At 73.4% G+C, this 108,096-nt stretch carries 121 protein-coding genes and 1 tRNA gene (2 of these 122 cut by a window edge); 41 read left to right on the top strand and 81 right to left on the bottom strand.

Translation table 11 applies throughout. From position 1 onward, the window contains the following. The 3 genes in view from ACFQ8E_RS10080 to ACFQ8E_RS10090 are tightly spaced (at most 43 nt apart) and all read left to right on the top strand, a layout consistent with a single transcriptional unit that may run on beyond the window. A protein-coding gene (locus ACFQ8E_RS10080; protein WP_430550436.1) for a DUF4031 domain-containing protein crosses the window boundary here: on the top strand, positions 1-896 show its 3' portion. 55 nt of this gene lie to the left of the window's left edge; 896 of the gene's 951 nt are visible here — the last part of the coding sequence; the start codon falls outside the window, past its left edge; its stop codon occupies positions 894-896. 14 nt (positions 897-910) lie between these two features. Beyond that, a complete protein-coding gene (locus ACFQ8E_RS10085; protein WP_430550437.1) occupies positions 911-1,570 on the top strand; it encodes a vancomycin high temperature exclusion protein in 660 nt (219 codons plus the stop codon). 43 nt (positions 1,571-1,613) lie between these two features. Beyond that, entirely contained in the window at positions 1,614-2,360 is a 747-nt protein-coding gene (locus tag ACFQ8E_RS10090; RefSeq protein WP_430550438.1) for an enoyl-CoA hydratase, read from the top strand. 5 nt (positions 2,361-2,365) lie between these two features. Here the strand turns inward: ACFQ8E_RS10090 and ACFQ8E_RS10095 are convergent, their stop codons facing one another. The 3 genes from ACFQ8E_RS10095 to ACFQ8E_RS10105 form a co-directional block, all read right to left on the bottom strand. Next, complete coding sequence (locus ACFQ8E_RS10095; protein ID WP_430550439.1) at positions 2,366-3,988, bottom strand: succinic semialdehyde dehydrogenase; 1,623 nt, start codon at positions 3,986-3,988, stop codon at positions 2,366-2,368. 70 nt (positions 3,989-4,058) lie between these two features. Then, positions 4,059-4,514 carry a GNAT family acetyltransferase gene (locus ACFQ8E_RS10100; protein WP_430550440.1) on the bottom strand — a complete coding sequence of 152 codons (456 nt, stop codon included), beginning with the start codon at positions 4,512-4,514 and terminating at the stop codon, positions 4,059-4,061. Between the two features lie 7 nt (positions 4,515-4,521). After that, positions 4,522-5,646, bottom strand: a complete 1,125-nt coding sequence (locus ACFQ8E_RS10105) for a GuaB3 family IMP dehydrogenase-related protein (protein WP_430550441.1) — start codon at positions 5,644-5,646, stop codon at positions 4,522-4,524. Between the two features lie 53 nt (positions 5,647-5,699). On the opposite strand from ACFQ8E_RS10105, the gene ACFQ8E_RS10110 reads away from it, so the two are divergent. Continuing rightward, positions 5,700-6,482, top strand: coding sequence for an exonuclease domain-containing protein (locus ACFQ8E_RS10110; protein ID WP_430550442.1), 783 nt, complete (start codon positions 5,700-5,702; stop codon positions 6,480-6,482). Here the strand turns inward: ACFQ8E_RS10110 and ACFQ8E_RS10115 are convergent. Then, positions 6,455-7,321 carry an AAC(3) family N-acetyltransferase gene (locus ACFQ8E_RS10115; protein ID WP_430550443.1) on the bottom strand — a complete coding sequence of 289 codons (867 nt, stop codon included), beginning with the start codon at positions 7,319-7,321 and terminating at the stop codon, positions 6,455-6,457. The genes ACFQ8E_RS10110 and ACFQ8E_RS10115 overlap by 28 nt on opposite strands. Before the next feature lie 55 nt (positions 7,322-7,376). Continuing rightward, on the bottom strand, positions 7,377-8,015 hold the full coding sequence (locus tag ACFQ8E_RS10120) for a Rid family hydrolase (RefSeq protein ID WP_430550444.1): 639 nt from the start codon (positions 8,013-8,015) through the stop codon (positions 7,377-7,379). Positions 8,016-8,257: 242 nt separating this feature from the next. Here ACFQ8E_RS10120 and ACFQ8E_RS10125 point away from each other — a divergent pair, with 242 nt between their 5' ends. Further along, entirely contained in the window at positions 8,258-9,895 is a 1,638-nt protein-coding gene (locus tag ACFQ8E_RS10125; RefSeq protein WP_430550445.1) for a flavin monoamine oxidase family protein, read from the top strand. Between the two features lie 69 nt (positions 9,896-9,964). On the opposite strand, the gene guaB is transcribed toward ACFQ8E_RS10125, so the two are convergent. Then, positions 9,965-11,482: an IMP dehydrogenase gene (guaB, locus tag ACFQ8E_RS10130; RefSeq protein WP_430550446.1), complete on the bottom strand. Its 1,518-nt coding sequence runs from the start codon at positions 11,480-11,482 to the stop codon at positions 9,965-9,967. Positions 11,483-11,579: 97 nt separating this feature from the next. Further along, positions 11,580-12,701 (bottom strand): MerR family transcriptional regulator, encoded by a 1,122-nt coding sequence (locus tag ACFQ8E_RS10135; protein WP_430550447.1) that lies wholly within the window; start codon positions 12,699-12,701, stop codon positions 11,580-11,582. Positions 12,702-12,904: 203 nt separating this feature from the next. On the opposite strand from ACFQ8E_RS10135, the gene ACFQ8E_RS10140 reads away from it, so the two are divergent. Next, positions 12,905-13,195: a WhiB family transcriptional regulator gene (locus ACFQ8E_RS10140; protein WP_166845770.1), complete on the top strand. Its 291-nt coding sequence runs from the start codon at positions 12,905-12,907 to the stop codon at positions 13,193-13,195. A gap of 56 nt (positions 13,196-13,251) precedes the next feature. Here ACFQ8E_RS10140 and groES read toward each other — a convergent pair whose 3' ends face one another. Beyond that, positions 13,252-13,548 carry a co-chaperone GroES gene (groES, locus tag ACFQ8E_RS10145; protein ID WP_079572552.1) on the bottom strand — a complete coding sequence of 99 codons (297 nt, stop codon included), beginning with the start codon at positions 13,546-13,548 and terminating at the stop codon, positions 13,252-13,254. 208 nt (positions 13,549-13,756) lie between these two features. Here groES and ACFQ8E_RS10150 point away from each other — a divergent pair, with 208 nt between their 5' ends. Together ACFQ8E_RS10150 and ACFQ8E_RS10155 are read left to right on the top strand one after the other, a co-directional pair. Beyond that, complete coding sequence (locus ACFQ8E_RS10150) at positions 13,757-14,992, top strand: SAM-dependent methyltransferase (RefSeq protein ID WP_430550448.1); 1,236 nt, start codon at positions 13,757-13,759, stop codon at positions 14,990-14,992. Between the two features lie 87 nt (positions 14,993-15,079). After that, entirely contained in the window at positions 15,080-16,231 is a 1,152-nt protein-coding gene (locus ACFQ8E_RS10155; RefSeq protein WP_430550449.1) for a glutamate--cysteine ligase, read from the top strand. Here ACFQ8E_RS10155 and ACFQ8E_RS10160 read toward each other — a convergent pair whose 3' ends face one another. Both ACFQ8E_RS10160 and tsaD read right to left on the bottom strand, forming a co-directional pair. Then, a complete protein-coding gene (locus tag ACFQ8E_RS10160; protein ID WP_430550450.1) occupies positions 16,232-17,188 on the bottom strand; it encodes a class I SAM-dependent methyltransferase in 957 nt (318 codons plus the stop codon). Between the two features lie 67 nt (positions 17,189-17,255). Beyond that, positions 17,256-18,317, bottom strand: coding sequence for a tRNA (adenosine(37)-N6)-threonylcarbamoyltransferase complex transferase subunit TsaD (gene tsaD / locus ACFQ8E_RS10165; protein ID WP_430550451.1), 1,062 nt, complete (start codon positions 18,315-18,317; stop codon positions 17,256-17,258). Positions 18,318-18,521: 204 nt separating this feature from the next. Here tsaD and urtA point away from each other — a divergent pair, with 204 nt between their 5' ends. From urtA to ACFQ8E_RS10225, 12 genes are read left to right on the top strand one after another with little or no spacing between them, the layout of a single operon-like run. Continuing rightward, positions 18,522-19,817 carry an urea ABC transporter substrate-binding protein gene (urtA, locus tag ACFQ8E_RS10170; protein ID WP_430550452.1) on the top strand — a complete coding sequence of 432 codons (1,296 nt, stop codon included), beginning with the start codon at positions 18,522-18,524 and terminating at the stop codon, positions 19,815-19,817. Between the two features lie 21 nt (positions 19,818-19,838). Then, a complete protein-coding gene (urtB, locus tag ACFQ8E_RS10175; RefSeq protein WP_430550453.1) occupies positions 19,839-20,723 on the top strand; it encodes an urea ABC transporter permease subunit UrtB in 885 nt (294 codons plus the stop codon). Further along, on the top strand, positions 20,720-21,877 hold the full coding sequence (gene urtC, locus ACFQ8E_RS10180) for an urea ABC transporter permease subunit UrtC (protein WP_430550454.1): 1,158 nt from the start codon (positions 20,720-20,722) through the stop codon (positions 21,875-21,877). The genes urtB and urtC overlap by 4 nt, the downstream gene beginning before the upstream one ends. Then, positions 21,874-22,725 (top strand): urea ABC transporter ATP-binding protein UrtD, encoded by an 852-nt coding sequence (gene urtD / locus ACFQ8E_RS10185; RefSeq protein WP_430550455.1) that lies wholly within the window; start codon positions 21,874-21,876, stop codon positions 22,723-22,725. The genes urtC and urtD overlap by 4 nt, the downstream gene beginning before the upstream one ends. After that, on the top strand, positions 22,722-23,423 hold the full coding sequence (locus tag ACFQ8E_RS10190; protein WP_430550456.1) for an ATP-binding cassette domain-containing protein: 702 nt from the start codon (positions 22,722-22,724) through the stop codon (positions 23,421-23,423). The genes urtD and ACFQ8E_RS10190 overlap by 4 nt, the downstream gene beginning before the upstream one ends. A gap of 43 nt (positions 23,424-23,466) precedes the next feature. Next, entirely contained in the window at positions 23,467-23,769 is a 303-nt protein-coding gene (locus ACFQ8E_RS10195) for an urease subunit gamma (protein ID WP_430550457.1), read from the top strand. Positions 23,770-23,791: 22 nt separating this feature from the next. Further along, positions 23,792-24,178 carry an urease subunit beta gene (gene ureB / locus ACFQ8E_RS10200; RefSeq protein ID WP_430550458.1) on the top strand — a complete coding sequence of 129 codons (387 nt, stop codon included), beginning with the start codon at positions 23,792-23,794 and terminating at the stop codon, positions 24,176-24,178. Continuing rightward, positions 24,178-25,881 (top strand): urease subunit alpha, encoded by a 1,704-nt coding sequence (locus ACFQ8E_RS10205; RefSeq protein ID WP_430550459.1) that lies wholly within the window; start codon positions 24,178-24,180, stop codon positions 25,879-25,881. The genes ureB and ACFQ8E_RS10205 overlap by 1 nt, the downstream gene beginning before the upstream one ends. A gap of 8 nt (positions 25,882-25,889) precedes the next feature. After that, positions 25,890-26,669, top strand: a complete 780-nt coding sequence (locus tag ACFQ8E_RS10210; protein WP_430550460.1) for an urease accessory protein UreF — start codon at positions 25,890-25,892, stop codon at positions 26,667-26,669. Then, on the top strand, positions 26,662-27,444 hold the full coding sequence (gene ureG / locus ACFQ8E_RS10215) for an urease accessory protein UreG (RefSeq protein WP_430550461.1): 783 nt from the start codon (positions 26,662-26,664) through the stop codon (positions 27,442-27,444). The genes ACFQ8E_RS10210 and ureG overlap by 8 nt, the downstream gene beginning before the upstream one ends. Continuing rightward, entirely contained in the window at positions 27,422-28,246 is an 825-nt protein-coding gene (locus ACFQ8E_RS10220) for an urease accessory protein UreD (protein ID WP_430550462.1), read from the top strand. The genes ureG and ACFQ8E_RS10220 overlap by 23 nt, the downstream gene beginning before the upstream one ends. Next, entirely contained in the window at positions 28,243-29,211 is a 969-nt protein-coding gene (locus ACFQ8E_RS10225; RefSeq protein WP_430550463.1) for a HoxN/HupN/NixA family nickel/cobalt transporter, read from the top strand. The genes ACFQ8E_RS10220 and ACFQ8E_RS10225 overlap by 4 nt, the downstream gene beginning before the upstream one ends. Here ACFQ8E_RS10225 and ACFQ8E_RS10230 read toward each other — a convergent pair. Then, a complete protein-coding gene (locus ACFQ8E_RS10230; RefSeq protein ID WP_430550464.1) occupies positions 29,152-29,571 on the bottom strand; it encodes a MarR family transcriptional regulator in 420 nt (139 codons plus the stop codon). The genes ACFQ8E_RS10225 and ACFQ8E_RS10230 overlap by 60 nt on opposite strands. A gap of 86 nt (positions 29,572-29,657) precedes the next feature. On the opposite strand from ACFQ8E_RS10230, the gene ACFQ8E_RS10235 reads away from it, so the two are divergent. Together ACFQ8E_RS10235 and ACFQ8E_RS10240 are read left to right on the top strand one after the other, a co-directional pair. Further along, entirely contained in the window at positions 29,658-30,713 is a 1,056-nt protein-coding gene (locus ACFQ8E_RS10235; protein WP_430550465.1) for a substrate-binding domain-containing protein, read from the top strand. Positions 30,714-30,778: 65 nt separating this feature from the next. Beyond that, positions 30,779-31,402: a malonic semialdehyde reductase gene (locus ACFQ8E_RS10240; protein WP_430550466.1), complete on the top strand. Its 624-nt coding sequence runs from the start codon at positions 30,779-30,781 to the stop codon at positions 31,400-31,402. A gap of 68 nt (positions 31,403-31,470) precedes the next feature. On the opposite strand, the gene ACFQ8E_RS10245 is transcribed toward ACFQ8E_RS10240, so the two are convergent. The 7 genes from ACFQ8E_RS10245 to ACFQ8E_RS10275 form a co-directional block, all read right to left on the bottom strand. Beyond that, positions 31,471-32,520 carry a zinc-binding dehydrogenase gene (locus ACFQ8E_RS10245; protein ID WP_430550467.1) on the bottom strand — a complete coding sequence of 350 codons (1,050 nt, stop codon included), beginning with the start codon at positions 32,518-32,520 and terminating at the stop codon, positions 31,471-31,473. An 81-nt stretch (positions 32,521-32,601) separates the two neighbouring features. Continuing rightward, positions 32,602-33,504 (bottom strand): sulfurtransferase, encoded by a 903-nt coding sequence (locus tag ACFQ8E_RS10250; protein WP_430550468.1) that lies wholly within the window; start codon positions 33,502-33,504, stop codon positions 32,602-32,604. Beyond that, complete coding sequence (rimI, locus tag ACFQ8E_RS10255) at positions 33,501-34,109, bottom strand: ribosomal protein S18-alanine N-acetyltransferase (RefSeq protein ID WP_430550469.1); 609 nt, start codon at positions 34,107-34,109, stop codon at positions 33,501-33,503. Before rimI ends, ACFQ8E_RS10250 begins: the two co-directional genes overlap by 4 nt. Then, positions 34,106-34,840 (bottom strand): tRNA (adenosine(37)-N6)-threonylcarbamoyltransferase complex dimerization subunit type 1 TsaB, encoded by a 735-nt coding sequence (tsaB, locus tag ACFQ8E_RS10260; RefSeq protein WP_430550470.1) that lies wholly within the window; start codon positions 34,838-34,840, stop codon positions 34,106-34,108. Before tsaB ends, rimI begins: the two co-directional genes overlap by 4 nt. Positions 34,841-34,909: 69 nt before the next feature. Continuing rightward, positions 34,910-35,479: a tRNA (adenosine(37)-N6)-threonylcarbamoyltransferase complex ATPase subunit type 1 TsaE gene (gene tsaE / locus ACFQ8E_RS10265; protein ID WP_430550471.1), complete on the bottom strand. Its 570-nt coding sequence runs from the start codon at positions 35,477-35,479 to the stop codon at positions 34,910-34,912. After that, entirely contained in the window at positions 35,476-36,810 is a 1,335-nt protein-coding gene (alr, locus tag ACFQ8E_RS10270) for an alanine racemase (protein ID WP_430550472.1), read from the bottom strand. The genes tsaE and alr overlap by 4 nt, the downstream gene beginning before the upstream one ends. A gap of 8 nt (positions 36,811-36,818) precedes the next feature. Next, complete coding sequence (locus ACFQ8E_RS10275) at positions 36,819-37,853, bottom strand: pseudouridine synthase (protein ID WP_430550473.1); 1,035 nt, start codon at positions 37,851-37,853, stop codon at positions 36,819-36,821. Between the two features lie 33 nt (positions 37,854-37,886). Here ACFQ8E_RS10275 and ACFQ8E_RS10280 point away from each other — a divergent pair, with 33 nt between their 5' ends. Continuing rightward, the gene (locus tag ACFQ8E_RS10280; protein WP_430550474.1) at positions 37,887-38,369 is read left to right on the top strand and encodes a glutathione peroxidase; all 483 of its coding nucleotides are present in this window, start codon (positions 37,887-37,889) and stop codon (positions 38,367-38,369) included. Between the two features lie 20 nt (positions 38,370-38,389). Here ACFQ8E_RS10280 and ACFQ8E_RS10285 read toward each other — a convergent pair whose 3' ends face one another. Next, entirely contained in the window at positions 38,390-39,943 is a 1,554-nt protein-coding gene (locus ACFQ8E_RS10285; RefSeq protein ID WP_430550475.1) for an NAD(P)H-hydrate epimerase, read from the bottom strand. A 69-nt stretch (positions 39,944-40,012) separates the two neighbouring features. Between ACFQ8E_RS10285 and ACFQ8E_RS10290 the strand changes: the two genes are divergently transcribed. Further along, entirely contained in the window at positions 40,013-41,068 is a 1,056-nt protein-coding gene (locus ACFQ8E_RS10290; protein WP_430550476.1) for an LLM class F420-dependent oxidoreductase, read from the top strand. Between the two features lie 3 nt (positions 41,069-41,071). Further along, positions 41,072-41,905: an alpha/beta fold hydrolase gene (locus ACFQ8E_RS10295; RefSeq protein WP_430550477.1), complete on the top strand. Its 834-nt coding sequence runs from the start codon at positions 41,072-41,074 to the stop codon at positions 41,903-41,905. A 7-nt stretch (positions 41,906-41,912) separates the two neighbouring features. Here ACFQ8E_RS10295 and ACFQ8E_RS10300 read toward each other — a convergent pair whose 3' ends face one another. Continuing rightward, positions 41,913-42,263, bottom strand: a complete 351-nt coding sequence (locus ACFQ8E_RS10300) for a holo-ACP synthase (RefSeq protein ID WP_430550478.1) — start codon at positions 42,261-42,263, stop codon at positions 41,913-41,915. A gap of 81 nt (positions 42,264-42,344) precedes the next feature. Between ACFQ8E_RS10300 and ACFQ8E_RS10305 the strand changes: the two genes are divergently transcribed. Then, on the top strand, positions 42,345-43,166 hold the full coding sequence (locus ACFQ8E_RS10305) for an alpha/beta fold hydrolase (protein WP_430550479.1): 822 nt from the start codon (positions 42,345-42,347) through the stop codon (positions 43,164-43,166). A 19-nt stretch (positions 43,167-43,185) separates the two neighbouring features. Here the strand turns inward: ACFQ8E_RS10305 and ACFQ8E_RS10310 are convergent, their stop codons facing one another. Together ACFQ8E_RS10310 and ACFQ8E_RS10315 are read right to left on the bottom strand one after the other, a co-directional pair. Continuing rightward, positions 43,186-43,533, bottom strand: coding sequence for a pyrophosphatase (locus ACFQ8E_RS10310; protein ID WP_430550480.1), 348 nt, complete (start codon positions 43,531-43,533; stop codon positions 43,186-43,188). Positions 43,534-43,566: 33 nt separating this feature from the next. Then, the gene (locus ACFQ8E_RS10315; protein ID WP_430550481.1) at positions 43,567-44,124 is read right to left on the bottom strand and encodes a 2'-5' RNA ligase family protein; all 558 of its coding nucleotides are present in this window, start codon (positions 44,122-44,124) and stop codon (positions 43,567-43,569) included. 199 nt (positions 44,125-44,323) lie between these two features. Here ACFQ8E_RS10315 and coaA point away from each other — a divergent pair, with 199 nt between their 5' ends. Beyond that, positions 44,324-45,283: a type I pantothenate kinase gene (coaA, locus tag ACFQ8E_RS10320; protein WP_430547513.1), complete on the top strand. Its 960-nt coding sequence runs from the start codon at positions 44,324-44,326 to the stop codon at positions 45,281-45,283. A gap of 13 nt (positions 45,284-45,296) precedes the next feature. Here coaA and ACFQ8E_RS10325 read toward each other — a convergent pair whose 3' ends face one another. From ACFQ8E_RS10325 to ACFQ8E_RS10350, 6 genes are all read right to left on the bottom strand, one after another. Continuing rightward, the gene (locus ACFQ8E_RS10325; RefSeq protein WP_430550482.1) at positions 45,297-45,983 is read right to left on the bottom strand and encodes a DedA family protein; all 687 of its coding nucleotides are present in this window, start codon (positions 45,981-45,983) and stop codon (positions 45,297-45,299) included. A gap of 144 nt (positions 45,984-46,127) precedes the next feature. After that, the gene (locus ACFQ8E_RS10330) at positions 46,128-46,808 is read right to left on the bottom strand and encodes a peptide deformylase (protein ID WP_430550483.1); all 681 of its coding nucleotides are present in this window, start codon (positions 46,806-46,808) and stop codon (positions 46,128-46,130) included. After that, positions 46,805-48,169 (bottom strand): phosphoglucosamine mutase, encoded by a 1,365-nt coding sequence (glmM, locus tag ACFQ8E_RS10335; RefSeq protein WP_430550764.1) that lies wholly within the window; start codon positions 48,167-48,169, stop codon positions 46,805-46,807. Before glmM ends, ACFQ8E_RS10330 begins: the two co-directional genes overlap by 4 nt. A 169-nt stretch (positions 48,170-48,338) precedes the next feature. Continuing rightward, positions 48,339-48,827: a 30S ribosomal protein S9 gene (gene rpsI / locus ACFQ8E_RS10340; RefSeq protein WP_380243297.1), complete on the bottom strand. Its 489-nt coding sequence runs from the start codon at positions 48,825-48,827 to the stop codon at positions 48,339-48,341. A gap of 32 nt (positions 48,828-48,859) precedes the next feature. Then, positions 48,860-49,309, bottom strand: coding sequence for a 50S ribosomal protein L13 (rplM, locus tag ACFQ8E_RS10345; protein WP_429764738.1), 450 nt, complete (start codon positions 49,307-49,309; stop codon positions 48,860-48,862). A 244-nt stretch (positions 49,310-49,553) separates the two neighbouring features. Beyond that, on the bottom strand, positions 49,554-50,153 hold the full coding sequence (locus ACFQ8E_RS10350) for a DUF937 domain-containing protein (RefSeq protein WP_430550484.1): 600 nt from the start codon (positions 50,151-50,153) through the stop codon (positions 49,554-49,556). A 136-nt stretch (positions 50,154-50,289) separates the two neighbouring features. On the opposite strand from ACFQ8E_RS10350, the gene ACFQ8E_RS10355 reads away from it, so the two are divergent. Beyond that, positions 50,290-50,703 carry a DUF5709 domain-containing protein gene (locus tag ACFQ8E_RS10355; protein ID WP_430550485.1) on the top strand — a complete coding sequence of 138 codons (414 nt, stop codon included), beginning with the start codon at positions 50,290-50,292 and terminating at the stop codon, positions 50,701-50,703. Between the two features lie 32 nt (positions 50,704-50,735). On the opposite strand, the gene truA is transcribed toward ACFQ8E_RS10355, so the two are convergent. Then, positions 50,736-51,638 (bottom strand): tRNA pseudouridine(38-40) synthase TruA, encoded by a 903-nt coding sequence (gene truA / locus ACFQ8E_RS10360; RefSeq protein WP_430550486.1) that lies wholly within the window; start codon positions 51,636-51,638, stop codon positions 50,736-50,738. Between the two features lie 30 nt (positions 51,639-51,668). Between truA and ACFQ8E_RS10365 the strand changes: the two genes are divergently transcribed. Then, positions 51,669-52,499, top strand: a complete 831-nt coding sequence (locus ACFQ8E_RS10365) for an ROK family protein (protein ID WP_430550487.1) — start codon at positions 51,669-51,671, stop codon at positions 52,497-52,499. A gap of 19 nt (positions 52,500-52,518) precedes the next feature. On the opposite strand, the gene ACFQ8E_RS10370 is transcribed toward ACFQ8E_RS10365, so the two are convergent. The 43 genes from ACFQ8E_RS10370 to ACFQ8E_RS10580 all read right to left on the bottom strand — a co-directional run bounded on the left by ACFQ8E_RS10370 (position 52,519) and on the right by ACFQ8E_RS10580 (position 89,951). Continuing rightward, positions 52,519-53,307: an alpha/beta fold hydrolase gene (locus tag ACFQ8E_RS10370; protein WP_430550488.1), complete on the bottom strand. Its 789-nt coding sequence runs from the start codon at positions 53,305-53,307 to the stop codon at positions 52,519-52,521. Positions 53,308-53,390: 83 nt separating this feature from the next. Further along, positions 53,391-53,948: a 50S ribosomal protein L17 gene (gene rplQ, locus ACFQ8E_RS10375; RefSeq protein WP_430550489.1), complete on the bottom strand. Its 558-nt coding sequence runs from the start codon at positions 53,946-53,948 to the stop codon at positions 53,391-53,393. Positions 53,949-54,024: 76 nt separating this feature from the next. Then, positions 54,025-55,041 (bottom strand): DNA-directed RNA polymerase subunit alpha, encoded by a 1,017-nt coding sequence (locus ACFQ8E_RS10380; protein WP_429727860.1) that lies wholly within the window; start codon positions 55,039-55,041, stop codon positions 54,025-54,027. Positions 55,042-55,202: 161 nt separating this feature from the next. After that, positions 55,203-55,607, bottom strand: coding sequence for a 30S ribosomal protein S11 (gene rpsK, locus ACFQ8E_RS10385; RefSeq protein WP_380321664.1), 405 nt, complete (start codon positions 55,605-55,607; stop codon positions 55,203-55,205). A gap of 74 nt (positions 55,608-55,681) precedes the next feature. Continuing rightward, positions 55,682-56,056 carry a 30S ribosomal protein S13 gene (rpsM, locus tag ACFQ8E_RS10390; RefSeq protein WP_430550490.1) on the bottom strand — a complete coding sequence of 125 codons (375 nt, stop codon included), beginning with the start codon at positions 56,054-56,056 and terminating at the stop codon, positions 55,682-55,684. A 194-nt stretch (positions 56,057-56,250) separates the two neighbouring features. Further along, on the bottom strand, positions 56,251-56,364 hold the full coding sequence (rpmJ, locus tag ACFQ8E_RS10395; protein ID WP_009740505.1) for a 50S ribosomal protein L36: 114 nt from the start codon (positions 56,362-56,364) through the stop codon (positions 56,251-56,253). 70 nt (positions 56,365-56,434) lie between these two features. Beyond that, a complete protein-coding gene (infA, locus tag ACFQ8E_RS10400; RefSeq protein ID WP_012867920.1) occupies positions 56,435-56,656 on the bottom strand; it encodes a translation initiation factor IF-1 in 222 nt (73 codons plus the stop codon). A 240-nt stretch (positions 56,657-56,896) separates the two neighbouring features. Continuing rightward, on the bottom strand, positions 56,897-57,781 hold the full coding sequence (gene map / locus ACFQ8E_RS10405) for a type I methionyl aminopeptidase (RefSeq protein WP_430550491.1): 885 nt from the start codon (positions 57,779-57,781) through the stop codon (positions 56,897-56,899). Between the two features lie 13 nt (positions 57,782-57,794). Further along, the gene (locus tag ACFQ8E_RS10410; RefSeq protein WP_430550765.1) at positions 57,795-58,352 is read right to left on the bottom strand and encodes an adenylate kinase; all 558 of its coding nucleotides are present in this window, start codon (positions 58,350-58,352) and stop codon (positions 57,795-57,797) included. Between the two features lie 101 nt (positions 58,353-58,453). Beyond that, entirely contained in the window at positions 58,454-59,752 is a 1,299-nt protein-coding gene (gene secY / locus ACFQ8E_RS10415) for a preprotein translocase subunit SecY (RefSeq protein ID WP_430550492.1), read from the bottom strand. A gap of 304 nt (positions 59,753-60,056) precedes the next feature. Beyond that, positions 60,057-60,521 carry a 50S ribosomal protein L15 gene (gene rplO / locus ACFQ8E_RS10420; protein WP_430550493.1) on the bottom strand — a complete coding sequence of 155 codons (465 nt, stop codon included), beginning with the start codon at positions 60,519-60,521 and terminating at the stop codon, positions 60,057-60,059. 2 nt (positions 60,522-60,523) lie between these two features. Next, on the bottom strand, positions 60,524-60,706 hold the full coding sequence (gene rpmD / locus ACFQ8E_RS10425) for a 50S ribosomal protein L30 (protein ID WP_079573239.1): 183 nt from the start codon (positions 60,704-60,706) through the stop codon (positions 60,524-60,526). Further along, positions 60,706-61,383, bottom strand: a complete 678-nt coding sequence (gene rpsE, locus ACFQ8E_RS10430) for a 30S ribosomal protein S5 (RefSeq protein WP_079572450.1) — start codon at positions 61,381-61,383, stop codon at positions 60,706-60,708. The genes rpmD and rpsE overlap by 1 nt, the downstream gene beginning before the upstream one ends. A gap of 43 nt (positions 61,384-61,426) precedes the next feature. Then, positions 61,427-61,798, bottom strand: a complete 372-nt coding sequence (rplR, locus tag ACFQ8E_RS10435; protein WP_429727854.1) for a 50S ribosomal protein L18 — start codon at positions 61,796-61,798, stop codon at positions 61,427-61,429. After that, positions 61,798-62,334, bottom strand: coding sequence for a 50S ribosomal protein L6 (rplF, locus tag ACFQ8E_RS10440; RefSeq protein WP_430550494.1), 537 nt, complete (start codon positions 62,332-62,334; stop codon positions 61,798-61,800). Before rplF ends, rplR begins: the two co-directional genes overlap by 1 nt. Before the next feature lie 20 nt (positions 62,335-62,354). After that, entirely contained in the window at positions 62,355-62,753 is a 399-nt protein-coding gene (rpsH, locus tag ACFQ8E_RS10445; protein ID WP_430550495.1) for a 30S ribosomal protein S8, read from the bottom strand. A gap of 73 nt (positions 62,754-62,826) precedes the next feature. Further along, the gene (locus ACFQ8E_RS10450) at positions 62,827-63,012 is read right to left on the bottom strand and encodes a type Z 30S ribosomal protein S14 (RefSeq protein ID WP_430550496.1); all 186 of its coding nucleotides are present in this window, start codon (positions 63,010-63,012) and stop codon (positions 62,827-62,829) included. Between the two features lies 1 nt (position 63,013). Continuing rightward, positions 63,014-63,589, bottom strand: coding sequence for a 50S ribosomal protein L5 (gene rplE / locus ACFQ8E_RS10455; protein WP_430550497.1), 576 nt, complete (start codon positions 63,587-63,589; stop codon positions 63,014-63,016). Next, positions 63,589-63,930, bottom strand: coding sequence for a 50S ribosomal protein L24 (rplX, locus tag ACFQ8E_RS10460; RefSeq protein ID WP_430550498.1), 342 nt, complete (start codon positions 63,928-63,930; stop codon positions 63,589-63,591). Before rplX ends, rplE begins: the two co-directional genes overlap by 1 nt. 2 nt (positions 63,931-63,932) lie before the next feature. After that, complete coding sequence (rplN, locus tag ACFQ8E_RS10465; protein WP_079572436.1) at positions 63,933-64,301, bottom strand: 50S ribosomal protein L14; 369 nt, start codon at positions 64,299-64,301, stop codon at positions 63,933-63,935. 145 nt (positions 64,302-64,446) lie between these two features. Continuing rightward, positions 64,447-64,737 carry a 30S ribosomal protein S17 gene (gene rpsQ / locus ACFQ8E_RS10470; RefSeq protein WP_429764762.1) on the bottom strand — a complete coding sequence of 97 codons (291 nt, stop codon included), beginning with the start codon at positions 64,735-64,737 and terminating at the stop codon, positions 64,447-64,449. 7 nt (positions 64,738-64,744) lie between these two features. After that, entirely contained in the window at positions 64,745-64,984 is a 240-nt protein-coding gene (gene rpmC, locus ACFQ8E_RS10475) for a 50S ribosomal protein L29 (RefSeq protein ID WP_430550499.1), read from the bottom strand. Then, on the bottom strand, positions 64,984-65,403 hold the full coding sequence (gene rplP, locus ACFQ8E_RS10480; protein WP_380244191.1) for a 50S ribosomal protein L16: 420 nt from the start codon (positions 65,401-65,403) through the stop codon (positions 64,984-64,986). The genes rpmC and rplP overlap by 1 nt, the downstream gene beginning before the upstream one ends. Positions 65,404-65,406: 3 nt before the next feature. Further along, positions 65,407-66,243 carry a 30S ribosomal protein S3 gene (rpsC, locus tag ACFQ8E_RS10485; RefSeq protein WP_430550500.1) on the bottom strand — a complete coding sequence of 279 codons (837 nt, stop codon included), beginning with the start codon at positions 66,241-66,243 and terminating at the stop codon, positions 65,407-65,409. Beyond that, a complete protein-coding gene (gene rplV, locus ACFQ8E_RS10490) occupies positions 66,243-66,611 on the bottom strand; it encodes a 50S ribosomal protein L22 (protein ID WP_079572426.1) in 369 nt (122 codons plus the stop codon). The genes rpsC and rplV overlap by 1 nt, the downstream gene beginning before the upstream one ends. A gap of 58 nt (positions 66,612-66,669) precedes the next feature. Next, the gene (gene rpsS, locus ACFQ8E_RS10495; protein ID WP_075829208.1) at positions 66,670-66,951 is read right to left on the bottom strand and encodes a 30S ribosomal protein S19; all 282 of its coding nucleotides are present in this window, start codon (positions 66,949-66,951) and stop codon (positions 66,670-66,672) included. A 15-nt stretch (positions 66,952-66,966) separates the two neighbouring features. After that, on the bottom strand, positions 66,967-67,803 hold the full coding sequence (rplB, locus tag ACFQ8E_RS10500) for a 50S ribosomal protein L2 (RefSeq protein WP_430550501.1): 837 nt from the start codon (positions 67,801-67,803) through the stop codon (positions 66,967-66,969). A 29-nt stretch (positions 67,804-67,832) separates the two neighbouring features. Then, positions 67,833-68,135, bottom strand: a complete 303-nt coding sequence (gene rplW / locus ACFQ8E_RS10505) for a 50S ribosomal protein L23 (protein WP_079572420.1) — start codon at positions 68,133-68,135, stop codon at positions 67,833-67,835. Continuing rightward, the gene (rplD, locus tag ACFQ8E_RS10510) at positions 68,132-68,830 is read right to left on the bottom strand and encodes a 50S ribosomal protein L4 (protein ID WP_430550502.1); all 699 of its coding nucleotides are present in this window, start codon (positions 68,828-68,830) and stop codon (positions 68,132-68,134) included. The genes rplW and rplD overlap by 4 nt, the downstream gene beginning before the upstream one ends. Positions 68,831-68,834: 4 nt before the next feature. After that, entirely contained in the window at positions 68,835-69,488 is a 654-nt protein-coding gene (gene rplC / locus ACFQ8E_RS10515; RefSeq protein WP_430550503.1) for a 50S ribosomal protein L3, read from the bottom strand. Positions 69,489-69,501: 13 nt separating this feature from the next. Then, positions 69,502-69,810 (bottom strand): 30S ribosomal protein S10, encoded by a 309-nt coding sequence (gene rpsJ, locus ACFQ8E_RS10520; protein ID WP_013837837.1) that lies wholly within the window; start codon positions 69,808-69,810, stop codon positions 69,502-69,504. A gap of 470 nt (positions 69,811-70,280) precedes the next feature. Next, a complete protein-coding gene (gene tuf, locus ACFQ8E_RS10525; RefSeq protein ID WP_430550504.1) occupies positions 70,281-71,477 on the bottom strand; it encodes an elongation factor Tu in 1,197 nt (398 codons plus the stop codon). Positions 71,478-71,607: 130 nt separating this feature from the next. After that, complete coding sequence (gene fusA / locus ACFQ8E_RS10530; RefSeq protein ID WP_430550505.1) at positions 71,608-73,710, bottom strand: elongation factor G; 2,103 nt, start codon at positions 73,708-73,710, stop codon at positions 71,608-71,610. Between the two features lie 112 nt (positions 73,711-73,822). After that, positions 73,823-74,293 carry a 30S ribosomal protein S7 gene (gene rpsG / locus ACFQ8E_RS10535; protein WP_429764774.1) on the bottom strand — a complete coding sequence of 157 codons (471 nt, stop codon included), beginning with the start codon at positions 74,291-74,293 and terminating at the stop codon, positions 73,823-73,825. Next, the gene (rpsL, locus tag ACFQ8E_RS10540; RefSeq protein ID WP_225564431.1) at positions 74,293-74,667 is read right to left on the bottom strand and encodes a 30S ribosomal protein S12; all 375 of its coding nucleotides are present in this window, start codon (positions 74,665-74,667) and stop codon (positions 74,293-74,295) included. The genes rpsG and rpsL overlap by 1 nt, the downstream gene beginning before the upstream one ends. Positions 74,668-75,054: 387 nt before the next feature. Beyond that, positions 75,055-78,936: a DNA-directed RNA polymerase subunit beta' gene (locus tag ACFQ8E_RS10545; RefSeq protein ID WP_430550506.1), complete on the bottom strand. Its 3,882-nt coding sequence runs from the start codon at positions 78,934-78,936 to the stop codon at positions 75,055-75,057. Positions 78,937-78,992: 56 nt separating this feature from the next. Further along, the gene (gene rpoB / locus ACFQ8E_RS10550; protein ID WP_430550507.1) at positions 78,993-82,505 is read right to left on the bottom strand and encodes a DNA-directed RNA polymerase subunit beta; all 3,513 of its coding nucleotides are present in this window, start codon (positions 82,503-82,505) and stop codon (positions 78,993-78,995) included. 482 nt (positions 82,506-82,987) lie between these two features. Beyond that, on the bottom strand, positions 82,988-83,380 hold the full coding sequence (gene rplL / locus ACFQ8E_RS10555) for a 50S ribosomal protein L7/L12 (protein WP_430550508.1): 393 nt from the start codon (positions 83,378-83,380) through the stop codon (positions 82,988-82,990). An 83-nt stretch (positions 83,381-83,463) separates the two neighbouring features. Further along, positions 83,464-83,994 carry a 50S ribosomal protein L10 gene (rplJ, locus tag ACFQ8E_RS10560; protein ID WP_429764782.1) on the bottom strand — a complete coding sequence of 177 codons (531 nt, stop codon included), beginning with the start codon at positions 83,992-83,994 and terminating at the stop codon, positions 83,464-83,466. Positions 83,995-84,298: 304 nt separating this feature from the next. Beyond that, positions 84,299-86,860 carry a CHAT domain-containing protein gene (locus ACFQ8E_RS10565; RefSeq protein WP_430550509.1) on the bottom strand — a complete coding sequence of 854 codons (2,562 nt, stop codon included), beginning with the start codon at positions 86,858-86,860 and terminating at the stop codon, positions 84,299-84,301. Between the two features lie 17 nt (positions 86,861-86,877). After that, positions 86,878-88,728, bottom strand: coding sequence for a S8 family serine peptidase (locus ACFQ8E_RS10570; protein ID WP_430550510.1), 1,851 nt, complete (start codon positions 88,726-88,728; stop codon positions 86,878-86,880). Between the two features lie 69 nt (positions 88,729-88,797). After that, complete coding sequence (locus tag ACFQ8E_RS10575; protein ID WP_430550511.1) at positions 88,798-89,319, bottom strand: carboxypeptidase-like regulatory domain-containing protein; 522 nt, start codon at positions 89,317-89,319, stop codon at positions 88,798-88,800. Continuing rightward, positions 89,316-89,951 carry an RNA polymerase sigma factor gene (locus tag ACFQ8E_RS10580; RefSeq protein WP_430550512.1) on the bottom strand — a complete coding sequence of 212 codons (636 nt, stop codon included), beginning with the start codon at positions 89,949-89,951 and terminating at the stop codon, positions 89,316-89,318. Before ACFQ8E_RS10580 ends, ACFQ8E_RS10575 begins: the two co-directional genes overlap by 4 nt. A gap of 281 nt (positions 89,952-90,232) precedes the next feature. On the opposite strand from ACFQ8E_RS10580, the gene ACFQ8E_RS10585 reads away from it, so the two are divergent. Continuing rightward, positions 90,233-90,640, top strand: coding sequence for a DUF4383 domain-containing protein (locus ACFQ8E_RS10585; RefSeq protein ID WP_430550513.1), 408 nt, complete (start codon positions 90,233-90,235; stop codon positions 90,638-90,640). Further along, positions 90,637-91,203 carry a hypothetical protein gene (locus ACFQ8E_RS10590; protein WP_430550514.1) on the top strand — a complete coding sequence of 189 codons (567 nt, stop codon included), beginning with the start codon at positions 90,637-90,639 and terminating at the stop codon, positions 91,201-91,203. Before ACFQ8E_RS10585 ends, ACFQ8E_RS10590 begins: the two co-directional genes overlap by 4 nt. 81 nt (positions 91,204-91,284) lie before the next feature. Here ACFQ8E_RS10590 and rplA read toward each other — a convergent pair whose 3' ends face one another. The 5 genes from rplA to ACFQ8E_RS10615 form a co-directional block, all read right to left on the bottom strand. Continuing rightward, positions 91,285-91,995 carry a 50S ribosomal protein L1 gene (gene rplA, locus ACFQ8E_RS10595; protein WP_430550515.1) on the bottom strand — a complete coding sequence of 237 codons (711 nt, stop codon included), beginning with the start codon at positions 91,993-91,995 and terminating at the stop codon, positions 91,285-91,287. A 140-nt stretch (positions 91,996-92,135) separates the two neighbouring features. Then, positions 92,136-92,567, bottom strand: coding sequence for a 50S ribosomal protein L11 (gene rplK, locus ACFQ8E_RS10600; RefSeq protein WP_380323551.1), 432 nt, complete (start codon positions 92,565-92,567; stop codon positions 92,136-92,138). 70 nt (positions 92,568-92,637) lie between these two features. Further along, entirely contained in the window at positions 92,638-93,483 is an 846-nt protein-coding gene (gene nusG / locus ACFQ8E_RS10605; protein ID WP_430550516.1) for a transcription termination/antitermination protein NusG, read from the bottom strand. A gap of 62 nt (positions 93,484-93,545) precedes the next feature. Further along, complete coding sequence (gene secE / locus ACFQ8E_RS10610; protein WP_430550517.1) at positions 93,546-93,806, bottom strand: preprotein translocase subunit SecE; 261 nt, start codon at positions 93,804-93,806, stop codon at positions 93,546-93,548. Between the two features lie 130 nt (positions 93,807-93,936). After that, a tRNA-Trp gene (locus ACFQ8E_RS10615) sits at positions 93,937-94,012 on the bottom strand. 288 nt (positions 94,013-94,300) lie between these two features. Between ACFQ8E_RS10615 and ACFQ8E_RS10620 the strand changes: the two genes are divergently transcribed. Genes ACFQ8E_RS10620 through ACFQ8E_RS10655 form a run of 8 tightly spaced genes read left to right on the top strand, consistent with a single transcriptional unit; the run spans position 94,301 to position 101,833 of the window. Continuing rightward, positions 94,301-95,248, top strand: coding sequence for an ABC transporter ATP-binding protein (locus tag ACFQ8E_RS10620; RefSeq protein ID WP_430550518.1), 948 nt, complete (start codon positions 94,301-94,303; stop codon positions 95,246-95,248). Further along, positions 95,245-96,141, top strand: coding sequence for an ABC transporter permease (locus ACFQ8E_RS10625; protein WP_430550519.1), 897 nt, complete (start codon positions 95,245-95,247; stop codon positions 96,139-96,141). The genes ACFQ8E_RS10620 and ACFQ8E_RS10625 overlap by 4 nt, the downstream gene beginning before the upstream one ends. Beyond that, positions 96,128-97,441, top strand: coding sequence for a sensor histidine kinase (locus ACFQ8E_RS10630; protein WP_430550520.1), 1,314 nt, complete (start codon positions 96,128-96,130; stop codon positions 97,439-97,441). Before ACFQ8E_RS10625 ends, ACFQ8E_RS10630 begins: the two co-directional genes overlap by 14 nt. Further along, the gene (locus ACFQ8E_RS10635; protein WP_430550521.1) at positions 97,438-98,085 is read left to right on the top strand and encodes a response regulator; all 648 of its coding nucleotides are present in this window, start codon (positions 97,438-97,440) and stop codon (positions 98,083-98,085) included. The genes ACFQ8E_RS10630 and ACFQ8E_RS10635 overlap by 4 nt, the downstream gene beginning before the upstream one ends. Positions 98,086-98,123: 38 nt before the next feature. Continuing rightward, entirely contained in the window at positions 98,124-99,203 is a 1,080-nt protein-coding gene (locus tag ACFQ8E_RS10640; RefSeq protein ID WP_430550522.1) for an adenosine deaminase, read from the top strand. Between the two features lie 7 nt (positions 99,204-99,210). After that, positions 99,211-99,588, top strand: a complete 378-nt coding sequence (locus ACFQ8E_RS10645) for a hypothetical protein (RefSeq protein WP_430550523.1) — start codon at positions 99,211-99,213, stop codon at positions 99,586-99,588. Next, positions 99,588-101,180 (top strand): sensor histidine kinase, encoded by a 1,593-nt coding sequence (locus ACFQ8E_RS10650; protein WP_430550524.1) that lies wholly within the window; start codon positions 99,588-99,590, stop codon positions 101,178-101,180. Before ACFQ8E_RS10645 ends, ACFQ8E_RS10650 begins: the two co-directional genes overlap by 1 nt. After that, positions 101,177-101,833, top strand: coding sequence for a response regulator transcription factor (locus ACFQ8E_RS10655; RefSeq protein WP_430550525.1), 657 nt, complete (start codon positions 101,177-101,179; stop codon positions 101,831-101,833). Before ACFQ8E_RS10650 ends, ACFQ8E_RS10655 begins: the two co-directional genes overlap by 4 nt. Positions 101,834-101,922: 89 nt before the next feature. On the opposite strand, the gene ACFQ8E_RS10660 is transcribed toward ACFQ8E_RS10655, so the two are convergent. The 4 genes from ACFQ8E_RS10660 to ACFQ8E_RS10675 form a co-directional block, all read right to left on the bottom strand. Further along, positions 101,923-102,324, bottom strand: coding sequence for a hypothetical protein (locus ACFQ8E_RS10660; protein WP_430550526.1), 402 nt, complete (start codon positions 102,322-102,324; stop codon positions 101,923-101,925). A gap of 106 nt (positions 102,325-102,430) precedes the next feature. Then, the gene (locus ACFQ8E_RS10665; protein WP_430550527.1) at positions 102,431-103,774 is read right to left on the bottom strand and encodes a hypothetical protein; all 1,344 of its coding nucleotides are present in this window, start codon (positions 103,772-103,774) and stop codon (positions 102,431-102,433) included. Between the two features lie 85 nt (positions 103,775-103,859). After that, positions 103,860-104,969: a DNA glycosylase AlkZ-like family protein gene (locus tag ACFQ8E_RS10670; RefSeq protein ID WP_430550528.1), complete on the bottom strand. Its 1,110-nt coding sequence runs from the start codon at positions 104,967-104,969 to the stop codon at positions 103,860-103,862. A 37-nt stretch (positions 104,970-105,006) separates the two neighbouring features. Then, on the bottom strand, positions 105,007-105,951 hold the full coding sequence (locus ACFQ8E_RS10675) for a LysR family transcriptional regulator (protein ID WP_430550529.1): 945 nt from the start codon (positions 105,949-105,951) through the stop codon (positions 105,007-105,009). Between the two features lie 70 nt (positions 105,952-106,021). Here ACFQ8E_RS10675 and ACFQ8E_RS10680 point away from each other — a divergent pair, with 70 nt between their 5' ends. After that, on the top strand, positions 106,022-107,050 hold the full coding sequence (locus tag ACFQ8E_RS10680; protein WP_430550530.1) for an EamA family transporter: 1,029 nt from the start codon (positions 106,022-106,024) through the stop codon (positions 107,048-107,050). A gap of 10 nt (positions 107,051-107,060) precedes the next feature. Beyond that, on the top strand, positions 107,061-108,096 hold the 5' portion of the coding sequence (locus ACFQ8E_RS10685; protein ID WP_430550531.1) for a sensor histidine kinase. 206 nt of this gene lie beyond the right edge of the window; 1,036 of the gene's 1,242 nt are visible here — the first part of the coding sequence; the start codon lies at positions 107,061-107,063; the stop codon falls past the right edge of the window.

Raw genomic sequence — 108,096 nt, forward strand, 5'->3', positions numbered from 1 at the left:
ACCTGGTCTCGGACACGTCGCTGCACGAGCTCCGCTCGTTCGCGCGCGCCCAGGGCGTGGGCGACCGGGCCTTCGACCTCGACCACTACGACGTCCCCGCCGAGCGCCACGACGCCCTGGTGGCCGCCGGGGCCGTGCCCGTGACCGGCGGCGAGCTGTCCCGCCGCCTCGCCGCCTCCGTCCTGCGGGTGCCCGGCCGCGAGCGGCGGCGCGCGTCCCACGACGAGCTGCTCGCCCGGTGGGCGACGCTGTGGGAGCCGGGCGACGGCGCGCGGGCCGCGCCCGCCGCGGCGCACGACGTCGGGACCGACCTCGTGGGCCGCTGGCGCGAGCCGCACCGGGTGTACCACTCGCGCCTGCACCTGGCCGACTCCCTCGACGCCCTGGACCTCCTCGTCGCCGACGGCGCGCCCGGCTCGCGCTGGCACGCGGCGGCCGCGCTGTGGTTCCACGACGCGGTGCACGACGGCGAGGCGGGCCGGGACGAGGAACGGTCGGCGGCGCTGGTCGGCGCGGCGCTCGGCCCGCTGACGGGCGCCGTCCGGCCGGCGGGCACGGGTCGCGCGCTCGGGGAGAGCGACGTCGCCGAGGTCGCCCGGCTCGTGCTGGTGACCACGGCCCACGACCCCGTGACGGCGGACGCCACGGGCGCCCTGGTCAGCGACGCGGACCTCGCCGTCCTCGGCGCCGAGCCCGGCCGGTACGCGCGCTACGCGGCCCAGGTCCGCGCCGAGTACGGCCACGTGCCCGACGACGCGTTCCGCGCCGGGCGGGCCGCCATCCTGGACCAGCTCGCCGGGCTGCCGAGGCTGTACCGCTCGCCCGCAGCCGTGTCCCGGTGGGCCGACGCCGCGGGACGCAACCTGCGCGCCGAGCGCGCCGCCCTCCGCCCCTGACGTAGGTTGCGGGCGTGACCTCGACCCCGCCCGCCACGGACCCGATCCCGGCCTCGCTCCCCGTCCGTGCCCGGCGCCGTCGTGCGCTGCGGGTCTCCGCCGCGACCGCCGGGGCGCTCGCCCTGGCCGTCGTCGTGCCGGTCGCCTGGGTGCAGCTGACCGGCCAGGCGCGGGTCCGGCCGTCCGTCGAAGCCGTCGAGCCGGTGGACGCGATCCTCGTGCTCGGGGCGGGCATCCGGCCCGACGGCACCCCCTCGCCGTACCTGCAGCGCCGCCTGGACGCGGCGGCGGAGCTGTACCACGCCGGCGTCGCCGACCGGGTGGTGCTCAGCGGCGACGGGCAGCCACGCCGGGACGGCACCCCCTACGACGAGCCCGCCTCCATGCGCGAGTGGATCCTCGGGCGGGGCGTGCCGGACGAGGCGCTGACGCTGGACCGCGAGGGCCTCGACACGACGGCGTCCTGCCGCCTTACCGCCGAGCTGGGTGCGCGCACCGCCGTCGTCGTCACGCAGGACTACCACCTGCGCCGCGCCCTGTTCAGCTGCAACCGCGCGGGTCTGGACGCGCAGGGCGTGGGCGTCTCGGCGGCGAGCGCGAGGCCCCGGCAGTGGGTGTGGTGGCACGTGCGAGAGATCCCGGCGTCGTGGCGCGCGGCGGTCCGCGAGCTCTGACGAAGACCCGGACGGGAGCCACGGCGGCCGCTATCGTCGCGGCATGACCGACGACGTCCTCACCAGCGCCGCCGAGGGCGTCGCCACGGTGACCCTGAACCGGCCCGCGAAGAAGAACGCGCTCACCACCGCGATGTACGCCGCGCTGGCCGACGCCCTCGACGCGGCGGAGGCCGACGCGGACGTCCGGGCCGTGGTGCTGCAGGGCGACGAGACCGTGTTCTGCGCGGGCAACGACATCGGCGACTTCCTGGACCGCCCGCAGGCCGGCACGGACGACCCGGCGTTCCGCTTCCTGCGCACGATCGCGCGGTTCCCCAAGCCGCTCGTCGCCGGGGTCTGCGGCCCGGCCGTCGGGGTCGGCGCGACGATGCTGCTGCACTGCGACCTCGTGTACGCGGGCGAGGGCGCGACGCTCCTCTTCCCGTTCGTGGACCTCGGGCTGGTCCCCGAGGCGGGGTCCAGCCTGCTGCTGCCGCAGGTCGTCGGGCACCAGCGCGCCGCGGCGGCCCTGCTGCTCGGGGAGCCGTTCACCGCCGCCGCGGCTCTCGACGCCGGCCTGGTCAACCGGGTGCTGCCGGACGCCGAGGTGCTCGGCCTCGCCCGCGCGCAGGCCGCCCGGCTGGCCGCGAAGCCCGTCGCGGCGCTCGTCGGGACCAAGCGCCTCCTCAGGTCCGGCACGCAGGCCGCCGTGCTCGAGCGGATCGACACCGAGGGCGCGGTGTTCACCCGCCTGCTCGGCGAGCCCGCGGCGCAGGCCGCGCTGGGCTCCTTCCTCGCCCGGCCCTGAGCGGGCTACGGCAGGCGCAGCCGCCGCATCGCGCCGAGCGCGACGGACAGCACGCGGCTCGGCGTCTCCCCGCCGAGCGCGTACAGCGTGTCGAGGGACAGCCCGAGCCGGGCGCCGCGCTGGACGGCGACGGTCTGCACCTCGGTGACGGCCTCGATGCCCTCGCGCCCGTGCCGGCGGCCCTGCCCGGAGGACTTGAAGCCGCCCATCGGCGCGGCCGCGGAGCCCCAGGCCGAGGCGTACCCGTCGTTGATCACGACGGTGCCGGACTGCACGCGCGCCGCCAGGCGCCGGGCCCGGGCGACGTCGGTGGACCAGATGCTCGCGTTCAGCCCGAACTCGGTGTCGTTCATGACGCGCACCGCCTCGTCGTCCGACGCCACGCGGGTCACCGCCACGACCGGGCCGAACGTCTCCTCGCGGGCGCACAGGGCGTCCGCGGGGACGTCGTCCAGCACGGTCGGTGCGTAGAAGTACGGGCCGACGTCGGAGCGGTGCACCCCGCCGACGACCGCGCGGGCGCCCTTCGCGAGCGCGTCGTCCACGTGCCGGGTGACGCGCTCGAGCTGCGCGGCGGAGACCAGCGAGCCCACGTCGGCGGTGTAGTCGAGCCCGGTGCCCAGGACGAGGTCGCGCACCGCGACGGCGAACCGCTCGAGGAACGCGTCCGCGATCCGCTCGTGCAGCACCAGGCGCTCGATCGACATGCACAGCTGGCCGGCGTTCGAGAAGCAGGCCCGCACCACGCCGGGCACGGCCGAGTCCAGGTCCGCGTCGGCCGCGACGTACAGCGGGTTCTTGCCGCCCAGCTCCAGCGTCGTGCCGATGAGCCGCTCCCCGGCGCGCGCCGCGACCTTGCGACCCGTCTCCGTCGAGCCGGTGAAGGCGATGTGGTCCACGTGCTCCACGAGCGCCGCGCCGACGTCCCCGCCGCCGGCGACGACGAGGAACAGGTCGTCGGGCAGCCCCGCCTCCTGCAGCAGCTCGGCGGTCCACAGGGCCGACAGGGTGGTCTGCGGGTCCGGCTTGAGCACCACCGCGTTCCCCGCCAGCAGGGCCGGGATCGCCTCGGACAGGACCAGGGACAGCGGGTAGTTCCACGGCGCGATCGCGCCGACCACGCCGACGGGACGGCGGTGCACGCGCACGCCCGTGAGCACCGGCAGCATGCCCGGCACGCGCCGCTCGCCGAGGTACCCCGGGCCGCGCACGGCGTAGTGCCGGCACGCGATCGCGACGTCCGCGACCTCCTCGAACGCGCTGCGCCGCGCCTTGCCCGACTCCATCTGGATCAGGTCGAGGATCTCCGACTGCCGCTCCAGCACCAGGGCGCCCAGTCGTTCCAGCACGGCCGTGCGCTCGCGCAGCGTCGCGCGCGCCCACCCGGGCTGCGCGGCCCGGGCGCGGGCCGCGGCCGACGCGACGTCGTCGGGCGACGACAGGGGGAACGTCGCCAACGGGGCACCCGTGAAGGGGAGGATCGAGCGGTGCGTCCCGACGGTGTGGGACGTGACGATGCGCCGCGTCAGCGGCTCCACGACGTCGGGCTCCAGGACATAGGTGGCGGCGGGCAGCTCGGGGTCAAGAAGTTCCCCGAGAGCGCCTTCGCCCTCGTGCGCGGTGGACATGGCCGACACCCTACGCGGGTCGCCCGACACCGCGGCAACCGTCGTCCCCGTTCGTCCGGGTCGTTCGCTCTCAGCGCGACCCGTCGAACCACTTCCCGAGCACGACCGTCTCCTGGTCGCCGTACCCGAGGCGGTCGTAGAAGCCCACCACCTGTGCGTTCGTGGCGCGGACCATGAGCTGCACCTTGCGCGCCCCGGCCGCGCGGAGCCAGTCCTCGGCGGCGGCCACCGTGGCGCGGCCGAGACCGCTCCCCTGCTCCTGCGGGTCGACCGCGACGTAGTACAGCCAGCCGCGGTGCCCGTCGTACCCGGCGAGCGCGGAGGACACGACCCGGTCGCCCGCCACACCGACCAGGACGGTCGACGTCGGGGTGCGGCGCGCGTCGGCGACGTCGCGCCGCGGGTCGTTCCACGGCCGGGTCAGGCCGCAGGCCTCCCACAGCGCGACGACCTGCTCGACGTCGCCGTCCCCGACCTCCCGGAACGCGACGGCGAGCGCGTCCCGGGTCGTGGCGTCGGCCGTCATCAGGGGATCACCGCGGCTGGTACGGGGAGACGACGACCTCGACCCGCTGGAACTCCTTGAGGTCGGAGTAGCCGGTCGTGGCCATGGCCCGGCGCAGGGCGCCGACGAGGTTCAGGGTGCCGTCGGCGGAGCCGCTCGGCCCGAACAGGACCTGCTCGAGCGTGCCGGCCGTGCCGACCTCGACGCGCTCGCCGCGCGGCAGCGCCGGGTGGTGGGCCTCGGGCCCCCAGTGCCAGCCCTGGCCCGGCGCCTCCTCGGCGCGGGCGAGCGCGGCGCCCAGCATGACGGCGTCGGCGCCGCAGGCCACGGCCTTGACGATGTCGCCGGAGCGGCCCACGCCGCCGTCGGCGATGACGTGCACGTACCGGCCGCCGGACTCGTCGAGGTAGTCGCGGCGGGCCGCGGCGACGTCGGAGACGGCCGTCGCCATCGGCGCGTGGATGCCGAGGCCCACGCGCGTGGTGTGGGCGGCGCCGCCGCCGAAGCCGACCAGGACGCCGGCCGCACCCGTGCGCATGAGGTGGAGCGCCGCGGTGTAGGTGGACGCGCCGCCGACGACGACGGGCACGTCGAGCTCGTAGATGAACCGCTTGAGGTTGAGCGGCTCGGCGTTGCCGGACACGTGCTCGGCCGAGACCGTGGTGCCGCGGATGACGAACAGGTCCACGCCGGCGTCGACCACCGTCTGGTAGTGCTCCTGCGTGCGCTGCGGGGACAGCGCGCCGGCCACGGTCACGCCCGCGGCGCGGACCTCCTTGAGGCGCTGCGTGATGAGCTCGGCCTTGATCGGCTCGGCGTAGATCTCCTGCATGCGCTGCGTCGCGCGGTCGGCGGGCAGGTCGCGGATCTCGGCGAGCAGCGTCTCGGGCGACTCGTACCGCGTCCACAGGCCCTCGAGGTCGAGGACGCCCAGGCCGCCGTGGTTCCCCAGCGCCACCGCGGTGGCGGGGCTCATCACGGAGTCCATCGGCGCCGACATGATCGGCAGGTCGAAGTGGTAGGCGTCGATCTGCCACTCCACGGACACGTCCTTCGGGTCGCGCGTGCGCCGCGAGGGCACGATCGCGATGTCGTCGAAGGAGTATGCGCGGCGGCCGCGCTTTCCGCGCCCGATCTCGATCTCGTTGCTCACCCGGACAGCCTACCGGCGCGTGCTGTCGGTGGCCGGTGGCACAGTCCGGGGGCATGACGACGTACGCGGAGCCCGACGCACCGCAGGCCGCTCCCGACCCGGGCTGGTCGCGCGGGCCCCTGCTCGGCTTCGACACGGAGACCACCGGGCTCGACGTCGAGGCCGACCGCATCGTGACCGCCGCGCTCGTGCTGCGCGGCCCGGACGGCAGCCGGTCCGTGCGCACCTGGCTGCTCGACCCCGGCGTCGAGATCCCTGCCGAGGCCACGGCCATCCACGGCATCTCCACCGCCGAGGCCCGCGCGCACGGCCAGGACGCCGTCGGGGCGCTCGAGGAGATCGCCGCGATCCTCGTCCACCACGTGCGCGGCGGCGTCCCCCTCGTCGCCTACAACGCGTCGTTCGACCTGTCCCTGCTGGACAGGGAGCTGGCCCGCCACGGGCTGCCGACGGTGCCCGAGCGGCTCGGCCGGCCCGTCGCGCCGGTGCTCGACCCGCTCGTCCTCGACCGGTGGCTGGACCGCGCCCGGGAGGGCAAGCGGCGCCTCGGCGACCTGTGCGCCCTGTACGGGATCGAGGGCGACGGCGAGCTCCACCAGGCGGACGTCGACGTCCTCGCGACGCTCGACGTCCTCGACGCCCAGCTCGTGGCCCACCCGCGGCTCCGGAGCGCCGCGCTCGACGCGCTGCACGCCGCCCAGGCCGGCGCCCACCGCGCGTGGGCGGAGCGAGTGAACGCGGAGCGCGCCGCGACGCCCGGTGGTCGACCGCCCACGTCGCCCGCCTGGCCGGCGTCCACCGGCCCGGCTCACCTGGGCGCCGTCGCCGGCTCCTGACCGCGCCAGGCGGCGGCGCAGCGACAGCCCGGGTCGTCGCACAGGAGCGCCCGCGGGTCGGCCAGGAGGGCGGCACGGGCCGCGGCGAGCACGTCGGCCACGCCCGTCCGGCGCAGGCGGGAACGCCCGACGCGGACCTCGCGCGTGCGTGACCGCAGCGTGGGCTCGAGCTCGTCGAAGCGGTGACTCTCCCCCGGCAGGTTCGGCAGCTCGGCCCAGGCGCCGGGCCCGACCTTCGCGTAGCGGTGGAACAGCCCGCGGCCCCGGCGCTGCTCGGCGAGGTGGATCGCCGTGCTCGCCGTGTGCCCGACCCCCAGGAGGAGCACGTCCCCGCCGGCGTCCGCCACGGCGTCGACCGGCGCCAGCGGGTGGTCGAGGGTCTGCGCCCCGACGACGTCGGCGGCCCGCTCCCCCGTCGCGACGAAGCCCTTGAGCGGGTGCTCCGTGCGCCGGTGCGGGTGGCCGAGGCGGACGGCCTCCGGGACGGCGCCCATCTCCCGGTCGACCGGCAGGTCGGGGACGAACGCGTCGGCACGGGCGACGGCCTCGTCGTGCTCGGCCCACGTCGCGGCGTTCCCGTAGGCGTTCCACGGCCGCTCGAGGCCGGGCGGGGCCGGGACGCCGGTCCGGTCCCACGTGTCCGCCGGGACGACGACCGTGCCGCACACGTCGACCAGCGCCCGTGCGACGGCCGCCGCGCCGCCGTCGACGTGCCCGAACGCGCGCAGCGAGCTGTGCACCAGCACCGTGGACGACCGGCCCAGCCCCAGCTCGCGCAGCCCCGCGGCGACCTGGTCGGTCGTGACGGCGGGCTCTCCCGCCCGAGCACCGTGGTCCATGGTGCCCAGCCGACCACGACGCCGTCCTGACGTCACGCCCTTTCGCGCGGCGGACCTACCGGTCGTACACCGCGTCGACCTCCACCTCGACCAGCCAGCCGTCCACGGGCAGGTTCTCGATCTCCAGCGCGAACCGGGAGGGCCGCGCCTCGTTGACGACCATGGGCTCACCGGCCGCCGACCCGAGCTGGACGTCGAGCGTCTCCCCGGTGGCGAGGTTCGTGTTGGCGAAGAACTGCCGGTACGCGCGGTTCCAGCCGGCGAAGTCCATGGCCTCCTCGCCGTCGGGGTTCTGCAGGAAGACGCGCATGGAGACGACGTCGTCGTAGGACAGGCCCGCGCGCTCGAGGTTCTCCCCGATCCGCATCAGCGCGTTGATCCCCTGGGCCTCGGTGAGCGTCACCCCGTCGGGCAGCTCGCCGCCGGGGAAGACGTCGGTCGGCACGTAGCGCTCCTCGGCGGTCGCGCCGGGCGCGCGGTTCAGGGCGGACGGCCCCAGACCCGACGACTTGTACCAGGCCACGTTCTTCCCGAGTGCCACACCGTCGGCGATGGACGGGGTGTCCCCGGTGACGAAGGAGTGCGCCTCGGTCGGCCTCGGCTCGAAGAGGCGGCCGCCCGCGACGGCGGTGGCAGGGACGGCGACGGCGGTCGTGACGGCGACGGCGAGGACGACCTTGGTGGTGTTCTTCATGCGGGGAACGTAGGGGCGCACCGTTTCGGCCGGATGACGGGGGCGGGTCGCGCACGAGTCGCTGACCTGGGGCGACGCCGTCGAAACGCGCCCGTTACCCGGGGCGACGACACGGTAACCCCGCCGACCCCGGGCCGTGACGCGGACCTCCTACCGTCGGGCCCGGTGCTGACGGCGGCGCCCGGCATCCAGGGCCGCCCGCGACCGTCCGTCAGACCTTTCGACACGAGAGGTAGTGCCACATGGTCTCTGACACGGTCACCGACGGGGTCACCGAAGGCCGCCCGTCCGGCGTCTCCCGCCGCGGCTTCCTCCAGGCCGTCGGCGTCGGCTCCAGCGCCGGCGTCATGTTCGCCACGATGGGGGCGATGGGGCTCGCCCCGACGGCCGCCGCCCAGCCCACGGCCGCGGCCTGGACACCGCCCCGGGGCAGCGACTTCACGCTCACCGGCCGCGCGGCGAAGAAGGTCGTGGTCGTCGGCGCGGGTCCGGCGGGCCTCGCGTCCGCGTACGAGCTGCAGAAGGCCGGCTACCGCGTCACGGTGCTCGAGGCACGGCACCGGCCGGGCGGCCGCACCCTGACGATCCGCGGCGGCGACTCCGAGACGGACGTGGACGGCGTCACCCAGACGGCGCGCTTCGACGACGGCGTCTACATGAACGCCGGCGCCGGCCGCATCGCGCAGTGGATGGTCACGATGGACTACCTGCGCGAGCTGGGCGTGCCCTACGAGGTCTTCACCAACGCGAACGCCGACGCGTACCTCTACAACGAGAAGACCGGGGCGACCCCGGGCCGCCCCGTGCGCTACCGCACCGCCAAGGCCGACGTCTTCGGCTACACCTCCGAGCTGCTGAGCCACGCCACCGACCAGGGCGCCCTGGATCAGCGGCTCACCGCCGAGGACAAGGAGAACCTGCGGTCCTTCCTGCGCAGCTGGGGCTCGCTCAAGGCCGACGGCACGTACGCGGGCGGGGACAACCGCGGGTTCGCGACCTACCCCTCCGCCTGGAACGAGCACGGCACGCCGCTGCCCGGCCCCGGCACGGTCTCGGAGGTGCTCGCCTCGAAGGTGGGGCAGTACTTCCCGTTCGAGATCAACTGGGAGCAGTCGATGCTCATGTTCCAGCCCAAGGGCGGCATGGACACGACCTACCAGTACTTCGTGCGGGCCATCGGCAAGCAGAACGTGCACTTCGGCTCCCCCGTCACCGCCGTGGAGAACACGAGCCACGGCGTGCGGGTCACCTACACGCCCGGCCACGGCCGCCCCCGGCAGATCGAGGCCGACTTCGCGATCGTGGCGGCCCCGGCGGGCGTGATGCGCCGCTGGGACACGAACTGGGGCGCGGGCGTGGACGCCGCGCTCGGCGAGTTCTCGACCGGCTCCCCCGCGGGCAAGATCGGCCTGCAGTACCGGTCGCGCTGGTGGGAGGACGACCACCGCATCTACGGCGGCATCACCGAGACCGACATGGACCTGGCGCACGTCTGGTACCCCTCGTACGGGTACGGGGAGCGCAAGGGCCTCGTGGTCGGCTACTACAACACCGGCACGAACGCCCGGACCTACGCCGACCTCACGCCCCGGGAGCGCGAGCGGCGCGCCGTCGCGCAGGGCGTGAAGATCCACGGGGAGAAGTACCGCACGGAGCTGGAGTCGTCGTTCTCCATCGCCTGGCACAAGGTCCCCTACATCGAGGGCGCGTGGGCCTACCCGAACACGGAGTCCTCCGGGTTCAAGCAGCTCCAGCAGGGTGCCGGTCGCGTCTACTTCGCGGGCGACTGGATGTCCGAGGTCTCCGCCTGGCAGCACGGTGCGTTCTGGTCCGCCCGGTACGCGGTCGAGGCCCTGCACGCGCGCGTCATGGCGAGCTGACGGCGGGACGACGGAGGCCCGGCACCCCTGGGGTGCCGGGCCTCCGTCGTGACCGTCGTGCGGGTCGGCTCAGAACCCGGCGTAGTTCGGCGCCTCGACCGTCATCTGCACGTCGTGGGGGTGGCTCTCCTTGAGCGACGCGGAGGTGATGCGCACGAACCGGCCCTTGGCCTGGAGCTCGGGGATGGTGCTGGCGCCGACGTAGAACATCGACTGGTGCAGCCCGCCGACGAGCTGGTGCGCGACGGTGTTCAGCGTGCCCTTGTACGGCACCTGCCCCTCGATGCCCTCCGGCACGATCATGTCGTCGCTGGTGACCTCGGCCTGGAAGTAGCGGTCCTTCGAGTAGGACTTCTTGCCGCGCGACGACATCGCGCCCATCGAGCCCATGCCGCGGTACGCCTTGTACTGCTTGCCGTTGACGAGGATCGTCTCGCCCGGCGCCTCCTCGGTGCCGGCCAGCATCGAGCCGAGCATCACGGTCTCCGCGCCCGCGACGAGCGCCTTGCCGATCTCGCCCGAGTGCCGCATGCCGCCGTCGGCGATGACCGGGACACCGGCGGCGCGCGCGGCCAGGGACGCCTCGTACACGGCGGTGATCTGCGGGACGCCGACGCCGGTCACGATGCGCGTGGTGCAGATGGAGCCCGGGCCGACACCCACCTTGATCGCGTCCGCGCCCGCGTCCACGAAGGTCTGCGCGCCCTCCTTCGTCCCGACGTTGCCGCCGATCACCTGCACGTGGCGGGTGGCGGGGTCGGTCTTGAGCTTGCGGACCATGTCGACGAGCATCCGCACGTTGCCGTGCGCGGTGTCCGCGACGAGCACGTCGACGCCGGCGTCGACCAGCGTCGTCGCGCGCTCCCACGCGTCGCCGAAGTAGCCGATCGCCGCGCCGACGAGCAGGCGGCCCTGGCCGTCCTTCGACGCGTTCGGGAACTGCTCGGACTTCACGAAGTCCTTGACGGTGATGAGGCCGGCGAGACGGCCCTCCGCGTCGACCAGCGGCAGCCGCTCCAGCTTGTGCTTGCGCAGCAGCAGCGTGGCGTCCTCGCGCGAGATGCCGGCCTGCCCGGTGATGAGCGGAGCGGGCGTCATGACCTCGGAGACCTTGGTCGTGGCCCACTCGGCGACCGGGGTGAAGCGCAGGTCGCGGTTGGTGACGATGCCGGTGAGGTGGCCGCCCGCGTCGACCACGGGGAAGCCGGAGATGCGGTACTCCCCCGCCCGCTTGTCGAGCTCCTCGAGGGTCGCGTCCGGCCCGATCGTCACCGGGTTGGAGATGATGCCGGTCTGCGTCCGCTTGACCAGGTCCACCTGGTACGCCTGGTCCTCGATCGACAGGTTGCGGTGCAGCACGCCGATGCCGCCCTGACGGGCCATCGCGATCGCCATCCGCGACTCGGTGACGGTGTCCATCGCCGCGGAGACCAGCGGGACCCGCAGCGAGATCTCGCGCGTGAGGCGCGACGTGGTGTCGATGTCCGACGGGGCGAGGTCGGAGTACCCCGGCAGCAGCAGGACGTCGTCGTAGGTGAGGCCGAGGAATCCGAACGGGTCGTGCGCGGGCGAGGTCGAGTCCGTCATGACAGGAGTCTACGTTCTGGGCGGCCCCGTTATTCCGGCCCGTCCGGCCTTCGGGGCCCTGCCGTGGCGGACCTCACGTCACGGCTCGCCTCACGGATCACGTCACGACGGCGAGCGCCTCGTGCAGCATCGCGGTGAACGACCGCACCCGCTGCACGGTGGCTGCCAGCGGCAGCTCGCTCGCGGCGTCGTCCCGCCGCAGGCTCACGATGACCGGGAGCTCGGCGAAGCCCTCGTGCACCGCGTGGATGAGGTCCAGGTCGGGACGCCGCTGCGCCGTCGCGAGGACGAGCGCCGCCGGCCGCACCATCGTCACCAGCTCGAGCGAGCGGTGCGTGCTCGCGGGGCCGGTCACGATGCGCGCCGTCGCCCCCTTCGCCGTCAGGGCGGCGGCGAGGGCGTGCGCGGACAGCGGCACCACCTCGTCGGGGGCGGCGAAGATGAGCACGATCTTGCGCATCCGGCTCGGGTGGTTGGCCGGCGGGGCCCCACCCGCGACCATGGCGCGCTCGAACGCCTCGGTGAAGTCGCGCAGCGCGCGCAGGGCCGCCGTGGCGAGCACCACCTCGGGCACCGCGCCCGGGCCGGCGAGCACCGTCCGCTGGGCGACGCGCTGCCAGGCCGGTTCCGCGATCTCGGTCCACCAGGCGGCGGGGTCGCCCTGCGCCGGGATGGCGAGCAGGTCGTCGCACCCGGCCTGGTCGTAGGCGAGGGCGGCGTCCACCACGGCCGACACCCGGCCGGAAGCGCTCCCACCGGGCACGTGACCGGGAGCCGCGGAGGCTCCTTCGCCGCCCCCGGGCAGGGCGCGGAGGTGGCCTCGCCCGCGCGGGGCGTCGCCGTCGGCGGCGTGCGCCGGTCGCTCCGGGTCGGGCTCCGCGTCGTCGCCGTCGTCCGCGTCGGCACCGGCGCTCGCGGCCTCCTCGGTCGCCTCCTCGAGCTCCTCGACGCCCGCCTCGAGGGCGGCCTTCGCGGCGTCGACCGGCGCGACGCCCTCGAGCGTGAGCCGGCGCATGACGAGCAGGCGCGCCACGTCCTCGGGCGTGTAGCGGCGGTGCGATCCCGCGGTGCGGGCGGACGGGCCGAGCCCGTAGCGACGGTCCCACGTGCGCAGGGTCGCCGGAGCGACCCCCAGGCGCCTGGCGACCGCCGCGACGGCGAGGCCCGCGCTCGACGCGCGAGACCCGCCCCCGTGAGGAGCGGGTCGGGATGAGGTCATGGCGTCGATTCTGCCGAGAGGACCGGAGGGTCGCCACTGCTCCCCCGGGCGCGCCGCCGTAATGGTCGACGGCGCAGGTCAAAGCCGTTCAGATGCCAGGCGAACCCATTCAGCCACGGCCGTGAAGTTGAACACTGAATCATCGAATCCGGTCACGAAATCGGACCTTGAACAACTTCTGCACAACTTGTAGGTTGTTCGCCATGACGGAGATCTCGAGGCTTCCCGGTCCGGTGATGGAGCTGTGGGAGTGGCAGTACCAGGGCTCCTGCCGCGACGCGGACGACACGTTGTTCTTCCACCCCGAGGGTGAGCGCGGTTCGACGCGTCGACGCCGGGCCGAGGCGGCCAAGGCGATCTGCCGCTCGTGCCCCGTGATGATGCAGTGCCGGGAGCAGTCGCTCCGGGTCCGGGAGCCCTACGGGGTGTGGGGCGGCCTCAGCGAGGACGAGCGCTCCGCGATCCTCGCCGGAAGCGCCCGCAAGACCGGCTGACAGCACGAAGGCCCCGCACCGACGACGGTGCGAGGCCTTCTGCGTGCTGGGCGTCGTCAGGCGACGACGACCGCGAGGATGTCGCGGGCGGAGAGGACGAGGTAGTCCTCCCCGGCGTACTTGACCTCGGTGCCGCCGTACTTGCTGTAGATGACCTTGTCACCGACCTTGACGTCGACGGGGACGCGGTTGCCCTTGTCGTCGAAGCGACCCTCGCCCACGGCCAGGACCTCGCCCTCCTGGGGCTTCTCCTTGGCGGTGTCCGGGATGACCAGGCCGGAAGCGGTCGTGGTCTCGGCCTCGATGGCCTTGACGACGATCCGGTCCTCGAGCGGCTTGATGGGGACCGACACGTCGGACCTCCTTGATTCGCGATGCGTGGATGGACTAGCTGATTGACCAGGTCGCGTCCGAGGGCTGGCCGTCGTCGCGGGTGCCGGTACAGCCTTGCGGTCGCTGACGACAAATCTAGGCAGGCGTTAGCACTCTGACAAGTCGAGTGCCAGAGGTCGGCGGGTCGTTCGCCCAGGGCGTCACCCGCGCGCCTGAGACGATGGCCCGATGGACCCCTCCTCCGTGAGCAAGCTGCTGAGCCCGGACGGGTGGGCGCTGGTCAACTCGCTGCCGCCCTACGACGAGAAGCAGGCCATGTCCCTGGCCACCCGGCTGCGGGCCGACGGCGTCGACCCCGACCTCGCGGCGGCCGCGCTCACCCAGTCGCGGTTGCGGGCCAAGGCCCGCGCCAAGCTCGGCGACTTCGCGGACGGGATGCTCTTCACGCCCGACGGCGTCGAGCAGGCCACCCGGCTCGTGGTCGCGGCCCTGCACGCCCGCCGCTACCTCGCCGCCGGCGTCACCAAGGTCGCGGACCTCACCAGCGGGATCGGCGCCGACGCGCTCGCGTTCGCGGGCGTCGGCCTGCACGTGCTCGCGACCGACGTCGACGAGGTCACCGCCGCGCTCGCCACCGTGAACCTGCGGTACTTCCCCGAGGCCGAGGTACGGCACGCCGACGGCCTCGCGCTCGACCTCGCCGCCGAGGGCGTGGACGGCGTCTACGCCGACCCGGCCCGCCGCACGCGCGGGGGCCGGCGGGTGTTCGACCCGGCCGCCTACGCTCCCCCGCTCGACGCCGTGTGGGACCTGCGTGCGCAGGTCCCCGCCCTCGGGATCAAGGTGGGGCCCGGCATCCCGCACCAGGGGCTGCCCGAGGACGCGGAGACGCAGTGGGTCTCGGTGGACGGCGACGTCGTCGAGGCGGGGCTCTGGTTCGGGCCGCTCGCCCCCGCGGGGCCGGGACGGTCCGCGCTCGTGCTCGCGACGTCCGGCGGGACGACGACGTCGCGCACCCTGCGCGCCGACCGGCGCGCGGACGGCGACGGCGCCGAGCTCGTGCCCGACGTCGGCCCTGTCGGCGCCTACCTGTACGAACCGGACGGCGCCGTCATCCGCGCCGGGCTCGTGGCGCACGCCGCCGCCGAGCTCGGCGGGCGGCTGCTGGACCGGACCATCGCCTACGTCACGACCGACCAGCCCGCCCCGCCGCCCGCGGACGGCACGGCGCCGCTGGCCACCGGCTACCGCGTGCTCGACGTCATGCCGTTCAACCTCAAGCGGCTCAAGGCCTACCTGCGCGAGCGCGGCGTGGGCCGCCTCACGATCAAGAAGCGCGGCACCGCCGTGACGCCCGAGCAGCTGCGCGCCCAGCTCTCGCCGAAGGGCGACGCGGAGGCGACCCTCGTGCTCACGCGCGTCGCCGGCGCGCAGCACGTGCTCGTCGTCGAGCCGCTGCGCTGACGCGCGCCGGGCCCGCGGCGGCCCGTCCGACGAGACGCGGCCGGACCGACGCGCGGCCCGGCGTCCCCGCGTGGAAGCATGGCCCGCATGGTGCTGGAATTCGCCGCCTCCGAGCGGTCGAGCGTCGGGCTCGAGTGGGAGCTCGCGCTGGTCGACGCCGACTCGGGCAACCTGCGGCAGGTGGCGCCGGCCGTCATCGAGGCGGTGGCCGACGACGTCCGGCACCGCTACGTCAAGCCCGAGTTCCTGCGGAACACGGTCGAGGTGATCAGCGACGTGCGCCGTACGGTCCCCGAGGCGATCGCCGACCTCGAGCGCGGCATCGCCGCCATCCACGACGCCACCGGTCCCATGCGCGTCGACCTCATGGGCGCCGGCACGCACCCGTTCGCGCACTGGTCGCAGCAGAAGGTGACCGACAAGAAGCGGTACGCCACCGTCGTCGACCGGGCGCAGGTCGTGGGGCGCCAGCAGATCGTCTACGGCGTGCACGCGCACGTGGGCATCGAGGACCGCGCCAAGGTGCTGCCCATCGTCAACTCGCTGCTGGTGTACCTGCCGTACCTGCAGGTGCTGTCCGCGTCGTCGCCGTTCTTCGGCGGCGACGACACCGGCTACGCCTCGATGCGCACCATGATCTTCCAGCAGCTGCCCACCGCAGGGCTGCCGTACCAGTTCGGGGCCTGGTCCGAGCTGGAGCGGTACACCGCCGACATGCTGCACACCGGCGTCATCGACGACTTCACGGAGGTGCGCTGGGACGTGCGGCCCGCGCCGCACTTCGGCACGGTCGAGATGCGGATCTGCGACGGCACGTCGAACACGTTCGAGCTCGCCGCCCTCGGCGCCCTCGTGCACTGCCTGGTCGAGCACCTGTCGACCCTGCTCGACGAGGGACGCCCGCTGCCCACGATGCCGCCGTGGTTCGTGCACGAGAACAAGTGGCGCGCGGCCCGCTACGGCACCGACGCGATCATCATCCTCGACGACGCGGGCGAGGAGGAGCTCGTCACCGACGCCCTCCCCCGCCTGCTCACGACCCTCGAGCCCGTGGCGGACCGGCTCGGCTGCGCCGCCGCGCTCGACGGCGTGCGGGAGATCGTGCGCCGCGGTGCGTCGTACCAGCGCCAGCGCGAAGTGGCGCGCGCGCACGGCGGGGGCCCCGCGGCGCTGGAGGCCGTGGTCGCGTCGCTCGTCGCCGAGCTGCACGCCGGGCGACCGCTGCCCGCGGCGGGCTGACTACTCCTTCTCGAAGTCCCACACGATGAGGGTGGGCGTCCGGGCGTACGCCGCGTGGGCGGCCGCCTCGACCCACGGCATCATCTGCCAGATGTCGGGCGGCCTGGTCGGGTCCTCGAGCTCCAGGTCCGCGCCGGGGTCGAACGCGCCGTTCCCGGCGTGCGCGGCCGCGGTGTACTCCCGGCCGCCGTCGTCCTCGTCCGCGCCGCCGCCCGCGTACTCGCGGCAGAACCGCGGCGCCAGGCCCACGGGCAGTGCCGCCTGCAGGTACTCGCTGGTGGCGTGCTGCCAGTTCGGGATGTACCCGAACTCGCCGTCCGCCCCCTCGACCAGCGGGTAGAGGGGGGAGCCGACGAAGTAGCCGCGCGTGTCGGAGACGACGAGGCGCCCGCCCGGCCGCAGCACGCGCGACAGCTCGGCGAACACGGGACCCAGGTCCCGCACGTGGCACAGCGCGAGGGTGACCAGGACCAGGTCGGCGGAGGCGTCGGGGACCGGCAGGTCGTGCAGGTCCCCCTCGGCGAACCGCGCCCCCGGCACCTTGGTGCGGGCGACCGCGAGCATGTCGGGCGACGAGTCGACGCCGAGCACGTCGTGCCCCTGCTCGACCAGCCACTCCGTGTGCCGGCCCGTGCCGCACGCGGCGTCGATCGCCACGCCGCGGGGCAGACCCTCCATGAGCGGCCGGACGAGCGGCTCCTCCATGCCCCAGAACCCGTTCGGGCCGTCGTAGCGGGGCGCCCAGTGCCGGTACCCGTCGCGGGTGGTGATCGGCGGGACGTCGCGGCCGTCACCGAACCTGTCGGCCGCGTCGAGCAGCGCGCGGACGTCGGCCAGCCGCGCCTCGACGAACGCCCGGTCGTGCTCCCCGGCGAACGCGCGCATCAGCGCCACGCCCTCCAGCCCGACGAGGTACGCGAGCGGGTGCTGATAGATGGCGGGGCGGTCGGTGTCCACGCCCGGGACGCTACCGAGGCCCGGGCGGCGTGCCGAGGCCTTTTCCGACAGGCCCGACGCGGCGGGGTCAGACGGTGATCGTGGTCATCGGCATCGACGAGTCGACCGGGAAGCCGAAGCTCGACGGTGCCGCCCCGGCACGCACGACGGCGGAGCCCAGCGCGGCGATCATCGCGCCGTTGTCGGTGCAGTAGCGGATGGGCGGGATGCGCAGGTCGATGCCCGCCTCCGCGCACCGCTTCGCCGCCATGTCGCGCAGCTGGCTGTTCGCGGAGAAGCCGCCGCCCACGACCAGGGTCTCGACGTCGTGCCGCCGGCACGCGGCGATCGTCTTGGCCGTGAGCACGTCGGCGACGGCGGCGGCGAACGACGCGGCGACGTCGGCCTCGGGCACCTCGCGCCCGGCGTCGACGCAGGCCTCGATCCAGCGCGCGACGGCCGTCTTGAGGCCGGAGAAGGAGAAGTCGTAGGCGTGCTCGGCCTGGTCCTTCGCGGCGGTCAGGCCGCGCGGGAAGCGGATGGCCTCCGGGTCGCCCTCGCGGGCGAGCCGGTCCACGTGCGGGCCGCCGGGGTACGGCAGGCCGAGCAGGCGGCCGACCTTGTCGAAGGCCTCCCCCGCCGCGTCGTCGAGCGTGGATCCGAGCTCGGTGACGTCGGTCGCGACGTCGTCCACGAGCATCAGCGTGCTGTGGCCGCCCGAGACCACCAGCGCCATCGTGCGGCCGTCGAACGGGCCGTCGACGAGCTGGTTCACCGCGGCGTGCCCGATGACGTGGTTGACGCCGTACAGCGGCTTGTTCAGGCCGATCGCGAGCGCCTTCGCCGCGGACGCGCCGATCGTCAGCGGACCCACGAGCCCGGGGCCGGCGGTGACGGCGATCGCGTCCACCTCGGACAGGTCGACGTCGGCCTCGCCGAGCGCACGCCGGATCGTCGGGACCATCGCCTCCAGGTGGGCGCGGCTCGCGACCTCCGGGATGATCCCGCCGTAGCGCGCGTGCTCGTCCATGGAGCTGGCGACGGCGTCGACCAGGAGCTCGTCGCCGCGGACGAGCGCGACGCCCGTCTCGTCGCAGGAGGTCTCGATGCCGAGGACGAGGGGGTCGCCGACCCCGTGCGCGGATGCCATGGCCCCATGATCGCACCGGCACCACGGCGACCGCTCCGGCCACCTCTCCGGCACCGCCCGGACCAGCCGTAACACGATGGTGACACCGAACTCACCGCGGGGACACGTGGGCGTACTTGGGTTCATCTGAACCTAACCGGGCCTGGCCCACCGGGTTCGTCCGCACCTCATCGGGCCCACGGGCCACGGCCACGAAGGAGCACCATGCGTCCTCGAAGCAGCACGGGCACCACGCGTACCGGCACGCGTACCGGCACCACCCGACCTGTCGTCGCCTCGCTCGCCGTCGTCGCCGTCGCGGCCCTCTCGGCCTGCGGGGCACGGGTGGACGCGGCGAGCGGCGACGCCTCGGCCTCCGCGGCCGCGGGCTGCGTCGACACCTCGGGCGACACGGCCCAGATCGGCTTCCTCAACTCGCTGTCGGGCACGATGGCGATCTCCGAGCAGACCGTGCACGACGCGCTCCAGCTGGCCGCTGCCGAGATCAACGCGGACGGCGGGGTGCTCGGCAAGCAGCTCGAGGTCGTCTCCGAGGACGGCCAGTCGGAGCCCACGGTCTTCGCGGAGAAGGCGACCAAGCTCATCACCAGCGACTGCGTCGCGGCCGTGTTCGGCGGCTGGACGTCGGCGTCGCGCAAGGCCATGCTGCCGGTCTTCGAGGCGAACGACTCGCTGCTGTTCTACCCCGTCCAGTACGAGGGCCTCGAGGCCTCCGAGAACATCTTCTACACGGGCGCCACGACCAACCAGCAGATCGTGCCGGCCCTGGACTACCTCGCCGAACAGGGCACGAAGTCCCTGTTCCTCGTGGGCTCCGACTACGTGTTCCCGCGCACCGCGAACAAGATCATCAACGCGTACGCCGAGGCGCACGGCATCGAGATCGTCGGCGAGGAGTACGCGCCGCTGGGCCACACGGACTTCTCCACCATCGTCAACAAGGTGAAGGCCGCCGGGGCCGACGCGGTGTTCAACACCCTCAACGGCGACTCCAACGTCGCGTTCTTCAAGGAGTACAACAACGCCGGCCTGTCCGCCGAGGACATGCCCGTCGTCTCCGTCTCGATCGCGGAGGAGGAGGTGGGTGGCATCGGCGTGGACAACATCGAGGGCCAGCTCACCGCCTGGAACTACTACCAGACGGTCGACAGCCCCGAGAACGACGCGTTCGTCGAGGCGTTCCAGGCCGAGTACGGCGACGACCGCGTGACGTCCGACCCGATGGAGGCGGCCTACACCTCGCTGTACCTGTGGAAGGCGATGGTCGAGAAGGCGGAGTCCTTCGACGTCGCGGACGTGCAGGCGGCAGCGGACGGCGTCGCCTTCGACGCCCCCGAGGGCACCGTCGTCGTGGACGGCGACAACCACCACGTCGCCAAGACGGCGCTCGTCGGGCGCATCGGCGCGGACGGGCTCATCCACACCGAGTGGAGCTCCGAGGAGCCCATCGAGCCGGACCCGTTCCTCGAGGGCTACGACTGGGCCGACGGGCTCTCCTGAGCCGGGGGCGGCGGACACGACATGGACACCCTCCTCTCCCAGCTCTTCGCGGGCCTGAGCCTCGGCTCGGTGCTGCTGCTCGCGGCCCTGGGCCTCGCCCTGACGTTCGGTCAGATGGGCGTGATCAACATGGCCCACGGCGAGTTCATGATGGCGGGCGCCTACACGGCGTTCGTGATCCAGGGGCTCCTCGGCGACCCGGGCGCGAGCCTGCTCGTGTCGTTGCCGCTCGGCTTCCTCGTCGGCGGGGCGCTCGGGCTGCTGCTCGAGGCCACGCTCATCCACCGCATGTACCGGCGGCCGCTCGACACGCTGCTCGTCACCTGGGGCGTCGCCCTGCTGCTGCAGCAGGTGGCGCGGGACGTGTTCGGCGCCCCCAACGTGGACGTGGCCGCGCCCGGCTGGCTGTCGGGTGCGGTCACCGTCGGCGGCCTCGCGCTGCCGAAGACGCGCCTCTTCATCCTCGCGCTGGCGGTGACGTGCGTCGTCGTGCTGGCCCTCGTGCTGCGGGGCACGCCGCTCGGGCGCCGGATCCGGGCCGTGGTGCAGCACCGTGACCTGGCGGAGGCCTCCGGCATCTCGTCGCGGGCCACCGACCGGCTCACCTTCTTCGTCGGCTCCGGCCTCGCCGGGATCGCCGGCGTCGCGCTGACCCTGCTCGGCTCGGTCGGACCGACGCTCGGCACCGGCTACATCGTCGACGCGTTCCTCGTCGTCGTGGCCGGCGGCATCGGGCAGATCAAGGGCACGGTGATCGCCGCGACGGCGCTCGGCCTGATGCAGGCGTTCTTCGAGTACTCCACCACGGCGTCCGTCGCGAAGGTCCTCGTGTTCGTCGTCATCGTCGCGTTCCTGCAGGTACGACCCCAGGGCCTGGTCTCGGTCCGGACGAGGAGCCTCGCATGACGGGCACGAGCACCCGCACCGCACGGTTGTCCGCTCTCCTCCGCCCGGGCCGGGCACGCGCCCTGGCCGGGTTCGGCCTCGCCGCCGTCCTGCTCCTCGCCGTCGCGCCGGTGCTGCTCAGCCCGTTCCGGCTCGGCCTGCTCGGCAAGTTCCTGTGCCTGGCCATGGTGGCCGTCGGCATCGGCCTCGCCTGGGGCCGCGGCGGTCTGCTCACCCTCGGCCAGGGGGTGTACTTCGGCCTGGGCGCCTACGTCATGGCGATGCACCTCAAGCTGGCCGACGCCGGCCCCGGCGGCGTCCCCGACTTCATGCTGCTGTACGGCACCGGCGAGGTGCCCGGCTGGTGGGAGCCCCTGCGCTCGCCGGTCGTCGCCCTCGCCCTGGTGGTGCTCGTGCCCGCCGCGCTCGCCGCGGCCCTCGGCTGGGCCGTCTTCACGCGGCGCGTGCGGGGCGCGTACTTCGCGATCCTGTCGCAGGCCCTCGCCGCCGCGTTCGCCATCCTCCTGATCGGCCAGCAGCAGACGACGGGCGGCACCAACGGCCTGAACGGGTTCCGGTCGTTCTTCGGCTACGACCTCGCCGACCCGGTCAACCAGCGGATGCTCTACCTGATCGCCGCCGGGGTGCTGCTCGTCATGGTCGTCGTCGCCCGCCAGCTCATGGTGTCGCGGTTCGGCGAGGTCCTCGTCGCCGTCCGCGACCAGGAGGACCGGGTCCGGTTCCTCGGCTACGACCCGGCCGCCGTGAAGACCGTCGTCTACGTGGTCGCGGCCGTGATGGCGGCCGTCGGCGGGGCGCTCTTCGTGCCGATCGTGGGGATCGTCTCCCCCGCCGACGTCGGCGTCGTGCCGTCCATCGCCTTCCTCGTCGGCGTCGCCATCGGCGGCCGGGCGACCCTGCTCGGCCCGGTCCTCGGGTCCGTCGCCGTGAGCTGGGCGCAGACGTCGCTGTCCGAGCAGTTCCCCTCCGGCTGGATCTACCTCCAGGGGGCGCTGTTCGTCCTGGTCGTCGCGTTCCTGCCCGGCGGCCTGGCGTCCGTCGTGCCGATGTTGCGCCGCCGGCGTCGCGCCGCCCGCGGGGCGGAGCCGGCCGCTCCGGCCGCGCCGGACGACGCCCCGGCCTCCGACCTCCTGCCCGAAGGGAGCCGCGCATGAGCGAGCAGACCGAGCAGATCGACCTCGCCGCCGCCGACGCGCTGCTGGGGGACGACACCGCCCGGTTCCGCCACGACTACCTCGAGGTGCGCGGCCTGCGGGTCGAGTTCGGCGGGTTCGTCGCCGTGCGCGACGTCGACCTCACCGTCACCCAGGGCGACCTGCGGTTCCTCATCGGGCCCAACGGCGCGGGCAAGACGACGCTCATCGACGCCGTCACCGGCCTCGTGCGGGCCGCCGCCGGATCGGCCCGGTTCGGCGGGACGGAGCTGCTGGGGAGGGCCACGCACCGCGTCGCCCGCGCGGGCGTGGGCCGCACGTTCCAGACCGCGAGCGTGTTCGAGCAGCTCACCGTGCTGCAGAACCTCGACATCGCCGCGGGCGCCCGTCGCCGGCCGACGACCATGCTGCGCCGTCGCCGGGGCGTCCCGGAGGCGGTCGAGCAGGCGATGGAGACGGTCGGCCTCGCGGCGCTGCGCGACGTCCCGGCCGGCGTCCTCGCGCACGGCCAGAAGCAGTGGCTCGAGATCGGGATGCTGCTGGTGCAGGACGCGCACCTGCTGCTGCTCGACGAGCCCGTCGCGGGCATGACCCAGGCGGAGCGCGAGGAGACCGGCGAGCTGCTGCGCCGGGTGGGCTCGCAGCGCGTCGTGGTGGTCGTGGAGCACGACATGGAGTTCCTGCGCTCGTACGCCGACTCCGTGACCGTCATGCACCAGGGCCGCGTCCTCGCCGAGGGGACGGTGGCCGAGGTGCAGCAGGACCCGGCCGTCGTCGAGGTGTACCTCGGTTCCCCGGCCGGAGACCGAGGCACGGCCGACGCCACGACCACGGAGGGACGCGCATGATGCTCGAGCTGAGCGGCGTGAGCACGGGGTACGGCCGCACGGCCGTCGTGCACGACGTCGACCTCGCCGTCGCGGACGGCACGCTGACCGCCGTCCTCGGCCACAACGGAGCGGGCAAGACCACGCTCCTCAAGGCCGTGCTCGGCCTGCTGCCCGCACGGGCCGGGACCGTGCGCCTGGCCGGCGACGACGTCACGCGGTGGCCGACCCACCGGCGGGTGCGCGCGGGGATCGCGTACGTGCCGCAGGGCCAACAGTCCTTCGGCCAGCTCACCGCCCGGGAGAACCTGCAGGTGGTCGCGGACGCCCACGGGACCGCCGGCCGTCGCCGCACCGACGACGCGCTCGACCTGTTCCCCGCGCTGCGCGAGCTGCTCGGCCGTCAGGCGGGGCTGCTGTCCGGCGGCCAGCGCCAGCAGCTCGCCATCGCCCGCGCGCTCGTCACCGGCCCTCGGCTGCTGGTGCTCGACGAGCCCGCCGAGGGCATCCAGCCGAACGTCGTGAGCGAGATCTACGCGGCGATCACCACGCTGACGTCGGAGGGCGGGCTGTCCGCGCTGCTCGTCGAGCAGCACCTCGGCTACGCCGTCGAGCACGCGGCCGAGTACGCCGTGCTGGCGTCCGGGCGCGTGACCCACCGGGGGGCGGGCGGCGGCGTCGACGCCCTCGCCGGCGCCCGCGAGGCGATGGCGCTGTGAGCCGACCCGCCGTGCGAGCCGCCGTCCGAGCCGAGGAGGACCCGTGCACCTGACCCCCGCCGACACCGAGAAGCTGCTGCTCGCCGTGGCGGGGATGGTCGCGCGCGACCGCCTCGCCCGCGGCGTCCGGCTCAACCACCCCGAGACGGTCGCCCTGCTGTCGTGCTGGGTGATCGAGCGGGCCCGCGACGGCGCCGACGTCCCGACGCTCATGCAGGACGGGCGCGAGGTGCTGGGCCGCGAGCAGGTGATGGACGGCGTGCCCGAGATGCTCGTCGACGTGCAGGTCGAGGCCACCTTCCCCGACGGCCGCAAGCTCGTCACGCTGCACCACCCGATCCCCTGACCCCGACCCGACTGGAGGACCCGTGTCCGCACACGCCACCGCCGGCCCCGGCGCCACCCGCGTCGCCCCCGGCCGCCTCGAGCTCAACGTGCGCCCCCCGCACGAGCGGCTGCGCCTCGTCGTGGAGAACACCGGCGACCGGCCGGTGCAGGTGGGCTCGCACGTGCACCTGCCCGACGCGAACGACGCGCTCCGCTTCGACCGCACCGCCGCGCACGGGTTCCGGCTCGACGTACCGTCCGGCACCTCGCAGCGGTTCGAGCCCGGCGTGAGCCGGGAGGTCGACCTGGTCACGATCCGCGGGGCGCGGCGCGTGCCGGGCATCCAGCGGGGCAAGCACGACGACGGCGCACTCGGCGCCGTGCCGACCCCGCAGGCCGCGGAGTCGCACGAGGAGCAGGAGGACTGATGGTCTGGATCGACCGCGAGCGCTACGCGGCCCTGTACGGGCCCACCGTCGGCGACCAGCTGCGCCTCGGCGACACCGACCTGTGGATCGAGGTCACCGAGGACCGCACGGTCGGCGGCGAGGAGGCGGTGTTCGGCGGCGGCAAGTCCATCCGGGAGTCGATGGCACAGTCCACCCGCACCCACGCCGAGGGCGCCCCCGACACCGTGATCACCGGCGTCGTCGTGCTCGACTGGTGGGGCGTGGTGCGGGCCGACGTCGGGCTGCGCGGCGGGCGGATCGTCGCGCTCGGCCGCGCGGGCAACCCGGACGTCGCGGACGGCGTGCACCCCGACCTGGTGATCGGGCCGTCCACGGACGTGATCTCGGGAGAGGGCCGCATCCTCACCGCCGGCGGCTTCGACCCGCACGTGCACCTGCTGTCGCCGTCGGCGCTGCACGAGGCGCTGGCCACCGGCATCACGACCGTCGCCGGGGGCGGCACCGGCCCCTCGGAGGGGTCGAAGGCCACCACCGTGACGCCCGGCGCCTGGCACCTGCGGTCGATGCTGCGGGCGCTGGACCACCTGCCGCTCAACGTGCTGCTGCTGGGCAAGGGCAACACCGTCAGCGCCGCGTCCCTGGCCGAGCAGGCCCTGGCCGGGGCGGCGAGCTACAAGGTGCACGAGGACTGGGGCTCCACCCCCGCGGCCCTCGACGCCGCGCTGCGGGCCGCGGACGAGTGGGGCCTGCAGGTGGCGCTGCACTCCGACTCGCTCAACGAGGCCGGGTTCGTGCAGTCCACGATCGACGCGATCGACGGCCGGGGCATCCACGCGTACCACGTGGAGGGCGCGGGCGGCGGGCACGCCCCCGACATCCTCACGATCGCGAGCCTGCCGCACGTGCTGCCGGGGTCGACCAACCCGACCCTCCCCCACACCGTGAACACCGTGGCGGAGCACCTGGACATGCTCATGGTCTGCCACCACCTCAACCCCGCCGTCCCCGAGGACCTGGCGTTCGCCGAGTCGCGCATCCGGGCCTCCACGATCGCGGCCGAGGACGTGCTGCACGACCTGGGCGCCATCTCCATCACCTCCTCCGACGCCCAGGCGATGGGCCGCATCGGCGAGGTGATCACCCGCACCTGGCAGGTGGCGCACGTGATGAAGCACCGCCGCGGGCCGCTGTCGGGCGCCGAGCCGGCGGACAACGAGCGCGCCCGCCGGTACGTCGCGAAGTACACGATCAACCCGGCCGTCGCGCACGGCGTCGACGCCCACATCGGCTCGGTGGAGCCGGGCAAGCTGGCCGACCTCGTGCTGTGGGACCCCCGGTTCTTCGGGTTCCGGCCCGAGCTCGTGATCAAGGGCGGCGTCATCGCGTGGGCGGCGCTCGGCGACCCGAACGCGTCCATCCCCACCCCGCAGCCGGTGCTGCAGCGGCCGGCCTTCGGCGACGCGATCGGCGCGGACACCTCGCTCGCGTTCGTGGCGCCGGCGGCGATCGAGGACGGCCTGGCCGGGCGGCTCGGCCTGCGCCGCGACCTGGCCCCCGTCGCCCCCACCCGCGACGTCACCAAGGCCGACATGCGCAACAACGACGCGCTGCCGGAGATCGACATCCGCCCCGACACGTTCGAGATCCGCGTGGACGGCGACCTGGTGGAGCCCGCGCCCGCGGTCCGGCTGCCGCTGGCCCAGCTCTACTCGATGTTCTAGGGCCGCCCATGTCGTTCCTGTCCCCGCACCCCACCACGGTCGCGCTGCTGCTCGCGGACGCCCGCCTGCCCGGCGGCGGGCACGCGCACTCCGCGAGCCTGGAGCCGGCGCTGCGCGGCGGGATGCCGCCGGCCGACGTCCCCGCGTGGATGGTCGGGCGGGCGACGACGGTGAGCCTCGTGGAGGCCGGCACGGCGGTGGTCACCGCGCGGCTGCTTGCCGACGCCGAGCCCCGCGCGACCGCGGTCGACGACGACGGGGCCGTCGACGCGACGGACGTCCGGGTCGACGGGGTGGTGCGCGCCTGGGCGGCGCGGACGCCCTCCCCCGCCCTGCGGGACGCGTCGCGCCTGCTGGGCCGCGGGTACCTGCGGGTCGCGCGCACGCTGTGGCCGGACAGCGCGGCGGTGCGCCTCGTCGTCCGCCACGACGCCGCGAGCCGTCGCCGGGAGAGCGCGGGGCACGTCGTCCCGCACGGCACCGCGCTGCCGCGCGCCGTCGTGCTCGGCGCGATCTGCGCGGCCGCCGGTCTCCCGCCTGCGGACGTCGTCCGCCTGACCGTCTACGACGACGCCCAGACGGCGGCGTCGGCCCTGCTCAAGCTCGAGCCGTTGGACCCGCTCGCCCCGGCGAGGTGGGTCCTGGACGCGTGCGCCGCCGCGGAGGAGCACGTGCTCCGCGTCGCGGCGTGCGCCACCCCGGAGGACATCCCGGCCTCCGGCGCCCCGTTGACCGAGGGCTGGGCCGAGGCCCACGCCCTCACGACCCAGAGGTTGTTCCGTGCCTGAGACCACTCCCCCCGCGACCCCTGCGACCCCCGCCCGTGCCCTGCGCCTGGGCGTCGCCGGCCCGGTCGGCGTCGGCAAGTCCTCCCTGATCGCGACCGTGTGCCGCGCGCTGGCCGACGAGCTGCGGATCGGCGTCATCACCAACGACATCTACACCGACGAGGACGCGCGGTTCCTGCGCTCCGCGGGCGTCCTGGACCCCGAGCGCATCCGCGCGGTCGAGACCGGCGCCTGCCCGCACACCGCCATCCGCGACGACGTCACGGCGAACCTCCTCGCGGCGGAGGACCTCGAGCGCGACTTCGCGCCCCTCGACCTCGTGGTCATCGAGTCGGGCGGCGACAACCTCACCGCCACGTTCAGCCCGGCGCTGGTGGACGCGCAGATCTTCGTGCTCGACGTCGCGGGCGGCGGCGACGTCGCGCGCAAGGGCGGGCCCGGCATCGGCCGCGCCGACCTGCTCGTGGTCAACAAGACCGACCTCGCGCCGTACGTGGGCGTGGACGTCGAGCGGATGGTCGCCGACGCGTCCGCCGCCCGCGAGGGCCGCGCCGTCGTCGCGCTGTCGCGCACCGACGACGCCTCCGTCGCCGCGCTGCGCGCGTGGCTCCTGGGCGTCCTGGAGCGGTTCCGCGGCGGCGAGCACGTGGCGCAGGACCCCGGCCCGATGGCGCCGCACTTCCACGCCGACCCCGACGGCGGGGGCGTCCTGCACAGCCATGACGACGGCGACCGGTCGCACGGGCACGAGCATGCGCACACCCACGCGCACTGAGGCGCGCCGCACGCTCGTCGAGGTCCTCCCGGGCGCCGTGCCGGGCGCCCCCGTGCGCGTGCGCACCCGGGACGGCCTGCTCGCCGCGCGGACCGTCGCGCGCGCCGCGGCCCGCGCGGAGGTGGCGCTGGTCGCGACCGGGGCGGTGCTGCTCGGCGGCGACCACGTGACGGTGCAGGTGCGCGTGGCCGACGGGTGCGCGCTGACCCTCACCGACGTCGGCGGCACGGTCGCGTACGACGGCGAGGGCGTCCCGTGCCGCTGGGACGTCGAGGTCCACCTCGGGGCCGGCGCGCGGCTCGACTGGGAGGGCCTGCCGTTCGTCGTGTCCACGGGCGCGGACGTGACCCGGTCGACGGACGCCGTCCTCGGCGCCGGCGCGCGGCTGCGGCTGCGCGAGACCGTCGTGCTGGGACGCGGCGGCGAGCGCGGCGGCCGCGTGGTGCTGCGCTCCTGCGTGCGCGACGACGAGGGGCCCCTGCTCGTCGAGGAGGTCGTGGCCGCGGGTGACCGTCCCGTGCCGGGGGTGCTGGGCGGGACGCGCGTGGTCGACACGGTCACCGACCTGTGCGGCACGGGCGACGACGACCCCGTCGGTGGTATCGACGCCGACGCCGGCACGGCTGCCGGCGGGCCCGGGGCCGACGGCGCCGTGACGCTGCGCCTGGAGCGCGGCGGCACCCTGACCCGCTGGCTCGGGCCCGCCGCTCATCTCAGCCCGTTGCACCGGTCTCATCCCGTACCGGCCCGTGACGTCCCGGAGCCGCCCGTACCGCCCGTCGCACGTCTGGAGCACGTATGACCCGGACCGCCCTCGTCGTCGCCGCCCTGCACGTCGTGGGGATCGGCGGCCTCGCCGCCACCCTCGCGCTGGACGGCGGGTCCGGCGCGATCACCCTCGTCATGGCCCTCACGGCGTACGGGCTCGGCCTGCGGCACGCGTTCGACGCCGACCACATCGCCACGATCGACAACACGACGCGGCGGCTCGTGCGCGAGGGGCGCGACGCGCGCGGGGTAGGCCTGTGGTTCTCCCTCGGCCACTCGACGGTGGTCGTGGGCGCCGCGCTGCTGCTCGCCGTCGGCGTGCAGGCGCTGGCCCCGGCCCTCGAGGACGAGTCGTCGCCCTGGCGCCGGTTCACCGGCGTGTGGGGGCCCGTGGTGTCGGGCACCTTCCTGCTGACGATCGCCGTGGTGAACGTGCTGCTGCTGCGTCGCGCGCTCCGCGGCGCCGGCCACCACCACCACGACCTCGACGCCGTGGGCGGCCCGGTCTCGTGGGCGTTGCGCCGGTTCGCCTGGGCCACCGACCGGCCCGGCCGCATGTACGGCGTGGGGCTCGTGTTCGGGCTCGGCTTCGACACGGCCACGGAGATCGGCCTGCTCGCCATGACGACGTCGACGGCCCTCGGTCAGGTGCCCTGGTACGCGCCGCTGCCGCTGGCGGTGCTGTTCGCCGCGGGGATGTCGCTGCTCGACTCCGTGCAGGGCTCCGCCGCCCGGCGCGCGTACGCCCAGGCAGGCGTCGGCGCGGGGCGGGGCCGCCTGCGCTACGACGTGCTGGTCACCGGCGTCTCCGCGGCGGCCGCGGTGGGCATCGGAGGCGTGACCCTGCTGCAGGTGGCCGCGGAGCACGTGCCCGCGCTCGCCGGGGTGCCGGGCGCGTCGGTCGGCCTCGAGCCGTACGGCCTGGTGCTCGCCGGGGTGCTACTGCTCGCGTGGCTGGTCGCCCTGCTCCGCCTCCGCCAGCCGCGCGTCGAGGCCTGACAGCACGTCCCGCCCCCGGGACGACAGGTGGACGCGGACGACGCGACGGTCGAAGGCGTCCACCTCGCGGTACACCAGCGCGCGGGTGACGAGCGCGTCCACGCGGCGCCCGAGGGTCGCCTTGTCCATGACCGTGGCGGCGCGCAGCTCGGACATCGTCGCGCCCGGACGGCGCCGCAGCGCGTCCAGCACGAGCCACTCGTCGAGGGTGCAGCCCGCCGGTGCGAGGGCGTCGGACGCGCGACGCGCGGCGCGTCGCCCGGCCACCACGGAGCCCCGCAGCTCGGCCGCGGGACCCGCCCCGGACGCGTGCGCACCGAGGCTCGCCGTGGGGCTCTCCGACCGCGTCGACGTCCGCATGCTGACCCGCCTTCCCTCGCCCTCGTACACTACCGGCCATCACAGGCCGGGGCCCGGACCAGGGTCCCTCGCGCGGACGGGACGTCATGTCGGACTTCGTCGTCGGCGTCCTGCTGCACTTCCAGGGGCCGGGCGGGATCTACGGCCCCTCGTGCCAGGCCGTCACGGAGCTCGCGATCGCCGAGCTCAACGCCGCGGGCGGCATCCTCGGTCGCCCGGTGCGCGCCGAGCTGCTCGACGCCGGCCAGCCGGTCGACCGGCTCCGCCGGCGCCTCGGGGCGGCGCTCGACGGCGGGCGCCTGCACGCGCTCACGGGCTGGCACACGTCGGCGGTGCGGCGCGCCGTCGTCCCCCTCGTGCAGCGCCGCGTCCCCTACGTCTACCCGGCGGCGTACGAGGGCGCGGAGACGCGCCCCGGGCTCTACGTCACCGGGGAGGTGCCGTCGGCGCAGCTCTTCCCCGCGATCGAGCGCCTGCGGGCCGAGGCGGGCACGCGCCGGTGGTTCGTCGTCGGGGACGACTACGCCTGGCCCCGGGGCACGTACGCGGCGCTGGCGCCCCGGCTGGCCGGGCTCGGCGCGGGGTTCGCGGGCGCGCGCTTCCTGCCGGAGCAGGGGGCGAGCCATGCGCAGCTGGCGGCCACGCTCGAGGAGGTGGAGCGCTCGGGCGCCGAGGGCGTGCTGCTGCTGATGGTGGGGCAGAACGGGGTGCGGTTCAACCGCCTGTTCGCCCGACGCGGCCTGCACGAGCGGGTGGTGCGGCTCAGCACCCTCATGGAGGAGAACATGCTCATGGGCAGCGGCGCGGGCGCGACGGCGAACCTGTACTCGGCCGGCGGCTGGTTCCGCAGCCTCGCGACCGGCGAGGCCCTCGACCTCGTGGGCCGCTACACCGCGCACCACGGGCTGCACGCGCCCGCGATCGGCGCCGCCGCGGAGGCCTGCTACGAGGGGATCCTCGCGCTGCGGTCGATCGTCGAGCGGGCGGGAAGCGCCGCCGTCGCCGCGACCGACCGCTCCGTCGACGGGCTCGCGTACGAGGGGCCGCGCGGCCTCGTCCGGTTCCACGGCAACCACGCCGAGCAGCGGCTCTACCTCGCACGCGCCGACGGGTTCGACTTCGAGCCGCTCACGGCGTTGTGACCCCTGTGGGGCACGTCACGGCCGGAGCCGGAATCATGCGTCTGCATCTATGTGTTCCGGCAATCATGACCGAGACCCTCACGCACCCCTCCACGTCCCTCGCCGTCGGCGACGACGTGGCGGACCTCCTGTTCCGCGCCGCCCGCACCACCTCGCTCTTCACCGACGAGCCCGTCACCGACGAGCAGCTCACCTCCGCCTGGGACCTGGCGAAGTTCGGGCCGACGGCGATGAACACGCTGCCGCTGCGCGTGCTGGTGCTGCGCTCGGGCGACGCCCGCGAGCGCCTCGTGGCCCACATGGGCGACGGCAACAAGGACCGCGTCGCCGGCGCGCCGGTCTCCCTGGTGCTGGCCGCGGACCCGGCCTTCCACCAGCACCTCGACACCCTCTTCCCCGCCTACCCGGGCATGAAGGAGCAGCTGGAGCCCGCCGCGGAGGTCCGCGAGCAGATGGCCCGCAACAACGCCCTCATCCAGGCCGGGTACCTCATCGTGGGCCTGCGGGCCGCCGGTCTCGCCGCCGGCCCGATGAACGGCATGGACTTCGACGGCGTCGACACCGAGTTCTTCGCCGAGTCCGGCTGGAAGTCGTTCCTCGTCATCAACGTCGGGCACGCCGAGGGCGAGGGCTCGCCCTACCCGCGCGGCCCGCGCCTCTCCTTCGACGAGGTCGCGCAGGTCCTCTGACCGCGACCCATGACGCACGAACGGCCCGGCCCCTCAGGGGACCGGGCCGTTCGTCGTCCGGCTCGCGCCTACGGGTGCAGCACGATCTTCCCGACGTGCGCCCGGCGGGCCAGCTCCTCCTGCGCCCGCGCGGCCTGCTCCAGCGGGAACGTCGCTGCGACCACGGGCTCGATCGCGCCGTCGCGCGCCAGGCCCATGAGCAGGTCGAAGTGCGCGCGCGTGTGCATCGACGAACCGACGACCTGGGCGTTGTGGAGGTACAGCCGGCGGACGTCGAACGCCACCTCGTGCCCGCCGAGCGCCCCGGCGACGACCCACCGGCCGCCCTCGCGCAGCAGCGGCAGACCGTCGCCCAGCAGGTCGCCCGCGACCACGTCGAGGGCGACGTCGACGCCGTCCGGGGCCGCGGCGCGGACCTGCTCGACGACGTCCTGCGCCCGGTCCACGACGACGTGCGCGCCCGCCTCCCGCACCGAGTCGATCTTCGTGCCGCTGCTGACGGCGAGCACGCGCGCCCCGCGGGCGCGGGCGAGCTGGACGAGCGCGAGCCCGACGCCGCCGGAGGCCCCCGTGACCAGCGCGGTCTCGCCCTCCCGCAGCCCGCCGCGCTCGATCATGCCGAGCGCGGTGCCGTAGGCGGTGGGCAGGGTCGCGAGCTGGTCGTCCGTGAGGGGCGATCCCGTCATGTCGTGCACCTGGTCGGCGGGCGCCGTCACGTACCGGGCGTACCCGCCGTCCCGTTCGCTGCCCATGAGGCCCACCGGGTGGGCGTCCCGGCCGGCAGCGTCGTAGCTCGCCGGGTCGACCACGACCCGACGCCCGACGAGGCCCGGGTCCGACCCGGCGCCGACGGCCACCACCTGCCCCGCCACGTCTGCTCCCTGCGTCCGCGGGAAGTCGACGGGGCCGCGCCAGCCCGACAGGGCCGTCGGGTCGCCCGGCCTGCCGTAGGCGCCCTCCCGGGTCCACAGGTCGGTGTTGTTCAGCGCCACCGCGGTCACACGGACCAGGGCTTCTCCCGGTCCGGGCGCCGGGACGGCGACCTCTTCCACCTGAAGGACCTCCGGGCCCCCGTGCCGGTGGATCCTGACCGCGTGCATCGTCTCGGGCGTGCTCATCGCTCGACCTCCCGTATATACAGATCGGTATACATGCGACGCTAACACGGCTCCCGGGGAGCACCGGGAAGGACGACGACGCTAGGGCCGCCCGCCCGTGGCCACCGGGCGCGACGGGTCGTTCGACCACTGCGACCAGGAGCCCGGGTACAGGGCGGCAGGGATGCCCGCGCACGCCAGCGCGGCGATCTCGTGCGACGCCGTCACGCCCGACCCGCAGTAGACGCCGACGGCGAGCACGGCGTCGTCGCCCTCGTCGGTCGCGCTCAGGCCCAGGTCGGCGAACCGGCCCTGGAGCGCCTCCTCGTCGAGGAACGTGCCGTCCTCGCGCAGGTTCTCCGCGGTCGGCGCGCTCACGGCGCCGGGCACGTGGCCCGCCCGCGGGTCCACCGGCTCGGTCTCGCCCCGGTACCGCTCGGCGGCCCGCGCGTCCAGCAGGGTCCCGGTCTCGGCCAGCTCCGCCGCGTCGTCGGCGTCGAGCACCGGCAGGTGCCCCGGACGCACGACGAGGTCGCCGGGCGCGTGGACGACGTCGCCGCTCTCCAGCGCCAGACCCGCACGCACCCAGGCGGGCAGCCCGCCGTCGAGGATGCGCACGTCGTCCACGCCGAAGAAGCGCAGCAACCACCACGCCCGCGCCGCGGACGTGCCACCCACGGTGTCGTACACGACGACGCGCGACGTGGTCCGCAGCCCCCACGCCCGCGCGCTGCGCTGGAACGAGGACGCCGAGGGCAGCGGGTGGCGCCCCTCCTCCGGCGACGCCTCCGCGGCGAGCTCGGACTCCAGGTCCACGTAGACGGCGTCGGGCAGGTGGCCCTCGAGGTAGCGCTCACGGCCGTCCGTCATGCCCAGCGCCCAGCGCACGTCGAGCAGCACCGGCGCGCCGTCCGCGGGGTCGGGCCCGGCGCTGAGCCGCAGGTCCGCCGCGAGCTCCGCGACCGAGACCAGCACCCGCGAGCGCGGCGTGTCCTCGCGGGTCACGACGCCGCCCCTCGTCGCGCGTGCGGGTCGCGCAGGTCGAGGCGCATCGTGTACGCGTCCTTGTCCTCCGGCTGGTAGTACCTCTTGCGCAGCCCGATCCGCTCGAAGCCGTGCCGCTCGTAGAGCGCGAGCGCCGGCTCGTTGTCGACGCGCACCTCGAGCAGGACGGCCTCCGCGCGGAGCTTGCGCGCGCGCTCGACGAGCGCCTCCATCAGGGCGCGCCCCACGCCGTGCCGCTGGTAGTGCGGGTCCACACCGATCGTCATGACCTGCGCGACGTCGCCGTCGAACCACAGCCCGGCGTACCCGACCACCGGCTTCGGCCCGACCCCGTACACCGCGACCGCGTCCGGCCCCGCCGGCTCGGCGACGACGTACCAGCGGCCGAGGGCGGCCAGCTCGTCGGCGAGCATCCCGTACGTCCACGCCCCCGCGCCGAACAGCACCCGCTCGAGCTGGAGCACCCGGTCGAAGTCCGCGCTGGCCAGCGGGCGCAGCCGGCACGACGGCGCGTACACCTGCTGCACGGTGCGGGGCAGCCCCTCCTGCGCGGGCCGCTCGGGCCCGTCGGCGACCGGCTCGGTGGTCGGCTGCTCGGTGGTCATGCCGGGCTCCCGGTGGCGGGCACGAGACGTGCCGGCGCGGGCTCCTGCACGTCGGGACGGCGCAGGTACAGCGGCTCGGTGGGCAGCTCCTCGCCGGCGGCGCGGCGGGCGAGCGCGAGCCGTGCCAGCACCGCGGCGTCCGGGACGAGCGGGGCGTCCTCGTCGGCGGGCAGGTGCTCCGGGTACAGGGTGGCGCCCTCCCCCACGACGACCAGGCGGCCGCCGTCGGCGGGCGCGTCCGCGAGCCGCGCGGCGACGTCGGCGGCCTTGTCCACCCCCGGGCCGGCCAGGGTCTCGACGACGGGGACCCCGTGCGGGCCCTCGTGCGCGACGACGCGGTAGTGCGCCCAGTAGACCTCCTTGCGGCGGGCGTCGGTCGCGACGAGCACCTCGTCGCCCGGCGTCAGCCCCAGGTCGGCGACCGCCTGTACCGCGACCGCGTCGACGCTCGGCACGCCGAGCACGTCGATCCCCAGGGCCAGGGCCAGCGTGCGCGCCGTGACCAGTCCCACGCGCAGGCCGGTGAAGGGCGCGGGCCCGGTGCCCACGGCGACGGCCGTGAGGTCCGTGCGGTCCAGGCCGGCGTCGGCGAGCACCGCGTCGACGAGCGGGGCCAGCGACTCGGCGTGCCGGCGGCGCTCGTCGGCCGAGCGCGCGGCGAGCCGGGCGCCGCCGGGGTCGACGAGCGCGACGGAGACGGCTGCGGAGGTGTCCAATGCGAGAACTGCCACGGCCTCAGCCTACGTTTCCCGCGGCCCGGCCGGGGGAGTCGCCGTCCGTGCTGGATCCCTCCGGCGGGGTCAGCGCGCGGTGAGGGCGGCCAGGTCGACGTCGGCCCAGCGGGGGCCGACGCCGCGCAGCGTCGCGTGGCGCGTCCCGGCGCCGGGGTCGTCCTCCTCGTCGTCGTCGGCGGCGTCACCGTCGTCGCCGTCGGCGGAGGCCGCGGTGCCGCGTGGGCGCTCCAGGTCGATCTCGAGCCGGTCGTCGGTGAGCGCCTCGGCCAGCCCGCGTCCCCACTCGACGACGGTGACGGACTCGTCGAGCGACGAGTCCAGGTCGAGCGCGTCGAGCTCGCCCAGGCCGCCGAGCCGGTAGGCGTCCACGTGCACCAGCGCCGGGCCACGGGAGCCGTCCTCGCGCGGCAGCGGCGGATGCTCGCGCGCCACGATGAACGTGGGCGACGCCACCTGGCCCCGGATGCCCAGCGCGGCCCCCAGGCCCTGGGTGAGCGTCGTCTTCCCCGCCCCCAGGTCCCCCGTGAGGATCACCAGGTCGCCCGCCCTGAGCACCCCGGCCAGGGCGGCCCCCAGCGCGCGGGTCGCCTCCGCGTCCGGCAGGTCCGTCTCGGTCCGCACGACGACGTCGCTCACCGCTGCACTTCCTTCCAGGTCTCCGTGTCGGTCGCGTCCAGGCCCGTGTACACGCGCACCGCGCGCGCCCCGATGCCCGTGACGATCTCGTAGCTGATGGTGCCCGCCGCGCGGGCCCAGTCCTCGGCGTTCGGCAGCGTGACGCCACGTGCGGCGCCGCGCTCCACGCCGTCGGACGCGCCGAACAGCGTGACGACGTCGCCGGCGTGCTCGGTCGCGTCGGGTCCGAGGTCGAGCACGAACTGGTCCATGCACACCCGCCCGGCCACGCGCAGCACCCGGGCGGACTCCCCGCTCCCGACGCCCACCGGCCCGCCGACACCGAGGCTGCCGCCCGACGCGTGCCGCTGGATGCCGTCCGCGTAGCCCAGCGGCACGACCCCCAGCCGGGTGTCGCGCGGCGTCGTGTAGTGGTGCCCGTACGACACCCCGTGCCCGGCCGGCACGTCCTTGACCGTGGCGAGCCTGGCCTGGAGCGTCATCGCGCCGCGCAGCCCGTGGTCGCCGGGCGCGGCGAGCTGCGGCACGGGCGAGTGCCCGTAGACCGCGATGCCGGGGCGGACGAGGTCGTAGTGCAGCCGGGGGTCCGTGAGTACGGCGGCCGAGTTCGCGAGGTGCCGCACCTCGAGCGCCGCGCCGGAGGCCTCGACGACGGCCACCGCGGCGTCGAACGCCGCCGCCTGGAGCGCGATCGACGGGTGCCCCGGCTCGTCCGCGCACGCCAGGTGCGACATCACGCCCACGACCCGCAGCACGCCCTCGGCCTTGAGCGCGGCCGCCCGGCGCACGACGTCCGGCAGGTCGGCGGGCATGATCCCGCTGCGGCCGAGGCCGGTGTCGACCTTGAGGTGCACCCGCGCCGGTTCGCCCGCGGCTCGCGCCCCCGCGGCCACCTCGTCGAGCGCCCACGGGGCCGCGACCCCGACGTCCACGCCCGCGGCCACCAGCCGGTCGAACGGCGCCCCCGGCGTCGCGAGCCAGGTGAGCACGCGCGCGTCCGCGGCCGTCACGCCGCCGGCGCGCAGCGCGAGCGCCTCGGCGGGCACCGCCGTCCCGAGCCACGTCGCACCGCCCGCGAGCGCCGCCCGGGCCACGGGCAGCATCCCGTGCCCGTACCCGTCGGCCTTCACCACCGCCATCACCGCCGCGCCCGGCGCGTGCCCGGCCAGGGCTCGCACGTTGTCGCGCACGGCGGACAGGTCGACGACGGCGCGCGCCAGCGCATGGTCGGGGAAGTCGTCGGGGACGTTGTCGGCATGCGGCAGGTCGGCCGGCGCGGCGGGGACGGTGTCGGTCGGGACCTCGGACGGGACCTCGGTGCTCACGGTCATCGATTCTCTCACCGCGGGCCGTCTCCCCCGCCGTCGCCCCTGCCATCGCCCGGCCACGCCGCGAGACGACGCCGGGAGCGGAACTCCCGGGGCTCGCCGCTGAGGGGGTCGACGAACGCCAGCGAGCGGGCGAGCAGCTGCAGCGGCCGGTCCGGGTCGTCGGGCGCGTCCTCGCGCAGCACCGGCCAGAACGGGTCGTGCAGCAGCGGCAGCCCGAGCGAAGCCATGTGCAGGCGGAGCTGGTGCGTCTTGCCGGTGCGCGGCTCGAGCCGGTAGAGCCCGAGGCCGCGGGCGTCGTCGCGCGCGACGAGCGTCACCCGTGACTCGGCGTTCGGCTCCCCCGGCTCCTCCTGGGCGCGCACCACGCCCCGGTGCTTGACGATGCGCGAGCGGACCGTCGTCGTGCCCTCCCGGTCCAGCTCCGACTCCAGCACCGACCCGGGCGCCGGCAGGGGCGCGACCGCCTCGTAGACCTTCCGCACCGCGCGGTCCTGGAACGCCGTCTGGTACGCGCCGCGCACCTCGGGCCGCACGGTGAGCACCAGCACGCCGGCGGTGGGCCGGTCGAGCCGGTGCGCGGGCACCAGCCCGGGCAGGTCGAGCGTCGCGCGCAGGTGCACGAGGACCGTGCGGGTCACCCACCGCCCGCGCGGCATCGTCGCGACGAGGTGCGGCTTGTCGACCACCAGGAGGTCGTCGTCGCGGTGCAGCACCTCGATCTCTCCGAGGGCCGGCACCTCGGGCTCGTCGGCGGGCGGGTCGCGGTACAGGTAGAGGAAGCCGCGCGGCTCGTACGGGGTGGTGTGGTCGACGACGGCGCCCGCGCCCGTCACCACCTCGCCCGCGGCGAGCTTCTCCCGCAGCCGGGCGGCGTCGGCGACGTCGTGGCCGAAGCGCTCCAGCAGGTACTGCGCCGCCGTCGCGTAGCGGGCGACGGCGGCCGCGTCGTGGGGCAGCACCAGGCGCGTGGGGTTGAGGCCGTCCCGCACGGGCAGGGGCGGGACGTGCTTGCGCGGGCGGTGTTCGCGCGATCCGGGTGGCACCGGACCATTGTCGCGCGCGGCATGATGGCCCGTATGAGCCTCTACGACATCCCGTTCGAGAGCATGGACGGCACGACGACGACGCTCGCGGAGCACCGCGACGACGTCGTGCTGGTGGTCAACGTCGCCTCGCGCTGCGGGCTCACCCCGCAGTACGAGGCGCTCGAGCAGCTGCAGAAGACGTACGCCGACCGCGGCTTCACCGTGATCGGCTTCCCGTCCAACCAGTTCCTCCAGGAGCTCTCCAGCGACGAGAAGATCGCCGAGTTCTGCTCCACCACCTACGGCGTCACGTTCCCCGTGGTCTCCAGGATCCGCGTGAACGGCCGGCACACGCACCCGCTGTACGCCGAGCTGAAGAAGACGGCCGACGCCGGCGGGCACGACGGCCGCATCCGGTGGAACTTCGAGAAGTTCGTCGTGCTGCCCGGCGGCGACGTGCACCGGTTCTCCCCGCAGACCGTCCCCGACTCCCCCGAGATCGTCGGCCTCGTCGAGAAGGCGCTGCCCAGGTAGCCCGGGCCCGTCGCGGCCGGCTATCGAGCCCCCAGCAGCGCGGCGACCTCGCCGGGCACCGCCGTCGCGACGTCGAGCGCCGCCACGGGCCCGCCCGGGACGGCGCGGTGGGCGGCGCGGCCGTGCACCAGCGCGGCCGCGGCCGCGACCTCGGCCGCGAGCGCCGGGTCCTCGACGACGTCGCGCGAGCGCGCCGCGAGCATCGCGCCGAGCACTCCGGCGAGCACGTCGCCCGCGCCGGCGGTGGCCAGCCAGCCGGGACCGTCGGCCTGCGCCCACGCGCCGCCCGGGCCGACGACGACGGTCACACCGCCCTTGAGCAGCACCGTCGCGCCGGTGAGCTCGTGCGCCCTGCGCGTCCACCGCAGCGGCTCGGCCTCGACGTCGGGCCGGCGCACGTCCTCGCCGCGCGAGCGCAGCAGCGCCGTCAGCTCGCCCGCGTGCGGGGTGAGCACGAACCACGCCGGGACGCGCTCGTCGAGCAGGCCCAGCCCGCCGGCGTCGACGACCGCGGGCACGGGGCCTCCCGCCGTCCCGGCGAGCCGCCCGGCCGCCGCCGCGAGGCCCGCCCGCCCCCGCTCGTGCTGGCCGTCGTCGAGACCGTCGGCCTCCCCCTCGTGGGCGGCCTCCGGCCCGCCGGGGACTCCTGGCCCCACCACCCACGACTGCACGCGGCCGGGCGCGGTGACGACCTCGGGCCGCGCGGCCAGCACCGCACGACCGACCGCCTCGGAGCCGCGGTAGCGCACCATCCCGGCGCCGGTGCGCACCGCCGCGGTCGTGGTGAGCACGGCCGCGCCGGGATACGTCGCCGTGCCCGCGACGACGCCGACCACGCCGCGCGTGTACTTGTGGTCCGCGGGGCCGGGCACCGGCCACGACGCCGCGACGTCGGCGGTCCCCAGCCGCCGCACGGCCGGCGGGCCGGCGAGGTCCAGGCCGATGTCGACCACGCTCACGTCGCCCGCGAGCCCCGCCGCCGGCGGCAGCAGCAGGCCCGGCTTGGCCGCGCCGAACGTCACGGTGCGGTCCGCCGGCAGGACCGGGCCGGCCACCGCGCCGTCGTCCACCCCGATGCCGGACGGCACGTCCACCGCCACCACCCACGGCCGCGGGCCGGCGGCCAGCGCATCCGCCACGTCCGCGGCGAGGCCCCGCAGGGGGCCGTGCCCGCCGATCCCGACCAGGCCGTCGAGGACGACGTCGGCGCGGGCGGCGGCGTCGACCACCGGGGCGAGGGCCCCGGGCGACGCGAACAGCTCCACGACCCGGCCGCCCGCGCGCTCCAGCGCCGCCCGGCCGTCGGCGTGGAACCGCTCGGCGACCAGTACCGCGGTCACCGCCAGGCCGCGCCGGGCGAGCACCGCGCCGGCGTGCAGCGCATCGCCGCCGTTGTTGCCCGCCCCCGCGAGCACCACGACGCGCGCGCCCCGCACCGGGCCCCGGCGCGCGGCGACGTCGCGCAGCACGTGCGTCGCGAGCGCGAATGACGCCCGCTCCATCAGGGGTGCCCCCGCCGCGAGCAGCGGCTCCTCGGCGGCGCGGACGTCGGCGGCGGACCAGGCGGAGATCATGGGACGCATCCTCCCGCGCGCCGCCGTGCCCCGCAGCGTCGCCGCAGGTCCGGGCATAGGCTCGGGCCCATGCGATTCGGACTCTTCATCCCGCAGGGCTGGCGCCACTCGCTCACCGACGTCCCCCCGGAGCAGCACTGGGAGACGATGCTGTCCCTGCTCCACTACGCCGACAACGCCGCGGCCGGCGAGCCGATCCCCGGCGGCCCCTGGGCCTGGGACTCGGTCTGGGTGTATGACCATTTTCATACGGTTCCGATCCCCAGCACCGAGGCGACGCACGAGGCGTGGACGCTGATGGCGGCGTTCGCGGCGGCGTCCCAGCGCGTGAAGCTGGGCCAGATGTGCACGTGCATGTCGTACCGCAACCCCGCCTACCTGGCGAAGGTCGCCTCGACGGTGGACGCGATCTCCGGCGGCCGCGCCCAGCTCGGCATCGGCGCCGGCTGGTACGAGCACGAGTGGCGCGCCTACGGGTACGGCTTCCCCCGCGCGGGCGAGCGCCTGCGCGCCCTGGACGAGGGGCTGCAGATCATCACCCAGATGTGGCGCACCGGGTCGTCCGGAAAGTTCGACGGCGAGCGCTACCAGGTGGACGGCGCGCTGTGCTACCCGCAGCCGCTGCAGCGGCTCCCGGTGGGCGACGGCGGCGCCGAGGTGCCGAGCATCCCGCTGTGGGTGGCGGGCGGCGGCGAGAAGAAGACGCTGCGCATCGCCGCGCGGTTCGCGCAGTACACGAACTTCGACGGCTCGCCCGAGGGCTTCGCCCACAAGTCGTCGATCCTCGAGCAGCACTGCCGCGACGTCGGTCGTGACTTCGGGGAGATCACCCGCTCGTCCGACTACAACGTGGTCATCGGGGAGAACCAGGCGGAGGTGGACGACCGCTTCGCCTGGATCGAGTCGCACTTCCGCAAGCACGCTCCCGGCGAGCGCGGCGAGCAGGAGATCGCGAACTGGCGCAACAGCCCTGTCGTCGGCACGCCCGAGCAGGTCGTCGAGAAGCTCGCGGCGCTGCGCGACCTCGGCATGACGTACGCCATCACGTACTTCCCCAACGCTGCCGGCGACCGCGACCAGATCGAGCTGTTCCAGCGGCAGGTCATCCCCGCCCTGCAGGACTGAGACGTGGGCTCGCGGCACGAGCTCGACCTCCCCGACGGCCGGCGGCTCGTCGTGCACGACGACGGCCCGCCGGCCGCCGACGCCGTCGTCTGGCACCACGGCTCGCCGCAGTCCGGCGAGCTGCTGCCCCCGGTCGTCGCCGCCGCCCGGGCGCGCGGGCTGCGGGCGGTCTCCGCGGCCCGCGCCGGGTACGGCGGGTCCACCCGTCGGCCCGGACGAACCGTCGCGGAGGCGGCGTCGGACGTGGCGTACGCCCTGGACGCCCTCGGCGTGGACCGGTGCCTCGCCGTCGGCGCCTCGGGCGGTGCCCCGCACGCCCTGGCCCTCGCCGCGCTCCGGCCCGACGTGGTGTCCGGCGTGGTCACCCTTGCGGGCATCGCGCCGTACCCCGGCCCCGGCCGCGACGGCCTCTGGTTCGCCGGGATGGCCGACGACGGAGGCCTGCGCTCGGCTCTCGACGGCCCGTCCGCCCGCCAGCGGCACGCCGAGACCGCGGAGTTCGACGGGTCGAGCTTCACGGCCGACGACTACGCGACGCTCGCGGGGACGTGGGCGTCGCTCGGCGCCGACGCCTCCCGGTCCGGCGAGGCGTGGCCGGGCGGGCTGGTCGACGACGACCTCGCGTTCGTGCGGCCGTGGGGCGTGACGCTCGGCGACGTCACGGCGCCGGCCCTGGTCGTGCAGGGTGGCGCCGACCGGGTGGTGCCCCGGCACCACGCCGACCTGCTGGTCGAGGGCCTGCCCGCCGCGGAGCTGTGGCTGCGCCCGCGGGACGGCCACGTCAGCGTGCTCACCGCGCTGCCGGTCGCGTTCGACTGGTGGCGCTCCGCCGCCTGAGGGGCGGTCAGCCCTCCGCCACGACCATCGCGGACGCGATGCCGGCGTCGTGGGAGATGGACAGGTGCCAGGCCTTCACGCCCAGCTCGTCGGCGCGGGCCTGGACGGTGCCGCGCAGCTCGACCTCGGGCGGTCCGCCGACGGTGCGGTGCACCGTCGCGTCGTGCCAGTGCAGGTCCCCCGGGGCCCCGAGCGCCTTGGCGATGGCCTCCTTGGCCGCGAAGCGCGCCGCGAGGGACGACGCCGGCAGGTCGCGCTCGGCCTCGGTGAAGAGCTTCTCGCGCAGGCGCGGCACCCGCTCCACCGTCGCCATGAACCGGGCGACGTCCACCACGTCGATGCCCACGCCGATGATCATGGCCCCCAGCCTAGGTCCGTCGGCGTCAGGGGCGACGGTGTCAGGACGACGGTGTCGGTGCCGGGACCTAGCGTGCCCGCCATGCCCGACCGCCCCGCACCCCTGCACCATGTCGAGCGCGGCGCGCCCGCGGCGCCCGGCACGCCCACCATGGTGCTGCTGCACGGGTTCCCCGTGGACCACCGCCTCATGCTGACGCCGTTCGAGTCCGCCCTCGACGGGCGCCCGCGCTGGCGCCGCGTCTACCTGGACCTCCCGGGGATGGGCGCGAGCCCGCCGTCGGGCGTGGCGAGCACGGACGACGTCCTCGCGGTCGTGCGGGAGGCGATCGACCGTCTCGTCCCCGGCCCGTACGTCGTGGTGGGCGAGTCGTACGGAGGCTACCTGGCGCGGGGCCTGGTGGCCGCGGAGCCGGAGCGCGTCCACGGGCTCGCGCTCCTGTGCCCCCTGATCGTGCCGGAGCACGACCGGCGCGACGTCCCGCCGCACCGCGTGCGGGTCCGCGACGACGCGCTGCTGCGGGAGGTCGGCGCGGCGGCGCTCGACGCCGACGACGTCGGCGTCGTCCAGACGTCGGAGACCTGGCGGCGCACGCTGGCCGAGGTGACGCCCGGGCTGGAGGCCGCCGACCCGGCGACCGTCGCACGGGTCGGGGCCCGCTACGCCGGCACCTTCCCGGTCGAGCAGCGGCCCTACGACGGCCCGACGCTGATCCTCACCGGCCGTCAGGACTCCTCGACCGGCTACCGCGACGCCTGGCGGGTCCTCGAGCACTACCCGCGCGCGACGTTCGCCGTGCTGGACCGCGCCGGCCACAACCTGCAGATCGAGCAGCCCGCGCTGTTCGACGCCCTCGTGGGCGAGTGGCTCGACCGGGTCGAGGAGGCGGCGTCGGGCGACTAGGACCGCGAAGGGCCGGGCGTCAGACCTCCGGGCGGACCCCGGCCTCGTCCGCCGGCTCCACCAGGTGCCGCCACCGGAACCACTTGCGGTCGATCTCCGCCTCGAGGTCGACGTCGAACCGGCGCGCGACGAGCAGCACCTGCGCGAGCACGTCGGCGAGCTCGGCACGGAACGCCGCGTCCACCTCGCCGGCACCCGCCCCGCGGTCGCGCGACCTGCCGGACCGCGCGAGGTACGCCTGCGTGAGCTCCCCGACCTCCTCGTGCAGCTTGAGCACCAGCCAGTCGTCGGTGCGCGCGACGCCGAAACGCCGCTCGTACACCCGCGAGATGATCTCGACCTCGTCGCCCAGCTCCGTGAGTTCCACGCCCCCCACCCTAGGGACGACGACCGCGCGCCGTCAGGTTCCCTCGGCCCCGGCGTCGGGAGCCAGGGGGAAGGCCGCCCGCCGCCGCCAGCGCTCGCCGTCGAACACCAGCAGCGAGACCTCGCGCACCGTCGTCCGGACCGGCAGGCGGGGCGCCACCGCGGCCTCGGCCTCGTCGAGGACCTCGGGCTCCTGGCCGTCCGCCACGGTGAGGTGCGGGACGACGTCGTCGAACGCTCCGCCGTACGGCGGGGCCCCGGGGAACCGCGCGGCCACCGCGGCGAGCAGCGCCCGCCACGCGGGGCCCGGCCCCGGGACGAGGTACAGCACGCCGGGGAAGCGACCGCACCCGGCGAACGTCGCGTCGAACGCGGGGTGGGCCCCCACGACGTCGCGCAGGGCGTCGAGCACGGCGGCGTCGAGGGCCGCGACGGGCAGGAAGGGGAACAGCACGGTGACGTGCGCGGGCACGCCGTACGCGGCGGCCACGTCGAGGTCGCTCCGCAGCCCGCCGACCACGGGCTCGGCCTCGGGCACCACGACGACCAGCGCCGTCTGCCCGTCGGCGAACCGCTCGGACCCGTCGCTCATCGCCTCGGCGCTCCTCCCTGCCGGCACCGCGCCGCCCGCGGCGCACCGGGCGGCGAGCCTATCGGCGCGGACGTGCCGCGTCGCCCGATTTGCAGGTCGAACCCGTTGCTCGGGCAGAATCGTGCAGGTGGCACCGCAGTCCCCCGACACCGCACCCGGCACGACGCCGAGCCCCGCTTCCGGCGCGGCTCCCTCACCCCTGGGCGAACACCTCACGCGCCTCGCGCCGGCGTCCCCGTACGTCGACCTCGACCGCGCGGCGTGGAGCCGCCTGTCGGCGTCGACGCCGCTGCCGCTGACGGACGCCGACGTCGAGCGGCTGCGCGGCCTGGGCGACCCGATCGACCTCGCGGAGGTGGACGCCGTCTTCCGCCCGCTGTCGCGGCTGCTCAACCTGTACGTGGCGGCGAGCGCGGGCCTGCACCGCGCCACGTCGACGTTCCTGCACGAGGAGCCGCCCCGCACCCCGTACGTCATCGGCGTCGCGGGGTCGGTCGCCGTGGGCAAGTCGACGACGGCGCGCATCCTGCGCGAGATGATGGCGCGCTGGCCGGACACCCCGCACGTCGAGCTGATCACGACCGACGGCTTCCTGTACCCGAACGCGGAGCTGCAGCGGCGCGGCATCATGGATCGCAAGGGCTTCCCCGAGTCCTACGACCGGCGGGCCCTCATCCGGTTCCTGTCGCGCGTGAAGGCGGGGCAGGCCGAGGTGCGCGCCCCTGTGTACTCGCACGTCGTCTACGACATCGTGCCCGGCGAGGAGGTGGTGGTGCGCAAGCCGGACGTGCTCATCGTCGAGGGCCTCAACGTGCTGCAGCCGGCGAGGCCCTCCGCGATCGACGAGTCGACCGTGGCCGTGAGCGACTTCTTCGACTTCTCCATCTACGTCGACGCCCGCACGCGCAACATCCGCCAGTGGTACGTGGAGCGCTTCCTGCAGCTGCGCCGGACGGCGTTCAGCAGGCCGGAGTCGTACTTCCGGCGCTATGCGGACCTGTCCGACGCCGAGGCGACGGAGCGGGCGCTGTCCATCTGGGAGTCGATCAACGCGCCGAACCTGGAGCACAACGTGCTCCCCACCCGTGGGCGCGCCACCCTCGTGCTCACCAAGGGGTCGGACCACTCCGTGCAGCGGGTGCGGCTGCGCAAGCTCTGACCGACCGTCCGGGTCAGGCCGCCCGGCTCGTCGGCTCGGCGTCGGCCTCGTCGTCGGCCTCGTCGTCGGCGGGCACCGGCTGCGCCTTCGGCGGGCCCGCGACGCGCTGCACGACCTGGTCGACCAGGACCCCGAGCAGGATGCCGGCGACCACGCCGACGGCCATGGCGAGCAGCGTGTTGTGCCCGAGCCAGGAGGCCGCGGCGAGGCCGATGAGCATCGAGTAGATGCCCCACGTCACGGCGGCGATCCCCGAGTACAGCATGAACCGGTGGCGCGGATAGCCCACGGCGCCGGCGGTCATGTTGACCGCCACCCGCCCGATGGGCACGTACCGCGCGGCGAGGATGAACGACGCGCCGCGGTGCTCGAGCGCGTGCCGCGCCCAGTCGACGGCCTTGCGCCCGCGGGCCGAGCGCAGGAAGGCGAACCGCTCCGTGCCGACGGCACGGCCGATCTGGTAGGCGATCTGGTCGCCCGTCCAGGCGCCGGCGATGGCGAGGGCGAGGACGCCGGGAAGCCACGGCTCGCCCTCGGAGTGCGCGAGCACGGTGAGGGTGATGACCACGGACTCGCTGGGGATCGGGGGGAAGAACCCGTCGATCGTCGCGAAGACGTACATGGCCGGGTAGATCCACAAGGACGCGCCGAGGTCGAGGACCCAGCCCTCCAGCTGTGCCAGCATCGTCGACAGGTTCACCAGGTCGGTCCCTCGGTTCGTCGGCCGGGAGGTGGGCCTCCGGCGGTCGCACGACGCCGTGCGGCGTCACGGCACCAGCCTAGGCAGAACCAGGGCACCGGCTGCATGGGGAATTCCCCCGGTTCCACCCTGAGCGCCGAATGTTCACCCGAGATCCACGAACCCCGGGTCCACGGCGTTCCCGTACCGCAGCAGGTTCTCGTTCGAGGTGAGCGTCCGCAGCAGCGCGTGGTCCAGGTACAGCTCGCCCGCCAGGTGGTCCGTCTCGTGCTGCACGATGCGAGCGGGCCAGCCCGTCAGGACCTCGTCGATCGGCGCCCCGGCCTCGTCGCGGCCGGTGAGCCGCACGCGCCGGTGCCGCGCGACGACGGCCTGCCAGCCGTGCACCGACAGGCAGCCCTCGTGGAACGCGGCCCGCTCCGGCTCCCCGTCGGGGCCCGGCAGCGGCTCGTACGCCGGGTCGAGCAGCACCCGGTAGGGCAGCGGCGTCCGCTCCCGCGGGTCGTCGGCGCCGGCGCCGGCGTCCTCCACCACGGCGATCGCCAGCCCGATCCCGACCTGCGGCGCGGCGAGCCCCACACCGGGCGCGGCGTGCATGGTGCGGCGCATCGCCTCGAGCAGCCGCGGCAGCGCGTCGCCGAGCTGCCCCGTGTACGGGGCCGCGGGGGCCCGCAGCACCGGCGCGCCGGCCTGCACGATCGGCAGCAGGCCGGTGCCCGGCCCGTCCGCCGCCGCGTCCGCCCGGTCCAGCAGGTCGACGACGGCGGCCCGCAGGCCCTCGTCCACGCCCGCCCCGTGGCGGTCGGCCGAGGCGCCGTCGGTCACAGGGCCAGCCGGTCGCGCACGACCGCGGCGAGCGTGTCCGCCACGCCGTCGGCCTGCGTCTGGGTGGCCGCCTCGACCATGACCCGCACGAGGGGCTCGGTGCCCGACGGGCGCAGCAGCACGCGGCCGGTCTCCCCCAGCAGCGCCTCCGCGCTCTCGATCGCGGCGCGCACGCCCTCGTCGTCGCCCGCGCGGGCCTTGTCCACGCCCTTGACGTTGACGAGCGTCTGCGGGAGGCGGGGGACATCGGCGGCGAGGTCGGCCAGGCGCCGACCGGTCGCCTTCACGCGCGCGGCGAGGTGCAGCGCGGTGAGGACGCCGTCGCCGGTCGTGGCGTGGTCGGCGAGGATGATGTGGCCCGACTGCTCGCCGCCGAGCCCGTACCCGTGCGCCCGCATCTCCTCGAGCACGTACCGGTCGCCCACGCCCGTCTGGATCGTGGTGATGCCTGACTCGCGCATCGCGAGCAGGAGGCCCAGGTTGCTCATCACCGTGACGACCAGCGTGTCCGACGGCAGCCGGCCCTCGTCCTTGAGCGCGCGGGCCAGGATCCCGAGGATCTGGTCGCCGTCCACCAGCACCCCCCCGTGGTCGACGGCGAGGCAGCGGTCGGCGTCGCCGTCGAACGCGACGCCGAAGTCGGCCTCCGCGGCCACGACGACGGCCTGCAGCTGCTCCGGGTGGGTGGAGCCGGCCTTCTCGTTGATGTTGCGGCCGTCGGGGCTCGCGTTGATGACGACGACGTCGGCCCCCGCCTCGCGCAGCGCCTCCGGACCGACCTGGCTCGCGGCGCCGTTCGCGGCGTCGACGGCGATGCGCAGGCCCTCCAGCGGGCGCACGTCCGGGGTGGTCCCGATGCTCGCCACGAGGTGCTCGACGTACTGCTGCGCGGCGATGCCGGTGTCGGAGCGCATGCGGCCGACGTCGGCGCCGATCGGCCGCTCCCAGTCCTGGCCGAGACGCGCCTCGATCTCGTCCTCGACGTGGTCGGCCAGCTTGAGGCCGCCGCGCGCGAAGAACTTGATGCCGTTGTCCGGCATCGCGTTGTGGGACGCGGAGATCATCACGCCGAGGTCCATGTCCATCGCCCCCACGAGGTGGGCCAGCGCCGGGGTGGGCAGCACGCCCAGGTTGACCACGTCCACGCCGGAGCTGGCGAGGCCGGCGCCGACCGCGGCGGACAGGAACTCCCCGGACACGCGCGGGTCTCGCCCCACGACGGCGCGCGGGCGGTGGCCGGCGAAGTCGCCCGACGTGCCGAGCACGTGGGCCGCCGCGCTGCCGAGCCCGAGGGCCAGGTCCGCGGTGACGTCCCGGTTGGCGAGCCCACGGACCCCGTCGGTGCCGAACAGTCGCACGATGTCTCCTCCTCCGGGCGCGGCGGTGGATCCGCACGCACACCCCACGGCGCCCCCGCGGACGCCGCACCGATCGTAGCCGGACATGAGGACGGCCCCGCCGGAAGTGTTCCGACGGGGCCGTCCGTGACGCTGACGCTCCTGTCGATGCCCGAAGGCCAGGAGCGCTCGATCAGCGCTTCGAGTACTGCGGCGCCTTGCGCGCCTTCTTGAGACCGGCCTTCTTGGACTCGACCGCACGCGGGTCACGCGTGAGGTAGCCGGCCTTCTTCAGCGCGGGGCGGTTCGCCTCGGAGTCGATCGCGTTGAGCGCGCGGGCGATGCCCAGGCGCACCGCACCGGCCTGGCCCGAGGGGCCGCCGCCGGTGATGCGGACGATGACGTCGAAGCGGCCCTCGACCTCGACCAGCTTCAGCGGCGAGTTCACGAGCTGCTGGTGCACCTTGTTCGGGAAGTAGTCCTCGAGGGTGCGACCGTTGATCTTCCACGTCCCGGTGCCGGGGACGAGGCGCACGCGCGCCACGGCCTCCTTGCGGCGACCGACGGCCGCGCCGGGAGCGGTGATGGACTGGCCGCCGTCCGCGACGGGCGCGGCGGACTCAGAGGTGTAGGTGCTGGGCGTGTTCTCGTCCAGCTCGGTGTCGACGGTGGTCTCGGCCACTGTGAATCCTTCGCTTTGCATCCGGCAGCGGCTCAGGCCTGCTGCGAAACCTGGGTGATCTCGAACTGCTTGGGCTGCTGCGCCGCGTGCGGGTGCTCCGCGCCGCGGTAGACCTTCAGCTTGCCCAGCTGGTCGCGACCGAGGGACGTCTTCGGGAGCATGCCGCGCACGGCCTTCTCCACTGCCCGCTCGGGGTTCTTCTCGAGAAGCTCGCCGTAGTTGACCGAGCGGAGACCACCCGGGTAGCCGGAGTGGCGGTAGGCCAGCTTGGTCTCCCGCTTGTTGCCGCTCAGGGCGACCTTGTCCGCGTTGATGACGATGACGAAGTCACCGCCGTCGACGTGCGGGGCGAAGGTCGGCTTGTGCTTCCCGCGCAGGAGGGTGGCGACCTGGCTCGCCAGGCGGCCGAGGACGACGTCGGTCGCGTCGACGACGTACCAGTCGCGCTGGACGTCGCCGGGCTTGGGGGTGTAAGTACGCACGGTTGCGTCACCTTTTCGTGTTCGGTGTCGTCGGGCGAGAAGCAGCGCCCGATGAGTCAGGTGTTGTGCGCGGGTGCTCCGGTGGCGTCCTGGCCGAGGCATCGTCGGTGCGAGTGGGCGCGCTGACGACGCGGGACGCCGGAGGCATAGCACAACGACGAGCCAGTTTAGCGGTCGCCCTGCACACGGGTCAAAGCGACGCCGGCCACGCCGGCACCGGGGTCCGACGACACCGGGGACGGTCTCAGCGACGCCCGCCGCCGAGCAGCCCGCCCAGGCTGCCGAGCAGCCCGCCGACGTCGAGACCGCCGGCCGACCCGCCGCCGCCGAGCAGCCCGCCGAGGAGGTCGCCGAGGCCACCGCCGGCCGAGCCCTCGGCAGGCTCGCCCGACGCGGTCGCCTGACCGCCGCCGAGCTTCTTCGACAGGAAGGACAGCGCGAGCGGCGCGAGGATCGGGAGCAGCTTCTGCAGGACCCCCGAGTCCGTGCCCGCCGCCCCGGACAGCTGCGCGACCACCTGGTCCTTGTTCGCGCCGAACACGTGGTCCACGATCTTCTCGCCGTCCGCCGTGTCGACCTGGGCGACGTCGATCCCGCCCTCGACCAGGCCGGGGTCGTGCTGGGAGAGGGCACCCGCCAGCGACGCCGCGCCGGCCGGGTCGTCGGCGTTCGCCTTGAGGCCGCCGAAGAGCGCGGGCAGCGCCCCGCCGACGGCCCGCTGGGCCTGCTCGGCGTCGACGCCGAGCTGTCCGGCGATCTGGTCGATCGGGATCTCGGCGAGCAGGTCGTCGATGGACGCGCCCGCCGCTCCACCGGACGCTGCACCGGGCATGGAAGCAGGCATGGAGGGCTCCTCGTCGTGCCGCGCCCGTCGGGCGCACCTGCCGGTCACGCTAACGGGCGCGGGCGGCCTCGCAACCGCACGGTCCGGCCCGGCCGCCCTCGTTGCAGCGGCACCGCCGCGGGTGCACCGTGGTGACATGACCCAGGAGACACCCGGCACCTCCCCGGACCCCGAGACCGGCGCCGAGGGCGACGAGGACCAGCTGCCCCAGGAGGACACGCTCCTCGATCCCGACCTCGACGACGTCCTCGACGAGGGCTACTCCCCGCTGGAGCGGTCGCGGTCGAACCACTGGGGCGAGACGGCGTGGGAGGAGTCCGCCGGCGAGCCCCTGGACCAGCGCCTCGCCGAGGAGCAGCCGGACGTCTGGGAACGCGACCCGCTGGATCGCCCGGACACGACCCGTGCCGGTCGGCTCGCGGAGGACCCCTTCGCCGACCCCGGGGAGGACGGCGACCGCGAGAACGACGTCTACGGCGAGGACGCCGGCATCGACGGCGCGGGTGCCAGCGCCGAGGAGGCCGCCGTCCACTGGGTGGAGGAACCGTAGCGTCGACGAGCCGCCGCCGGGACCCTTCGGGCTCAGCCGGCGTCGACCTCGCCCGGGTCCCGCCGGGCGCGGACGCGCTCGGCGCGCGCGGCGAGCTCGTCGTCGTCCGGGTAGGCGACCCGCTCGAGAGTCAGCCCCCGGGCCGCGACGACGCCGGACGCCGCGGAGCGGGACCGCCCCGCCAGCACCGCGGCGGGCTCGTCCGGGCCGCGGCGCCCCTCCCCCACGGCCAGCGACATGCCGACCAGCGCGCGCACCATCGAGTGGCAGAACGCGTCGGCCTGCACGGTCGCGACGACGAGCCCGGCGTCCGGCCCGTCCGCGGGGCGGTCCCACGACAGGTGCGTGAGCTCGCGGATGGTCGTGGCGCCCTCGCGGGGCTTGCAGAAGGCCGCGAAGTCGTGCAGCCCGACCAACGGCTGCATCGCCCGGTGCATCGCCTCGACGTCGAGCGGGCGGCGGTGCCAGAGCACCCAGTCACGACGCAGCGGGTCGCGCAGGTCCGGGCGGTCGGCCACCCGGTAGGCGTAGCGGCGGTGCAGCGCGGAGAACCGCGCGTCGAACCCCGCCGGTGCCACCGCGGCCCGGTGCACGACGACGTCGGGCGGCAGGACGCCGGCCAGCCGGTCGGCGAGGGCGACGCCGGGCTCCCGGTCGGACCGCCCGGGCATCTCCGCCCAGCGCTCGCGCGACACGTCGACGTGCGCCACCTGGCCGCGGGCGTGCACCCCCGCGTCCGTCCTCCCCGCCACCGTCAGCCGCGGGCGGGGCAGGCCGAGGGGTCCGGTCCGCAGCACGGTCGCGAGGGCGTCCTCCAGCACCCCCTGCACGGTGCGCAGCCGCGGCTGGGTGGCCCAGCCCGCGAAGTGGGTGCCGTCGTAGGCGAGGTCGAGCCGCACCCGGAGGGCGTCGGCGGGAGGTGTCGGCGTGCTCACGGACCCATTGTGGCCGGATGATGTCCCGTGATGGTCGACCCAGGCGCCACGGCGCGCACCCCCGAACCCGGCCCCGGCGGCGGTACCTCCCGAGCGCCCGCGCCCTCCGACGTGCTCACCCTCGCCGTCGACTGCGGCGGCGGGGGCATCAAGGCGGCGGTGCTGGACTCCGCGGGCACCGCGCACGCGTCGCCGGTGCGCGTCCCCACCCCCTACCCGCTGCCCCCGAGCCTGCTCCTGGACACCGTGGCAGGCATCGCGGAGCGTCTCCCCGCCGCGCACCGGGTCACCCTCGGGATGCCGGGCATGATCCGCCACGGCGTGGTCGTCCACACCCCGCACTACGTCACCCGCTCGGGCCCCCGCTCGCGGGTGCTGCCCGAGCTCGTGGAGGCGTGGGCCAGCTTCGACGTCCGCGGCGCGCTCGCCCGACGGCTCGGCGTGCCGGCCCTCGTGCTCAACGATGCCGAGGTGCACGGCGCCGGCGTCGTCGCGGGCTCCGGGGTCGAGCTGGTGCTCACCCTCGGCACCGGGTTGGGGTCGGCGCTGTTCGACGGCGGTCTGCTCGCCCCGCACCTGGAGTGGTCGCACGCCCCCGTGCGCCGCGGCGCGACGTACGACCAGTACGTCGGCGAGCCGGAGCGACGGCGGCTGGGCGACGGGCTGTGGTCGCGGCGGGTCGTCGCGACGGTCGACGGGCTGCGCCCGGTGTTCCGCTGGGACCGCTTGTACCTGGGCGGCGGCAACTCCCGCCGCATCACGCCGGCCGCCCTCGACCGCCTGGGCGATGACGTCGTGGTCGTCCCCAACTCCGCCGCGCTCGTCGGGGGTGCGCGGGCGTGGGACCTGACGCTCACCTGACCGGCACCGGCGGTCCCGCTCAGACGACGGGTGCCGCGTTGCGGTCCACCTCCGCCGCGGCCACGACCGCCTCGGCCTCGAGGAGGGCCCGGGTGAAGGCGACCGGGGCGTCGAGGCTGACGAGGTGGCGGGCGTGCGGCACCACGACCAGCCGGGCCGGCGCGCCGCCGGCCCGGGCCGCGGCGACGAACGCGCGCTCCTGCCCGCGGAAGTGGTCGTAGCGCCCGTTGACGAACCACACGGGGCTGCTCGCGGCCGCGAGGGCACCGAGCGTGTCGGTCGGGCCCAGCTCCCGCAGCACCTCGGTCATGGCGCGCAGGGCATACCCGCCGGCCCCCAGGTCCTCCGCCCCTTCGCCGTCGAGGGCGAGGCGGACGAACGTGTCGTTCAGCCGGGCGCCGTGGTCGGGCCAGCCCTCGATCCACCGGGCGAGCGACAGCCACGCCGGGCGCAGCGACGACGACGACACCGTGCAGCAGGACGCGGCGACGAGGCCGGCGCACTGCCCGGGACGGCGCGCGCGGTGCTCGATGGCGACGTAGCCGCCGAGGGACAGGCCCGCCACGATGGCGCGCCCGCCCAGCGCGTCGACGTCGCGGCGCACCGCCTCCACCGCGCCGTCGAGGGTGAACGGCTCGCCCCGGCGCGTGCCGTGGCCCGGCAGGTCCGTCGCGACGGCGGGGACCCCGGCGCGCCCCAGCGCCTCGAGCTGGCGCCGCCACATGGTCGCGGACGTGCGGGAGCCGTGCACGAGCACCACCGGCACGGGCGGTAGCGAGCGGGACGGCGTCTCGGGGCGGGCGACCATGATCCCCAGCCTAGGAACGACGAGGCCCCGCGCCACCTCTCGGGTGGCGCGGGGCCTCGTCGTGATCGCGGGGACGCGGGAGGTCAGGCCTCCTTGGTCTCCTCGGCCTTCTCGTCAGCCTTGTCCTCGGCGGGGGCCTCGGCCGGAGCCTCGGTGGCCTCCTCGGTCGCCTCGACGGCGGCCTCGTCCTTGGCGGGCTTCTCGTCCTCGGCCTTGGCGGCCTTCGTCGACGCCTTCTCAGTGGCCTTCGTGGCCTCCTTGACGACAGCCTGCTTCGGGCTCACCGGCTCGGTGACGAGCTCGATGACCGCCATGGGCGCGTTGTCGCCCTTGCGGTTGCCGATCTTGGTGATGCGCGTGTAGCCACCGTTGCGCTCGGCCATGGCCGGGGCGATCTCGGTGAACAGCGTGTGCACCACGGACTTGTCGCGGACGACGGTCAGCACCCGGCGACGGGCGTGCAGGTCGCCGCGCTTCGCGAAGGTGATGAGGCGCTCGGCCAGGGGGCGCAGGCGCTTGGCCTTCGTCTCCGTGGTCGTGATGCGGCCGTGCTCGAAGAGCGACGTCGACAGGTTCGCGAGGATCAGGCGCTCGTGAGCCGGGCTGCCACCGAGCCGCGGACCCTTGGTGGGGGTAGGCATTTCTGGTTCTCCTTGAGGGTGGTTCCGCACCGCGCGGCCCGGTCAGGTCGAGCGGGCTGCTGCGGGCGCGGAGACGTCAGTACGACTGCTCGTCCGAGTACGTGGCCTCGTCGTCCCCACCGCTGAAGTACGCGGAGCTGGACGGGTCGAAGTCGAGGGGCGAGTCCTTCAGCGAGAGGCCCAGCTCGGCGAGCTTCTCCTTGACCTCGTTGATGGACTTCGCACCGAAGTTGCGGATGTCGAGCAGGTCGGCCTCGCTGCGAGCCACGAGCTCACCCACCTGGTGGATGCCCTCGCGCTTGAGGCAGTTGTACGAGCGGATCGTGAGGTTGAGCTCCTCGATCGGCAGCGCCAGGTCCGCGGCCAGCGCGGAGTCCGTCGGCGACGGGCCGATCTCGATGCCCTCGGCCTCGACGTTCAGCTCGCGGGCGAGACCGAACAGCTCGACGAGCGTCTTGCCGGCCGAGGCGAGCGCGTCGCGCGGGGCGATCGCGGCCTTCGTCTCGACGTCGACGATCAGCTTGTCGAAGTCCGTGCGCTGCTCGACACGCGTGGCCTCGACCTTGTAAGTGACCTTGAGGACCGGCGAGTAGATCGAGTCGACGGGGATCCGACCGATCTCGGCCTCGTCGTTCTTGTTCTGCGCCGCGGACACGTAGCCACGACCGCGCTCGACGGTGAGCTCGATCTCGAGCTTGCCCTTGTCGTTGAGCGTGGCGACGTGCAGGTCCGGGTTGTGCACCTCGACGCCCGCCGGCGGCACGATGTCCGCGGCGGTGACCACGCCCGCACCCGTCTTGCGCAGGTACATCACGACGGGCTCGTCGTTCTCCGAGGAGACGACGAGGTTCTTGATGTTGAGGATGATCTCGGTGACGTCCTCCTTCACACCCGGCACGGTGGAGAACTCGTGGAGCACTCCGTCGATGCGGATGGAGGTGACGGCCGCGCCCGGGATGGACGACAGGAGGGTCCGGCGCAGGGAGTTGCCGAGCGTGTAGCCGAAGCCAGGCTCGAGCGGCTCGATGGAGAAGCGCGAACGGTACTCCGAGATGACCTCTTCGGTCAGGGAGGGGCGCTGTGCGATCAGCACGGTCAGGTCCTTTCAGTGTGCGTCCGCCATATGACGCATCACGGATCCGCGAGTACTCGCGGCCCCGGGCGGGACTCGGTCCACCCGCCCGGGCAGGCTGCGGCGTCGTGCGGGCCCGGGGCCGATCCCTCGGCCCCGGGGCCCCGACGACGTCGGGAGGGTCAGACGCGGCGGCGCTTCGGGGGACGGCAGCCGTTGTGCGCCTGGGGCGTCACGTCCTGGATCGAGCCGACCTCGAGGCCGGTCGCCTGCAGGGAGCGGATCGCGGTCTCACGACCGGAACCCGGGCCCTTGACGAAGACGTCGACCTTCTTGACACCGTGCTCCTGGGCGCGGCGGGCGGCCGACTCGGCGGCGAGCTGCGCGGCGTACGGCGTGGACTTGCGGGAGCCCTTGAAGCCGACGTGGCCGGCGGACGCCCACGAGATCACGGCGCCCGACGGGTCGGTGATCGAGACGATCGTGTTGTTGAAGGTGCTCTTGATGTGAGCCTGGCCGAGCGGGACGTTCTTCTTGTCCTTGCGACGCGGCTTGCGCGCGGCCGTGGCACGAGTCTTGGGAGGCATGTGTTCTCTGATCTCCTGGTCTGATCGGACCGGGGCGGTTCAGCTCGGGGAGCCGACCACGCCACGGACTGCTCTCAGCGGGCCTTCTTCTTGCCCGCGACGGTGCGCTTCGGGCCCTTGCGGGTGCGCGCGTTGGTCTTGGTGCGCTGACCGCGCACCGGGAGGCCGCGGCGGTGACGCAGGCCCTGGTAGGTGCCGATCTCGACCTTGCGGCGGATGTCGGCAGCGACCTCGCGGCGCAGGTCGCCCTCGAGCTGGAAGTTGCCCTCCAGGAAGTCGCGGAGAGCGACGAGCTGGTCGTCGCCGAGGTCCTTGACCCGCAGGTCCGGGCTGATCCCGGTCGCGGCCAGCGTCTGCTGGGCGCGGGTACGGCCGACGCCGTAGATGTACGTGAGCGCAACCTCGAGCCGCTTGTCGCGGGGGAGGTCGACGCCGATCAGACGTGCCATGTGCCTTCCGGCTCCTGTACTTCTTCCAGAGGTCTGCCGCACCGCCTCCCGCGATGACCGCGGGCCCCGGCCCCTGGACCGGAGGTTCCCCTCGCCCGTCCCCCCGGGAGCTTGCGCTCCGGCAGGACGGGTCGAGGTTCGTGGTGGTGCGCTGTGTCCGACGGCGAGCGAGTGCCGTCAGGCGGTGGCTGCGATCAGCCCTGGCGCTGCTTGTGGCGCAGGTTCTCGCAGATCACCATGACGCGACCGTGCCGGCGGATCACCTTGCACTTGTCGCAGATCTTCTTGACGCTCGGCTTGACCTTCATCAGTGTTCCTCCGCCGCCGTACGCACGCCGGCGGGTGCCGGCGCCACGACGGCGCTCGATGGGGTGGTGGTTACTTGTAGCGGTAGACGATCCGACCGCGGGACAGGTCGTACGGGCTGAGCTCGACCACGACACGGTCCTCCGGGAGGATCCGGATGTAGTGCTGACGCATCTTGCCCGAGATGTGCGCGAGGACCTTGTGTCCGTTCGCCAGCTCCACACGGAACATCGCGTTCGGCAGGGCCTCGACCACGCTGCCCTCGATCTCGATGACGCCGTCCTTCTTTGCCATGTCCTCCGCTAACTCTCGTCTGTCCCCGGGCGCCCGTCAGCAACGTGACGGAGGTCCGGATGTCGTGCGTGCCGCCTGCTCACCCTCGTCCCGACCGGCCGACGTGACGTCGAACCGGTGCTGGTCCGCAGCGCCACCATCTCGCGCGTGCATCTCGAGGAACTGCCGAACGGACTACACCCGACAGACCATCGTACTCCATCGCACCAGCAGCTGCGAACGTGAACAGATGGTCGTCGGTCACACGTCGAGGGGCACGGGCACGACCTCGAACGGGGCGAGACCGGCGCGTCCGCCGTCGGCGGCCGTCAGCACGCTGATGCCGTCCTCGAGGAGGGCCACGGAGTGCTCCCAGTGGGCGGCGCGCGAGCCGTCCTGCGTCACGACCGTCCAGTCGTCGGCGAGGACCCGGGTCGCCCCGCTCCCCCGCGTGACCATCGGCTCGACGGCGAGGCACATGCCCGGCCGCAGCCGGGGGCCGCGGTCCGAGGTGCGGAAGTTCACGACGTCGGGCGGCTGGTGCATCGCCGTGCCGATGCCGTGGCCCACGTAGTCCTCGACGATCCCGTACTCGACGCCCGAGACGCCCCCGGCCAGCTCGACGGCGGCCTCGACCGCGGTCCCGACGTCGCCCAGCCGCTTGCCGCCGGCCAGTGCGGCGATCCCCGCCCACATGGCCGTCCGCGTCGCACGGACGAGGTCGAGGTCCGCCGCGTCGACACCGTCGACCGCCGCCGTCTCCTCGACGTCGAGCGCGCCGTCCGGCCCCAGCACGAGGCTGATCGCCGAGTCGCCGTGCCAGCCGTCCACGATCGCGCCGCAGTCGACCGACACGACGTCGCCGACCTCGAGCACGCGACCACCGGGGATGCCGTGGATGACCTCCTCCGAGACGGAGACGCAGATCGTCGCGGGGTACCCCTCGTAGCCGAGGAACGACGGCGTCGCCCCGGCGTCCGCGATGACCCGCGCCGCGACCGCGTCGAGGTCCGCCGTCGTCAGGCCCGGGCGGGCCGCGGCACGCACCGCGTCGAGCGCCGACGCGACGACCAGGCCGGCACGCCGCATGACGCGCACCTGGTCGGGCGTCTTGAGCTCGATGCGCTCGCGCGAACCGAAGATCATGGCGTCAGGGACCTCAGCCGAGCTCGGCGGCCAGCGCCTGGACGATGCGCTCGGTGACCTCGGAGACGTCGCCGATGCCGTCCACCTTCGCGAGGATGCCCCGCTCGGAGTAGGCGGCGGTCAGGGGCGCGGTCTGCTCGTCGTAGATGTCGAGCCGGCGCGCGATCGCCTCCGGGGTGTCGTCCTCGCGACCCTCGATCTCGGCGCGCTTGGCGATCCGCGACAGGAGCTCCTCGCGGGCGGCGGTGAGCTCGATGACGCCGTCCAGCTCCCAGCCGAGATCGGCCAGGATGCCGTCCAGCGCCTCGACCTGGTGCGCGTTGCGCGGGTAGCCGTCGAGCAGGAAGCCGGACTTCACGTCGTCCTCGCCGAGGCGCGAGCGCACCATCTGGTCGGTGACCTCGTCCGGGACGAGCTCACCCTTGGCGCTGTACTCCTGCGCGAGCTTCCCGAGCTCCGTGCCGCCCTTGATGTTGGCGCGGAAGATGTCGCCCGTCGAGATGGCGGGGATGCTGAAGAGCTCGGCGAGGCGCGCGGCCTGCGTGCCCTTGCCCGCACCCTGCGGCCCCATGATCACCAGGCGCGTCACCCGCGCCTCGGCGCTGGGGGCGCCGTGGAGCTCGCGGCGGGTGGTCGGCGTGGCAGCGGTGCTGCCGCCTTCGGTCGTCTCGGTCAACGGAGGAACCCTTCGTAATGACGCTGCTGGAGCTGGGAGTCGATCTGCTTCACGGTCTCGAGCCCGACGCCCACGATGATGAGGATCGACGTGCCGCCGAACGGGATGTTCGTGGTGACTCCCAGCACCACGAGCACGATCGTGGGGATGAGGGCCACGATGGCCAGGTAGATCGAGCCCGCGGACGTGATGCGGGTGATCACGTAGTCGAGGTACTCGGCCGTGGGCCTTCCCGCGCGGATGCCGGGGATGAAGCCGCCGTACTTCTTCATGTTGTCCGCGACCTCGTCCGGGTTGAACGTGATCGACGTGTAGAAGAACGCGAAGAAGATGACCATCAGCACGTACAGCACGATGTACAGCGGGTCGGACTGCTGGACCAGGTTCTCCGAGATCCACAGCACCCAGCCCGCGGTCGGCTCGCCGAACTGGGCGATCAGCCCGGGGATGGCCAGGATCGACGCCGCGAAGATGACCGGGATGACGCCGGCCATGTTGATCTTGATCGGGATGTAGGTGCTGGTCCCGCCGTACATGCGGCGGCCCACCATGCGCTTCGCGTACTGCACCGGGATGCGGCGCTGGGACTGCTCGACGAAGACGACCAGCCCGACGACGAGCACGATGACCAGGATCATCACGATGAAGTTCAGGGGGCCGTTCGAACCGCCGGCGATCGACCAGAGGGCCGACGGGAAGCTCGCCGCGATCGACGTGAAGATCAGCAGGGACATGCCGTTGCCGACGCCGCGCTCGGTGATCATCTCGCCGAGCCACATGACCAGGCCGGTACCGGCCGTCATGGTGACGACCATCAGCGTGGCGGTCATGAAGCTGTCGTCCGTGATCACGTCGACGGGGCAGCCCTGGAAGAGCATCCCCGTGCGCGCGGTCGTGATGATCGTCGTCGACTGCAGGATCGCCAGGGCGATCGTCAGGTAGCGCGTGTACTGCGTCAGCTTCGCCTGCCCCGACTGGCCCTCCTTGTGCAGGGCCTCGAACCGAGGGATGACGACGCGCAGCAGCTGCACGATGATGCTCGCGGTGATGTACGGCATGATGCCGAGCGCGAAGATCGACAGCTGCAGCAGCGCGCCACCGCTGAAGACGTTCACGAGGCCGAGCAGCGAGGTGCTGCCCTCGAGGGCCGCGACGCACTGCTGGACGTTGCCGTAGTCGACGCCGGGTGTGGGCACGAGCGACCCCACCCGGAAGAGCGCCATGATCGCGATCGTGAACAGCAGCTTGCGCCGCAGGTCCGGTGTCCGGAAAGCCCGGCCGAATGCGCTGAGCACCTATCCTCCTGGCCCGCCGCGGCGGGTTGTCGTGTCGCCGGGGATCGGCGAGGTGTGGCGCGAGCTCCCGGCACCGCGGCCCGTGGGCCACGCCGCCGTCACGCCGACTCGGTCAAGGTCCGACCGGGGAGAACCCGGCCTCGCCGTCACCCGGATCAGGTGCGTGGCGCGGACCGTGACGGATTCTACGTGGCCGGGACCAGTGATCCAGACCACACGCCGTCGCGGAGAGCTGGCCCGCGCCAGCACGCCGGGAGCACACAGGGCCGGCAGCGCGTGTGCGCCGCCGGCCCTGATGCGGATGTCAGTCCTCGGAGACCGTGCCGCCGGCCGCCAGGATCTTGTCCTTGGCGGAGCCGGAGACGCGGTCGACCGTGACGTCCAGCTTGACGGTGATCTCGCCGTTGCCGAGCACCTTCACCGGCTGGCCCTTGCGGACCGCGCCCTTGGCGACGAGGCCCTCGACGGTGACGGAGCCACCCTCGGGGTACAGCGCGGCGAGCTTGTCCAGGTTGACGACCTGGTACTCGACGCGGAACGGGTTCTTGAACCCGCGCAGCTTCGGGAGGCGCATGTGCAGAGGCATCTGCCCACCCTCGAAGCCGGCGGGAACCTGGTAGCGAGCCTTCGTGCCCTTGGTACCGCGACCCGCCGTCTTGCCCTTCGACGCCTCGCCACGACCCACACGGGTCTTGGCGGTCTTGGCGCCGGGGGCCGGACGCAGGTGGTGGACCTTGAGCGGCTGCGACTTCTCGGTGTTGTCGGCCATGATCACTCGACCTCCTCGACGGTGACGAGGTGCGCCACCGTGGTGACCATGCCACGGATCTCCGGACGGTCCTCCTTCACGGCGGTGTCGCCGATCCGCTTGAGGCCGAGGGTCCGCAGCGTGTCACGCTGGTTCTGCTTGCCGCCGATGGCGGACTTGACCTGGGTGACCTTCAGTCGAGGCATCACGCACCCACCTTCTCGCCGGCCTTCTCCGCCTTGGCGGCAAGTCCGGCAGCCTGCGCACGCAGGAGCGCGGCCGGAGCCACGTCCTCGAGCGGCAGGCCACGGCGGGCGGCCACGGCCGCCGGCTCCTCGAGGCCCTTGAGGGCCGCGACGGTCGCGTGCACGATGTTGATCGAGTTGGACGAGCCGAGCGACTTGCTCAGCACGTCGTGGATGCCGGCGCACTCCAGCACGGCGCGCACCGGACCACCGGCGATCACACCGGTACCCGGCGAGGCCGGACGCAGGAACACGACGCCGGCGGCCTCCTCACCCTGGATGGGGTGAGGGATGGTGCCCTGGATGCGCGGGACGCGGAAGAAGTTCTTCTTCGCCTCCTCGACACCCTTGGCGATCGCCGCGGGCACCTCCTTGGCCTTGCCGTAGCCGACACCGACGGTGCCGTCGCCGTCGCCCACCACGACCAGCGCGGTGAAGCTGAAGCGACGACCGCCCTTGACGACCTTCGAGACGCGGTTGATCGTCACCACGCGCTCGACGAAGGCGTTCTTGTCGGCCTGGTCGCGGCCACCGCCACGGCGGTCGTCACGACGACCGCCACCGCCGCCGCGGCGGCCGTCGGTCTTGTTGGACTCGTTGGCGCCCTGGGGGGCGCCGGTGCGCTGCCCTGCAGCCATCAGAGGATCCTCATCTTCCGTGCGAACTCGCGGACGTCGGCCATCACAGCTCCAGCCCCGCTTCCCGGGCGCCGTCGGCGACCGCAGCCACCCGACCGTGGTACTTGTTGCCACCGCGGTCGAAGACCACGGTCTCGACGCCGGCGGCCTTGGCACGCGCGGCGACGAGCTCGCCGACCTTGCGGGCCTTGGCCGTCTTGTCGCCGTCGAGGGCGCGCAGGTCGGCCTCGAGGGTCGAGGCGGAAGCGACGGTCTTGCCGACCGTGTCGTCCACGACCTGCGCCACCATGTGGCGCGACGAACGGGTCACGACGAGGCGCGGACGCGCCGCGGTGCCCTTGATCTTCTTGCGCAGGCGCAGGTGACGGCGCTGACGAGCGACGGCCTTGCCCTTGCCCAGAACCTTGAGAGCCATCACTTACCAGCCTTTCCGACCTTGCGGCGGACGACCTCGCCGGCGTATCGCACGCCCTTGCCCTTGTAGGGCTCGGGCTTGCGGATCTTGCGGATGTTCGCTGCGACCTCGCCGACCTGCTGCTTGTCGATGCCCGCGACCGAGAACTTGGTCGGGCTCTCCACCGCGAAGGTGATTCCCTCGGGCGCCGTGACGACGACCGGGTGCGAGAAGCCGAGAGCGAACTCCAGGCTCTGTCCCTTGGCCGCGACGCGGTACCCGGTACCGACGATCTCGAGCTTCTTCTCGTAGCCCTGGGTCACACCGGTGACGATGTTGGCCAGGAGGGTGCGGGTGAGGCCGTGCAGCGCACGGGACTCACGCTCGTCGTCCGGGCGCGACACCACGAGGGTGGCGTCGTCCTGGGCGACCGTGATGGGGGCGGGCACCGCGTGCTCCAGGGTCCCCTTGGGGCCCTTGACGGTCACGAGCGCACCGCTGATGGTGACGTCCACACCGGCCGGGACCGGAACGGGAAGCTTGCCGATTCGAGACATGGCGATTTCTCCTTTCCGGATTACCAGACGTAGGCGAGGACTTCGCCGCCGACGCCCTTGGCCTGGGCCTGACGGTCCGTCAGCAGGCCGGAGGACGTGGACAGGATGGCCACGCCGAGGCCGCCGAGGACCTGGGGCAGGTTGGTGGACTTCGCGTAGACGCGGAGGCCGGGCTTCGAGACGCGGCGGATGCCGGTGAGGGCACGCTCGCGGCTCGGGCCGTACTTGAGGGACAGGGTGAGGGACTTGCCGACCTTCGCGTCCTCGACGCTCCAGCCGGTGATGTACCCCTGCGCCTGCAGGATCTCCGCGATGTTCGACTTCAGCTTCGAGTGCGGCATGGTGACCGTCTCGTGGTGCGCCGAGTTCGCGTTACGCAGACGCGTGAGCATGTCTGCGATGGGGTCTGTCATGGTCATTGGGCTCCAGCCCTTCCTCGCCGGGGTATCCGGGTAGTGCTTGCGCACCGCCCGGACCTGCGGCGTAGTGGTTTTACCAGCTGCTCTTGTTGACGCCGGGGAGCTCGCCGCGGTGGGCCATCTCCCGCAGGCAGATCCGGCACAGGCCGAACTTGCGGTAGACCGAGTGCGGACGGCCGCACCGCTGGCACCGGGTGTAGGCGCGGACCGCGAACTTCGGCTTGGCGGCCGCCTTGTTGATCAGGGCCTTCTTCGCCATGTCAGTTCTGCTCCTTGAAGGGGAAGCCGAGACGGCGCAGCAGGGAGCGGCCCTCGTCATCGGTCGTCGCCGTGGTCACGACCGTGATGTCCATGCCGCGGACGCGGTCGATCTTGTCCTGGTCGATCTCGTGGAACATCGACTGCTCCGTGAGACCGAAGGTGTAGTTGCCGTGCCCGTCGAACTGCTTCGGGCTCAGACCGCGGAAGTCGCGGATACGGGGCAGCGCGATCGACAGCAGCCGGTCGAGGAACTCCCACATCCGGTCGCCGCGCAGCGTGACGTGCGCGCCGATCGGCATGCCCTCGCGCAGCTTGAACTGCGCGATCGACTTCTTGGCCCGGGTCACCTGGGGCTTCTGCCCCGTGATCGCCGTGAGGTCGCGGATCGCGCCCTCGATGAGCTTGGAGTCCTTCGCGGCGTCACCGACACCCATGTTGACGACGATCTTCGTCAGACCGGCGACCTGCTGGATGTTCTGGTGGCCGAACTCCTCGAGCAGCGCCGCGATGATGTCCTCGCGGTACTTCTGCTTGAGGCGCGGGGTGGCCGGGGCCTCGAGAGTGGTCTCGGTCATCAGATGTCCTTCCCGGAACGCTTGGCGACGCGCACGCGGACGGTGCGGGTACGGCCATCGCGCTCGACCTGCTCGGTACGGAACCCGACGCGCGTGCCCTTCTTGGACTCCGGGTCGACGATCATCACGTTCGAGACGTGGATCGACGCCTCGACGGTCTCGATGCCACCCGTGCGGGTGCCCCGAGCCGTCTGGCCGGCCTTGACGTGCTTGGTGACGCGCTGCACGCCCTCGACCACGATGCGGTCGGTGTCCTTGAGGACCTCGAGCACACGGCCCGTCTTGCCCTTGTCGCGACCGGCGATGACGATCACCTGGTCGCCCTTCTTGATCTTCGCCATGGTCAGAGCACCTCCGGCGCCAGCGAGATGATCTTCATGAACCGCTTGTCGCGCAGCTCGCGCCCGACCGGGCCGAAGATGCGGGTGCCACGGGGCTCACCGTCGTTCTTGAGGATCACGGCGGCGTTCTCGTCGAACTTGATGTAGGAACCGTCGGGACGACGGCGCTCCTTGGCGGTCCGGACGATGACGGCCTTGACCACATCGCCCTTCTTCACGTTGCCGCCGGGGATCGCGTCCTTGACGGTGGCGACGATCGTGTCGCCGATACCGGCGTAGCGACGGCCGGATCCACCGAGAACACGGATGCAGAGAATCTCCTTGGCACCCGTGTTGTCGGCGACCCGCAGTCGCGACTCCTGCTGGATCATCGATTGATCTCCTGTCGTCGAGCCGGTTCTCGTCCCAGGCTGTCCCGGGCGAGCCTTGCCGAACGGATAGTTGCTGTGGTGGCCGGGGCGGGCCGCATACGTGTGTCACGTCCCGCCCCGGCCGAAGGTCACCAGACCTTCTGGATCACTTGGCCTTCTCGAGGATCTCCGTCAGGCGCCACCGCTTGGTCGCGGACAGCGGACGGGTCTCCATGATCTCGACCAGGTCGCCGATACCGGCGGAGTTCTGCTCGTCGTGCGCCTTCACCTTGGTGGTGGTGCGCAGGACCTTGCCGTACAGGGGGTGCTTCTTGCGGTCCTCGACCTCGACGACGATGGTCTTCTCCATCTTGTCGCTGACGACGTAGCCACGACGGACCTTGCGCGTGCTGCGCTCGGTCGTCTCAGCGGCCACCGCGTTGGTGTTCTCGCTCATCGATGCCTCACTCACTCACGCTCGGGGCCGTGCGGATACCGAGCTCGCGCTCGTGCAGGACCGTGTAGATCCGCGCGATGTCGCGCTTGACGGCCTTGATCCGACCGTGGGACTCCAGCTGGCCGGTGGCCGACTGGAAACGGAGGTTGAAGAGCTCCTCCTTGGCCTTCTTCAGCTCGGCGACCAGCTTCTCGTCGTCGAACCCGTCGAGGTCAGCGGGGGTCATGCCCTTGGTTCCGACTGCCATCAGTTCGCACCACCCTCGCGCACCACGAAACGGCACTTCATCGGGAGCTTGTGGATCGCGCGGCGCATGGCCTCACGGGCCAGCTCCTCGTCGACGCCGGCCAGCTCGAAGACGATCCGGCCGGGCTTGACGTTGGCGACCCACCACTCGGGCGAGCCCTTGCCGGAACCCATGCGGGTCTCGGCGGGCTTCTTGGTCAGGGGACGGTCCGGGTAGATGTTGATCCAGACCTTGCCGCCACGCTTGATGTGGCGGGTCATCGCGATACGAGCAGCCTCGATCTGACGGTTGGTGACGTAGGCGGGCTCGAGAGCCTGGATGCCGAAGTCGCCGAACGCGATCGTGGTGCCACCCTTGGCCGCGCCGGAGCGCTTCGGGTGGTGCTGCTTGCGGTGCTTGAGCCTGCGGGGGATCAGCATGACTCAGGCCTCCGTTCCGGACTCGGGGGCCGCAGCCGCCTCGGCCGGCGCCTGGGCCGCGTCGGACGCGGGGGCGCTCTCTGCGGCCGGCTGGGCCTGACGCTCGGGGCGACGACCGCCACCGCGGCGCTCCCCGCGCTCCGGACGACCACCACGACCCCCACGGGGGGCGGCGGTCGCCTGCTGCGCGGCGAACTCCTTCTCGGTCATGTCGCCCTTGTAGATCCACACCTTCACGCCGATACGGCCGAAGGTGGTGCGGGCCTCGAAGAAGCCGTAGTCGATGTACGCGCGCAGCGTGTGCAGCGGCACACGACCCTCGCGGTAGAACTCCGACCGGCTCATCTCGGCGCCGCCGAGACGGCCCGAGACCTGGACCCGGATGCCCTTGGCGCCGGCGCGCTGCGCGGACTGGATGCCCTTGCGCATGGCGCGGCGGAACGAGACGCGGCTCGCGAGCTGCTCGGCGATGCCCTGCGCGACCAGCTGCGCGTCGATCTCCGCGTTCTTGACCTCGAGGATGTTGAGCTGGACCTGCTTGCCCGTGAGCTTCTCGAGCTCGCCGCGGATGCGGTCGGCCTCAGCACCTCGGCGGCCGATGACGATGCCCGGACGCGCCGTGTGGATGTCCACGCGGACGCGGTCGCGGGTGCGCTCGACCTCGACCTTGGAGATGCCGGCCCGCTCGAGACCGGTGCTCATGAGCTTGCGGATCGCCACGTCCTCGCGGACGTAGTCGCGGTACCGCTGACCAGGCTTGGTGCTGTCGGCGAACCAGCGCGACCGGTGGTCGGTGGTGATGCCGAGGCGGTACCCGTGCGGGTGAACCTTCTGCCCCACTATCGGGCCCCTTCCTTCTGCTCACGCGGTGCGACGACCACGGTGATGTGGCTGGTGCGCTTGAGGATCTGGCTCGCACGCCCCTGCGCCCGCGGACGGAACCGCTTGAGCGTCGGCCCCTCGTCGACGAACGCCGCCGAGACGAAGAGCTCCGTCTCGTCGAAGCGCTCGCTGGCGCGGTCGGCCTTCACCCGGGCGTTCGCGACGGCGCTCTCCACAACCTTGCGGATCGGCTCGCTCGCCGCCTGCGGCGCGAACTTCAGCACCGCGACGGCCTCGGCGGCCTGCTTGCCACGGATGAGGTCCACGACGCGCCGGGCCTTCTGGGGCGTGACACGGACGAACCGCGCCTGCGCCTTGGCTTCCATTGCTGTCCTGCTTCCTTTTCTCAGACCGTCGGGGCCTGTCGCCTGGCTGACCCGGGGGTCAGCGGCGACGGCCCTTCTTGTCGTCCTTCACGTGGCCGCGGAAGGTTCGCGTGGGAGCGAACTCGCCGAGCTTGTGGCCGACCATCGCCTCGGTGACGAAGACCGGGGTGTGCTTCCGGCCGTCGTGCACGGCGAAGGTGTGACCGAGGAAGTCGGGCGTGATGACCGACCGACGGGACCAGGTCTTGATGACGTTCTTGGTCCCCTTCTCGTTCTGAGCGTCCACCTTCTTCTGCAGGTGGTCGTCGACGAAGGGGCCCTTCTTCAGGCTACGAGGCATCTGTCAGGCTCCTTTTCAGCGCTTCTTGCCGGTGCGGCGACGGCGGACGATCAGCTTGTCGCTCGGCTTGTTCGGGCGGCGGGTCCGGCCCTCGGGCTGGCCCCACGGGCTGACCGGGTGGCGACCACCGGAGGTCTTGCCCTCACCACCACCGTGCGGGTGGTCGACCGGGTTCATGACCACGCCACGGACGGTCGGGCGGACGCCCTTCCACCGCATGCGGCCGGCCTTGCCCCAGTTGATGTTCGACTGCTCGGCGTTGCCCACCTCGCCGACCGTGGCGCGGCAGCGCAGGTCGACGTTGCGGATCTCGCCGGACGGCATGCGCAGCTGCGCGTACGGGCCGTCCTTCGCGACGAGCTGCACGGAGGCACCCGCGGAGCGGGCGATCTTCGCGCCGCCACCGGGGCGGAGCTCGACGGCGTGGATGACCGTACCGGTCGGGATGTTGCGCAGCGGCAGGTTGTTGCCGGGCTTGATGTCGGCGCCGGCACCGGCCTCGACGACGTCGCCCTGCGACAGCTTGTTCGGCGCGATGATGTAGCGCTTCGTGCCGTCCGCGTAGTGCAGGAGCGCGATCCGAGCCGTGCGGTTCGGGTCGTACTCGATGTGCGCGACCTTGGCGGGCACGCCGTCCTTGTCGTGACGACGGAAGTCGATCACGCGGTAGGCACGCTTGTGGCCACCGCCCTTGTGACGGGTCGTGATGCGACCGGAGTTGTTGCGCCCACCCGTCTTGGACAGCGGACGGACCAGAGACTTCTCCGGCTCGGAGCGCGTGATCTCGACGAAGTCGGCGACGCTGGAGCCGCGGCGTCCGGGCGTCGTCGGCTTGTACTTACGGATTCCCATGGGTTAGTCCTCGATCTGCTCTCTGCGCCTCAGGAAGCCGGACCGCCGAAGATGTCGATCGTGCCCTCACGGAGGGTCACGATCGCGCGCTTCGTGTCCTTGCGCTTGCCCAGGCCGAAGCGCGTGCGACGCGCCTTGCCCTTGCGGTTGATCGTGTTGACCGAGTCGACCTTGACGCCGAAGACCTGCTCGACCGCGATCTTGATCTCGGTCTTGTTGGCCCGCGGGTCCACGACGAAGGTGTACTTGCCCTCGTCGAGGAGGTTGTAGGACTTCTCGGAGACGACCGGCGCGATCAGGATGTCGCGCGGGTCCTTCGTCACGGCGGTCACTTGGTGGCCTCCTCGGTCTCGGCCGCCTCGGACTCCGTGGCGACGGCCTTCACGCTCTTGCCCGTGGCCGGGCCGGCGAGGAACGCGGCGAGCGCGCCCTCGGTGAAGACGACGTCGTCGGAGACGAGCACGTCGTAGGTGTTGAGCTGGTCCGCGGTCAGCAGGTGGACCTGCTCGACGTTGCGGAGCGACAGGATCGTCAGCTCGTCCGAGCGCTCGGTGACCACGAGGACGTGGGTGCGCTCGGTGAGCGCGGCGAGCGTCTTGACCGCGGTCTTGGTCGACGGCGCACCGTCGAGACCGAAGCCGGAGACCACGTGGACACGGCCGGCGCGAGCCCGGTCGGACAGGGCACCGCGGAGGGCGGCGGCCTTCATCTTCTTCGGGGTCCGCTGGTCGTACTTGCGCGGCTGCGGGCCGTGGACGGTGCCACCGCCGGCGAACTGCGGGGCGCGGGTCGAACCCTGACGGGCGCGGCCGGTGCCCTTCTGCTTGTACGGCTTGCGGCCACCGCCGCGGACCTCGCCGCGGGTCTTGGTGGCGTGCGTGCCCTGGCGGGCGGCGGCGCGCTGCGCCACGACCACCTGGTGGATCAGCGGGACGTTGGTTGCGACGTCGAACACCTCGGCGGGAAGGTCGGCGGTGCCGGCCTTCTTGCCCTGGGCGTCGAGCACGTCGACGGTCTGGTTGGCCATGGGGTCACGCACCCTTCGCAGCGGTACGCACGACGACGACGCCACCCTTGGGGCCGGGAACTGCGCCCTTGACGAGCAGCAGACCCTTCTCGGCGTCGACCGCGTGGACGGTCAGGTTCTGGACGGTCATGCGCTCGTGGCCCATGCGACCGGCCATCCGCAGACCCTTGAACACGCGCGACGGCGTCGAGGCGCCACCGATCGAGCCGGCCTTGCGGTGGTTGCGGTGGGCACCGTGGGAGGCGCCGACGCCGGAGAAGCCGTGACGCTTCATGACACCGGCGGTGCCCTTGCCCTTGGTGGTGCCGACGACGTCGACCACGGTGCCGGCCTCGAAGGCGGCGGCGGTGATCTCCTGGCCGAGCGTGTACTCGGCGGCGTCCTCGGTGCGGACCTCGGCGACGTGACGACGCGGCGTGACGCCGGCCTTCTCGAAGTGGCCCTTGAGCGGCTTGGTGACCTTGCGCGGGTCGATCTGGCCGGCGGCGAGCTGCACGGCGGCGTAGCCGTCGGCGTCCGCGGCGCGAACCTGCGTCACGACGTTGGTCGGGACGGCCACGACGGTGACGGGGACGAGGCGACCCGCGTCGTCCCACAGCTGCGTCATGCCGAGCTTGGTGCCGAGCACCGCGGTCACGTTCTTCTGCTGGTTGGTCATATCTATCCCAGCCTCAGAGCTTGATCTCGATGTTCACGTCGGCAGGCAGGTCGATCCGCATGAGCGAGTCGACGGCCTTCGGCGTGGGATCGATGATGTCGATGAGCCGCTTGTGCGTGCGCATCTCGAAGTGCTCGCGGCTGTCCTTGTACTTGTGAGGCGACCGGATGACGGTGAAGACGTTCTTCTCCGTCGGCAGCGGCACCGGACCCACGACCGTCGCACCAGCGCGCGTCACCGTGTCGACGATCTTGCGCGCCGAGCTGTCGATGACCTCGTGGTCGTAGGACTTGAGCCGGATGCGGATCTTCTGTCCCGCCATGGCGTCGTCTGACTCTCTCTCTCGAACCGCTACTGTCCGACCCCCGCGCTCGGGCGTGTCGCGCTAGGCGACGCACCCGGGCACACACCGAACCGGCGTGGGGCCGTTGATTGTGGTCCGCGAGGCGGACCACGACGTTTGTCTGGCCTGTCGAGACGTGTGTCCCGCGGGGCGCTCATGCGCGTCGACAGCCGGCAACCCCGCGACCCCTCCCTGAGGGAGGGGGACCGCTCCAGGCGGGTGGACCGCTCCGGGAGACCGGACCGGTGCACGCACCGTGGTGCTACACACTGTTCGACACGAGAAAGAACGCGCCCGTGACAGGCAACCTGAACATCTTGCCACAGGGAACCCCGTGATTCCAAGCCGGAACGAGGTTCTCCCGCTGTGACGCCGGACGCACCGGAGGCCCGGGCCCCGTACAGGGCCCGGGCCTCCTGCGCTCAGGTGATCAGCTGAGGGTCAGCAGGTCACTTGATGATCTTGGTGACACGGCCGGAACCGACCGTGCGGCCACCCTCACGGATGGCGAAGCCGAGGCCCTCCTCCATGGCGATCGGCTGGATCAGCGCGACCGTCATCTCGGTGTTGTCGCCCGGCATGACCATCTCGGTGCCCTCGGGCAGCGTGATGACACCGGTGACGTCCGTGGTGCGGAAGTAGAACTGCGGACGGTAGTTCGAGTAGAACGGGTTGTGACGGCCACCCTCGTCCTTGCCCAGGATGTAGACCTGAGCCTCGAAGTCGGTGTGCGGGGTGATCGAACCCGGCTTCACGACGACCTGGCCGCGCTCGACGTCCTCGCGCTTGATGCCGCGCAGGAGCAGACCGGTGTTGTCGCCGGCCTGGGCCTGGTCCATCTGCTTGTGGAACGTCTCGATACCGGTGACCGTGGTCTTCTGCGGCTGGCGGATACCGACGATCTCGACCTCGGAGTTGACGTCGAGCGTGCCGCGCTCCACCTTGCCGGTCACGACGGTGCCGCGGCCGGTGATGGTGAAGACGTCCTCGATCGGCATGAGGAAGGGCTTGTCGAGCTCGCGGACCGGGTCGGGGACGTTCTCGTCCACGGCCTCCATGAGCTCCAGGACCTTCTTGGTCCACTCGGGGTCACCCTCGAGGGCCTTGAGGCCGGAGACGCGCACGACCGGAGCGTTGTCGCCGTCGAACTCCTGCGACGACAGCAGCTCGCGAACCTCCATCTCGACGAGCTCGAGGATCTCCTCGTCGTCGACCATGTCGGCCTTGTTCAGCGCGACCAGCAGGTAGGGCACGCCCACCTGGCGGGCCAGCAGCACGTGCTCGCGCGTCTGGGCCATCGGACCGTCGGTCGCCGCGACCACCAGGATCGCGCCGTCCATCTGGGCGGCACCGGTGATCATGTTCTTGATGTAGTCGGCGTGACCCGGAGCATCGACGTGCGCGTAGTGACGCTTGGGCGTCTCGTACTCGATGTGCGCGATGTTGATCGTGATACCGCGCTGCTTCTCCTCCGGCGCGGCGTCGATCTCGTCGAAGTTGCGCTGCGTGTTCGCCGGCAGGTCGGGGTACGTGTCCGCAAGCGTCTTCGAGATCGCGGCGGTCAGCGTCGTCTTGCCGTGGTCGACGTGCCCGATCGTGCCGATGTTGACGTGCGGCTTGGTCCGCTCGAACTTGGCCTTAGCCACTGGGGTCCTCCTGGGACTTGGGTAGATGTTCCCGAACGTTGCGAGACTCGGCGAGAGAGCCTACATCCCGCGGGGCGACGGGGGTTTCCTACAGGTTGATGGTTGTGCTAGGTCGTCGACCTGTGGGGACTCACTCGCCCCGGGTCTTCTTGATGATCTCGTCAGCAACGTTGCGAGGAACCTCGGCGTAGCTGTCGAACTGCATCGAGTACACCGCGCGGCCCTGCGTCTTGGAACGCAGGTCACCGATGTACCCGAACATCTCGCTCAACGGTACCTGGGCACGCACGACCTTGACACCGGTCGCGTCCTCCATGGACTGGATCATCCCACGACGCGAGTTGATGTCGCCGATCACGTCACCCATGTACTCCTCGGGCGTCCGGACCTCGACGGCCATGACGGGCTCGAGGATGACCGGGTCGGCCCGCTTGATGCCCTCCTTGAAGACCATCGAGCCGGCGATCTTGAACGCCATCTCCGAGGAGTCGACGTCGTGGTACGCGCCGTCGAGCAGCGTGGCCTTGACCCCCACCACGGGGAACCCGGCCAGCACACCCTGCTGCATCGCCGACTGGATACCGGCGTCCACGGACGGGATGTACTCACGCGGGATGCGGCCACCCGTGACGGCGTTGGCGAACTCGTAGAGCTCGCCCTCGGTCGTCTCGAGCGGCTCGAAGGTCACCTGGACCTTGGCGAACTGGCCCGAGCCACCGGTCTGCTTCTTGTGCGTGTAGTCGATCTTCTCCGCGGTGCGGCGGATTGTCTCGCGGTACGCGACCTGCGGCTTGCCGACGTTCGCCTCGACCTTGAACTCGCGACGCATGCGGTCGACGAGGATGTCGAGGTGGAGCTCGCCCATGCCGCCGATGACGGTCTGGCCGGTCTCCTCGTCCAGCTTGACGCGGAAGGTCGGGTCCTCCTGGGCGAGCTTCTGGATCGCCGTGGAGAGCTTCTCCTGGTCGGCCTTCGTCTTCGGCTCGATGGCCACGTCGATGACCGGCTCCGGGAAGGTCATCGACTCGAGGATGACCGGGTTCGCCGGGTCGCAGAGCGTGTCACCGGTGGTGACGTCCTTGAGCCCGATGAAGGCGTAGATGTGCCCGGCGTGCGCCTCCTCGACCGGGTTCTCCTTGTTGGAGTGCATCTGGAAGAGCTTCCCGATGCGCTCCTTCTTGCCCTTGGTCGAGTTCTGGACCTGGGCGCCCTGCGCGACCTTGCCCGAGTAGACGCGGACGTAGGTGAGCTTGCCGAAGAACGGGTGCGTGGCGACCTTGAACGCGAGGGCCGAGAACGGCTCCGTCTCGTCCGGACGACGCTCGATGATCTTCTCCGCGTCCTTGACGTCGTGGCCCTGGACGGCCGGGACGTCGAGCGGGGTCGGCAGGTAGTCGATGACGGCGTCGAGCATGGGCTGCACGCCCTTGTTCTTGAACGCCGAGCCGCACAGGACCGGGAAGGCCTCGGACCGGATGACGAGCTTGCGGATGCCGGACTTGATCTCGGCGATCGTGAGCTCCTCGCCACCGAGGAACTTCTCGAGCAGCTCGTCGTCGGCCTCGGCGACGGCCTCGACGAGCTCGGCCCGGTACTGCTCGGCCTTCTCGACGAGGTCGGCCGGGATCTCCTCGACCGCGTACTCCTCACCCATCTTGGTGTCACCGCGCCAGGTGAGCGCCTTCATCTCGAGCAGGTCGACGACGCCCTCGAAGTCGTTCTCGGCGCCGATCGGCAGCTGGATGACCAGCGGCTTCGCCTTGAGACGGTTGACGATCGTGTCGACCGTGAAGTAGAAGTCGGCGCCCAGCTTGTCCATCTTGTTGACGAAGCAGATGCGCGGCACGTCGTACTTGTCGGCCTGACGCCACACGGTCTCCGACTGGGGCTCCACGCCCTCCTTGCCGTCGAACACCGCGACGGCACCGTCGAGCACGCGCAGCGAGCGCTCGACCTCGACGGTGAAGTCCACGTGACCCGGGGTGTCGATGATGTTGATCTGGTTGTTCTTCCAGTAGCAGGTCGTCGCGGCGGACGTGATCGTGATGCCGCGCTCCTGCTCCTGCTCCATCCAGTCCATCGTCGACGCACCGTCGTGCGTCTCACCGATCTTGTAGTTCACACCGGTGTAGAACAGGATGCGCTCGGTGGTGGTGGTCTTGCCGGCATCGATGTGGGCCATGATGCCGATGTTGCGGACCTTGTTCAGGTCGGTCAGCACGTCGAGTGCCACGGTGTCTTACCCCTTGTCGGTGGAAGGTCGGAAGCCGGGCCGGAGGGCCGGCTGCCGGCCGGTTCCGGATCCTCGGACGGCCCCGGGGGTCACCCGGGGCCGTCCGTGCGCATCACCAGCGGTAGTGCGCGAAGGCCTTGTTCGAGTCGGCCATCTTGTGCATGTCCTCGCGGCGCTTCACCGCGGCACCGAGGCCGTTGGAGGCGTCGAGGATCTCGTTCATGAGGCGCTCGGTCATCGTCTTCTCGCGACGGGCGCGCGAGAAGTCCGTGAGCCAGCGCAGCGCGAGCGTCGTGGAACGCACGGGGCGCACCTCGACCGGCACCTGGTAGGTGGCGCCACCGACGCGGCGGGAGCGGACCTCGAGGGCCGGGCGGACGTTCTCCAGCGCGCGCTTGAGCACGACGACCGGGTCCTGGTCCGTCTTGGCACGGACGCCCTCGAGGGCGCCGTAGACGATCGCCTCGGCGGTGGACTTCTTGCCGTCGAGCAGGACCTTGTTGATCAGCTGCGTGACGACGGGCGACCCGTAGACGGGGTCGACGATGAGCGGCCGCTTGGGGGCCGGACCCTTGCGAGGCATCAGGCCTTCTCCTTCTTCGCGCCGTACTTGCTGCGGGCCTGCTTGCGGTTCTTCACGCCCTGCGTGTCGAGCGCGCCGCGCACGATCTTGTAGCGGACACCGGGAAGGTCCTTCACACGGCCGCCGCGCACGAGCACGATCGAGTGCTCCTGCAGGTTGTGGCCGACGCCGGGGATGTACGCCGTGACCTCGGTACCGGAGGACAGCTTGACGCGCGCGACCTTGCGGAGCGCGGAGTTCGGCTTCTTGGGGGTGGTGGTGTACACGCGCGTGCACACGCCGCGCCGCTGGGGGGAGGCCTTGAGGGCGGGCGTCTTCGACGCCACGGCCTTCGTGCTCCGGCCCTTGCGGACGAGCTGCTGGATCGTAGGCACTACGTCTCCGTCGTCTTCTCGAGCTCTCGAGGGCCGGCCGGCCCCCGACGGTGGTCTGTCTGGCTGGTGCGCGCCGATCGCATGCGGCACCCGCGGCCCTCACGGACCGCAACGCCACTTACCACCGGCTCGATGGCCCGGGTCAGCTCCCCCGTCCTGACGGACAGTCCGAGCGATCTTCCCGGGGTACCTGTGCGCTCAGGTCGGCGGCGCCTCCGGCAGCCGGCCCGAGCGGTGAGGCTCTGGGCTGACAGCGGGATGCGCGCGCGACGGCACGGGCACGGCTTCCAAGATTACCCGCGGAAGCAAGCGGGGTCAAAGGAACGGGAGGGGCGCACGCTGTGACGTGCGCCCCTCCCGGACTACCTCGTGGTGAGGATCAGCGGATCAGCGGAAGTCTCCGAAGTCCAGGTCCTCCAGCGGGATCGCCTCGCCCGAGCCCATGCCGAGCGTCGGGAAGTCGATCTCGTCGTAGCCGAAGCTCGGGTAGAGCTCGGCCTTGGCCTGCTCGGTCGGCTCGACCTCGATGTTCCGGTAGCGGGGCAGGCCCGTGCCGGCGGGGATGAGCTTACCGAGGATGACGTTCTCCTTGAGGCCCAGCAGCGGGTCACGACGACCGCTCATCGACGCCTCGGTGAGCACCCGGGTCGTCTCCTGGAAGGAGGCGGCCGAGAGCCACGAGTCGGTGGCGAGCGAGGCCTTCGTGATGCCCATGAGCTCCGGACGGCCGGAGGCCGGCTGGCCACCCTCCGCCACCGCACGACGGTTCGCGTCCTCGAAGCGGGTCCGCTCCGCGAGCTCGCCCGGCAGCAGGTGCGAGTCACCCGAGTCGAGCACGGTCACGCGACGCAGCATCTGCCGCACGATGACCTCGATGTGCTTGTCGTGGATGTCCACGCCCTGCGAGCGGTAGGTCTCCTGGACCTCGTCCACCAGGTGCTTCTGCGTGGCACGCGGGCCGAGGATGCGCAGCACCTTCTTCGGGTCGACGGCGCCCTGGACCAGCTGGGTGCCGACCTGGACCTGCTCGCCGTCGGCGATCAGGAGGCGGGCACGCTTGGTCACCGGGTAGCGGATCTCCTCGCCGCCGTCGGCCGGCGTGAGGACCAGGTGGCGCGTGCGCTCCGTGTCCTCGATCGCCACGGTGCCGGTGTACTCCGCGATCGGGGCCTCACCCTTGGGGGTGCGGGCCTCGAACAGCTCGGTGACACGGGGCAGACCCTGCGTGATGTCCTCCGCGGAGGCGACACCACCGGTGTGGAAGGTACGCATCGTCAGCTGCGTGCCCGGCTCACCGATCGACTGCGCGGCGATGATGCCGACGGCCTCGCCGATGTCCACCAGCTTGCCGGTGGCCAGGGAGCGGCCGTAGCACTTGGCGCAGGTGCCGACGCGCGACTCGCAGGTCAGCACGGAGCGGACCTTGACGTTCTCGATGCCGGCGGCGATCACCTGGTCGATGATCACGTCGCCCGCGTCCGAGCCCGCCTCGGCCACGACGTTGCCGTCCGCGTCCACGACGTCCGTCGCGAACGTGCGCGAGTAGATGCTCGTCTCGACGCGCGGGTGCGGCACCAGCACGTCGCCGATGCGCTCGGCGACGGGCAGCGTGAGGCCGCGCTCGGTGCCGCAGTCCTCCTCGCGGATGATGACGTCCTGCGACACGTCGACCAGACGACGGGTGAGGTAGCCGGAGTCCGCGGTACGCAGCGCCGTGTCGGCCAGACCCTTGCGGGCACCGTGCGAGGCGATGAAGTACTCGAGGACGGACAGGCCCTCGCGGTAGTTGGACTTGATCGGGCGGGGGATGATCTCGCCCTTCGGGTTCGCCACGAGGCCGCGCATACCGGCGATCTGACGCACCTGCATCCAGTTACCACGGGCGCCCGAGGACACCATGCGGTACAGCGTGTTCCGCGAGTTGCTCTCGAGGTTCTCGCGCATGACCGACGCGATCTTGTCGGTGGCCTGGGTCCAGATCTCGATGAGCTCCTGACGGCGCTCGTCGTCGGTGATCAGACCCTTGTCGAACTGGTCCTGGACCTTGAGGGCACGCTGCTCGTGCTCGTCCAGGATGTCGTTCTTGACCTCCGGCATCGCGACGTCGGAGATCGCGATCGTGACGCCCGAGCGCGTGGCCCACCGGTAGCCGGCGTCCTTCAGCGCGTCGAGCGACGTCGCGACGTCGACCTTCGGGTAGCGCTCCGCCAGGTCGTTGACGATCGTCGAGAGCTCCTTCTTGCCGACGACGCCGTTCTGGAACGGGTAGTCGATCGGGAGCGCCTCGTTGAAGATCGTGCGGCCCAGGGTGGTCTCGAACAGCAGCGGCTGCCCGGGCTCCCAGCCCTCCGGCGCCTCGAAGCCCTTGGTCGGGGGCACGAGGTCCGACATCCGCATCTTGATCGTGGCGTTGAGGTCCAGCGCACCACGGTCGAGGGCCATGATCGCCTCGGCCTGCGAGGAGAACACGCGCCCCTCCCCCGTCGCGCCGGGGCGGTCCGAGGTGAGGTGGTGCAGACCGATGATCATGTCCTGCGAGGGCATGGTCACCGGACGGCCGTCCGACGGCTTGAGGATGTTGTTGCTCGAGAGCATGAGGATGCGGGCCTCGGCCTGCGCCTCCGCGCTCAGGGGCAGGTGGACCGCCATCTGGTCGCCGTCGAAGTCCGCGTTGAACGCGGCGCACACGAGCGGGTGCAGGTGGATGGCCTTGCCCTCGACGAGCTGCGGCTCGAACGCCTGGATGCCGAGGCGGTGCAGGGTGGGGGCACGGTTCAGCAGCACCGGGTGCTCCTGGATGACCTCCTCCAGCACGTCCCAGACCTCGCCGCGGGTGCGCTCCACCATGCGCTTGGCGCTCTTGATGTTCTGTGCGTGGTTGAGCTCGACGAGCCGCTTCATGACGAACGGCTTGAACAGCTCGAGCGCCATCTGCTTGGGCAGGCCGCACTGGTGCAGCTTGAGCTGCGGGCCGACCACGATGACCGAACGGCCCGAGTAGTCGACGCGCTTGCCGAGCAGGTTCTGGCGGAACCGGCCCTGCTTGCCCTTGAGCATGTCGGAGATCGACTTCAGCGGGCGGTTGCCCGGGCCCGTGACCGGGCGGCCACGGCGACCGTTGTCGAACAGCGAGTCCACGGCCTCCTGGAGCATCCGCTTCTCGTTGTTGACGATGATCTCCGGCGCACCCAGGTCGAGCAGGCGCTTGAGCCGGTTGTTGCGGTTGATCACGCGCCGGTACAGGTCGTTGAGGTCCGACGTCGCGAACCGGCCGCCGTCGAGCTGCACCATCGGGCGCAGGTCCGGCGGGATGACCGGGACGGCGTCGAGCACCATCGCCGTGGGCGAGTTGGTCGTCGTGAGGAACGCGTTGACGACCTTCAGGCGCTTGAGCGCGCGCGTCTTGCGCTGACCCTTGCCGGTGCGGATGGTCTCCCGCAGCGACTGGGCCTCGGCGTCCAGGTCGAAGCTCTCGAGGCGCTTCTGGATCGCCGCGGCGCCCATCGAGCCCTCGAAGTACGTGCCGTACCGGTCGACGAGCTGGCGGTACAGCATCTCGTCGCCCTCGAGGTCCGCGACCTTGAGGTTCTTGAACCGGTCCCAGACCTGCTCGAGGCGGTCCAGCTCCTGGTCGGCACGCTTGCGCAGCTGCGCCATCTCGCGCTCGGCGGAGTCGCGCACCTTGCGGCGCGCGTCGGCCTTGGCGCCCTCGGCCTCCAGCTCGGCCAGGTCGGCCTCGAGCTTGGCGGCACGGGTGTTGATGTCGTTGTCGCGGCGGTCCGAGATCTCCTTCTTCTCCAGGTCGATCTCGTTCTGGAGGTTCGGGAGGTCCTCGTGGCGGGCCTCGTCGTCGACCCACGTGACCATGTAGGCCGCGAAGTAGATGACCTTCTCCAGGTCCTTCGGGGCCAGGTCCAGCAGGTAGCCGAGGCGCGACGGCACACCCTTGAAGAACCAGATGTGCGTGACCGGGGCGGCGAGCTCGATGTGACCCATGCGCTCACGGCGCACCTTCGAGCGCGTCACCTCGACGCCGCAGCGCTCGCAGATGATGCCCTTGAAGCGCACGCGCTTGTACTTGCCGCAGTAGCACTCCCAGTCCCGGGTGGGGCCGAAGATCTTCTCGCAGAAGAGCCCGTCCTTCTCCGGCTTCAGGGTGCGGTAGTTGATGGTCTCGGGCTTCTTGACCTCTCCGTGCGACCAGGCACGGATGTCGTCGGCCGTGGCCAGGCCGATACGCAGCTCGTCGAAGACGTTGACGTCGAGCAAGATGTCCTACTTCCTCAAAGCTTTCGAATGTCCGTGGAGTTCAGCTGGTCGCTGGATCAGATCTCGTCGACCGTGGCGGCCGAGTTGGGGCGGCGCGACAGATCGATGCCCAGCTCCTCCGCGGCGCGGTACACCTCGTCGTCGGACTCCTTCATCTCGATGGAGGTCCCGTCGCTCGAGAGCACCTCGACGTTCAGGCACAGCGACTGCATCTCCTTGAGGAGCACCTTGAAGGACTCCGGGATGCCCGAGTCGGGGATGTTCTCGCCCTTGACGATCGCCTCGTAGACCTTCACGCGGCCCGGGACGTCGTCGGACTTGATGGTGAGCAGCTCCTGGAGCGTGTAGGCCGCGCCGTACGCCTCGAGGGCCCACACCTCCATCTCGCCGAAGCGCTGGCCGCCGAACTGCGCCTTACCACCCAGCGGCTGCTGCGTGATCATCGAGTACGGGCCGGTCGAGCGCGCGTGGATCTTGTCGTCGACCAGGTGGTGGAGCTTGAGGATGTACATGTAGCCCACCGACACCGGGTCCGGGAACGGCTCGCCGGAGCGGCCGTCGAACAGCCGGGCCTTGCCGTCGGTCGCGACCATGCGGTCGCCGTCGCGGTTCGGCAGCGTCGTGGAGAGCAGGCCGCGCAGGCCCGACTCCTCGAGGCCGTCGAACACCGGCGTCGCCACCGGGGTCCCCGGCTCCGACTTCGACGCGACCTCGGGCAGGGTCTCCTTCCAGGAGAGGTCCTTGCCCTCGGCCAGCTCGATGTCCCAGCCGCGGCTCGCGACCCACCCGAGGTGCGTCTCGAGGACCTGGCCGACGTTCATGCGGCCGGGCACGCCCAGCGGGTTGAGGATGACGTCGACCGGCGTGCCGTCGGGGAGGAACGGCATGTCCTCCTGCGGCAGGATCTTCGAGATGACGCCCTTGTTGCCGTGACGGCCGGCGAGCTTGTCGCCGACGGTGATCTTGCGGCGCTGGGCGATGTAGACGCGGACCAGCTGGTTCACGCCGGCGGGCAGCTCGTCGCCGTCCTCGCGGTTGAACTCGCGGACGCCGATGACCGTGCCCTGCTCGCCGTGGGGCACCTTGAGGGACGTGTCGCGCACCTCGCGGGCCTTCTCGCCGAAGATGGCGCGCAGCAGGCGCTCCTCCGGGGTCAGCTCGGTCTCGCCCTTCGGGGTGACCTTGCCGACCAGGACGTCGCCCGCGCCGACCTCGGCACCGATGCGGATGATGCCGCGCTCGTCGAGGTCCGCCAGGACGTCCTCGGAGACGTTCGGGATGTCCCGCGTGATCTCCTCGGGCCCGAGCTTGGTGTCGCGGGCGTCGACCTCGTGCTCCTCGATGTGGATCGAGGACAGGACGTCGTCCTCCACGAGGCGCTGCGACAGGATGATCGCGTCCTCGTAGTTGTGGCCCTCCCACGACATGAACGCGACGAGCAGGTTGCGGCCGAGCGCGAGGTCGCCCTCGTCGGTCGCCGGGCCGTCGGCCAGCACGGAGCCGACCTCGACCCGCTGGCCCTCGTCCACGAGCACGCGCTGGTTGTAGCTGGTGCCCTGGTTCGAGCGGCGGAACTTCGCCGCACGGTACGAGCCCGTGGTGCCGTCGTCGTTCGCGACGAGGACCAGGTCCGCGGACACCTCGGTGACCACGCCGGGCTTGGTCGCCACGATGACGTCGCCGGCGTCGACCGCCGCACGACGCTCCATGCCGGTGCCGACCAGCGGCGCCTCGGAGCGCACCAGCGGCACGGCCTGGCGCTGCATGTTCGCGCCCATGAGCGCGCGGTTCGCGTCGTCGTGCTCGAGGAACGGGATGAGCGCCGTCGCGACGGACACCATCTGGCGCGGCGAGACGTCCATGTAGTCGACCTCGGCCGGCGGCAGGTCGTCGGTCTCGCCGCCCTTGGTGCGCACCAGGACGCGGTCGTTGAGGAACGTGCCGTCCACGGCGAGCTCGGTGTTCGCCTGGGCGATGATGTGCCGGTCCTCGTCGTCGGCGGTCAGGTAGACGATCTCGTCCGTGACCTTGCCGTCGGTGACCTTGCGGTACGGCGTCTCAATGAAGCCGAACGGGTTGATGCGACCGAACGACGCGAGCGAGCCGATGAGGCCGATGTTCGGGCCCTCAGGGGTCTCGATCGGGCACATGCGGCCGTAGTGCGACGGGTGGACGTCACGGACCTCCATGCCGGCGCGGTCGCGGGACAGACCACCCGGTCCGAGGGCGTTCAGACGACGCTTGTGCGTCAGGCCCGCGAGCGGGTTGTTCTGGTCCATGAACTGCGACAGCTGCGAGGTGCCGAAGAACTCGCGGATCGACGCCACCACGGGGCGGATGTTGATCAGCGTCTGCGGCGTGATCGCCTCGACGTCCTGCGTCGTCATGCGCTCACGGACCACGCGCTCCATGCGGGACAGGCCCGTGCGCACCTGGTTCTGGATGAGCTCGCCGACGGCGCGGATGCGACGGTTGCCGAAGTGGTCGATGTCGTCGGTCTCGACGCGGACCTCGGTCGGCTGGCCGTCGCGGGTGCCGGGGATGGTCACCAGGTCGGCGTGCAGCGCGGCCAGGTACTTGATCGTCGCGACGACGTCGGTCACGGACAGCGTCGAGTCCGCCAGCGGCGCGTCGACACCCAGCTTCTTGCTGATCTTGTAGCGACCGACCTTCGCGAGGTCGTAGCGCTTCGGGTTGAAGTAGAAGTTCTCGAGCAGCGCGCGCCCGGCCTCGACCGTGGGCGGCTCGCCCGGACGGATCTTGCGGTACAGGTCGACGAGGGCCTCGTCCTGCGTGTGGACGTGGTCCTTCTCGAGGGTGTCGAGCACGGACGGGAAGTCCGCGAACTCCTCGCGGATCTCCGCCTCGGTGAGGCCGAGGGCCTTCAGCAGGACCGTCACGGGCTGCTTGCGCTTGCGGTCGACGCGCACGCCGACGGCGTCGCGCTTGTCGATCTCGAACTCGAGCCAGGCGCCGCGCGACGGGATGACCTTCGCCGAGAAGACGTCCTTGTCGCTCGTCTTGTCGGGGGTGCGCTCGAAGTAGACGCCCGGGGAACGGACCAGCTGCGAGACGACGACGCGCTCGGTGCCGTTGATGATGAACGTGCCGCGCGCGGTCATGAGCGGGAAGTCACCCATGAAGACCGTCTGGCTCTTGATCTCACCGGTCGTGTAGTTCACGAACTCGGCCGTCACGAACAGCGGGGCGGCGAAGGTGAAGTCCTTCTCCTTGCACTCGTCCGCGGTGTACTTCGGCGGCTCGAAGCGGTGGTTCGAGAAGGAGAGGGACATCGACTGGCCGAAGTCCTCGATCGGCGAGATCTCCTCGAAGATCTCCTCGAGGCCCGACGTCGCGGGGACGTCGGAGCGGCCGGCGGCGGTGGCCGCCTCGACCCGGGCCTGCCAGGCAGGGCTGCCGAGGAGCCAGTCGAAGCTCTCGGTCTGCAGCCCGAGGAGGTCGGGGACCTCGAGCGGCTCGTAGATCTTGGCGAAGGAGACGCGGCGGGAAGCGGTGCGGTTCGCGATAGCGTCGGCGGACGGAACAGAAGGGGTGCGCGAGGCAGCCAAGAGGGGTCCTTCCCTGCAGTTCGATGGCACGCTGTACGCTCAGCGAGGCTGCAGGCGCCGGACCGCGGCGGGAGGAACCGGCCCAGGGGTCACGAAGACGTGATCACGGGGGCGGTGGCTTCGTCAGCGGGGAGGCGTCGGGGCACAAGCGAGCGCAAAGCGCTAGCGTAGCCAGAACTTCATCGTTTGTCCAACTCGCGCGGGCACACGAGCGGACGCCCTCGGTTCTGGGTCTTTGAGGACGTTGTCTCGGTGGCCGCCATATGCCGCCCAAGAAACGGTTGTCGGACCAGCCTAACCCGTGATAAGCGACCCCGGCCAGGCATCGGCGCGCGACGTCGGTCACGACACCACACCTCCACAACCGGTCCGCGCCCCCGCGACCCCCCGCGACCACCCGCGACGTCGTGCGGACGCAACGAGGCCCGCACCCCGAAGGGATGCGGGCCTCGCGGAAGCGATGCGCGGCTAGGCCGCAGCGATCACTTGACGGTGACGGTGGCGCCGGCGCCCTCGAGGGCAGCCTTGGCCTTGTCGGCCGTCTCCTTGTTCGCGGCCTCCAGGACCGGCTTCGGGGCGCCGTCGACCAGGTCCTTGGCCTCCTTCAGGCCGAGGGACGTGAGCGCGCGCACCTCCTTGATGACCTGGATCTTCTTGTCGCCGGCGGCCTCGAGGATGACGTCGAACTCGGTCTTCTCCTCGGCGGCCTCGGCGCCACCGGCACCGCCGGCGGCGGGGGCGGCAACCGCGACGGCGGCGGGAGCAGCGGCGGTGACCTCGAACTTGTCCTCGAAGGCCTTCACGAACTCGTTGAGCTCGATGAGCGTGAGCTCCTCGAAGGCGGCCAGGAGCTCGTCGGTGCTGAGCTTCGCCATGATGGCGTTCCTTTCGGTTGGTGCGTCCTGGGGCCGGGGGCCCCGCAGAAGCAAGGGAGGGGGTAGTGCTTGCCGCACCGCCGTCAGGCGGCAGCGGCCTCCGATTCCTGCTTCTGACGCAGGGCATCGATGACGCGAGCGGCCTGGGCCGGCTTCGCGCTGAAGGCGTAGGCAGCCTGGAAGAGCTTGGCCTTCATCGCGCCGGCCGTCTTGGCCAGCAGGACCTCGCGGGACTCGAGGTCCGCGAGCTTGGTGACCTCTGCAGCGGTCAGCGGCTTCCCGTCAAGGACACCGCCCTTGATGACCAGTGCAGGGTTCGCCTTGGCGAAGTCACGCAGACCCTTGGCGGCCTCGACCGGGTCGCCGGTCACGAACGCGATCGCGGACGGACCCTTGAGGTCGGCCTCGAACGCGTCGATCCCGGCCTCCTTGGCCGCGATGGACGTCAGCGTGTTCTTCACCACGGCGTAGGTTGCGTTGCCGCTGAGCGACCGACGCAGCTCCTTGAGCTGCGCGACGGTGAGCCCGCGGTACTCGGTCAGCACGGCCGCGTTCGCGTCGCGGAACTTGTCCGCGACCTCCGCGACAGCGGCTGCCTTGTCCGGCCTCGCCATGGCAATCCTTCCGGTGGTGGTGCCACCGGTACCTGCGAAAGAAAAGAGCCCCGGCGCAGGTGCGCACGGGGCTCGGAGCTCACAGCCAGGCTGTGTGGTCGTCGTCGTGTCACCTACGCAGGCCCCCGCACTCTCACGGGACTTCGGTCTTCGGCTTCCCGGGCGGAACGATTCTCGTCAGTTCCAGGCAGCGTCGGACGACCGGCGGTCTTGGGTTACCCGAGAACTGTACACGACGGCAGGCCGTGCGCGGCACGCATCCCGTGTGGTACCCACCACTCGCCATGTCATCCTCGCTGACACGTCACAGCACCAGCGGACCGAAGCACACCAGCGGCACCGGCTCGGGCTCGTCCGCCACGGCGCGGGCGAGCGCCGCGCCCGGCCGCAGGCCGTCGCGCAGCCCCTGGTGCAGCACGGGCATCACGCGCACCGCGACGTCGTCCCGCAACGGGGCGACGGCGGCGATCACGGCGCGCGCGCCCATGCGCAGCAGCACGCTCGTCAGCCCGAGCGGTTCGCCGCCGTGCCGGATGCTCGCCGAACCGACGTCGCACGCCGACAGGACGAGCACCGACCTGGACAGATCCCGCCCGTCCAGCTCGTGGGCGAACAGCGGGCCGTCCGCCAGCTGCAGGCTCGAGAACATGGGGTTCTCGGGTTCATGCGTCCCGTGTGCGGCGACGTGGACGACCGGCGCACCCTCGACCGCCTCGGCTACGGCGGCGCACACGGCGTCCGCGCCGGTGAGCAGCCGCGCGCCGCTCCCCCAGACCGCCGCCACCTGCTCCGCCTCAGCAACCCCGTGCACGAGCCCGGACCCGGCGACCGAGAGACCCGGTCCGGGGGACCAGTCCGCCTCGCCCCGTGCGATCCACGAGTTCACCACCGTCGACAGCCCTCGCCGCGAGGGCAGCGCTGCCCACGGCAGCGAGACCAGCCGGTCGCGCGCCGCGACGTAGACGTCCCGCCCTGCGACGTCGAGCGTGCCGAGGAGGAGGGCGTCGAGCCGCCGCAGAGCCGCCTGCACCGACGCGCGGACCACCTCTCGCAACGGCGTGGGCAGCAACGGGTTCGCCAGCGCCTGCTGATCGGCCCGCACTCGTCTCGCCAGCTCGAGGACAGGGGGCACCGGGCCGAGATCGACCAGGCGCGCTCCACTCCCGTCGAGCCGGATGGCGCGCAGGCGGCCGCCGCTCATCGTCAGGTTTAGGACCACCCGGTCCGACCCGGCCGCGCGCAGCTCCGCCCGCAGCCCGCGCGCGGTGGTCGGGGAGGGCACGCCCCGGTCGCCGCCCGAGTGCCAGGTCCGTTCCCGCGCCCGGTCCTGGAGCCGTCGCGCGTCGCGATGCATCTCGACGCCGCGCATCAGCTCGGCATCCGTCGTGGCCTCGTCCGAACGGAGCAGGCGCGCACGCTCCATCAGCCGACGTGCCGACACGATCAGCTCGGCGGCCTGCTGGTCGTCCGGTGGGCGGACCCGTCCCGACCCCGCGAAGGTCGCACGCCCGCGCTCCAAGGCGTCGAAGAACGCGTCCGGCGACACGGACATCAGCGCCGCGTCGATGTCGACCCCCTGCAGCCGGATGCCGTGCACCGCGGCGGCCGTCACCGCCTCGACCGCCCCGAGCTGTTGACGCTGCACCGCGAGGAGCCGATAGCCCCGTCTGACGGCCGCCAGACCTGCACGCCGAGACCCCGTGCCGAAGCCGCACAGCGCGGCGACGACCTCACCGCGCACGCGCGCGCCGAGGGCCAGGCTGGATCGCGGTGGCAGGGCGCGGAGGCGTTTCTGCGACTCGGTGAACCTGCCCCCGCGAGCCCATGCCTCCGCGGCGAGCAGCCGGGCGTCGATGAGCACCCGGTCCGCGCCGGGCTGGTCCTCGACACGCGCGCAGAGCTCGTCGGCCGCCTGCGCGAGGGGCCGCAGCAGCTCTCGCCGCTCGTCCGCGACGACGAGCCCGAACCGTGAGTCCAAGGCGACGACCTCCGCCCGGAGCGCCATGACCCCGTGGCCCGCCCGCCGGGCACGGTTACGGACCCGCTCGGCGAGCTCCTCAGCCTCCGAGAACCTCGCGAGGCCCGCCAGGCACCGAGCCTGCTCGAGCTCGGCGTCCAACAGGTCGCGTGCGCCACCCGTGGCGGCGAGGATCCCGGCCGCCGTCCGGAGCGCGACCTCCGCATCCGTCAGCAATCCGGCCTCATAGAGCACCGCCGCCTTGTCCATCAGGCCGACGCCGGCATGCTCGGGCGGTGCCGCCTCCGCGGCGGCGTCCATCGCTCGCAGGGCCGCCGGGAGGTCGCCGGCGAGGAACTGCGCGTACCCGAGGTTGTGCTCCGCCATCGGGACCACCTGCTCGTCCCGCAGCGCGCGAGCGATCTCCAAGCACCGTCGAAGGTCGACGACGGCATCGTCGATCGCACCGACCTCGAGCAGGAGGGAGCTCCTGTTGAGGAGGACCGGGAGCATCTCTGCCTCGTCGACAAGGCCGTCCAGCGCGGCGTCGAGCTCGATCCGCGCGCCGTCGTGGTCCCCCGACCGCAGCAGCTGCAGGCCGAGGTTGGCGTGGACGAGGGCCACCATCTCCGCGCTGCCGGCCCGGAGCGCCATCGCCGCCGCCGCGGCCAGCTTCGCCAGGACCACCTCGCGGTCTGCACCGAGCTCGCCCTCGCAGGCTGCGATACCCACGAGGACCCGGGCGCGGACCGCGGCGACCTCCGCCGCCGTCGACTCCCCCTCGAGCCGGTCGAGCCGGACGAGGGCGGCCTCGTAGCGGCCGAGTGTGCTCGAGAACTGGCGATGAGCGCGCGCGTGCGACCGGATCTCGTCGACCTCGGCGCGGACCGTCGCCAGCGCGTCGCTCATGCCTCACCCCCTGTGGATCACCCCGGGGTGGACGTGCCGTCGAGCGACAGGCCTCCCGTCGCCCCGGAGATGGCTCGCCAGATCGCCGCCACCCGCGCCTCATCGCCGTGATCGGCCCGGTCGACCGACTCCGTGAGCGTAGCGTCAGCCGCGCGGGCACGCCGACTCCGGTCCGCGAGCAGCTCACGGGCGATCTCACCCGCGAGGACCGGCGCGGCGAACGACGTCCCGCTCCAGGTCGCGAATCCTCCCTGGAATCCCTCCGGGTCGATCGTCGACCGCACTGCGTCGGCGTACCGCTCCCGCGTGCGCAGAGAAGGCGTGCTCGGACCGTCGAGAGTTCGCGGCACGGTGCTCACCACCGCGGCGCCGGGGCGGACGCACGTCACCCAGGGCCCGTCGTTGGAGAACAACGCCGTCGAGCCGTCGGGGTTGGCGGCCCCCACCGCCAGGATGGGGGGCCGCTCCGTGCTCGTGTCCCGCGGGCTGGTGATGCGTGGAGGAGTGGCGCGTCGGTCCACCTCGGGCGCGAAGGCAGCCGGGAACTCAGGACGTGTCTCGCCGTCGTTGCCCGCCGCCACGACGACCGCGACGCCGGAGTCGCGCAGCCGCGCGAGCACGTCGGACAGAGGGTGGTCCCACTGCAGGTCCTCGGGCTGCTCGTGGTAGTAGCCCATCGGGAGCACCACCACGTCCACCGCGACGTAGCCCTCCTCCCCCGCGAGCCCTCGGCGGTGGAACCGCAGGAGTCGCCGGAGCGACTCGATCACCTCGGACTCGATGGCGGCGCCGGCACCCCCGACCACCCGCACCGGCAGGAGCCGCGCGTCCGGGCAGGTCTGGTGCACGATCCCTGCGATGAACGTCCCGTGTCCCGCGACGGGGTCGAGGGGGCCCGTCAGCGGAGCGGTGCTCGCGCCACCGATCTCGGCGTCCTCCTCCGGCAGCTGCGGCACCGGGTACGTCCCGATGGGCCCGTCGGGCAGGCTCGCTCCGCGGATCACCACGCCGTTGCCGTCGTCCGGGTCCTTCCCCAGCCCGTAGGAGCCGAACCACGGATGCGTCCCGATCCCGGTGTCGACGATCGCGACCACCGGGCGGACCGCCCCGTCCGGGGTCCGCGACTCGTCGCCGTCGTCCCGGGCTCGGCGCGCCGGCGGCGCCCCGAGCCAGGCCACCGGCGACCTCCCCCCGCTGCCGGGCACGCCGTACTCCGCCATCCCGTGGGTGGTGAACGGATGAGTCGTGAACGGCTGCGCCGCCATGGGGTGGGTCGTGAACGGATGGGTCGTGAACGGATGGGTCGTGAAGGGATGCGTCGTGAAGGGGTGCGTCGTGAAGGGATGGGTCGTGAAGGGGTGCGTCGTGAACGGGAGCGCGGTCAGGACGTGATCGAGACTGAGAGACCACGGGGTCGACTCGTCGCGGGCGTCGGCCTCGAGCACCTCCCAGGCGTCGGGCTGCACGTCGGGTCGGTCCGCGATCAGACGAAGCACGAAACCCAGGTCCTCGTCCACCAGATCGAGCGGTGCGGCGTCCGCGGAGGGCTCGGTCCCATGCCGGTACCTGACCTCGACCCCGACGTGACAGCCCTGACGCCGCGCCGCGCGCTCGAAGCCTGCAGCCGCGTCCTCGTCCTCGCTCGGCTCCAGGGAGAGCACCGACGGCAGCGCCTCGGCGCCACCTGGTGCCCGCAGGCGGCCACGGATCGAGTCAGGAAGGCCTCCACGGACCAGGAGACGATCGGCCACGTACCAGGTCGACCCGACCTGGCGCTGCCCGGGACTCCGTCGCGCGGTGCTGGGGTCCAGGAACCGGATCGTCGGCTCGGGCCGGCTCGGCGTCGGTCCTACGGGGCTCTCGGTCACGTGTCCTCCTCGTCACGGGCGCGCCGGATCGGCGCACGATCAGGGTGGGCGCGAGTCGCGCCCGGCGTCTCAGAGCTCGATGACCGGCGTGGCGACGGTGACGTCGCCGCCGTCGGGCAGGCGCACGAGCAGGCTGGTGGGGCCGCGGTCGACGGCGGTGAAGGCGAAGCGGCCGTCGTCGTCCGCCGTGGTGGTGCGCTCTCCGCCGGGCTGGCGCAGCTCGACGACCAGCGTCGCGGCGGGTGCGACCCAGCCGTCGAGGCGCACGTGGGTGCCGTCGTCGTCGATGGACAGCGCGATCATCACGGTGAGTCGCTCGTGCGTGAACGTGATGGTGCGCGCCTCGAGCGGCGGGGCGTCGCCGCGCACGGACCCGACGGGGGCCTCGATCTGCTGCAGCTCCATGACCTCGGCCTCGAGCCGGGCGAGCGTCATCGCGAACAGCGACCGCTCGACCAGGCCCTCGGGCACCGGGTCGACCGCCTCGACCGCGCGGCCGAGCCGCCCCAGGACCGCGACGTCGTGCGCGTCCAGGGTCTCGTCCTCGCCGGGCACGGGCTCGCCCCACGCGTTCTCGTGCTTCTGGCTCATGTCCACGAGGCCTCCCCTTGCTCGGTGAGGACGGCGCGCAGCTTCGCCAGGCACCGTCCCCGTGTGGCGCCGATGCTTCCCACCGGCATGCCGATCGACGCCGAGATCGCCTTGTAGTCCGGGCGGTCGGCGAGCGAGACGAGTCGCAGCAGCTCCTGGCAGCGCTCCGGGAGCCGGCGCAGCGACGACCAGAGGATCCGGTCGCGCTCGTCGGTCAGCACCTCGGCCTCCGGGCCCGGGCGGGCGTCCGGCAGCGCCGCGGCGCCCTCGGTCACGTCGTCCGGCAGCTCGGTGCGGCGGCGCAGGTCCGCACGCCCCTTGCGCACCGTCTCCCAGGCGGCCCGGCGGGCCGTCACGAGGAGCCACTTCAGCACGGCCTTCGGCTCGGCGATCGTGTCCGCGTGCCGCACGAGCGCCGCCCACGTGGACTGCACCACGTCGTCGGCGACGTCCCGGTCGACGCCCTGGGCACGCACCGTGTGCCACAGCAACGGCGTCGCCTCCCGGACCAGGTCGGTCAGGGCGTCCGTGCGCCCCTCCCGGAACTCCAGGATCGCCCGCGCGGCCCGGTCGCCCAGGCTCTCGTCGGCGTCGGGCGCCCCACCGAGCGGTTCCTCAGTGGCTCGTGTCATGGCTGTTCGCACCTCGGGAGGGCTCGTGGAGAAGCCGGGGCGGCCCCGCCCCGGAACCTCCGAGCCTACGGCGCGCCCCGACGACGCGGCAGGAGGAAGTTGCATCGACATGCAAGGACCTCCTCCGGCAGCGCTCGTGCGGTGCTGCGTACTCGTCATCGCCCGGAAAGAGGACGACCCGCGCCGCGTGATACACGCGGCCCCATCCATCCTGCGGACCGCTCCGAACCACCTCCGAGCGCGGGACCACCCCGCGCCCGAGAGAAGAAGGAGCAGCCACCATGGGCTCGTCCGCGAACCGCCTCCTCGCCGCAGTCTTCGGCGCCGTCTACCTGCTGGTCGGCCTCGCCGGGTTCGTCGTCACGTCAGGCGTCGGCTTCGCCGCCACGGAGGGCGAGAAGCTGCTGTTCTTCGAGGTGAACCCGCTGCACAACATCATCCACGTCGCGATCGGCGCCGCCCTGCTCCTGGCGTCCCGCTCCGTCGCTGCGGCCAAGGGCGTCAACGTGACCGTCGGCGCCGTCTACCTGCTGGTCGGGGTCCTCGGCCTCTTCCTCGTCGGGACGGGCGCGAACATCATCGCGCTGAACGGCGCCGACAACGTGCTGCACCTGGCCAGCGCGCTCCTGCTGCTCGGCGTCGGGCTGGGGGCGGACCGCCGCGCCGAGGCGGGCGTCGCCACGGCATGACCGCGATCGCCGCGCCGGGCCGCATCCTCGTCGCGTTCACCCTGCTCGGCGCGGGCCTCGTGAACCTGGGCGCGGCGCGGAGCACGCTCCCCCGTCCGCAGGGGCTGCTCGCGCTGGTGGCCGGGGTGGCGGAGCTGGTGGTCGCCCTGCTGGTCCTGCGCGGCGTCGTACCCCGCGGGGCGCGGCAGGCCGCCGCGGGGTGGGGGGTCGGGGTCCTCGCGGTCGTCAGCGTCGTCGGCCTCGCCCTCGCCGTCGCGCCGGGCGGCCACTTCGGCGCGGCGGCGGTGGCGGCCGCGACCCTGCAGCTCGCCGGCGCCGCGACGATCGGCGCGACGACCCGGCCGCGCGACGCCGCCCCCGAGCCGGCGGCGGACGGCACTCGCCGGCCGCACCGCGGTGGTCCGGCCATGACCCTGGCCGGCCTGTTCGCCGGCGCGCTGCTGGTCGCGACGGCCACGACGGCCGGCCTCACCGACACCGACGCGGGTGCGGTCGCCGTCCCGCACGGCGATCACCACCTGCCGGACCTCCCCGGCCTCCCGGAGCACCACCACGGGTCGTGACGGCGGTCCGGGGACGCCGACGGCCCGGCACCCTCGCGGGTGCCGGGCCGTCGGCGGTGGTTCAGCGGGTCCCTGCCGGGATCACGCCTCCTCGAGGAGCTTCGAGGTGCGCGACTGGTCGAGCGGGATGCCCGGGCCCATCGTCGTCGTCATCGTGGCCTTGGTGATGTACCGGCCCTTCGACGACGTCGGCTTGAGACGCAGGACCTCGTCGAGCGCGGCGGCGTAGTTCTCCACCAGCGCCTTCTCGTCGAAGGACGCCTTGCCGATGATGAAGTGCAGGTTCGCGTGCTTGTCGACGCGGAACTCGATCTTGCCGCCCTTGATGTCGGACACGGCCTTGGTCACGTCCATCGTCACGGTGCCGGTCTTCGGGTTCGGCATGAGACCACGGGGGCCCAGCACCTTGCCCAGGCGACCGACCTTGCCCATGAGGTCCGGCGTCGCCACGGCGGCGTCGAAGTCGGTGTAGCCGGCGGCGACCTTGGCGATCAGGTCGTCACCGCCGACCTCGTCGGCCCCGGCGGCCACGGCCTCCTCGGCCTTGGCGGCGTTCGCGAAGACGATCACGCGGGCCGTCTTGCCGGTGCCGTGCGGGAGGTTGACCGTGCCGCGGACCATCTGGTCGGCCTTGCGGGGGTCGACGCCCAGGCGGAACACGACCTCGACGGTCGCGTCGTACTTGACCGTCGCGGTCTCCTTGGCGAGGCGGACCGCCTCGAGGGGGCTGTACAGGTTCTCGCGGTCGATCTTCTCGGCCGCGGCGCGGTACGCCTTGCTGCGCGTTGCCATCTGCTTCTCCTTCTGCAGTCGTGGTGAGCGGGTCCGCGCGGACCCTGCCACGTGCCCGACGTCGATCGCCGGGACTTGGTCCGAGCCGCCCGGACCGCGCCGGAAGGATCCGGTCACGGTCCGGGCGGCCCGGTCACGGATCACTCCGCGACGGTGATGCCCATCGAACGAGCGGTGCCGGCGACGATCTTCATCGCGGCGTCGATGTCGTTCGCGTTGAGGTCCTGGAGCTTGGTCTGCGCGATCTCGCGGACCTGGTCCTGGGTGAGCTGCGCGACCTTGACGGTGTGCGGGGTCGCGGAGCCCTTGGCCACACCGGCGGCCTTCTTGATGAGCTCGGCGGCCGGCGGCGTCTTCGTGATGAACGTGAACGAGCGGTCCTCGTACACGGTGATCTCGACGGGGACGACGTTGCCGCGCTGCGACTCCGTGGCCGCGTTGTAGGCCTTGCAGAACTCCATGATGTTCACGCCGTGCTGACCGAGCGCGGGGCCGATCGGCGGGGCGGGCGTGGCCGCACCGGCGTTGATCTGGAGCTTGATGAGGCCGGAGACCTTCTTCTTGGGAGGCATGACTCTTCCCTGACTTTCTTGTTCGTGGGCCGACGCCGTGGGCGATGACCCGGTTGCAGTACCGCGTCCGTCAGATCTTGGCGACCTGGTTGAACGACAGCTCGACCGGGGTCTCCCGGCCGAAGATGGAGACGAGGACCTGGAGCTTCTGGGCCTCGGCGTTGATCTCGGAGATCGTGGCGGGCAGCGTGTCGAACGGGCCGTCGGTGACGGTGACCGACTCGCCGACCTCGAAGTCGACCTCGACCGGGGCCTTCGCCGTCGCGCCCGACGCCGCCGCGGCCTTGCCGGCCTCGGGGGCCGCCTCGACGAACACCGGCGCCAGCATCGAGTAGACCTCGTCCAGCGTCAGCGGCACGGGCTGGTGCGTGTGGCCGACGAAGCCGGTCACGCCCGGCGTGTGGCGCACGGCGCCCCACGACTCGTCCGTGAGGTCCATGCGCACGAGGACGTAACCGGGGATGCGGACGCGGCGGACGGTCTTCTTCTGCGCGTTCTTGATCTCGGTCACCTCCTCCATGGGGACCTCGATCTGGAAGATGTAGTCCTCCATGTTCAGGCTCTGGATGCGGTTCTCCAGGTTGGCCTTCACACGGTTCTCGTACCCGGCGTACGAGTGGATGACGTACCAGTCGCCGAGCTGCGAGCGCAGGGTGCGGCGGAACTCCTCGGCCGGGTCCTCGACGACGTCGCCGTCGGCGTCCGCCGGGCGCTCGTCCTCGTCCGCCTCGTCGGCAGCGTCCTCGTCCTCGGCGGCCTCGTCCTCGACGGTCTCGTCGGCAGCGTCCTCGACGTCCGCCTCGGCCGCCGCGTCCGTGGCGGGGTCCGCGGGCACGTCGAGGTCAGCCGCGGCGCCGTCGGCGTCGGGCTGGGTGGGGTCGACGTTCTCCGTCTGGTCCAGCGGATCCTGGGACACGAACGAACCTGCTTTCTGGAATCTGCTTGCTTCGGGGGCGGGCGTCCGGCGGCCTGCCGAGGTCAGTCGCCGAAGAGGGCGAGGACGCCCAGTCCGATGACCCAGTCGAGGGCCACCACGAACAGCATGACCACGGTGACGAACACCAGCACCACGATCGTGTAGTTGACCAGCTCCGAGCGGGTCGGGGTCACGACCTTGCGGAGCTCCGCCACGACCTGGCGCACGAAGAGCGCGATGCGCGCGAACAGGTTCGGGCGCTTGCCGGTGGCCGACCTGCCCCCGCCGGGCGTCCCCACGGCCTCAGCCGGTGACTCGCTCACTCGCTCTACCCCGTTTCGCGTTCCCGCCGCGGCCACGCCACCTGCCGGCGACGCGCCCACGGCACTGACTCCTGGCGTTCCGGGGTCATGCGGATGGCCCCGCTGCGCGCGGCCCCGCGGGGGATCACGCTGGCAGGGTAGACAGGACTCGAACCTGCAACCTGCGGTTTTGGAGACCGCTGCGCTACCAATTGCGCCACTACCCTTCGTGCTCGACACCCGTGTCGCCACGCTCGAAGCACCCCGGAAGGGCGCGCTCGATCTTGGCGGGCATCAACCACCGAGGGACAACTGTACGCGACGCAGGGGCCTGGGTCGAACCACGCCGGAACCACGCTCGAACCGGGCTCGAACCGGGCTCGAACCGGGCTCGAACCGGGCTCGACACTCCCGCCCGGCCGTCCGCCCGACGCCCGCCGTCCACCGATCGGTGGACCCGTGGTCCCGCCGTCCGAGGCTCCCGCGGGGCCCCCCGCGGGCGGGAGGCTCGACGCATGACCTCGACGACGACACCCTCCCCGGCTCCCCCGCCGGCCGCCCCTCGCGGGCGTCCCGGCGTCCGTCCCCCCGGCGCACCGGGGTCCCCCGGCGGCGCCGTCCGCGTCCGCGGGCTCGCCAAGCGCTACGGGCCCAAGCAGGCGGTCGACGGGCTGGACCTCGACCTCGCGACGGGCGAGATCGTCGCCGTGCTCGGCCCCAACGGTGCAGGCAAGACGACGACGATCGAGATCCTCGAGGGGTTCCGTGACCGCGACGCCGGCGAGGTGCGCGTGCTCGGCGAGGACCCCGCCCGGGCCGGGCGGGCCTGGCGGGCGCGGCTCGGCGTCGTCGCGCAGGACTCGCGCGACCAGGCGGAGCTCACCGTCGCGGAGTCCGTGCGCTCCACCGCCCGGTACTACCCGGCGCCCCGCGACCCCGACGAGGTCGTCGAGGCCGTGGGCCTCGCGCCCAAGGCGGGCGCGCGGGTGCGCTCCCTGTCGGGCGGGCAGCGGCGCCGGCTCGACGTCGCGCTCGGCGTCGTCGGCCACCCGGAGCTCCTCTTCCTCGACGAGCCGACCACCGGCTTCGACCCGCAGGCGCGGCGGACGTTCTGGGACCTCGTGCTGGGCCTGCGGGACACCGGCACCACCATCCTGCTCACCACGCACGACCTGGCCGAGGCCGCGCACCTGGCCGACCGCGTCGCCGTCGTGCGCGACGGGCGCGTCGTCGCGGAAGGGACGCCCGAGACGCTCGGCGGCCCGGGCGCGCGCACCCCCCTGGTCACCTGGACCGCCGACGGCGTCCGGCACTCCGAGCGCACCGACGCGCCGACGGCGCTCGCCGCGCACCTCATGGCGACCGTCGCCGGCGCCGACGGCGAGGTCGCCGACCTGTGCATCACCCGCCCCAGCCTCGAGGACGTCTACCTGGGGCTCCTGACGACGGAGGACGACCGATGAGCACCACGGACCAGGCGGACCAGGCGGACCAGGCGTCGACGGGCGCGACCGCCGCGACGTCGGGCCGGGCGGACACGGGCGGGCGGCTGCCCGGGCTCGGACGGCTCACGCTGGTGCGGGCCGCCGTGGAGCTGCGCCAGTTCTGGCGCGAGCGCGACGCCGTGATCTTCGTGTTCGCCTACCCCATCGTCATGCTCGCGATCTTCGCGTCCGTGTTCGGGAGCGAGGACCAGGGCACCGAGGTCGCCCAGATCGGCTTCGCCCAGTACTTCCTGCCCGGCATGGTCGCGACCGGCATCATGCTCACCAGCTTCCAGTCGCTGGCCGTCTCCATCGCCGTGGAGCGCGACGACGGCACGCTCCGCCGCCTGCGCGCCACTCCCCTGCCGGTGACCGCGTACGTGGGCGGCAAGGTGGCGCTGACGCTCGCGACGTCGGTCGTGCAGACGGCCCTGCTGCTGGCCGTCGCGGCCCTCGCCTTCGACGTCCCGCTGCCCACCGACGCCGGCCGCTGGACCACGTTCGCCTGGGTGTTCGCGCTCGGGGCCGCCGCCGGCACGGTCTGCGGCGTCGGGTTCTCGTCACTGCCGCGGTCCGGGCGGTCCGCGAGCGCCGTCGTGACGCCGGTCGTGCTGGTGCTGCAGTTCATCTCGGGCGTGTTCTTCGCGTTCTTCGCCCTGCCGGGCTGGATGCAGACCCTGGCCTCGGTGTTCCCCCTCAAGTGGATCGCTCAGGGCATGCGGTCCGTCTTCCTGCCGGAGGAGATGGCGGCGCTCGAGACGAGCGGGTCCTGGCAGCACCCCGCGACCGCTGCTGTACTGGTCGCATGGCTGATCGTGGGGCTGGTCGTCGGGGTGCGCACCTTCCGGTGGCGGCGCCGTGACGACGGCTGACGGCGCCCCCGGCACAGAGCCCGCCGCGTCGTCCGCCGCATCGTCCGGCGCGGCGGCCGACGACGAGGTCGCCCGGGTGACGTCCGACCCCTGGGACCGGCAGGTCGTGTGGTGGGACGTCGGGTTCGTCCTCATCGTGCTGCTGACCGCGTCGGCGATGGCGCTCGGCGGGGACTCGAACGCCCGCGAGCTGTGGACGGCGTACGCCGCGATGGCCGTCATGCTCGTCGGGTACGCCGTGTGGGGCGCTCCCGCGGCCCGCAGCCGCGACCAGCGGCGGGCGCTGGCCTACACGGTCGTGCTGATCGTCGGGACCGCGGTCGCCGTCGCCCAGGGCGGCCTGGCCACGTTCCTGCTGTTCGCGTCGTTCACGCAGCTCTGGATGCTGCTGGAGCCGCCGCGCCGCGCCGTGGTGGCGAGCGTCGCCCTCGGCGTCGCGACCACGTTCGCCATCGCCGCCCAGCAGGGGTTCGACGTCCCGACGCTGATCGAGGCCGCACCGCAGATGGGCATCGCGATCGCGTTCTCCGTGCTGCTCGGGCTCTGGTTCGCCGCGACGATGCGCCGCTCGGAGGAGCGGGCGCGGCTGCTGCACGAGCTGCGCCAGGCGCAGGCGGAGCTCGCCGAGTCGCACCACGCGGCGGGCGTGACGGCGGAGCGGGAGCGCATCGCCCGGGAGATCCACGACACGCTGGCGCAGGGTTTCACGAGTGTCGTGACGCAGGCGCAGGCGGCGTCGGCGGCCCTCGACCGGGGCGAGCAGGACCGCGCCCGGGAGCGGCTGCTGGTCGTGGAGCAGACCGCGCGGGACAACCTCGCGGAGGCCCGTGCGCTCGTCGCCGCCTTCGCACCCGTGCCCCTGCAGGGCTCGACGCTGGCCGAGGCGCTGCGCCGCCTGGCCGAGCGGTTCACCGCCGAGACGGGCACGCCCGTGACGCTGGACGTGGCCGGGGCGGCCGGCCCGGCGCGCACCGGCGGCGCCACGGGCCAGGCGGCCGCCGACGTGGTGCTGCTGCGCTCGGCGCAGGAGGCGCTGGCGAACGTGCGCAGGCATGCGGGAGCTCGTGCGGTGACGATCCTGCTCGCCCGAGGCGGCTCAGTCCCCGGGGCGCCGCCCGACGTGCGGCTCGAGGTGACCGACGACGGGCGGGGCCTGCCGCCCGGCCAGGTCGACGGTCTCGGGCTGGCCGGGATGCGGGAGCGCGTCTGCGCGGTGGGCGGCACGCTCGTCGTCGAGCCCGGCGAGGGCGGTGGCACGCGCGTCGAGGTGCACGTGCCGGCCTCGGGCGGCGCCGCGTGAGCGGGGCGGGGACGACGGGCACGGTGCGCGTGCTCGTCGTCGACGACCACCCGGTCGTGCGCTCGGGGATCATCGGGATGCTCGACGGCGAGCCCGACGTCGAGGTCGTGGGCGAGGCCCCGGACGGCGAGGTCGCGGTGGCGCTGGCCGTCGAGCTGGCGCCCGACGTCGTGCTCATGGACCTGCGCATGCCCCGCCTGGACGGCGTGGGCGCGACGGCGCGCATCGTGGGGGCGTCCCGCGGCGGCGGGCCGAGCGTCGTCGTCCTCACGACGTACGACACGGACGCCGACATCCTGCGCGCCGTCGAGGCGGGCGCGACGGGCTACCTGCTCAAGGACACCCCGCGCGACGAGCTCGTGGCGGCGGTGCGCGCGGCCGCGCGGGGCGAGACCGTGCTGGCGCCGGGCGTCGCGACCCGGCTCGTGACGAGCGTGCGGACCGCGGCGGAGCGGCCCACGGCGCGCGAGGCCGAGGTGCTCGGCCTCGTGGCGCGGGGCCTGTCCAACGCCGCCGTCGGGCGGGAGCTGTACATCGCGGAGGCCACGGTGAAGACGCACCTGCTGCGGGCGTTCGCGAAGCTGGGCGTGGACGACCGCACCGCCGCCGTGACCGTGGCGCGCGAGCGCGGCTGGCTGCCCTGACCGGGCCCGCACCCACCGGGTCGGGGCAGACTGGCGCCGTGCGCGATCTGGCGAAGCTCCCCAAGGCCCACCTGCACCTGCACTTCACGGGGTCGATGCGGGTGCCCACCCTGCGCGACATGGCGGCCGGGCACGGTGTCCGGCTGCCGAGCGCCCTCACGGACGGCGACCCGCTGCGGGTGCCGGCCGACGAGCGGGGCTGGTTCCGGTTCCAGCGCCTCTACGACGCGGCCCGCGCGTGCGTGCGGTCGGAGGCGGACATGCGCCGCCTGGTCGACGAGGCCGCCGAGGACGACGCCGCCGAGGGGTCGCGGCGGCTCGAGATCCAGGTGGACCCGACGTCGTACGCGCCGTTCGTCGGGGGCATCACGCCGGCGGTCGAGATCGTGCTGGACGCGGCGCGGGCCGCGAGCGCCGCGCACGGCGTCGAGGTGGCGGTGGTCGTGGCCGCGTCGCGGATGCGCCACCCGCTCGACGCCCGCACCCTCGCCCGCCTCGCGGCCCGGTACGCGGGCGACGGCCCGGGCGAGGTCGTGGGCTTCGGTCTGTCCAACGACGAGCGGCGCGGCGACACCGCCGAGTTCGCGGCCGCGTTCCGGATCGCACGCCGGGCGGGGCTGGCGTCGGTGCCGCACGGCGGCGAGCTGCTCGGCCCGGCGCACGTGCGCGACGTCGTCGACGCCCTGCACCCCGACCGGCTGGGCCACGGGGTCCGGGCCGGGGAGGACCCCGCGCTGCTCGCCGAGCTCGTGGAGCGCGAGGTGGCCCTCGAGGTGTGCCCCGCCTCGAACGTCGGCCTCGGCGTGTACGCCGACACGTCCCAGGTGCCGCTGCGGCCGCTGGTCGAGGCGGGCGCCCGCGTCGCCCTCGGCGCGGACGACCCGCTGCTGTTCTCCTCCCGGCTGCTCGACCAGTACGTCGCCGCCCGCGAGGTGCACGGGTTCACCGACGCCGAGCTCGCGGACCTGGCACGGTCGTCGGTGCGGGCGAGCCGGGCGTCGGACAGCACGCGGCGCCGCCTGCTGGCCGACGTCGACGCCTGGCTCGCGGCACCCGACCCGGGGCCGGGGCACGGGGCCGACGCGCTCTCATCTGCGTCTCATCCGTCCGCGGGATGATCCGGCCATGGCTCAACGGGCGGCGGAACGGTCGGGACGTCGGTGGCGCGCCGCGGTGCCCTGGGTGCTCGGCGTGGCGCTCGTCGCGCTGATCGGCGGGGTCCTTGCCGCCGCGATGTCGTCGGTGCCCGAGGACCGCGACGTGGGCGGCGTCGTGGTCGTCTCCCCCACGCCCGACCCGGCGTCGCCGACGCCGTCGCCGTCCGGGGAGGCGACGCCGTCGCCGTCCGGGAGCCCCACGCCCACGCCGACGCGGACGTCCGACGACGGCGGCGTCGCGCCCGTCCCGCCCACGGACGACGACGATGACGACGACGGGCCCGACGACGATGACGACGGTCCGGACGACGATGACGACACCCCCGACACGGACGAGGACGACTGATGGCGCGAACCCCGCGGCCCCAGGGCGGGCCGACCGTCCGCACGCGCATCCTGGCCGTCCTCCTCGCCCTCACCGCCCTCGCGGTCGCGCTGGCCGGGGCGACCGCGTACCTCCTGACGTACGAGCAGGTCGACGACCGCATCGACGCCGACCTCACCGAGAGCGCCGACGAGCTGCGCACCCTCGCCGCGTCCGGCGTCGACCCCGTGACGGGCGACCCGTTCTCGTCGGCCGAGGAGGTGGTGGTGACCGCCATCCAGCTCGACGTCCCCGCCCGGCACGAGGGCGTCATCGGGCTCCGCACCGGACAGCGCCCCCTGGTGTCCCAGCAGGCCGTCGAGGTGCACCTCCAGGACGACGCCGAGTTCGTCGCCGCGGTCACGCCGCTGCTCGACTCCGACCAGGTCGTGCTGCGGACGATCAGCACCGCGACCACCGACTACCGCGCGCTCGTCGCGCCCGTCGCCGCGCTGCCCGGGGCGAACGACGCCGTGCCGACGTCGAGCGAGCCCGCGGCGCTCGTGCTCGCCTACGACCGGGTCGCGGAGCACGCGGAGACCCAGGCCGTCTTCCGCAGCTACGCGCTCGTGGCGCTCGCCGCGCTGGTCGTGACGGGCGTCGTGGGGTGGCTGCTCGCCGGGCGCCTGCTGCGCCCGATCCGGATGCTCGCGCGCACCGCGCAGCAGATCGGCGAGTCGGACCTGTCCGCCCGGATCCCCGAGTCGGGCAACGACGACCTCACCCACCTCACGCGAGCCTTCAACGGGATGCTCGACCGGCTCGAGGGCTCGTTCGAGTCCCAGCGCCGCCTGCTCGACGACGTCGGACACGAGCTCCGCACGCCCCTGACGATCGTGCGCGGCCACCTGGAGCTCATGGACACCGCCGACCCGGCGGACGCGGCGGAGACGCGCGACCTCGCGCTCGACGAGCTCGACCGGATGCACCGCCTGGTCGACGACCTGGTCACCCTCGCGACCGTCGGGCAGCCCGACTTCGTGCGGCCCGCGCCGGTCGAGCTGGGCCGGCTCACCGACGACGTGCTCGACAAGGCGCGGACGCTGGGCAAGCGCACCTGGCTGGTCGACTCCCGCACCGACGCCCGCACGATGGCGGACGCGCAGCGCCTCACCCAGGCGTGGCTGCAGCTCGCCGCCAACGCCGTGAAGTTCTCCGCGCCGGGCAGCGTGGTCGCGATCGGGTCGCGCACGACGCCGGACGGGGCGCGTGTGCGCCTGTGGGTGCGCGACGAGGGTGTCGGCATCGCGCCGGACGACCTGGAGCGCGTCTTCGACCGTTTCGCGCGCGGCGACCACGACGGCGAGCGGCGGGACGGCTCCGGGCTCGGCCTGGCGATCGTCGCGGCCATCGCCGAGGGGCACGGCGGCGAGGTGACGGTCGAGTCCGTCCCCGGCCGGGGCTCCACGTTCGCGGTCGTCGTGCCCGTGCTGCCCGTGCCCGACGCGGGCCCCGACCCGACCCCCGGGCGCGCCGTGCCCCCCGTCGGCCGCACGGCGCCGACCGCGCGCTCCGCGCCCACCCCCGAGCTGCCCCCGCGCACCGCCCCCGACCGGGAAGGACCCGCCACGTGAGCCAGATCCTCATCGCGGAGGACGAGACCCGCATCGCGTCGTTCGTCGCGAAGGGGCTGCGCGCCTCCGGCTACGCGAGCACGACGGTCGCGACCGCGCGGGAGGCGTTCGACCTCGCGTCGTCGGGCGACTTCGACCTCATGGTGCTCGACCTCGGGCTGCCCGACCAGGACGGCTTCACGGTGCTGCGCCGGCTGCGCGAGGCGAGGGTGACGCTGCCGGTCATCATCCTCACCGCCCGCACGTCCGTGGCGGACACGGTGGCCGGGCTCGAGGGCGGCGCCGACGACTACATGCCCAAGCCGTTCCGCTTCGAGGAGCTGCTGGCCCGCATCCGGCTGCGGCTGCGGGCCGAGCCGGCGGGAGAGGTCACGGTGCTCAGCCACGGCGACCTCAGCCTCGACCTGCGCACCCGCCGGGCCACCGCCGCCGGCGTCGAGGTGGACCTGTCGGCCCGGGAGTTCGCGCTCGCCGAGGCGTTCCTGCGCAACGCCGGGCAGGTGCTCAGCCGCGAGCAGCTGCTCTCGCGGGTGTGGGGGTACGACTTCGACCCGGGCTCCAACGTGGTGGACGTGTACGTGCGCTACCTGCGCAACAAGCTCGGCGCCGAGCGGTTCGTCACCGTGCGAGGCATGGGCTACCGCCTGGCCTGACCCGACATGCCGAACAGGCGGTCGTGCACGTTCTGAACGCTCAGAACGTGCACAACCGCCTGTTCGCCGTCGGGGGCGGGTCGGGGTGGTCAGTCCGCGGACGCCGCCGTCGGGGCGGTCTGCGCCGACTGCGGGGTGACCGGGCTGACCGGAGAGGCCGCGGTCGCCGGGCTGGCGGCGGTCGGCGCCGTCTGGGCGGACGGGGCGGTGTTCGCGGTCTGCGTCGTCGGCGCGGTGGTCGCCGTGGCGACCGAGCCCGCCGTCACGGTGGTGATGGACGTGCCGTTCGCCGTCGCCGCGGGCGACGGGCTCGCGGCCGTGCCCACCGCCGCCGAGCCCGCCGGGGCCCCGTCGTCGCCCACCTGGACGGCGGACGCGACGACCGCGTCGGACGGCGTGCGGTCGAACGTGCCCTGGGCCGCGGCGACGCCGGCACCCAGGCCGACCGCGCCCAGCGCGCCCGTGACGATCCATGCGCTGCGTGCCTTCATCGTGCTGCTCCTTCGTCGGGTGGTTCCTGGCGGGTGTCTCCCGCCGACTGGTCCCCAGCCTCGTGGGCCACCGTGAGAGGGCCGGGAGGCGTGGATGAGAGGGTTCTCAGACTGCGGCCGCGTCCGCGGCGAGGCGCTCGGCGACGTCGAGGAACTCCCCGACGGCCGCGGCGTCCTCGGCCCCCGCCGCCAGGGAGACGACGACGGCCGCGGCCCGGGCGCGCAGCAGGGCCGGCTCCACCGCGCTGCCGAAGGCCTCGAGGCAACGGTCCACCAGCCCGCCCACCCCCGCGTACGCGCCCGGGTCGAGCGACGGCAGCACCGCCAGGTGCGCGACGGCGCACGCCAGGTCGTCCACCAGGTACCCGGGGCCCAGGGTGTCGACGTCGAGCACGGCGCCGACCCGCGGTCGCGCCCGTCCGCCGGCGTCCGCCCGGCCGGTCCCGGGCTCGAGCAGCAGGTTCGCGGCGTGCAGGTCGCCGTGCGTCACGACGAGCGGCCCGGGGTCGCCCGCGGCGACGACGACGTCGATCGCCTCGCGCAGCGCGGCGAGCCGGGCGGCGTCGACCCCGTGCACGGTCGCGAGCGCACCGAGGTAGTGGGCCGAGCGGTCGGCCCACGCGGGGCGGCGCGGCAGGGCGATGCCCGCGCGCGGCAGCGCCGTCGCGACCCGAAGCAGCTCCGCCGGGTCGATGCCGGCGGGCTGGTCGGCGGCGGGGGTGCGCGCGACGAGCTCCGCGACGGACTCGCCGCGGACCTCCTCGAGCAGGACGACGCCGTCGGCGGCCCAGGACCGGACCCGCGGCGCGGCCACGCCGCCGGGGCGCGCCGTGAAGAGCGCGTGCCGCCGCACGAGGTCGTCGACGCGCGTCGGGCGCACCACCTTGACGTACGCGGCGCCGTCCGCGGTGCGCGCCCGCAGCACGGCACGGCGCAGGGGGCGGTAGGTGACGGTCTCGAGGGAGAGCAGCGGGGCGTCGGACCCGGCGGCGCGCAGGCGCCCGGCCACCCGGTCGGGCGTGCTGCCCGCCGCGAGCCCGGGCAGGGCCGGGTCGTGCGGGTGGCGCCACACGTGCACCGTGCGCCCGCCGTCGTCGAGTCGCACGACGCCAGGGCCGAGGCCGCCGTCCGCGTCGGCACCGGCCCGGTCGCCGCGGGCACGGCGGAACGCCGACGCGCGGGCGCTCGTCGCGAACAGGTGCTCCGGCCCGCGGACCGTGCGCCCGCCGGCCTCGCGACGCGCGACGACGTCGTACGCCACGGTGACCTCGGCGCCGGGGCGTGCGTGCACCTGCCGCACCGACCACGACTCGAGCGCGGCGCCGTCGGCCGCGAGCGCCGCGCCCAGGACGTCCGCGGTCGCGTCGCCGGTGAGCAGGTCGAGCCAGGCGCGGTGGTCCGCGGGAGACGTCGGGGCGGGGCGCGTCAGGGCGGGGCTGGTGGGCGGCACGGCACCATCCGACGCGGCGCGCGCGTGACCGGGGTGAGACGTCGATGAGAGGACTCTCATCCGGCCGGGCCGGAGGGCGGGAGCGTCAGAGGGACACGTCGTCGAGCCCGAGCCACCCGGCGAGGTCCGCGAGCTCGCCGCGCACCGCCTGCGACACGTCGGGGTCGAACGGCAGGTCCTCGTGGATCGCGTCCACCCGGAGCACGCCCGCCCTGCGGTCGGCGGTGGCGTCGACCTTGCCGACGAACCGGTCCCCGTGCAGCACGGGCAGCGCGAAGTAGCCCCAGCGACGCTCGGCGCGCGGCTTGTACATCTCGAGCACGTAGTCGAAGTCGAAGACCTCCAGCAGCCGGGCACGGTCCTGCACGAGCGCGTCGAACGGCGAGAGCACCGCGGTGCGGCCCTCGAACGGCTCGTCGACGCCGTCCAGGGCTGCCGGGTCCACGAGCCACGTCCGCTCGGTGCCCTCCACGGTGACCGGCGTGCCCACCAGGTCCACGTGGTCCTCGTCCCCCGGCAGGCCGGGCAGGCGAGACCGGGTGATGCCGCGCGCCCGCACGCGGCGCGCGACCCGCTCGCGCGCCGCCTCCGCGCGCGGCAGCGGGTCGACGTCCGGGTACACGCGCTCGGCCAGGTCCCACAGCCGGTCGCGGCCCCGCCGCCCGCAGACGGCGACGTCGCCGTGCAGGCTCGCGAACTCCAGCATCTGCGTGACGTTGCGGTGCCCGGTCCAGCCGGTCGAGCGCCAGGGCCGCACGCTCGTGTCGGGGATGTCGCGGGCGACGAGCGGCCCCTCGGCCTCGAGCAGGCGCATGACGTCGTCGAGGAACGGCGCGTTGTCGTGGAACCAGCCGGCGCGCCAGTCCCCGAACGGCCACCGGCGCATCTGCTCGAGGTACAGCGGCAGGTCCTCGATCGACCGCACCGTGCCGCCGAGGCGGAAGAGCATCCGGTCGGCGAGCGCGTCCTCCACCGCCCCGGCCCACGTCGCGCGGCCGAGCCTCGACCACGGGACCAGGTCGACGGCGGGCGCGACGGCGGCGGTCGGGTCGACCGGCAGCACCATCAGGTGCTCGACCGTCGCCAGGAGGTCGTCCGGGCGGTGGGCGTCGAGCAGCTGGGCCCGCACCGCGATGCGGCGGGCCTGGTCCCGCGTCAGCCTCACGGGCGTGCCCGTGCCCCGGTCGGTGACCACCCGACGACGGTAGCGCCGGGCCCCGACACCCGACCGGCTACCCGCGGACGTCCGCCGCCACGCCCGCCGCGACCGACCTGCCCGCGGCGACCACCTGGTCGAGCACGGCGAGGGTCGCCGGACCGGGCGCCCCTCCGGTCGTGCGGTGCCGGGCGACGATCTGCCGCGTCCCCAGCCCGGGCAGCGCGACGACCTGCACGGCCTCGGGCAGGGGGTCCCGCGCCGCGAGCGCCGGGACGACGGCGACGCCGAGGTCGGCGGCGACCAGCGCGAGGGCGACCGCGTAGTCGTCGTACCGGTGCGTCAGCGGCGTCGTCGCCCCCGAGGCGGCGTGCGCGCGCTGCACCACGCGGTCGGCGGCGTGGCCCGCCTCGGCCCCGAGCCAGGTGGCGTGGGCCAGGTCGGTCAGCCGCTCGGGCGCGGGCCGGTCGGCGGGCAGCACGACCAGCCACGGCTCGTCCAGGACCGGCACGTCGCGCATCCCGGCAGGGGTGGTCCGCCCGATGGCGCTCTCGGTCTCGGTGAGGATCAGGTCGAGGTCTCCGCGGCGCAGGTCCCGCTGCGCGGCCTCGCCCTCGGTCTGGCACAGGTGGACGTCGAGGCCGGGGGCGGTGCGCGCCAGCCCCCGGGCCAGCGGCGCGAGCAGGCCGCCGACCAGGGTGGGCGACGCGCCCACCGCGACGGTCCCGCTCGGCTCGCCGGCCAGCTCGGCGAGGGCCCGGCGCGTGTCGGTGAGCTCGGCCTCGATGCGCTCCGCCGCGGCGACGACCAGCCGGCCGGCGGGCGTGAGGACGGCCCCGGCGGGCTGCCGGTCCACGAGCCGTTGGCCCGACTCCGCCTCCAGGCGCGCGACCTGCTGCGAGACGGCCGACGGGGAGACGCCGAGCGCCGCGCCGGCGGCCACGATGCCGCCGTACCTGTGGACCGCGAGGAGGGTGGCGATCCGGCGCGGGTCCAGGTGGGTCGGACGAGCCTGCTGCATCACAAAATCTTAAGGCAGACCCCGCAGAACTTCTATTGATCTACAGCAATGCGTCGCCCACGATGGGGCGATGTCGACGTCGAACCTCCCGCCCCGTTCCGCGGACGGACCGGCCCCGGCGCGCGGCGGTGCCGTCCTGGTCGCCGCGGGCGCGCTGCTGTGGGGCACGGGCGGCGTCGCGGCCGCGACGATCGCCGCCCACAGCGCGATGTCGCCCACCGCGGTCTCCGCGCTGCGCCTGCTCGGGGGCGGCCTGGCCGTGCTCGCGGTCACCGCGGCCACCGGGCAGCTCCGCCGGGTCCCCCGGACCCGCGCCTCCGCGCGGCACGTCGCGCTCACCGCCGCGCTGACCGCCGTCTTCGGGGCCGCCTACTTCCAGTCCGTCGCGCACGTGGGCGTCGCGGTCGCCACCGTGGTCGCCCTGGGGGCGGCGCCGCTGGTCGTGACGGCCCGCGCCGCCGTCCGCGCGCGCCGGCTCCCGCGCGTCCCGGTGCTCGCGGCGCTCGTGACCTCCGTCGTCGGGCTCGCGCTCGTCAGCGGCGTGCGGCCGGTCGCCGGCTCGTCCCGGGACCTGGCAGCGGGGCTGGCCCTCGCGCTCGTCGCCGCCGTCGCGTTCGCGGCGACCACCGTCGTCAACCGGCGCGCGTTGCCCGGGCTGGGGCCCGCCCCGCTGCTCGGGACGTCGTTCACGCTGGCGGGTCTCGTGTCGCTGCTCCCCGCCGCCGGGACGGGCCTCGCGCTCGGCTCCCTCGACGCCACGGCGTGGTGGACCCTCGCCTTCCTCGCCCTCGTGCAGACCGCCGTCGGCTACCTGGCGTTCTACGCCGGGCTCCAGCGCGGCGTCGGCGCCACGTCGGCGGCGCTGCTCTCGCTGCTGGAACCGGTCGGCGCCGCCGTCCTGGCCGTCGCCGTGCTGGGCGAGGCGCTCACGCCGACGGCGGTCCTCGGCATCGCCCTCGTCCTCGGGGCCGTGCTGCTCGCCCGGGACCGGGCCGTCACGCCCCGCCCGCGGGCAGGCGCCCGTCGGCGGGCGGATGGTCCCCCGGGACGACCCGGCACGGCACCCCGGGCGGACGCGCGGGAGGGCGCCGCGGCGTAGCGTGCCGGGCATGGACCGCGGCCCGCTCGACCGGTGGCGCCCCCGGCTGTTCCTCGCGGTGGCGCTGGCCGTCGTCGTGACGGTCGGGACGTTCGGGGCGTCGCACTGGCAGCCGGGCGCGCGCGACGTCGACGCGCTGGGGCTGCTGCTCGCGCTCGTGGGGCCGGTCGTGCTGCTCACGCTCCCCCGCCGCCCCGTCCTCGCGGTGCTGCTCGCGGTCGGCGCCGTCGGCACCTACCTCGCGCTCGGCTACGCCTGGGGGCCGGCGCTGGGCGGCACTGTCGGAGTCCTGGTCATGGTGCTGCTCACGGGGCCCGCCGCCCGGGCGCGGGTCGTCGCCTGGTCGGGCGCCGTGCTGATGTGGGGCGTCGTGGTGGGCGCGGCCGCCCTGCGCGACGACGGGACCCGCGTCGGCGGCCTGCTCGGCGGCGCCGCCTGGACCGCCGTCGCGCTGCTGGTCGCGACCGGCGTCCGGGAGCGGCTCGCCCGGGCCGCCGCGTGGCGGGCCGCCCGCGCGGACCGGGAGCGGACCGCCGTCGCCACCGAGCGCCTCCGCATCGCGCGCGAGCTGCACGACGTCCTCGCGCACTCCCTGTCCGCGATCAACGTGCAGGCGGGCGTCGGGCTGCACCTGCTGGACCGCGACGTCGACCAGGCGCGCTCCGCGCTCGCGTCCATCAAGGCCACGAGCCGCGACGCGCTCGACGAGGTGCGCGCCGTGCTCGGCGTCGTCCGCGGCGAGGACGACGGCGGCGACGGCACCTCCGAGCCGCGCACGCCCACCTGGGACCTCGCCGCCCTCCCCCGCCTGGCGGAGCCGCTGCGCGCCCGCGGTGTCGCCGTGCGCTTCGACGTCGACCCCGACCTCCTGCCCCCGGGCGCCGTCCCCGCGCACCTCGCCGGCGTGGCGTACCGCGTGGTGCAGGAGGCGCTGACCAACGTGGGCCGGCACGCGTCGCGGGCGCGGACCGTCGTCGTGCGCGTCGCCGGGGACGACGACCTGCTGCGCGTCGCGGTGGTCGACGACGGGGGGCCGTCCGGCGCGC

The sequence above is a fragment of the Isoptericola sp. NPDC056573 genome, from assembly GCF_042793335.1.
Taxonomy (GTDB): Bacteria; Actinomycetota; Actinomycetes; order Actinomycetales; family Cellulomonadaceae; genus Isoptericola.

What these genes read in the sequence shown, in the direction of transcription:
- ACFQ8E_RS10090 (WP_430550438.1), top strand. Translation starts at nt 1,614, where the DNA reads ATGACCGACGACGTCCTCACCAGCGCCGCCGAGGGCGTCGCCACGGTG.
- ACFQ8E_RS10095 (WP_430550439.1), bottom strand. Translation starts at nt 3,988, where the DNA reads ATGTCCACCGCGCACGAGGGCGAAGGCGCTCTCGGGGAACTTCTTGAC.
- ACFQ8E_RS10100 (WP_430550440.1), bottom strand. Translation starts at nt 4,514, where the DNA reads ATGACGGCCGACGCCACGACCCGGGACGCGCTCGCCGTCGCGTTCCGG.
- ACFQ8E_RS10110 (WP_430550442.1), top strand. Translation starts at nt 5,700, where the DNA reads ATGACGACGTACGCGGAGCCCGACGCACCGCAGGCCGCTCCCGACCCG.
- ACFQ8E_RS10115 (WP_430550443.1), bottom strand. Translation starts at nt 7,321, where the DNA reads ATGGACCACGGTGCTCGGGCGGGAGAGCCCGCCGTCACGACCGACCAG.
- ACFQ8E_RS10120 (WP_430550444.1), bottom strand. Translation starts at nt 8,015, where the DNA reads ATGAAGAACACCACCAAGGTCGTCCTCGCCGTCGCCGTCACGACCGCC.
- ACFQ8E_RS10125 (WP_430550445.1), top strand. Translation starts at nt 8,258, where the DNA reads ATGGTCTCTGACACGGTCACCGACGGGGTCACCGAAGGCCGCCCGTCC.
- guaB (WP_430550446.1), bottom strand. Translation starts at nt 11,482, where the DNA reads ATGACGGACTCGACCTCGCCCGCGCACGACCCGTTCGGATTCCTCGGC.
- ACFQ8E_RS10135 (WP_430550447.1), bottom strand. Translation starts at nt 12,701, where the DNA reads ATGACCTCATCCCGACCCGCTCCTCACGGGGGCGGGTCTCGCGCGTCG.
- ACFQ8E_RS10140 (WP_166845770.1), top strand. Translation starts at nt 12,905, where the DNA reads ATGACGGAGATCTCGAGGCTTCCCGGTCCGGTGATGGAGCTGTGGGAG.
- ACFQ8E_RS10150 (WP_430550448.1), top strand. Translation starts at nt 13,757, where the DNA reads ATGGACCCCTCCTCCGTGAGCAAGCTGCTGAGCCCGGACGGGTGGGCG.
- ACFQ8E_RS10155 (WP_430550449.1), top strand. Translation starts at nt 15,080, where the DNA reads ATGGTGCTGGAATTCGCCGCCTCCGAGCGGTCGAGCGTCGGGCTCGAG.
- tsaD (WP_430550451.1), bottom strand. Translation starts at nt 18,317, where the DNA reads ATGGCATCCGCGCACGGGGTCGGCGACCCCCTCGTCCTCGGCATCGAG.
- urtA (WP_430550452.1), top strand. Translation starts at nt 18,522, where the DNA reads ATGCGTCCTCGAAGCAGCACGGGCACCACGCGTACCGGCACGCGTACC.
- urtB (WP_430550453.1), top strand. Translation starts at nt 19,839, where the DNA reads ATGGACACCCTCCTCTCCCAGCTCTTCGCGGGCCTGAGCCTCGGCTCG.
- urtC (WP_430550454.1), top strand. Translation starts at nt 20,720, where the DNA reads ATGACGGGCACGAGCACCCGCACCGCACGGTTGTCCGCTCTCCTCCGC.
- urtD (WP_430550455.1), top strand. Translation starts at nt 21,874, where the DNA reads ATGAGCGAGCAGACCGAGCAGATCGACCTCGCCGCCGCCGACGCGCTG.
- ACFQ8E_RS10190 (WP_430550456.1), top strand. Translation starts at nt 22,722, where the DNA reads ATGATGCTCGAGCTGAGCGGCGTGAGCACGGGGTACGGCCGCACGGCC.
- ACFQ8E_RS10205 (WP_430550459.1), top strand. Translation starts at nt 24,178, where the DNA reads ATGGTCTGGATCGACCGCGAGCGCTACGCGGCCCTGTACGGGCCCACC.
- ACFQ8E_RS10210 (WP_430550460.1), top strand. Translation starts at nt 25,890, where the DNA reads ATGTCGTTCCTGTCCCCGCACCCCACCACGGTCGCGCTGCTGCTCGCG.
- ACFQ8E_RS10220 (WP_430550462.1), top strand. Translation starts at nt 27,422, where the DNA reads ATGCGCACACCCACGCGCACTGAGGCGCGCCGCACGCTCGTCGAGGTC.
- ACFQ8E_RS10225 (WP_430550463.1), top strand. Translation starts at nt 28,243, where the DNA reads ATGACCCGGACCGCCCTCGTCGTCGCCGCCCTGCACGTCGTGGGGATC.
- ACFQ8E_RS10230 (WP_430550464.1), bottom strand. Translation starts at nt 29,571, where the DNA reads ATGCGGACGTCGACGCGGTCGGAGAGCCCCACGGCGAGCCTCGGTGCG.
- ACFQ8E_RS10235 (WP_430550465.1), top strand. Translation starts at nt 29,658, where the DNA reads ATGTCGGACTTCGTCGTCGGCGTCCTGCTGCACTTCCAGGGGCCGGGC.
- ACFQ8E_RS10240 (WP_430550466.1), top strand. Translation starts at nt 30,779, where the DNA reads ATGACCGAGACCCTCACGCACCCCTCCACGTCCCTCGCCGTCGGCGAC.
- ACFQ8E_RS10245 (WP_430550467.1), bottom strand. Translation starts at nt 32,520, where the DNA reads ATGAGCACGCCCGAGACGATGCACGCGGTCAGGATCCACCGGCACGGG.
- rimI (WP_430550469.1), bottom strand. Translation starts at nt 34,109, where the DNA reads ATGACCACCGAGCAGCCGACCACCGAGCCGGTCGCCGACGGGCCCGAG.
- alr (WP_430550472.1), bottom strand. Translation starts at nt 36,810, where the DNA reads ATGACCGTGAGCACCGAGGTCCCGTCCGAGGTCCCGACCGACACCGTC.
- ACFQ8E_RS10280 (WP_430550474.1), top strand. Translation starts at nt 37,887, where the DNA reads ATGAGCCTCTACGACATCCCGTTCGAGAGCATGGACGGCACGACGACG.
- ACFQ8E_RS10285 (WP_430550475.1), bottom strand. Translation starts at nt 39,943, where the DNA reads ATGATCTCCGCCTGGTCCGCCGCCGACGTCCGCGCCGCCGAGGAGCCG.
- ACFQ8E_RS10290 (WP_430550476.1), top strand. Translation starts at nt 40,013, where the DNA reads ATGCGATTCGGACTCTTCATCCCGCAGGGCTGGCGCCACTCGCTCACC.
- ACFQ8E_RS10300 (WP_430550478.1), bottom strand. Translation starts at nt 42,263, where the DNA reads ATGATCATCGGCGTGGGCATCGACGTGGTGGACGTCGCCCGGTTCATG.
- ACFQ8E_RS10305 (WP_430550479.1), top strand. Translation starts at nt 42,345, where the DNA reads ATGCCCGACCGCCCCGCACCCCTGCACCATGTCGAGCGCGGCGCGCCC.
- ACFQ8E_RS10315 (WP_430550481.1), bottom strand. Translation starts at nt 44,124, where the DNA reads ATGAGCGACGGGTCCGAGCGGTTCGCCGACGGGCAGACGGCGCTGGTC.
- ACFQ8E_RS10350 (WP_430550484.1), bottom strand. Translation starts at nt 50,153, where the DNA reads ATGCCTGCTTCCATGCCCGGTGCAGCGTCCGGTGGAGCGGCGGGCGCG.
- ACFQ8E_RS10355 (WP_430550485.1), top strand. Translation starts at nt 50,290, where the DNA reads ATGACCCAGGAGACACCCGGCACCTCCCCGGACCCCGAGACCGGCGCC.
- ACFQ8E_RS10365 (WP_430550487.1), top strand. Translation starts at nt 51,669, where the DNA reads ATGGTCGACCCAGGCGCCACGGCGCGCACCCCCGAACCCGGCCCCGGC.
- ACFQ8E_RS10370 (WP_430550488.1), bottom strand. Translation starts at nt 53,307, where the DNA reads ATGGTCGCCCGCCCCGAGACGCCGTCCCGCTCGCTACCGCCCGTGCCG.
- rplQ (WP_430550489.1), bottom strand. Translation starts at nt 53,948, where the DNA reads ATGCCTACCCCCACCAAGGGTCCGCGGCTCGGTGGCAGCCCGGCTCAC.
- rpsK (WP_380321664.1), bottom strand. Translation starts at nt 55,607, where the DNA reads ATGCCTCCCAAGACTCGTGCCACGGCCGCGCGCAAGCCGCGTCGCAAG.
- rpsM (WP_430550490.1), bottom strand. Translation starts at nt 56,056, where the DNA reads ATGGCACGTCTGATCGGCGTCGACCTCCCCCGCGACAAGCGGCTCGAG.
- rpmJ (WP_009740505.1), bottom strand. Translation starts at nt 56,364, where the DNA reads ATGAAGGTCAAGCCGAGCGTCAAGAAGATCTGCGACAAGTGCAAGGTG.
- infA (WP_012867920.1), bottom strand. Translation starts at nt 56,656, where the DNA reads ATGGCAAAGAAGGACGGCGTCATCGAGATCGAGGGCAGCGTGGTCGAG.
- map (WP_430550491.1), bottom strand. Translation starts at nt 57,781, where the DNA reads ATGATCTTCGGTTCGCGCGAGCGCATCGAGCTCAAGACGCCCGACCAG.
- ACFQ8E_RS10410 (WP_430550765.1), bottom strand. Translation starts at nt 58,352, where the DNA reads ATGGGGCCGCAGGGTGCGGGCAAGGGCACGCAGGCCGCGCGCCTCGCC.
- rplO (WP_430550493.1), bottom strand. Translation starts at nt 60,521, where the DNA reads ATGGCCGACAACACCGAGAAGTCGCAGCCGCTCAAGGTCCACCACCTG.
- rpmD (WP_079573239.1), bottom strand. Translation starts at nt 60,706, where the DNA reads ATGCCTCGACTGAAGGTCACCCAGGTCAAGTCCGCCATCGGCGGCAAG.
- rpsE (WP_079572450.1), bottom strand. Translation starts at nt 61,383, where the DNA reads ATGGCTGCAGGGCAGCGCACCGGCGCCCCCCAGGGCGCCAACGAGTCC.
- rplR (WP_429727854.1), bottom strand. Translation starts at nt 61,798, where the DNA reads ATGGCTCTCAAGGTTCTGGGCAAGGGCAAGGCCGTCGCTCGTCAGCGC.
- rplF (WP_430550494.1), bottom strand. Translation starts at nt 62,334, where the DNA reads ATGTCTCGAATCGGCAAGCTTCCCGTTCCGGTCCCGGCCGGTGTGGAC.
- rpsH (WP_430550495.1), bottom strand. Translation starts at nt 62,753, where the DNA reads ATGACCATGACAGACCCCATCGCAGACATGCTCACGCGTCTGCGTAAC.
- ACFQ8E_RS10450 (WP_430550496.1), bottom strand. Translation starts at nt 63,012, where the DNA reads ATGGCGAAGAAGGCCCTGATCAACAAGGCGGCCGCCAAGCCGAAGTTC.
- rplE (WP_430550497.1), bottom strand. Translation starts at nt 63,589, where the DNA reads ATGACCGAGACCACTCTCGAGGCCCCGGCCACCCCGCGCCTCAAGCAG.
- rplX (WP_430550498.1), bottom strand. Translation starts at nt 63,930, where the DNA reads ATGGCGAAGATCAAGAAGGGCGACCAGGTGATCGTCATCGCCGGTCGC.
- rplN (WP_079572436.1), bottom strand. Translation starts at nt 64,301, where the DNA reads ATGATCCAGCAGGAGTCGCGACTGCGGGTCGCCGACAACACGGGTGCC.
- rpsQ (WP_429764762.1), bottom strand. Translation starts at nt 64,737, where the DNA reads ATGAGCGAGAACACCAACGCGGTGGCCGCTGAGACGACCGAGCGCAGC.
- rpmC (WP_430550499.1), bottom strand. Translation starts at nt 64,984, where the DNA reads ATGGCAGTCGGAACCAAGGGCATGACCCCCGCTGACCTCGACGGGTTC.
- rplP (WP_380244191.1), bottom strand. Translation starts at nt 65,403, where the DNA reads ATGCTGATCCCCCGCAGGCTCAAGCACCGCAAGCAGCACCACCCGAAG.
- rplV (WP_079572426.1), bottom strand. Translation starts at nt 66,611, where the DNA reads ATGGAAGCCAAGGCGCAGGCGCGGTTCGTCCGTGTCACGCCCCAGAAG.
- rpsS (WP_075829208.1), bottom strand. Translation starts at nt 66,951, where the DNA reads ATGCCTCGTAGCCTGAAGAAGGGCCCCTTCGTCGACGACCACCTGCAG.
- rplB (WP_430550501.1), bottom strand. Translation starts at nt 67,803, where the DNA reads ATGGGAATCCGTAAGTACAAGCCGACGACGCCCGGACGCCGCGGCTCC.
- rplD (WP_430550502.1), bottom strand. Translation starts at nt 68,830, where the DNA reads ATGGCCAACCAGACCGTCGACGTGCTCGACGCCCAGGGCAAGAAGGCC.
- rplC (WP_430550503.1), bottom strand. Translation starts at nt 69,488, where the DNA reads ATGACCAACCAGCAGAAGAACGTGACCGCGGTGCTCGGCACCAAGCTC.
- rpsJ (WP_013837837.1), bottom strand. Translation starts at nt 69,810, where the DNA reads ATGGCGGGACAGAAGATCCGCATCCGGCTCAAGTCCTACGACCACGAG.
- rpsG (WP_429764774.1), bottom strand. Translation starts at nt 74,293, where the DNA reads ATGCCTCGCAAGGGTCCGGCCCCCAAGCGGCCGCTCATCGTCGACCCC.
- rplL (WP_430550508.1), bottom strand. Translation starts at nt 83,380, where the DNA reads ATGGCGAAGCTCAGCACCGACGAGCTCCTGGCCGCCTTCGAGGAGCTC.
- rplJ (WP_429764782.1), bottom strand. Translation starts at nt 83,994, where the DNA reads ATGGCGAGGCCGGACAAGGCAGCCGCTGTCGCGGAGGTCGCGGACAAG.
- ACFQ8E_RS10565 (WP_430550509.1), bottom strand. Translation starts at nt 86,860, where the DNA reads ATGAGCGACGCGCTGGCGACGGTCCGCGCCGAGGTCGACGAGATCCGG.
- ACFQ8E_RS10575 (WP_430550511.1), bottom strand. Translation starts at nt 89,319, where the DNA reads ATGAGCCAGAAGCACGAGAACGCGTGGGGCGAGCCCGTGCCCGGCGAG.
- ACFQ8E_RS10580 (WP_430550512.1), bottom strand. Translation starts at nt 89,951, where the DNA reads ATGACACGAGCCACTGAGGAACCGCTCGGTGGGGCGCCCGACGCCGAC.
- ACFQ8E_RS10585 (WP_430550513.1), top strand. Translation starts at nt 90,233, where the DNA reads ATGGGCTCGTCCGCGAACCGCCTCCTCGCCGCAGTCTTCGGCGCCGTC.
- ACFQ8E_RS10590 (WP_430550514.1), top strand. Translation starts at nt 90,637, where the DNA reads ATGACCGCGATCGCCGCGCCGGGCCGCATCCTCGTCGCGTTCACCCTG.
- rplA (WP_430550515.1), bottom strand. Translation starts at nt 91,995, where the DNA reads ATGGCAACGCGCAGCAAGGCGTACCGCGCCGCGGCCGAGAAGATCGAC.
- rplK (WP_380323551.1), bottom strand. Translation starts at nt 92,567, where the DNA reads ATGCCTCCCAAGAAGAAGGTCTCCGGCCTCATCAAGCTCCAGATCAAC.
- ACFQ8E_RS10620 (WP_430550518.1), top strand. Translation starts at nt 94,301, where the DNA reads ATGACCTCGACGACGACACCCTCCCCGGCTCCCCCGCCGGCCGCCCCT.
- ACFQ8E_RS10625 (WP_430550519.1), top strand. Translation starts at nt 95,245, where the DNA reads ATGAGCACCACGGACCAGGCGGACCAGGCGGACCAGGCGTCGACGGGC.
- ACFQ8E_RS10645 (WP_430550523.1), top strand. Translation starts at nt 99,211, where the DNA reads ATGGCTCAACGGGCGGCGGAACGGTCGGGACGTCGGTGGCGCGCCGCG.
- ACFQ8E_RS10650 (WP_430550524.1), top strand. Translation starts at nt 99,588, where the DNA reads ATGGCGCGAACCCCGCGGCCCCAGGGCGGGCCGACCGTCCGCACGCGC.
- ACFQ8E_RS10660 (WP_430550526.1), bottom strand. Translation starts at nt 102,324, where the DNA reads ATGAAGGCACGCAGCGCATGGATCGTCACGGGCGCGCTGGGCGCGGTC.
- ACFQ8E_RS10675 (WP_430550529.1), bottom strand. Translation starts at nt 105,951, where the DNA reads ATGCAGCAGGCTCGTCCGACCCACCTGGACCCGCGCCGGATCGCCACC.
- ACFQ8E_RS10680 (WP_430550530.1), top strand. Translation starts at nt 106,022, where the DNA reads ATGTCGACGTCGAACCTCCCGCCCCGTTCCGCGGACGGACCGGCCCCG.